Source organism: Leifsonia sp. RAF41 (genome assembly GCF_052114085.1).
Classification (GTDB): domain Bacteria; phylum Actinomycetota; class Actinomycetes; order Actinomycetales; family Microbacteriaceae; genus Leifsonia.
The window spans coordinates 1,072,341-1,183,566 of record NZ_JBFREB010000001.1 but is presented as its reverse complement, the minus strand read 5'-3'; the positions used below and the strand labels follow the sequence as shown (position 1 = coordinate 1,183,566).

113 protein-coding genes (2 of these 113 only partly in view) are annotated in these 111,226 nt (G+C 69.7%); 40 read left to right on the top strand and 73 right to left on the bottom strand.

Translation table 11 applies throughout. The annotated features are described in order from the left end of the window. Window positions 1-103: the beginning of a VanZ family protein gene (locus tag AB4Y74_RS05660; RefSeq protein WP_441798140.1), read on the bottom strand. Its footprint begins 314 nt before the window's first position; the window shows 103 of its 417 coding nt (coding positions 1-103); it begins with the start codon at window positions 101-103; the stop codon falls past the left edge of the window. A gap of 18 nt (window positions 104-121) precedes the next feature. Here AB4Y74_RS05660 and AB4Y74_RS05655 point away from each other — a divergent pair, with 18 nt between their 5' ends. Next, complete coding sequence (locus tag AB4Y74_RS05655; RefSeq protein ID WP_441798139.1) at window positions 122-1,327, top strand: low temperature requirement protein A; 1,206 nt, start codon at window positions 122-124, stop codon at window positions 1,325-1,327. A 102-nt stretch (window positions 1,328-1,429) separates the two neighbouring features. Here the strand turns inward: AB4Y74_RS05655 and AB4Y74_RS05650 are convergent, their stop codons facing one another. The 5 genes from AB4Y74_RS05650 to pdxR form a co-directional block, all read right to left on the bottom strand. Further along, on the bottom strand, window positions 1,430-3,307 hold the full coding sequence (locus AB4Y74_RS05650) for a family 43 glycosylhydrolase (RefSeq protein ID WP_441798138.1): 1,878 nt from the start codon (window positions 3,305-3,307) through the stop codon (window positions 1,430-1,432). Window positions 3,308-3,449: 142 nt separating this feature from the next. After that, window positions 3,450-3,719: a 30S ribosomal protein S15 gene (gene rpsO, locus AB4Y74_RS05645; RefSeq protein ID WP_064111567.1), complete on the bottom strand. Its 270-nt coding sequence runs from the start codon at window positions 3,717-3,719 to the stop codon at window positions 3,450-3,452. A gap of 134 nt (window positions 3,720-3,853) precedes the next feature. Next, entirely contained in the window at window positions 3,854-4,621 is a 768-nt protein-coding gene (locus tag AB4Y74_RS05640) for a VOC family protein (protein ID WP_441798137.1), read from the bottom strand. Window positions 4,622-4,695: 74 nt separating this feature from the next. Beyond that, window positions 4,696-5,316 (bottom strand): acyl-CoA-like ligand-binding transcription factor, encoded by a 621-nt coding sequence (locus AB4Y74_RS05635; RefSeq protein ID WP_441798136.1) that lies wholly within the window; start codon window positions 5,314-5,316, stop codon window positions 4,696-4,698. A 7-nt stretch (window positions 5,317-5,323) separates the two neighbouring features. After that, a complete protein-coding gene (pdxR, locus tag AB4Y74_RS05630) occupies window positions 5,324-6,799 on the bottom strand; it encodes a MocR-like pyridoxine biosynthesis transcription factor PdxR (RefSeq protein WP_441798135.1) in 1,476 nt (491 codons plus the stop codon). Between the two features lie 78 nt (window positions 6,800-6,877). Between pdxR and AB4Y74_RS05625 the strand changes: the two genes are divergently transcribed. Continuing rightward, window positions 6,878-7,318, top strand: a complete 441-nt coding sequence (locus AB4Y74_RS05625) for a carboxymuconolactone decarboxylase family protein (protein WP_441798134.1) — start codon at window positions 6,878-6,880, stop codon at window positions 7,316-7,318. Between the two features lie 71 nt (window positions 7,319-7,389). Here AB4Y74_RS05625 and AB4Y74_RS05620 read toward each other — a convergent pair whose 3' ends face one another. Then, window positions 7,390-7,764, bottom strand: a complete 375-nt coding sequence (locus AB4Y74_RS05620; protein ID WP_441798133.1) for an FKBP-type peptidyl-prolyl cis-trans isomerase — start codon at window positions 7,762-7,764, stop codon at window positions 7,390-7,392. A 220-nt stretch (window positions 7,765-7,984) separates the two neighbouring features. After that, window positions 7,985-9,382, bottom strand: coding sequence for an FAD-binding oxidoreductase (locus AB4Y74_RS05615; protein ID WP_441798132.1), 1,398 nt, complete (start codon window positions 9,380-9,382; stop codon window positions 7,985-7,987). Between the two features lie 91 nt (window positions 9,383-9,473). Here AB4Y74_RS05615 and AB4Y74_RS05610 point away from each other — a divergent pair, with 91 nt between their 5' ends. The 6 genes from AB4Y74_RS05610 to AB4Y74_RS05585 all read left to right on the top strand — a co-directional run bounded on the left by AB4Y74_RS05610 (window position 9,474) and on the right by AB4Y74_RS05585 (window position 14,410). After that, window positions 9,474-11,012 carry a DNA-3-methyladenine glycosylase 2 family protein gene (locus AB4Y74_RS05610; RefSeq protein WP_441798131.1) on the top strand — a complete coding sequence of 513 codons (1,539 nt, stop codon included), beginning with the start codon at window positions 9,474-9,476 and terminating at the stop codon, window positions 11,010-11,012. A 110-nt stretch (window positions 11,013-11,122) separates the two neighbouring features. Next, window positions 11,123-11,878, top strand: coding sequence for a glycosyltransferase family 2 protein (locus AB4Y74_RS05605; protein ID WP_441800398.1), 756 nt, complete (start codon window positions 11,123-11,125; stop codon window positions 11,876-11,878). A 31-nt stretch (window positions 11,879-11,909) separates the two neighbouring features. Further along, window positions 11,910-12,785: a fumarylacetoacetate hydrolase family protein gene (locus AB4Y74_RS05600; protein ID WP_441798130.1), complete on the top strand. Its 876-nt coding sequence runs from the start codon at window positions 11,910-11,912 to the stop codon at window positions 12,783-12,785. Between the two features lie 37 nt (window positions 12,786-12,822). Continuing rightward, on the top strand, window positions 12,823-13,731 hold the full coding sequence (locus AB4Y74_RS05595) for an alpha/beta fold hydrolase (protein ID WP_441798129.1): 909 nt from the start codon (window positions 12,823-12,825) through the stop codon (window positions 13,729-13,731). Between the two features lie 79 nt (window positions 13,732-13,810). Next, window positions 13,811-14,023 carry a hypothetical protein gene (locus AB4Y74_RS05590; RefSeq protein ID WP_441798128.1) on the top strand — a complete coding sequence of 71 codons (213 nt, stop codon included), beginning with the start codon at window positions 13,811-13,813 and terminating at the stop codon, window positions 14,021-14,023. Between the two features lie 102 nt (window positions 14,024-14,125). Continuing rightward, window positions 14,126-14,410 (top strand): hypothetical protein, encoded by a 285-nt coding sequence (locus AB4Y74_RS05585; protein WP_441798127.1) that lies wholly within the window; start codon window positions 14,126-14,128, stop codon window positions 14,408-14,410. A gap of 172 nt (window positions 14,411-14,582) precedes the next feature. Here the strand turns inward: AB4Y74_RS05585 and AB4Y74_RS05580 are convergent, their stop codons facing one another. The 5 genes from AB4Y74_RS05580 to AB4Y74_RS05560 all read right to left on the bottom strand — a co-directional run bounded on the left by AB4Y74_RS05580 (window position 14,583) and on the right by AB4Y74_RS05560 (window position 20,336). Continuing rightward, window positions 14,583-16,142 carry an aspartate ammonia-lyase gene (locus tag AB4Y74_RS05580; protein WP_441800397.1) on the bottom strand — a complete coding sequence of 520 codons (1,560 nt, stop codon included), beginning with the start codon at window positions 16,140-16,142 and terminating at the stop codon, window positions 14,583-14,585. 165 nt (window positions 16,143-16,307) lie between these two features. Continuing rightward, entirely contained in the window at window positions 16,308-17,690 is a 1,383-nt protein-coding gene (locus tag AB4Y74_RS05575; RefSeq protein ID WP_441798126.1) for an aldehyde dehydrogenase family protein, read from the bottom strand. 104 nt (window positions 17,691-17,794) lie between these two features. Beyond that, a complete protein-coding gene (gene trmB, locus AB4Y74_RS05570; protein WP_441798125.1) occupies window positions 17,795-18,478 on the bottom strand; it encodes a tRNA (guanosine(46)-N7)-methyltransferase TrmB in 684 nt (227 codons plus the stop codon). Between the two features lie 28 nt (window positions 18,479-18,506). Next, the gene (locus AB4Y74_RS05565) at window positions 18,507-18,815 is read right to left on the bottom strand and encodes a hypothetical protein (protein ID WP_441798124.1); all 309 of its coding nucleotides are present in this window, start codon (window positions 18,813-18,815) and stop codon (window positions 18,507-18,509) included. 165 nt (window positions 18,816-18,980) lie between these two features. Continuing rightward, on the bottom strand, window positions 18,981-20,336 hold the full coding sequence (locus AB4Y74_RS05560; protein WP_441798123.1) for an NCS2 family permease: 1,356 nt from the start codon (window positions 20,334-20,336) through the stop codon (window positions 18,981-18,983). A gap of 208 nt (window positions 20,337-20,544) precedes the next feature. On the opposite strand from AB4Y74_RS05560, the gene AB4Y74_RS05555 reads away from it, so the two are divergent. Further along, complete coding sequence (locus tag AB4Y74_RS05555) at window positions 20,545-21,822, top strand: uracil-xanthine permease family protein (protein WP_441798122.1); 1,278 nt, start codon at window positions 20,545-20,547, stop codon at window positions 21,820-21,822. 80 nt (window positions 21,823-21,902) lie between these two features. Here AB4Y74_RS05555 and AB4Y74_RS05550 read toward each other — a convergent pair whose 3' ends face one another. From AB4Y74_RS05550 to AB4Y74_RS05540, 3 genes are all read right to left on the bottom strand, one after another. Then, window positions 21,903-22,235, bottom strand: coding sequence for a peptidase (locus AB4Y74_RS05550; protein WP_441798121.1), 333 nt, complete (start codon window positions 22,233-22,235; stop codon window positions 21,903-21,905). Then, window positions 22,232-23,446 carry an anion permease gene (locus tag AB4Y74_RS05545; protein ID WP_441798120.1) on the bottom strand — a complete coding sequence of 405 codons (1,215 nt, stop codon included), beginning with the start codon at window positions 23,444-23,446 and terminating at the stop codon, window positions 22,232-22,234. Before AB4Y74_RS05545 ends, AB4Y74_RS05550 begins: the two co-directional genes overlap by 4 nt. 158 nt (window positions 23,447-23,604) lie before the next feature. After that, a complete protein-coding gene (locus AB4Y74_RS05540) occupies window positions 23,605-26,190 on the bottom strand; it encodes a DEAD/DEAH box helicase (RefSeq protein WP_441798119.1) in 2,586 nt (861 codons plus the stop codon). Between the two features lie 43 nt (window positions 26,191-26,233). Between AB4Y74_RS05540 and AB4Y74_RS05535 the strand changes: the two genes are divergently transcribed. Genes AB4Y74_RS05535 through AB4Y74_RS05495 form a run of 9 tightly spaced genes read left to right on the top strand, consistent with a single transcriptional unit; the run spans window position 26,234 to window position 34,699 of the window. Further along, window positions 26,234-27,760, top strand: a complete 1,527-nt coding sequence (locus AB4Y74_RS05535; RefSeq protein WP_441798118.1) for a molybdopterin-dependent oxidoreductase — start codon at window positions 26,234-26,236, stop codon at window positions 27,758-27,760. 30 nt (window positions 27,761-27,790) lie between these two features. Then, window positions 27,791-28,936, top strand: coding sequence for a ThiF family adenylyltransferase (locus AB4Y74_RS05530; RefSeq protein ID WP_441798117.1), 1,146 nt, complete (start codon window positions 27,791-27,793; stop codon window positions 28,934-28,936). 23 nt (window positions 28,937-28,959) lie between these two features. Beyond that, a complete protein-coding gene (locus AB4Y74_RS05525) occupies window positions 28,960-30,189 on the top strand; it encodes a molybdopterin molybdotransferase MoeA (RefSeq protein WP_441798116.1) in 1,230 nt (409 codons plus the stop codon). Next, window positions 30,186-31,175, top strand: a complete 990-nt coding sequence (gene moaCB, locus AB4Y74_RS05520) for a bifunctional molybdenum cofactor biosynthesis protein MoaC/MoaB (RefSeq protein WP_441798115.1) — start codon at window positions 30,186-30,188, stop codon at window positions 31,173-31,175. The genes AB4Y74_RS05525 and moaCB overlap by 4 nt, the downstream gene beginning before the upstream one ends. Next, window positions 31,172-31,585: a molybdenum cofactor biosynthesis protein MoaE gene (locus AB4Y74_RS05515; protein WP_441798114.1), complete on the top strand. Its 414-nt coding sequence runs from the start codon at window positions 31,172-31,174 to the stop codon at window positions 31,583-31,585. Before moaCB ends, AB4Y74_RS05515 begins: the two co-directional genes overlap by 4 nt. A 39-nt stretch (window positions 31,586-31,624) precedes the next feature. Beyond that, window positions 31,625-32,029, top strand: a complete 405-nt coding sequence (locus AB4Y74_RS05510) for a TOBE domain-containing protein (RefSeq protein WP_441798113.1) — start codon at window positions 31,625-31,627, stop codon at window positions 32,027-32,029. Further along, the gene (gene modA, locus AB4Y74_RS05505) at window positions 32,026-32,829 is read left to right on the top strand and encodes a molybdate ABC transporter substrate-binding protein (protein ID WP_441798112.1); all 804 of its coding nucleotides are present in this window, start codon (window positions 32,026-32,028) and stop codon (window positions 32,827-32,829) included. The genes AB4Y74_RS05510 and modA overlap by 4 nt, the downstream gene beginning before the upstream one ends. Before the next feature lie 50 nt (window positions 32,830-32,879). Further along, window positions 32,880-33,659, top strand: a complete 780-nt coding sequence (locus AB4Y74_RS05500) for an ABC transporter permease (protein ID WP_441798111.1) — start codon at window positions 32,880-32,882, stop codon at window positions 33,657-33,659. After that, complete coding sequence (locus AB4Y74_RS05495) at window positions 33,656-34,699, top strand: sulfate/molybdate ABC transporter ATP-binding protein (RefSeq protein WP_441798110.1); 1,044 nt, start codon at window positions 33,656-33,658, stop codon at window positions 34,697-34,699. The genes AB4Y74_RS05500 and AB4Y74_RS05495 overlap by 4 nt, the downstream gene beginning before the upstream one ends. Window positions 34,700-34,784: 85 nt before the next feature. On the opposite strand, the gene AB4Y74_RS05490 is transcribed toward AB4Y74_RS05495, so the two are convergent. Both AB4Y74_RS05490 and moaA read right to left on the bottom strand, forming a co-directional pair. Further along, entirely contained in the window at window positions 34,785-35,030 is a 246-nt protein-coding gene (locus AB4Y74_RS05490; protein ID WP_441798109.1) for a MoaD/ThiS family protein, read from the bottom strand. Continuing rightward, on the bottom strand, window positions 35,023-36,120 hold the full coding sequence (moaA, locus tag AB4Y74_RS05485) for a GTP 3',8-cyclase MoaA (protein WP_441798108.1): 1,098 nt from the start codon (window positions 36,118-36,120) through the stop codon (window positions 35,023-35,025). The genes AB4Y74_RS05490 and moaA overlap by 8 nt, the downstream gene beginning before the upstream one ends. Before the next feature lie 46 nt (window positions 36,121-36,166). Between moaA and AB4Y74_RS05480 the strand changes: the two genes are divergently transcribed. Genes AB4Y74_RS05480 through AB4Y74_RS05470 form a run of 3 tightly spaced genes read left to right on the top strand, consistent with a single transcriptional unit; the run spans window position 36,167 to window position 37,790 of the window. Beyond that, window positions 36,167-36,760: a sulfite oxidase-like oxidoreductase gene (locus AB4Y74_RS05480; protein WP_441798107.1), complete on the top strand. Its 594-nt coding sequence runs from the start codon at window positions 36,167-36,169 to the stop codon at window positions 36,758-36,760. A gap of 14 nt (window positions 36,761-36,774) precedes the next feature. Beyond that, on the top strand, window positions 36,775-37,527 hold the full coding sequence (locus AB4Y74_RS05475) for an FAD-binding oxidoreductase (RefSeq protein WP_441800396.1): 753 nt from the start codon (window positions 36,775-36,777) through the stop codon (window positions 37,525-37,527). Beyond that, window positions 37,524-37,790, top strand: a complete 267-nt coding sequence (locus tag AB4Y74_RS05470) for a DUF6510 family protein (RefSeq protein ID WP_441798106.1) — start codon at window positions 37,524-37,526, stop codon at window positions 37,788-37,790. Before AB4Y74_RS05475 ends, AB4Y74_RS05470 begins: the two co-directional genes overlap by 4 nt. Before the next feature lie 83 nt (window positions 37,791-37,873). Here the strand turns inward: AB4Y74_RS05470 and AB4Y74_RS05465 are convergent, their stop codons facing one another. Together AB4Y74_RS05465 and AB4Y74_RS05460 are read right to left on the bottom strand one after the other, a co-directional pair. After that, a complete protein-coding gene (locus AB4Y74_RS05465) occupies window positions 37,874-39,784 on the bottom strand; it encodes an amino acid transporter (RefSeq protein ID WP_441800395.1) in 1,911 nt (636 codons plus the stop codon). 184 nt (window positions 39,785-39,968) lie between these two features. Further along, window positions 39,969-41,471, bottom strand: coding sequence for an SDR family NAD(P)-dependent oxidoreductase (locus tag AB4Y74_RS05460; protein ID WP_441798105.1), 1,503 nt, complete (start codon window positions 41,469-41,471; stop codon window positions 39,969-39,971). Between the two features lie 29 nt (window positions 41,472-41,500). Between AB4Y74_RS05460 and AB4Y74_RS05455 the strand changes: the two genes are divergently transcribed. Beyond that, entirely contained in the window at window positions 41,501-41,926 is a 426-nt protein-coding gene (locus AB4Y74_RS05455; protein WP_441798104.1) for a DUF1622 domain-containing protein, read from the top strand. A 24-nt stretch (window positions 41,927-41,950) separates the two neighbouring features. Here the strand turns inward: AB4Y74_RS05455 and AB4Y74_RS05450 are convergent, their stop codons facing one another. Next, window positions 41,951-42,337, bottom strand: coding sequence for a DUF5997 family protein (locus tag AB4Y74_RS05450; protein WP_441798103.1), 387 nt, complete (start codon window positions 42,335-42,337; stop codon window positions 41,951-41,953). 33 nt (window positions 42,338-42,370) lie between these two features. On the opposite strand from AB4Y74_RS05450, the gene AB4Y74_RS05445 reads away from it, so the two are divergent. Beyond that, window positions 42,371-43,051, top strand: coding sequence for a LysR family transcriptional regulator substrate-binding protein (locus AB4Y74_RS05445; protein WP_441798102.1), 681 nt, complete (start codon window positions 42,371-42,373; stop codon window positions 43,049-43,051). Between the two features lie 54 nt (window positions 43,052-43,105). Then, window positions 43,106-44,386, top strand: a complete 1,281-nt coding sequence (locus tag AB4Y74_RS05440) for an alpha-hydroxy-acid oxidizing protein (protein ID WP_441798101.1) — start codon at window positions 43,106-43,108, stop codon at window positions 44,384-44,386. A gap of 13 nt (window positions 44,387-44,399) precedes the next feature. On the opposite strand, the gene AB4Y74_RS05435 is transcribed toward AB4Y74_RS05440, so the two are convergent. From AB4Y74_RS05435 to AB4Y74_RS05420, 4 genes are all read right to left on the bottom strand, one after another. After that, the gene (locus AB4Y74_RS05435; RefSeq protein ID WP_441798100.1) at window positions 44,400-44,807 is read right to left on the bottom strand and encodes a hypothetical protein; all 408 of its coding nucleotides are present in this window, start codon (window positions 44,805-44,807) and stop codon (window positions 44,400-44,402) included. A 35-nt stretch (window positions 44,808-44,842) separates the two neighbouring features. Continuing rightward, a complete protein-coding gene (locus AB4Y74_RS05430; protein WP_441798099.1) occupies window positions 44,843-45,766 on the bottom strand; it encodes an NADP-dependent oxidoreductase in 924 nt (307 codons plus the stop codon). Window positions 45,767-45,836: 70 nt separating this feature from the next. Further along, window positions 45,837-46,865: a 6-phosphofructokinase gene (locus AB4Y74_RS05425; protein ID WP_441798098.1), complete on the bottom strand. Its 1,029-nt coding sequence runs from the start codon at window positions 46,863-46,865 to the stop codon at window positions 45,837-45,839. 108 nt (window positions 46,866-46,973) lie between these two features. Beyond that, on the bottom strand, window positions 46,974-47,597 hold the full coding sequence (locus AB4Y74_RS05420) for a CYTH domain-containing protein (RefSeq protein WP_441798097.1): 624 nt from the start codon (window positions 47,595-47,597) through the stop codon (window positions 46,974-46,976). 76 nt (window positions 47,598-47,673) lie between these two features. Here AB4Y74_RS05420 and AB4Y74_RS05415 point away from each other — a divergent pair, with 76 nt between their 5' ends. Together AB4Y74_RS05415 and AB4Y74_RS05410 are read left to right on the top strand one after the other, a co-directional pair. Next, window positions 47,674-48,066 (top strand): DUF3224 domain-containing protein, encoded by a 393-nt coding sequence (locus AB4Y74_RS05415; protein WP_441798096.1) that lies wholly within the window; start codon window positions 47,674-47,676, stop codon window positions 48,064-48,066. Between the two features lie 43 nt (window positions 48,067-48,109). Next, window positions 48,110-48,310 carry a hypothetical protein gene (locus tag AB4Y74_RS05410; protein WP_441798095.1) on the top strand — a complete coding sequence of 67 codons (201 nt, stop codon included), beginning with the start codon at window positions 48,110-48,112 and terminating at the stop codon, window positions 48,308-48,310. A gap of 23 nt (window positions 48,311-48,333) precedes the next feature. Here the strand turns inward: AB4Y74_RS05410 and AB4Y74_RS05405 are convergent, their stop codons facing one another. From AB4Y74_RS05405 to AB4Y74_RS05395, 3 genes are all read right to left on the bottom strand, one after another. Next, a complete protein-coding gene (locus tag AB4Y74_RS05405) occupies window positions 48,334-50,493 on the bottom strand; it encodes a DEAD/DEAH box helicase (RefSeq protein WP_441798094.1) in 2,160 nt (719 codons plus the stop codon). A gap of 170 nt (window positions 50,494-50,663) precedes the next feature. Next, window positions 50,664-51,011: a DUF6804 family protein gene (locus AB4Y74_RS05400; protein ID WP_441798093.1), complete on the bottom strand. Its 348-nt coding sequence runs from the start codon at window positions 51,009-51,011 to the stop codon at window positions 50,664-50,666. A gap of 132 nt (window positions 51,012-51,143) precedes the next feature. Beyond that, entirely contained in the window at window positions 51,144-51,572 is a 429-nt protein-coding gene (locus AB4Y74_RS05395; RefSeq protein ID WP_441798092.1) for an RbsD/FucU domain-containing protein, read from the bottom strand. 194 nt (window positions 51,573-51,766) lie between these two features. On the opposite strand from AB4Y74_RS05395, the gene AB4Y74_RS05390 reads away from it, so the two are divergent. From AB4Y74_RS05390 to AB4Y74_RS05380, 3 genes are all read left to right on the top strand, one after another. Further along, window positions 51,767-52,045: a metal-sensitive transcriptional regulator gene (locus AB4Y74_RS05390; protein ID WP_441798091.1), complete on the top strand. Its 279-nt coding sequence runs from the start codon at window positions 51,767-51,769 to the stop codon at window positions 52,043-52,045. An 8-nt stretch (window positions 52,046-52,053) separates the two neighbouring features. Continuing rightward, a complete protein-coding gene (locus AB4Y74_RS05385) occupies window positions 52,054-52,587 on the top strand; it encodes an O-acetyl-ADP-ribose deacetylase (RefSeq protein WP_441798090.1) in 534 nt (177 codons plus the stop codon). Window positions 52,588-52,658: 71 nt separating this feature from the next. Continuing rightward, on the top strand, window positions 52,659-53,933 hold the full coding sequence (locus AB4Y74_RS05380) for a M20/M25/M40 family metallo-hydrolase (RefSeq protein WP_441800394.1): 1,275 nt from the start codon (window positions 52,659-52,661) through the stop codon (window positions 53,931-53,933). Between the two features lie 30 nt (window positions 53,934-53,963). Here AB4Y74_RS05380 and AB4Y74_RS05375 read toward each other — a convergent pair whose 3' ends face one another. The 5 genes from AB4Y74_RS05375 to AB4Y74_RS05355 all read right to left on the bottom strand — a co-directional run bounded on the left by AB4Y74_RS05375 (window position 53,964) and on the right by AB4Y74_RS05355 (window position 59,124). Beyond that, window positions 53,964-54,596 (bottom strand): SGNH/GDSL hydrolase family protein, encoded by a 633-nt coding sequence (locus AB4Y74_RS05375; RefSeq protein ID WP_441798089.1) that lies wholly within the window; start codon window positions 54,594-54,596, stop codon window positions 53,964-53,966. 110 nt (window positions 54,597-54,706) lie between these two features. Continuing rightward, entirely contained in the window at window positions 54,707-55,567 is an 861-nt protein-coding gene (locus tag AB4Y74_RS05370) for an aldehyde dehydrogenase family protein (protein ID WP_441798088.1), read from the bottom strand. Next, window positions 55,564-57,060 carry an aldehyde dehydrogenase family protein gene (locus AB4Y74_RS05365; protein ID WP_441798087.1) on the bottom strand — a complete coding sequence of 499 codons (1,497 nt, stop codon included), beginning with the start codon at window positions 57,058-57,060 and terminating at the stop codon, window positions 55,564-55,566. The genes AB4Y74_RS05370 and AB4Y74_RS05365 overlap by 4 nt, the downstream gene beginning before the upstream one ends. A gap of 35 nt (window positions 57,061-57,095) precedes the next feature. Beyond that, the gene (deoC, locus tag AB4Y74_RS05360) at window positions 57,096-58,133 is read right to left on the bottom strand and encodes a deoxyribose-phosphate aldolase (protein ID WP_441798086.1); all 1,038 of its coding nucleotides are present in this window, start codon (window positions 58,131-58,133) and stop codon (window positions 57,096-57,098) included. A gap of 25 nt (window positions 58,134-58,158) precedes the next feature. Next, on the bottom strand, window positions 58,159-59,124 hold the full coding sequence (locus AB4Y74_RS05355) for a sugar-binding transcriptional regulator (RefSeq protein ID WP_441798085.1): 966 nt from the start codon (window positions 59,122-59,124) through the stop codon (window positions 58,159-58,161). Between the two features lie 90 nt (window positions 59,125-59,214). Between AB4Y74_RS05355 and AB4Y74_RS05350 the strand changes: the two genes are divergently transcribed. After that, window positions 59,215-60,177 carry an ROK family protein gene (locus AB4Y74_RS05350; RefSeq protein ID WP_441798084.1) on the top strand — a complete coding sequence of 321 codons (963 nt, stop codon included), beginning with the start codon at window positions 59,215-59,217 and terminating at the stop codon, window positions 60,175-60,177. A gap of 88 nt (window positions 60,178-60,265) precedes the next feature. On the opposite strand, the gene AB4Y74_RS05345 is transcribed toward AB4Y74_RS05350, so the two are convergent. The 6 genes from AB4Y74_RS05345 to AB4Y74_RS05320 are packed head-to-tail and all read right to left on the bottom strand — an operon-like array spanning window position 60,266 to window position 64,939. Continuing rightward, window positions 60,266-61,486, bottom strand: a complete 1,221-nt coding sequence (locus AB4Y74_RS05345; protein WP_441798083.1) for an MFS transporter — start codon at window positions 61,484-61,486, stop codon at window positions 60,266-60,268. After that, window positions 61,486-62,436 carry a bifunctional riboflavin kinase/FAD synthetase gene (locus AB4Y74_RS05340; RefSeq protein WP_441798082.1) on the bottom strand — a complete coding sequence of 317 codons (951 nt, stop codon included), beginning with the start codon at window positions 62,434-62,436 and terminating at the stop codon, window positions 61,486-61,488. The genes AB4Y74_RS05345 and AB4Y74_RS05340 overlap by 1 nt, the downstream gene beginning before the upstream one ends. Further along, a complete protein-coding gene (locus AB4Y74_RS05335) occupies window positions 62,433-62,927 on the bottom strand; it encodes a hypothetical protein (RefSeq protein ID WP_441798081.1) in 495 nt (164 codons plus the stop codon). The genes AB4Y74_RS05340 and AB4Y74_RS05335 overlap by 4 nt, the downstream gene beginning before the upstream one ends. 40 nt (window positions 62,928-62,967) lie before the next feature. Then, window positions 62,968-63,336: a hypothetical protein gene (locus AB4Y74_RS05330; RefSeq protein ID WP_441798080.1), complete on the bottom strand. Its 369-nt coding sequence runs from the start codon at window positions 63,334-63,336 to the stop codon at window positions 62,968-62,970. Next, a complete protein-coding gene (gene truB, locus AB4Y74_RS05325) occupies window positions 63,333-64,280 on the bottom strand; it encodes a tRNA pseudouridine(55) synthase TruB (protein WP_441798079.1) in 948 nt (315 codons plus the stop codon). The genes AB4Y74_RS05330 and truB overlap by 4 nt, the downstream gene beginning before the upstream one ends. After that, window positions 64,277-64,939 carry a TetR/AcrR family transcriptional regulator gene (locus AB4Y74_RS05320; RefSeq protein ID WP_441798078.1) on the bottom strand — a complete coding sequence of 221 codons (663 nt, stop codon included), beginning with the start codon at window positions 64,937-64,939 and terminating at the stop codon, window positions 64,277-64,279. The genes truB and AB4Y74_RS05320 overlap by 4 nt, the downstream gene beginning before the upstream one ends. A 73-nt stretch (window positions 64,940-65,012) precedes the next feature. On the opposite strand from AB4Y74_RS05320, the gene AB4Y74_RS05315 reads away from it, so the two are divergent. Further along, the gene (locus AB4Y74_RS05315) at window positions 65,013-66,503 is read left to right on the top strand and encodes a DHA2 family efflux MFS transporter permease subunit (protein ID WP_441798077.1); all 1,491 of its coding nucleotides are present in this window, start codon (window positions 65,013-65,015) and stop codon (window positions 66,501-66,503) included. Between the two features lie 64 nt (window positions 66,504-66,567). Beyond that, window positions 66,568-67,575, top strand: coding sequence for a ketopantoate reductase family protein (locus AB4Y74_RS05310; protein WP_441798076.1), 1,008 nt, complete (start codon window positions 66,568-66,570; stop codon window positions 67,573-67,575). Between the two features lie 7 nt (window positions 67,576-67,582). On the opposite strand, the gene AB4Y74_RS05305 is transcribed toward AB4Y74_RS05310, so the two are convergent. Next, window positions 67,583-68,188, bottom strand: coding sequence for a hypothetical protein (locus AB4Y74_RS05305; protein ID WP_441798075.1), 606 nt, complete (start codon window positions 68,186-68,188; stop codon window positions 67,583-67,585). 106 nt (window positions 68,189-68,294) lie between these two features. On the opposite strand from AB4Y74_RS05305, the gene AB4Y74_RS05300 reads away from it, so the two are divergent. Further along, window positions 68,295-69,161, top strand: a complete 867-nt coding sequence (locus AB4Y74_RS05300; RefSeq protein ID WP_441798074.1) for an A/G-specific adenine glycosylase — start codon at window positions 68,295-68,297, stop codon at window positions 69,159-69,161. Window positions 69,162-69,186: 25 nt separating this feature from the next. Here AB4Y74_RS05300 and AB4Y74_RS05295 read toward each other — a convergent pair whose 3' ends face one another. The 4 genes from AB4Y74_RS05295 to AB4Y74_RS05280 all read right to left on the bottom strand — a co-directional run bounded on the left by AB4Y74_RS05295 (window position 69,187) and on the right by AB4Y74_RS05280 (window position 73,217). After that, window positions 69,187-69,477: a YciI family protein gene (locus AB4Y74_RS05295; protein WP_441798073.1), complete on the bottom strand. Its 291-nt coding sequence runs from the start codon at window positions 69,475-69,477 to the stop codon at window positions 69,187-69,189. A gap of 37 nt (window positions 69,478-69,514) precedes the next feature. After that, window positions 69,515-70,006, bottom strand: a complete 492-nt coding sequence (rbfA, locus tag AB4Y74_RS05290) for a 30S ribosome-binding factor RbfA (RefSeq protein ID WP_441798072.1) — start codon at window positions 70,004-70,006, stop codon at window positions 69,515-69,517. Between the two features lie 57 nt (window positions 70,007-70,063). Further along, window positions 70,064-72,862, bottom strand: a complete 2,799-nt coding sequence (gene infB, locus AB4Y74_RS05285) for a translation initiation factor IF-2 (RefSeq protein WP_441798071.1) — start codon at window positions 72,860-72,862, stop codon at window positions 70,064-70,066. 103 nt (window positions 72,863-72,965) lie between these two features. Continuing rightward, window positions 72,966-73,217 carry a YlxR family protein gene (locus AB4Y74_RS05280; RefSeq protein ID WP_441798070.1) on the bottom strand — a complete coding sequence of 84 codons (252 nt, stop codon included), beginning with the start codon at window positions 73,215-73,217 and terminating at the stop codon, window positions 72,966-72,968. A gap of 149 nt (window positions 73,218-73,366) precedes the next feature. On the opposite strand from AB4Y74_RS05280, the gene AB4Y74_RS05275 reads away from it, so the two are divergent. Then, window positions 73,367-75,823, top strand: a complete 2,457-nt coding sequence (locus tag AB4Y74_RS05275) for a cell wall-binding repeat-containing protein (RefSeq protein ID WP_441798069.1) — start codon at window positions 73,367-73,369, stop codon at window positions 75,821-75,823. Between the two features lie 18 nt (window positions 75,824-75,841). Here AB4Y74_RS05275 and nusA read toward each other — a convergent pair whose 3' ends face one another. Further along, window positions 75,842-76,849, bottom strand: a complete 1,008-nt coding sequence (gene nusA / locus AB4Y74_RS05270; RefSeq protein ID WP_441798068.1) for a transcription termination factor NusA — start codon at window positions 76,847-76,849, stop codon at window positions 75,842-75,844. 109 nt (window positions 76,850-76,958) lie between these two features. Here nusA and AB4Y74_RS05265 point away from each other — a divergent pair, with 109 nt between their 5' ends. Continuing rightward, window positions 76,959-77,750, top strand: a complete 792-nt coding sequence (locus AB4Y74_RS05265; RefSeq protein ID WP_441798067.1) for a DUF1206 domain-containing protein — start codon at window positions 76,959-76,961, stop codon at window positions 77,748-77,750. Window positions 77,751-77,761: 11 nt separating this feature from the next. Here AB4Y74_RS05265 and AB4Y74_RS05260 read toward each other — a convergent pair whose 3' ends face one another. From AB4Y74_RS05260 to AB4Y74_RS05245, 4 genes are read right to left on the bottom strand one after another with little or no spacing between them, the layout of a single operon-like run. Continuing rightward, window positions 77,762-79,735, bottom strand: a complete 1,974-nt coding sequence (locus AB4Y74_RS05260; RefSeq protein ID WP_441798066.1) for an ABC transporter ATP-binding protein — start codon at window positions 79,733-79,735, stop codon at window positions 77,762-77,764. An 11-nt stretch (window positions 79,736-79,746) separates the two neighbouring features. Next, on the bottom strand, window positions 79,747-81,480 hold the full coding sequence (locus tag AB4Y74_RS05255) for an ABC transporter ATP-binding protein (RefSeq protein WP_441798065.1): 1,734 nt from the start codon (window positions 81,478-81,480) through the stop codon (window positions 79,747-79,749). Continuing rightward, the gene (locus AB4Y74_RS05250) at window positions 81,471-82,139 is read right to left on the bottom strand and encodes a TetR/AcrR family transcriptional regulator (RefSeq protein ID WP_441798064.1); all 669 of its coding nucleotides are present in this window, start codon (window positions 82,137-82,139) and stop codon (window positions 81,471-81,473) included. Before AB4Y74_RS05250 ends, AB4Y74_RS05255 begins: the two co-directional genes overlap by 10 nt. A gap of 48 nt (window positions 82,140-82,187) precedes the next feature. Then, on the bottom strand, window positions 82,188-83,156 hold the full coding sequence (locus AB4Y74_RS05245; protein ID WP_441798063.1) for an aldo/keto reductase: 969 nt from the start codon (window positions 83,154-83,156) through the stop codon (window positions 82,188-82,190). A gap of 133 nt (window positions 83,157-83,289) precedes the next feature. On the opposite strand from AB4Y74_RS05245, the gene AB4Y74_RS05240 reads away from it, so the two are divergent. Further along, window positions 83,290-83,787 carry a methylated-DNA--[protein]-cysteine S-methyltransferase gene (locus tag AB4Y74_RS05240; protein WP_441798062.1) on the top strand — a complete coding sequence of 166 codons (498 nt, stop codon included), beginning with the start codon at window positions 83,290-83,292 and terminating at the stop codon, window positions 83,785-83,787. Beyond that, window positions 83,784-84,398, top strand: coding sequence for a DNA-3-methyladenine glycosylase I (locus AB4Y74_RS05235; protein ID WP_441798061.1), 615 nt, complete (start codon window positions 83,784-83,786; stop codon window positions 84,396-84,398). The genes AB4Y74_RS05240 and AB4Y74_RS05235 overlap by 4 nt, the downstream gene beginning before the upstream one ends. 344 nt (window positions 84,399-84,742) lie before the next feature. Here AB4Y74_RS05235 and AB4Y74_RS05230 read toward each other — a convergent pair whose 3' ends face one another. The 13 genes from AB4Y74_RS05230 to AB4Y74_RS05170 all read right to left on the bottom strand — a co-directional run bounded on the left by AB4Y74_RS05230 (window position 84,743) and on the right by AB4Y74_RS05170 (window position 95,519). Next, window positions 84,743-85,552, bottom strand: a complete 810-nt coding sequence (locus tag AB4Y74_RS05230; protein ID WP_441798060.1) for a YaaA family protein — start codon at window positions 85,550-85,552, stop codon at window positions 84,743-84,745. Window position 85,553: 1 nt separating this feature from the next. Further along, entirely contained in the window at window positions 85,554-86,114 is a 561-nt protein-coding gene (locus AB4Y74_RS05225; RefSeq protein ID WP_441798059.1) for an AAA family ATPase, read from the bottom strand. Window position 86,115: 1 nt separating this feature from the next. Then, entirely contained in the window at window positions 86,116-86,376 is a 261-nt protein-coding gene (locus tag AB4Y74_RS05220) for a F0F1 ATP synthase subunit epsilon (protein ID WP_441798058.1), read from the bottom strand. Between the two features lie 2 nt (window positions 86,377-86,378). Further along, window positions 86,379-87,842: a F0F1 ATP synthase subunit beta gene (atpD, locus tag AB4Y74_RS05215; protein WP_441798057.1), complete on the bottom strand. Its 1,464-nt coding sequence runs from the start codon at window positions 87,840-87,842 to the stop codon at window positions 86,379-86,381. A 25-nt stretch (window positions 87,843-87,867) separates the two neighbouring features. Then, entirely contained in the window at window positions 87,868-88,767 is a 900-nt protein-coding gene (locus tag AB4Y74_RS05210) for a F0F1 ATP synthase subunit gamma (RefSeq protein WP_441798056.1), read from the bottom strand. A gap of 39 nt (window positions 88,768-88,806) precedes the next feature. Then, window positions 88,807-90,444, bottom strand: coding sequence for a F0F1 ATP synthase subunit alpha (gene atpA, locus AB4Y74_RS05205; RefSeq protein ID WP_441798055.1), 1,638 nt, complete (start codon window positions 90,442-90,444; stop codon window positions 88,807-88,809). 24 nt (window positions 90,445-90,468) lie between these two features. Beyond that, a complete protein-coding gene (locus AB4Y74_RS05200) occupies window positions 90,469-91,260 on the bottom strand; it encodes a F0F1 ATP synthase subunit delta (protein WP_441798054.1) in 792 nt (263 codons plus the stop codon). After that, window positions 91,260-91,820, bottom strand: a complete 561-nt coding sequence (locus tag AB4Y74_RS05195) for a F0F1 ATP synthase subunit B (RefSeq protein WP_441798053.1) — start codon at window positions 91,818-91,820, stop codon at window positions 91,260-91,262. The genes AB4Y74_RS05200 and AB4Y74_RS05195 overlap by 1 nt, the downstream gene beginning before the upstream one ends. 33 nt (window positions 91,821-91,853) lie before the next feature. After that, the gene (gene atpE / locus AB4Y74_RS05190) at window positions 91,854-92,075 is read right to left on the bottom strand and encodes a F0F1 ATP synthase subunit C (protein ID WP_163290842.1); all 222 of its coding nucleotides are present in this window, start codon (window positions 92,073-92,075) and stop codon (window positions 91,854-91,856) included. A 49-nt stretch (window positions 92,076-92,124) separates the two neighbouring features. Next, on the bottom strand, window positions 92,125-92,922 hold the full coding sequence (gene atpB / locus AB4Y74_RS05185; protein ID WP_441798052.1) for a F0F1 ATP synthase subunit A: 798 nt from the start codon (window positions 92,920-92,922) through the stop codon (window positions 92,125-92,127). Window positions 92,923-93,096: 174 nt separating this feature from the next. After that, entirely contained in the window at window positions 93,097-93,579 is a 483-nt protein-coding gene (locus tag AB4Y74_RS05180; RefSeq protein WP_441798051.1) for a hypothetical protein, read from the bottom strand. After that, on the bottom strand, window positions 93,576-94,820 hold the full coding sequence (locus AB4Y74_RS05175; protein ID WP_441798050.1) for an MraY family glycosyltransferase: 1,245 nt from the start codon (window positions 94,818-94,820) through the stop codon (window positions 93,576-93,578). Before AB4Y74_RS05175 ends, AB4Y74_RS05180 begins: the two co-directional genes overlap by 4 nt. Before the next feature lie 3 nt (window positions 94,821-94,823). Further along, window positions 94,824-95,519 (bottom strand): L-threonylcarbamoyladenylate synthase, encoded by a 696-nt coding sequence (locus tag AB4Y74_RS05170; protein WP_441798049.1) that lies wholly within the window; start codon window positions 95,517-95,519, stop codon window positions 94,824-94,826. Between the two features lie 61 nt (window positions 95,520-95,580). On the opposite strand from AB4Y74_RS05170, the gene AB4Y74_RS05165 reads away from it, so the two are divergent. Further along, the gene (locus AB4Y74_RS05165; protein WP_441798048.1) at window positions 95,581-96,213 is read left to right on the top strand and encodes an HAD family hydrolase; all 633 of its coding nucleotides are present in this window, start codon (window positions 95,581-95,583) and stop codon (window positions 96,211-96,213) included. 36 nt (window positions 96,214-96,249) lie between these two features. On the opposite strand, the gene AB4Y74_RS05160 is transcribed toward AB4Y74_RS05165, so the two are convergent. Together AB4Y74_RS05160 and AB4Y74_RS05155 are read right to left on the bottom strand one after the other, a co-directional pair. Further along, window positions 96,250-97,062: an ABC transporter permease gene (locus AB4Y74_RS05160; RefSeq protein ID WP_441798047.1), complete on the bottom strand. Its 813-nt coding sequence runs from the start codon at window positions 97,060-97,062 to the stop codon at window positions 96,250-96,252. Further along, window positions 97,059-97,967 (bottom strand): ATP-binding cassette domain-containing protein, encoded by a 909-nt coding sequence (locus AB4Y74_RS05155; protein ID WP_441798046.1) that lies wholly within the window; start codon window positions 97,965-97,967, stop codon window positions 97,059-97,061. Before AB4Y74_RS05155 ends, AB4Y74_RS05160 begins: the two co-directional genes overlap by 4 nt. A gap of 112 nt (window positions 97,968-98,079) precedes the next feature. On the opposite strand from AB4Y74_RS05155, the gene AB4Y74_RS05150 reads away from it, so the two are divergent. Then, a complete protein-coding gene (locus AB4Y74_RS05150) occupies window positions 98,080-99,030 on the top strand; it encodes a TetR/AcrR family transcriptional regulator (protein ID WP_441798045.1) in 951 nt (316 codons plus the stop codon). A gap of 26 nt (window positions 99,031-99,056) precedes the next feature. Here the strand turns inward: AB4Y74_RS05150 and epsC are convergent, their stop codons facing one another. Next, window positions 99,057-99,626 carry a serine O-acetyltransferase EpsC gene (epsC, locus tag AB4Y74_RS05145; protein ID WP_441798044.1) on the bottom strand — a complete coding sequence of 190 codons (570 nt, stop codon included), beginning with the start codon at window positions 99,624-99,626 and terminating at the stop codon, window positions 99,057-99,059. Between the two features lie 5 nt (window positions 99,627-99,631). Continuing rightward, window positions 99,632-100,570, bottom strand: a complete 939-nt coding sequence (cysK, locus tag AB4Y74_RS05140) for a cysteine synthase A (protein WP_441798043.1) — start codon at window positions 100,568-100,570, stop codon at window positions 99,632-99,634. A 102-nt stretch (window positions 100,571-100,672) separates the two neighbouring features. Between cysK and prmC the strand changes: the two genes are divergently transcribed. Further along, complete coding sequence (gene prmC, locus AB4Y74_RS05135) at window positions 100,673-101,557, top strand: peptide chain release factor N(5)-glutamine methyltransferase (protein ID WP_441798042.1); 885 nt, start codon at window positions 100,673-100,675, stop codon at window positions 101,555-101,557. A gap of 113 nt (window positions 101,558-101,670) precedes the next feature. Here prmC and prfA read toward each other — a convergent pair whose 3' ends face one another. The 7 genes from prfA to AB4Y74_RS05100 form a co-directional block, all read right to left on the bottom strand. After that, window positions 101,671-102,747 carry a peptide chain release factor 1 gene (gene prfA / locus AB4Y74_RS05130; RefSeq protein WP_441798041.1) on the bottom strand — a complete coding sequence of 359 codons (1,077 nt, stop codon included), beginning with the start codon at window positions 102,745-102,747 and terminating at the stop codon, window positions 101,671-101,673. A gap of 86 nt (window positions 102,748-102,833) precedes the next feature. After that, on the bottom strand, window positions 102,834-105,158 hold the full coding sequence (rho, locus tag AB4Y74_RS05125; RefSeq protein WP_441798040.1) for a transcription termination factor Rho: 2,325 nt from the start codon (window positions 105,156-105,158) through the stop codon (window positions 102,834-102,836). Between the two features lie 252 nt (window positions 105,159-105,410). After that, window positions 105,411-106,376, bottom strand: a complete 966-nt coding sequence (gene thrB / locus AB4Y74_RS05120; protein WP_441798039.1) for a homoserine kinase — start codon at window positions 106,374-106,376, stop codon at window positions 105,411-105,413. After that, complete coding sequence (gene thrC, locus AB4Y74_RS05115) at window positions 106,373-107,512, bottom strand: threonine synthase (RefSeq protein ID WP_441798038.1); 1,140 nt, start codon at window positions 107,510-107,512, stop codon at window positions 106,373-106,375. Before thrC ends, thrB begins: the two co-directional genes overlap by 4 nt. Next, on the bottom strand, window positions 107,512-108,885 hold the full coding sequence (locus AB4Y74_RS05110) for a homoserine dehydrogenase (RefSeq protein ID WP_441798037.1): 1,374 nt from the start codon (window positions 108,883-108,885) through the stop codon (window positions 107,512-107,514). Before AB4Y74_RS05110 ends, thrC begins: the two co-directional genes overlap by 1 nt. Beyond that, window positions 108,882-110,360 carry a diaminopimelate decarboxylase gene (lysA, locus tag AB4Y74_RS05105; protein WP_441798036.1) on the bottom strand — a complete coding sequence of 493 codons (1,479 nt, stop codon included), beginning with the start codon at window positions 110,358-110,360 and terminating at the stop codon, window positions 108,882-108,884. Before lysA ends, AB4Y74_RS05110 begins: the two co-directional genes overlap by 4 nt. A 146-nt stretch (window positions 110,361-110,506) precedes the next feature. Continuing rightward, window positions 110,507-111,226, bottom strand: the 3' portion of a protein-coding gene (locus tag AB4Y74_RS05100) for an LmeA family phospholipid-binding protein (RefSeq protein ID WP_441798035.1). 75 nt of this gene lie beyond the right edge of the window; 720 of the gene's 795 nt are visible here — the last part of the coding sequence; its start codon lies off the right edge, out of view — the gene reads right to left on this strand; its stop codon occupies window positions 110,507-110,509.

Sequence of the window (111,226 nt, the reverse complement as noted above, 5' to 3'; positions counted from 1 at the left end):
GCGGATTCCCCGCCGGATTCCCGGGCGCGGGGTTCAGGGTGATCCACGCGACCGCGGCCAGATAGGCGGCGATCAGGATGGGCAGCACGGCACGACGGCGCATCCTCCTATGCTGGCGCACATGACCAGTGCGTTCCGCATCCCGATGACCGGGCGCTCGACCGACGAACGGCATCGCGTCTCCAGCCCGCTCGAGCTGCTGTTCGACCTCACCTTCGTGGTGGCGATCGCCCAGGTGGCCGGTCAGCTCGCGCATGCGGGCGAAGAGGGCCACGTGCTCGAACGGCTGCCGTTCTACTTCATGGTGTTCTTCGCCATCTGGTGGGCATGGATGAACTTCACCTGGTTCGCCTCCGCCTACGACACCGACGACGTGCCGTACCGCGTCATGACGCTGATCCAGATGGGCGGTGTGCTGGTGCTCGCCGCCGGCGTGCCAGCCGCATTCGATGAGGAGAACTTCACCGCGATCATCGTCGGCTACCTGATCATGCGGGTCGCGTTGATCGGCCAGTGGATCCGGGCGGGTGTCGAGCATCCCGCCGGCCGCCGCACCGCCTTCCGTTACGCAGCGGGAGTTGCGGCGGTTCAGGTGCTCTGGGTGGTCTGGGGCTTCCTCCCTCCGCACACCGCGGTCTGGTTCTTCGGGATCGGCGTGGTGCTCGAGCTCTCGGTGCCGGTCTGGGCCGAACGCACCGGCATGACGTCGTGGCACCCCCACCACATCGCGGAACGGTACGGGCTGTTCACGATCATCGTGCTCGGCGAGTCCGTCTCGGCGTCGGCTGCCGGCGTGCAGCGCGCGCTGGCGGAGAGCGGCTTCTCTGCTTCTCTCGTGTGGATCGCGTCCGCCGGCCTCGTGCTGCTGTTCGCCCTCTGGTGGCTGTACTTCCTGGAGCCGGCGGCCGAAGGGCTCAGCACCAAGCGCGGCCGCTCCTACTACTGGGGCTACGGCCACTACTTCGTCTTCGCCTCACTCGCGGCTCTCGGCGCGGGCCTCGAGGTGGCTGTGCAGGCGGGCGCCGCGCACGCGGACGGGAACGAGGCGGGAGCGGAGTACGCTATCGCGATCCCGGTGGCCGTGTTCCTGGTGATGCTCTACGTGCTGCACGCTCCGCTGGTCCCGGAGGTGGTCATCCGGCCGCTGAAGACCGGGATCGCGATCGCACTGGTCCTCCTGCTGCCCCTGGTCTCGCCGCTCATCGGACTGGTGGGAGTGACCATCGGCATCGCTGTGGTCGCTTCAGCGCTCGTCGCAGTGACCCTGCTCGACCGGGCGGTGGCCGCGCGCACCGCCGACGTGACGACGAGCGACCCCTTGTCCTGACGGTCACCGCGCGGTTGAGTCGACGGCATGAGCCAGCAGGATGACCGCGCCGAACAGCTGACCACCGCTGAGCTGCCCTGAGCGGCACCCAGGCGCTCTCGATCAGGAGCCGCCGCCTCCCCCGCTGTGTCCGCGGGGCGCGCCGTACACCCGCACGTAGTCGAACGTCGTCGTAAAGCCGGCGGCGGCCATCGAGACCAGCCCGAGCCGCGGCGGTGTCGCCGACAGCGGTGTCGTCCAGGTTCCCGCCGTGTCGAAGGTTGCGCCGTCGTCCCTGCTGGTGGACGCGGTGTAGACGTTCTCGGTCGCTGTGTGCGTCCTCGTCAGCCGCAGTACTGTCCACTGGCCGACCGGTCCGCCGACGGAGTTGCCGTACGTCGGGTAGCCGGGCCCCTCGGCGGTCTCCCGCTTTCCGAGCTCTGTCTGCCGGGTCTCCCAGATGGATGTGACGGCCAGCTTCACGAAGTTCGCGTCGTCCTGATAGATCACCAGGCCGCCCTGCGCGTAGTTCTGGCAGCAGCCGTCGCGTGGGACCGTCGTGGAGACGCGCGTCTCCACGGTGTAATCGCCCTGCGGCAACGCGCGCAAGGGCAGCCCGGCGGCACCCGCATCAGGGCCGAGGTCGGCCTGCTGCATCTGCCAGTTCAGTACCCCGCGGGAGACGGACCGTGTCGCAGGTCCCGGGTCGCGCAGCCACGTCCAGGCAGCATCCATCGCGTGACCGCCGAACTCATCGGAGTACGCGGGGAGCTTCGGTCCGCGCGGGGGCGGTCCGACGAACGACGGAATGTAGCCGGGACGCTGCCCGGCGACGACGGTCGGTGCGGGCTGCGGACTGTCGGAGGGACCTGCGCCTCCCCGGACCACCGGCCAGCCGTTCTTCCAGTCGAGCGGGTCCATCAGCACCGGCCGCTTCGTGTAGGTGCCGGCACCGGGGACGTACGGGTCGGTGCGGTCGACCGCGTGGTAGAGCATCCACTCCTGGCCGGCCGCATCGACCGCACTCGTGACGTGGCCCGGGCCGACCCAGCGGTTCCCGTTCTGGTGCAGCACCGGCGTACCGCCGACCCGGGAGTCGAGCAGCGACGCTCCGGTGCGGTCGACGAACGGCCCGGTCGGGGACGTCGAGCGACCGGCGAAGACGCCGTAGCCGGTCAGCGGTCCATTGCAGCAGTTCGTGGCCGAGCCGAGCAGGTAGTACCAGCCGTCGTGCTGGACGACGTGGGTGCCCTCGTAGCGGTTCGGAATGGCGACCTGCACCTGGCTCGCCGGGTCGGAGTGGAGGCCGTCGGCGCTGATGCGCCGGACGGACAGCCCGCCGTAGTAGCTCCCGAAGTACAGGTAGTTCTGGCCGCCGACCGTCAGCAGCTCGGGGTCGTAGACCCACCGCCGGTCGTTGGGGTCGGTGTTCCCGGGCGCCGGCATCGGTTCGACCACCGGTCCGCCGGAGTCGACCCAGGGGCCGGCCGGGCTGTCACTCGTCGCGACACCGATCGCCGAGCCGCCGCCTGGAGTCACCGTGTTCGTCGCCGTGTAGTAGAGCAGGTAGCGGCCACCGACGTACGCGACGTCCGGCGCCCACATGTCCCCGTCGCCGATCCACGCCGGACGGGTCGGGAGGGCCTCACCGACGAACGACCAGTGCACCAGGTCGGTCGAGCGGTAGCTCGGGATGCTGGAGAAGACCAGCGAGCCGTCCGGGTTGCGCAGCGACGAGTCGATGACGTCGCGCGTGCAGTAGAGGTACCAGGCGGCGTCCGCCGGATTCTGCGAGCGGATGACGTCCGGATCGGCGCACTGCTCGGCGGTCCTCCCGCCGCCGAGGTCCAGGTCGAGCGGGTTGCTGTAGGTGGCGCGCGGCGACATCGGCTGCGTCGCGGGAACCGCGGTCGCCCCCTGAGGCGCTGAGATCGCGGGGATGCCGACACCGAGCGCCAGCGCTGTAACGGCCGAGATGATCAGCCTGGGCAGATGGCGCATGATCGCAGCTCTCCTTCGAGGTGGGATGTGCGTCACACGCTACAGCGCTGTAAACCGGAAGCCAAGTGTTCGGATACGACAAAACGGGCCGCCACCCGAAGGTGACGGCCCGTCTGTAAGAAGTTCGCGGAGTCGACGAAGATTATCGACGCAGCCCGAGACGCTCGATGAGCGAGCGGTAACGGCTGATGTCGATGTCTGCCAGGTAACCCAGCAGACGGCGACGCTGACCGACCAGCAGAAGCAGGCCACGACGCGAGTGGTGGTCGTGCTTGTGCTCCTTGAGGTGCTCGGTGAGATCCTTGATCCGCTTGGTCAGGATCGCGACCTGCACCTCGGGGGATCCGGTGTCACCGGGGTGGGTAGCGTACTCTTCGATGATCGCCTTCTTGACGTCTGCATCCAGTGCCATAGAGGGATCCCCTTCCTACTCGTTGCGCGGTGCCCGGGGCCGTATGCCTGGGCTCTCTTGATCCGCGGCCGTTCGACGGCAACCTCACGAGTCTAACAGAAGCGGGCCGAGCAACGGTCCGCGCGGGGGCCGCCTCAGACCGGCTCCGGCTCTGGTTCGAGCAGCGCGAACACGGCCCCCTGGGGGTCGACGATCTCAGCCCAGCGGCCGACGCCGGGAGCGGAGAGCGGCTCGGTGCGCAGGGTGCCGCCGAGCTCGGTCGCACGCACCACGCCGGCGTCGAGGTCGGCGACGTTGAAGTAGACCAGCCAGCTGGCCGGTTCCGATCCGTCGGAGGTGTACGCACCGGCCACACTGGTATCGCCGACGTCGAAGAGCCCGTACGGCTGCTCCCCGACCCTCATTTCGCTGATCCCGACGCCGAGCACGGACGTGTAGAAGCCGAACGTCGACTCGGGATCGGGTGCGACCAGTTCGAGCCAGTCGACCGCACCGGGCTCGTCCCGGAGCCACGGTTCGTTGTGCTCACGTCGTTGCCACAGCCCGAAGACGGCGCCGGCGGGGTCTGCGACGATCGCCAGACGGACGCCGGGCACCGGCTCCCCCGGCTCCAGCAGGATGGACCCACCCGTCGTCCGTGCCGCGTCGGCGGCGGCCTCCAGGTCGTCGACGGCGAAGTAGGCGGTCCACATGGTCGGCACGTCCTCCGACGGCAGCGGCCCGAGTGCGGCGACGGCGACGCCGCGCGCGCTGGCCAGGGAGAAGTTCCCGGTCTCGGGGAGCGGAGGCCCCACCTCCCAGCCGAAGAGTTCGCGGTAGTAGGTCGCGGCGGCGGGCGGGTCGGTGCTCTGCAGGTCCACCCAGATGGGCGTGCCGTGCGGGAACGCGTCTTCGATCGGCATGGGCACACCGTACTCGCCCCCGATGCGCTGGGGCGAGAGTGCTCGCACCCGGGCGAGGAGGGGTGCGCCACGACTCAGATGCCGCGCAGCACCTCGTCCATCGCCGCGACCACGACGGGCGCGGGCGGGCCGTCGTCGTGCTGTGCCCACCAGAGCAGCGCCGAGAAGTTGGCAGCGCTCAGTGCGTCCGCCAGGACCTGGACGCGGAGACTGAGCGGATCGAGCCCGAGGCGGCCGGCGAGGAAGTCGACGAGCAGCTCCCGCTGCGACGCCATTCCGACGAGGCCGAAGCCGATGAGAGCCGGATGCGTGGCCATGAGGGCGAGCCGGCGCCGGGTTGCCTCTTCCGCCTCCGGAGGCAGGGTGAGCGACGACAGGATGGCGTCGGCGAGCACATCGCGGATCGACCGGTCGCCCGGGGCGCGGTCGAGCACGGCGTGCATCCGTCCGACGACCGGCTCGATGCCGCCCCAGACCAGGGCGGGCTTGCTCGGGAAGTAGCGGAACAGCGTTCGCCGGCCGATGCCCGCCAGCGCGGCGATGTCGTCCATCGTCGTCTGCTCGTACCCGTGCTCGTCGAAGTGCCGGAGAGCGATGAGGGCGACACGCTCAGGGTCGACGTCCGTCGGGCGCCCACGACGCCGGGGCGCGGCCGGGCCGGCAGCCGCGGTGGCGGGGAGGTCCGTCGAGCTCATCCTCCGATCATCGCACCGGAGGCGCGGGGTCGCCGACCCGCTCGCGACCGATCGCCTCCGCGAGAGTCCGGAGGGCGTCCGGGATGTGCGCGGCGCGAATGCCGCCGAAGCCGAGCAGCACACCGTCCGCGCCTTCCGCCCGACGGAATCGCGAGACCGGCTGGACGGCCACCCCGGCAACGGCCGCGCGTTCCGCGACGCGTGCGCCGTCGAACCGTCCGGCCGAGGCGTCCTGACGCGCGACGGGTGCGACCGGCGCGAGCACGGCGACGTGCAGGCCCGCGGCCGAGGGCACCAGCTCCAGGTCGGGCAGCAGCTCCCCCACTTCATGCACCAGCACCGCGTGCCGCTCCTCGTACACGCGGGTGGCCGCGCGGACATGCCGCGCAAAGACACCCGAGTCGAGGAGCCGGGCCATCGCACGCTGCGTCACGGTGTCGTTGTGCCAGTCGGTGAGTCGCTTTGCATGGCGGAGCGCGGCCAGCAGGGCGGGCGGAGCGACGACGAACCCGAGGCGGAGGGCGGGCAGCATCGTCTTCGAGAACGTGCCGACGTAGACCACGCGGCCGTCCGCATCCAGCCGCTGAAGCGGGTCGAGCGGCCGGGCACCGAAGCGGTACTCGCTGTCGTAGTCGTCCTCGATGATGACGGCGTCGTGGCGGCTCGCCCACTCCAGCAGGGCGACCCGGCGGTCGAGCGGGAGCACACCGCCGAGCGGGAACTGGTGCGACGGAGTCACGTACACCAGGCGCGCCGGGGGCAGGAGGTCGACCCGGAGGCCGTACGCGTCGACCGGAACAGGCACGACGCGTGCTCCGGCCATCTCGAAGAGTTGCCGGACGGGCGGATACCCCGGATCCTCCACCGCCACCGTGTCGCCGGGCTGCAGCAGTACCCGGGCGAGCAGGTCGAACGCCTGCTGCGCTCCGCTCGTCACGAGCACGTCGCCGGGGCCGGCCTCCACCGATCGCGCAACGCCGAGATGGCGCGCGATGCCCTCCCGCAGCCGCTCGACTCCTGACGGGTCGCCGTAGGAGGCGGACCGAAGAGTCCCGCCGCGGAGCTCGGCAGCGACAGAGGTGCGCCACGCGTCGAGCGGGAAGAGCGCCGGATCCGGCGAGCCGATGCTGAAGTCGTAGGCGACCGGCCGCGGCTCCACCCACAGCGGATCGTTGAGATCGCGCCAGGCCGGGGATGGCTGAGCGGCTCCCTGCGTTCGCGTCGGGCCCGGGCTCGGGTCGGCGGCCGCGTAGGCGACGAAGGTGCCGGCACCGACGCGCGCGGCGAGGTATCCCTCAGCGGTGAGCCGCTCATAGGCGGTCGACACGGTCGCGCGCGACACCTGCAGCCGCCCGGCGAGCTCGCGGGTCGCCGGCAGGCGTTCTCCACGCCGGAGGCGTCCGTCCAGCACCGCATCTCGCAACTGGCGGTAGATGCGGTCGGCGCGATCGCCGCGCCCGCCGATGGCGACATGCAGGTCCACGATGCCCTCGAATGGTCTGATGAGATTCCGGTGAAGTGGATCTTACAGCGCGCCATTCCGGCCCGTAGCGTCGGTGGCATGACAGAACGAATCCAGGTCCCGTCGGTCGCCCCCGAGGGCTACCGCAAGGTCATCAACCTCGACGGCTACGTCGGCGGGGTCGTCGAGGAGCCCCTCGGCGATCTCATCAGACTGCGCGCGTCGCAGATCAACGGCTGCACCTACTGCGTCGACATGCACTCCGTCGACCTGCAGGGTCGTGGAGTGCCGGTGCGCAAGGTCTTCGCGGTCTCCGCCTGGCGGGAGTCGCCGTGGTTCACCGACCGCGAGCGGACAGCGCTCGAACTCACCGAGGCCGTCACGCTCATCCACGAGGCCGGGGTGCCGGACGACCTCTATGAGCGAGCGCTGGCGGAGTTCGGAGAGGACGGACTCGCGAACCTGCTGCTCGCGATCGCGACGATCAATGTGTGGAACAGGATCGCCATCCCCACCCGGATGCAGCCGGCGAGTCTCTGAACGCCCGGCGCGGAACGACGAAGCGCTCCCCCGGCCGGGGCCGAGGGAGCGCTTTCGTCGTCCGGAGCGGTTCAGCTCACGCCGAGCAGGTCGATCACGAAGATGAGGGTCTTGCCCGACAGCGGGTGACCGCCCCCGGCCGGGCCGTAGGCCTGCGCCGGCGGAACGGTGAGCTTGCGGCGTCCACCGACCTTCATGCCGGGGATGCCGTCCTGCCAGCCCTTGATGAGGTTGTTCAGCGGGAAGTTGATCGACTGGCCCCGGCTCCACGACGAATCGAATTCCTCGCCCGTCTCGTACTCGACGCCGAGGTAGTGCACGTCGACCTTGGAGCCCGCGGTGGCCTCGGGTCCTGTGCCCTCGACGATGTCGACGATCTCGAGGGTCTCGGGAGCCGGGCCCTCGGGGGCGTCGACTTCGGGCTTCTGGTTGGTGTTCTCTGCCATGCGTCCCATCCAACCGGTGCGACGGTGCCGCGTCAAAGCCCGTTCGCTCACCGCGCACGGCGGGGTGAGTGGCGCGCCACTTCCTGTTCTGCGGATCAGGGGTTGCGCTCTCCGGGCGGCGGGGGCATCCTTAAGGCCATAACTCGTTCCCCCGGTTGAGCTGCAGGCAGCGCCGCACCACCGGGGGTCGAGTCTGTTAACGGCTCTTTCTAGCCCTCCGTCAGGCGCCCCCGAAGACCTTTCCGGGGTTGAGGATTCCGAGCGGATCGAACACCGACTTCAGCTTCACCTGCAGCTCGTACGAGTCCGGTCCGAGTTCGTCCGCCAGCCAGCGGCGCTTCAACACGCCCACGCCGTGCTCGCCCGTCAAGGTGCCTCCCAGCTCGATCGCCGTACGGAACAGGTCGTTCGCCGCCTCCCAGACCTCCGGAGGGACGGTGTCGCCGGTGTAGACGAAGTTGGGATGCAGGTTGCCGTCGCCCGCGTGCGCGACGGTGGGGATGGGGATGCCGTACCGCTCCGAGATGCGCTCGATCGCCGCGAACATCTCAGGCATGCGCGAACGCGGAACGGCGACATCCTCGATCAGCACCTCGCCGCCGGAGGCGAGGGCGGGGTGGAAGGCGCGGCGCAGCGCGAGCAGACGCTCGCCCTCTGCCGCATCGGCCGCGACACGGACGGTGCCGCCGGTCTCCGTCAGGACGTCGGCCGCCGCGCCTGCCTCGGCGGCCGCAGTCGCTCCGTCGAACTGGACCAGCAGGTAGGCCGCACCGGCGCTCGCGCCGAACGACTCCTCGATGCGCTCCGCGCCCAGATAAGCGGAGATCCGCTCGAGGGCCGGGGCGTCCAGCAGTTCCATCACCGCAGGGCGCAACTGCGCGGCGGTGATCCGGGCCGACGCCTCGGCCGCGGCACGGACATCGGGGAACAGCGCCCCGAGCGTGACGGGTTCGCCCGGCGGGATGGGCTGGACGCGCACGGTGGCCCCGACGATCACGCCGAGGGTGCCCTCCGAACCGACGAAGAGCGCTGTGAGGTCGTAGCCGGTGACACCCTTGACGGTCCGGTGCCCTGTGCGGACGACGCGCCCGTCCGCGAGCACGACCGTGAGCGCGAGCACCGCCTCCCGGGTCACCCCGTACTTCGCGCACAGCAGGCCGCCGGCATTCGTGGCGATGTTGCCGCCAACGGTGGAGATGGCCCTGCTGGCCGGGTCGGGGGCGAAGAACAGGCCGTAGGGTTCGAGGGCCGCGTTCAGGTCGCTGTTGATGACGCCCGGCTCGACGACCGCGAGCTGATCCTCCACGGAGATCTCGAGGATGCGGTTCATTCCGGACACGTCGAGCACGATCGAGCCGTCCGTCCCGTTCGCTCCGCCGGCCAGACCGGTGCCCGCGCCGCGCGGGACCACCGGGACGCGGAACTCGCTCGCCGCCCGCAGGGCGGCCTGCACGTGCTCGATCGAGCGCGCGTTCACGATGGCTCGCGGAGCCCCTGGCGCCACCCAGCCGGAGCGATCGGTACGCGCCGCATCCAGCAGCGCCGGGTCGGTCGTGAGCACACCGGCGGCGAGCGCCTCCTCGCCGAGCGCGGCCGAGAGCCAGTCGAGAACGTCCATCCCCTCAGGCTAGCGAGCACGGTGCAGCACCCGGCGCAGTCATGTCCGATTTCCGCTATTGGATGTCGGTGGGCGGTGCGAGGCTGGGGATATGACCATCGATGGAGGCCCGAGCACGACTCCGCTCGCCGACCCCGTGTTCGCCGAGCGGTACCGGGCCATGAGCGCCCGGGACGCGCGATTCGACGGGCAGTTCATCACCGGTGTGCACTCGACCGGCATCTACTGCCGGCCCAGCTGTCCGGCCGTCACGCCCAAACCCGGCAACGTCTCGTTCTACCTGACGGCGGCCGCGGCCCACGAGGCCGGTCTGCGCGCCTGCAAGCGCTGCCTCCCGGACGCCGTCCCCGGCTCCCCGGAATGGAACGTGCGCGACGACCTCGCCGCGCGGGCCATGCGCCTCATTGCCGACGGCACAGTCGAGCGGGAGGGGGTCCCTGGCCTCGCGCGGCGCCTCGGCTACACGCCGCGGCACCTGGGCCGCGTCCTCACCGCGGAGCTCGGCGCCGGTCCGCTGGCACTGGCCCGGGCACACCGCGCGCAGACCGCACGGCTGCTCCTCACCGGCACCGACCTCCCGATCACCGATGTCGCCTTCGCGGCCGGCTTCAGCAGCGTGCGCCAGTTCAACGAGACGATGACGGAGGTGTACCGGCTGACGCCCGGCGGTGTGCGGGCGGCGGCGCGCCGCTCCCCCGCCGCGGCCCACCGCGAGGCGGGAGCGATGAAACTGAGCCTGCGACTGCCGGCACGCGCGCCGTTCGACGGTGCCGGGCTGATCGGCTTCCTCGGCGCCCGTGCGATCGACGGCGTGGAGACTGCGACGGGCGGCGGTGACCGTGTCGGATATGCGCGCGCCGTGCGGCTGCCGCACGGTCCGGCGGCCGTGCGGCTGACGCTCACCGGGTCGGTGGAAGCGCCCGCGGTGCAGTGCGACGCCGCACTCGCCGACGTGACCGACCTCGCACCGCTGGTCGCTCGCGTTCGCCGCCTGCTCGACCTGGACGCGGACGCCGAAGCGATCGACGCGGCCCTGGCAGCCGACCCCGTGCTTGCGCCGAGCGTCGCCGCGACGCCCGGCCTCCGCGTGCCCGGCGCGGTGGATGCGGAGGAGATCGTGTTCCGCGCCCTCATCGGCCAGCAGGTGTCGGTGGCGGCGGCCCGAACCGCGCTCACCCGGCTGACCGACGCGCTGGGCGAGCCGATCGCACTGACCGCTCCCGGCGGACAGGATGCGGCGAGCGCCGCCTCCTTCACCCGCCTGTTCCCCACGGCTGCCGCGATCGCGGAACACGGCAGGGAGGTGCTGCGCGGACCGGCGCGCCGTATCGACGCCATCCTCGGCGTCGCCGGAGCCCTGGCGGACGGCAGCCTGAGCATCGACGTCGGCGAGTCGCGCGACGACCTGGAGCAGCGCCTCCTCGCCTTCCCGGGGATCGGGCCGTGGACCGCCGGGTACATCGCGCTCCGCGTGCTGGGCAGCCCCGACATCCTGCTCACCGGGGACCTGGCACTCCGGCAGGGCGCGGCGCGCCTCGGGTTGCCTTCGGAACCCCGCGAGCTTGCCGCGTACGGAGCGCGGTGGGCGCCGTGGCGGAGCTACGCGGGGCTGCACCTGTGGCGCGCGTGAGCCTGGGTGCCGTGCGTTACCTCGGTCGCAGGCTCCCTCGGCGCTGGGGTCGCGGCATCGCTCCGCGCTGCCCATAGCTCCACCGCGCGTAGGATCAACCCGTGCCCACCATGTCCGTCGTCATCCCGGTGCTCGACGACTCCGAGATGCTCGCGCGCTGCCTCGAACACCTCTCCGCGCAGCTGCGTCCCGCCGACGAGATCGTGGTGGTCGACAACGGGAGCACCGACGACACCGCCGCCGTCGCCCGCGCCGCCGGCGCCCGGGTGATCGACCAGCCCCAGCGCGGCATCTGGCCGGCCGCATCCGCCGGATACGACGCCGCAACCGGTGACATCATCGCCCGACTGGACGCCGACTCCCGCCCGCCGGCCGACTGGCTCCTGCACATCGAGGCCGAGCTCGTCGACTCCCCCGAGGTCGGCGTCCTCACCGGCCGGGGCGTCTTCTACGACGGCAACCCGGTCACGGCGGGCCTCGGCCAGGTGCTCTACATCGGCGGCTACTTCTGGTCGATGGAGCTGTGGCTCGGCAACCCCCCGATCTTCGGCTCCAACTTCGCCATGCGACGTGACGTCTGGCAGGACGCGCGGACACGGGTGCACCGCGACCGGATCGACATCCACGACGATCTCGACCTGTCGTTCCACCTCGACCTCGCCACGGTCGTCCGCTACGACGAACGGCTCACGGTCGGGATCTCGGCCCGCCCCTTCGCCACCTGGAGCGGACTCGGCCGCCGGCTGCGCTGGGCCTATGCGACGCTGAGCATGCACCTGCCCGAGCAGTCGCCGTGGCGGCGCCGCATCACGCGGCGGAGGCAGGCTCGCGCGCAGGAACCCGGCGTTCCGGGCGCCGTCGCCTGAAACCCGGCCGCATCCCCGATAGCCTGTATCGGTGAGATTCTCGCACCTCAGCACCGCCGCAGATCCTGGTCCCCGCCTCGCTGTCGTCATCGGAGACGGCGCCCTCTTCCTCGACGAGGTGATGGAGCAGCCGCCGCGCGACCTTCAGGAGTTGATCGAGCGCGGCGACGAGGGTCTGGCCGAGGTGCGCGCCGTGGTGGCTGCGGCCGAGGCCGCCGGGGCCGAGTTGCCGCCCGTCCACGAACTCCGCCACGCCTCGGCTGTGCTGCGGCCTCCGCACGTGATCGCCATCGGCGCGAATTATGCCGCGCACGCCTCCGAGCTGAAGCTCCGCAGCGAGAAGGCGGCAACGGTCTTCAACCTCTGGCCCAACTCCCTCGCCGGCCACGGGGGCACCACCACCTGGCCCGCCGATCTCTCCACCCAGGTCGACTACGAAGCCGAACTCGGCGTGATCATCGGCAAGCCGGCCCGCAACGTCCCGGTCCGGGACGCGCTCGACTACGTCTGGGGTTACACGGTCGTGAACGACATCACGGCCCGCGACCTGCAGTTCTCCGAGGCGCAGTGGGCGCGCTGCAAATCGTTCGACGGCTTCACCCCGAACGGGCCGGTCGTCGTCACAGCCGACGAGATCGCCGACCCGCAAGACCTGTGGCTGACGACCAACGTCGACGGGGCCATCCTGCAAGACGCCTCCACGGCCGACATGGTGCGGTCGGTCCCGGAGCTCGTCGAGTTCCTCTCGCGCTCCGCGACCATCCCGCCCGGCACCCTGATCTCGACCGGCAGCCCGGGCGGCGCCGGCTACTCGCGCAACCCGCCGGTCTTCCTTCGCGACCGCTCCACCGTCACCGTCTCCATCGGCGGGATCGGCTACCTCACGACGTACTGTCGCGTCACGTGACCTGCACGGGACGCGGCAGTGGTTTAGCGTAGCTCTCGTGTCCATCGGAGAACGGCGACCCGTCACGGGCGGAGACGACGAGGCTGAACGCCTCGACGCCGCGCTGCCCGATATCGACTGGTCCATTGCGCCGGTCGGGACCGTGTTCTCGCGGTTCCACGCACCCAGCGGGGAGCTTGCGGTCGCGTCGCTCGGCGATCCGGCGGACCCGCGCGTGGTGCTCATCCCGGGAGTGACCGGCTCCAAGGAGGACTTCTACCTTCTCGCGCCCATCCTCGCCGCGGCCGGCTACTACGTGCAGAGCTTCGACCTGGCCGGGCAGTACGAGTCCGCCGACGCCGGACCGCCTCCCGGCGAGCGCTACACCTACCCCCTGCTCACCGGTGACGTCGTGGCGTTCCTGCGTGACGGAGGCGTCGCGCACGTGCTCGGCTACTCGTTCGCCGGCATCCTGTCGCAGCTCGCGCTGGTCACGCATCCCGAACTCTTCCGCTCCCTCACCCTGCTGACCGCGCCGCCGGAGCCGGGCCAGGCCTTCCGCGGAGTGCGCGTCATCGGCTGGCTCAGCTGGCTGACCACCGCCCACCAGGGGGCGTCTCTGATGATCTGGGGCATCATCACGAACAAGAACCGGGTCTCCGACAGCCGCCTCGCCTTCGTCCGTTCGCGGTTCGCCCTCACCCGGCGCTCCAGTGTGGATGACATCGTCGGCCTGATGAAGCGGGTCCCCGATGTGCGCGCCCAGGTGGCATCGACCGGCGTCCCCGTGCTCATCGCCACCGGCGACCACGACCTCTGGCCGACGCACCTGCACGCCGCTAACGCGAAAGCTCTGCGGGCTCGGCTGGCGGTGTACCGGACCGGCCACAGCCCGTGCGAGACGGCACCGCACCAGCTCGGACGGGACATGATCGCGCTGTTCCGCGAGGCGGAATCACGAGGATAAGTACCCCGTTCGGGGGGTAGACACTTCCTTCACGGCCGACCGATCATGTTGGGGCAGCGAGGGGGTCAGGGATGTAGAGATGTCTGAAGACGACGCCATCCACCCGCCACACGCGCCACGATTGCGCGAGCACGTGGGGATGATCCGCTGGCAGCGCACCGGAGACGGCGACTGGTCCGCCGAGACGGCGCGCGGTCAATACGTCGGCGGTGACAGCCATTGCTGGCGCGTCCGTCTCTACTCCGGCATCGAGCTGGAATACGACCTGGAGGTCTGGGCGCCGTTCCAGTGACCGGCCACCCTCGGCCGTCGGATCGCGGCATCCGGGTGGCGGAGCCGATCTCCCTCCGATGGGGGATCGACCACGCCGATCCCCGGGCCTAGAGTGCACTGCATGACGTTCCACGGATCTGGTGCGTCGATGCTCCGCTGTGTACTCGTCGCCGACGATGGCACCGAGAGCGTCCTCACCGTCCCCTCCCTCACGGCGACGCCGCCGGAGCGCATTCGCGTGCCCGGGTCGCTCGGTGGAGCAGCCGTCGCCGACGTGTTCGCGCTGTCCCACACGCGCGACCGGCCACCCGAGGCCGTGTACATGTATGTCGCGACGGTCCCGCGGAGCACCGACGAGCTGCCGGATGCGGAGCCGGACGAGCACGGGCCGCACCTCCCGGGCTGACAGGGTGTGGCCGGCGAGCCCGAACAACGGGTGCCGGCGCCTGGTGCAGCGAGGTACTCACGACACCGGCACCCTTGCCGTCGTGTCCGCACGACGACCTCTGTTCGGGCTCGCGCTCAGCCTGACGACATCGAGGCCGTCTGCCTAGACCCATCTTTGGGCAGGGCGAACCCTACTCGGACTCCTGCCGAGCCTCCGCGATCGCGTCCGCTTCGATCACCGGGATGGCCGTGGTGATGACCTCGAGACCGCTGAGGCGCGCCGGCGACAGCAAGCGGGTGACCTCCTCGCGGCTCATCAGCTTCGCCTCGACGACCAGGTCGGCGACGTTGTGGCCGGTGAGCAGCGCGGACTTCGCGAGCGCCGCAGCGGCGGCGTAACCGATGTGCGGGGTGAGCGCCGTGATCACGCCGACGGAGGAGCCGACCATGGCGCCGAGGCGCTCCTCGTTGGCGGTGATCCCGTCGACGCAGTTGACACGCAGCGTGTGGAACGCCTGCGCCATCCAGGTGATGCTCTGGAGCAGGGAGTGCGCGATGACCGGCTCGAAGGCGTTGAGCTGCAGCTGACCGCCCTCCGCCGCCATGGTGACCGTCACATCCGCACCGGCCACCGAGTACGCGACCTGGTTGACGACCTCCGGGATGACCGGGTTGACCTTGCCGGGCATGATGCTGGAGCCGGCCTGGCGGGCCGGCAGGTTGATCTCGCCGAGTCCGGCCTGCGGACCCGAGGAGAGCAGACGGAGGTCGTTGCAGATCTTGGACAGCTTGATGGCGCTGCGCTTGAGCGAACCGGAGAACGACATGAAGGCACCGGCGTCGCTCGTCGACTCGATGAGGTCGGGAGCGCTTTCCAGGTTGAGCCCGGTGATCGCGTTGAGATGCCGGACGGCTGCCGCCGCGTAGCCCGGGTCTGCCGTGATCCCGGTGCCGATCGCGGTCGCGCCGAGGTTGATCTCGGCGAGCAGCCACTTCGTCTCGGTGAGCCGCGCGTGGTCCTCGGTGAGGGTGGTCGCGAAGCCGTGGAACTCCTGCCCGAGCGTCATAGGCACCGCATCCTGCAGCTGGGTGCGGCCCACCTTCAGGATGTTGCGGAACTCCTTGCCCTTGCGCGCGAAAGAGTCGCGGAGCAGCGCGAGTTCGTCCAGGAGGTGCCCCAGCGCGAAGGTGAGCCCGATCTTGATGGCGGTGGGGTACGTGTCGTTCGTGCTCTGGCTGCGGTTGACGTCGTCGATCGGGTGGATGTCGGCGTAGTCGCCCTTGGGGTGGCCGTCGAGCTCCAGCGCGATGTTGGCGATGACCTCGTTGGCGTTCATGTTCGTCGAGGTGCCCGCGCCGCCCTGCATGACGCCGACGACGAACTGGTCGTGGAAGCGGCCGTCGATGATGAGCTGGCATGCCCGGTCGATGAGCTCGGCCTTGCGCGGCTCCAGTACCCCGATCTCCAGGTTCGCGCGCGCAGCGGCCTGCTTCACGCTGGCCAGCGCGACGATGAGGTCCGGGTAGACCGAGATGGGCCGCTTCGCGATGGGGAAGTTCTCGAGGGCCCGCGAGGTGTGGACGCCCCAGTAGGCCTCGGCCGGAATCTCACGGCTGCCGAGGGAGTCGGTCTCCGTCCGGGTCGGTCGTCCGTCCGTGCTCGCGGCGGGGACGTCGGACACGTTCTCGGACGCGTCGACGACGTCGGCGTGTGCGACGATCGGGATGGGGGACGTCTTCGATTCGCCCATGGTTGCTGTCGGGTTCACGGTTGGCACCGTTGCCTCTCGTTGTGCGTTGGCATGCGTTCGCGCCGGACGTTCGTGGCCTCCGGCAGTGCCGAGCCTACCCCCGCACCCTCGCCGGCCGATGGACGTGCTGTACCGCGGAGAGCAGCCTCTTCGACAGCGTGTCGATCAACCCAGCTTGCGCAGCAGACCACGTGCGAAGCGGTCCTTGGCCTCCGTGTACGGCGGGTAGATCAGCTGGAGCGTGTCCGGGCTCAGCGGCTTGCTCAGCACCGCCTTCTCGTGGCTGAACGTCCGCAGCGACCGCTCGCCGTGATAAGCGCCGGCGCCGCTCTCCCCCACCCCGCCGAACGGCAGACCGGCCACCGCGAGGTGCGCAGCGGGGACGCCGAAGCCGACCGCGCCGGAACTGGTCTCGGTGAGGATGCGGCGGCGCACCCGGGCGCTGGAGGTGAACACGTACAGGGCGAGCGGCTTGTCGCCCGCCCTGATGAAGCGGATCGCATCGTCGAGGCCGTCCACCGGGAGGATGGGCAGGATCGGCCCGAAGATCTCCTCCGCCATGACGGGGGCGTCCGGCGCCACGTCCGTGAGGACGGTCGGCGCCAGGTACCGGGTCGCCGCATCGTGGTCTCCGCCGACCATCGCGGTGCCGGAGCCCAGCATCCCGGCCAGCCGGTCGAACTGCCGATCGTTGACGATGCGCCCGTAGTCGGGGCTCTGGGACGGGTCGTCTCCGTAGAGGTCGCGCACGGCATCCCGGAGCGCCGAAGCCAGGCGCGGCGCGACATCGCGGTCGGCGAGCACGTAGTCCGGTGCGACGCAGGTCTGCCCGGCGTTCATGAACTTGCCCCAGGCGATCCGTCGCGCGGCGGCTGCGACGTCCACTGTCCGGTCGACGTATACGGGCGACTTCCCTCCCAGCTCCAGGGTCACCGGGGTGAGGTGCTCGGCCGCGGCCGCCGCGACGATCCGGCCGACACGCCCGTTGCCGGTGAAAAAGATGTGATCCCAGCGCTGGGCGAGCAGGTCGGTCGTGTCCTCGACCCCACCCTCGACGACCGCGACGGCCCGGGTGTCGAGGTACTGCGGGATGAGCCGGGCCATCGCCGCGGACGTCGCAGGCGCGAGCTCGCTCGGCTTCAGCATGACCGCGTTCCCGGCCGCGAGTGCCCCGACGAGCGGTGCCAGCAGCAGCTGCACCGGGTAGTTCCAGGGCGCGATCACGAGGACCAGCCCGACGGGCTCCAGCATCGTGGAGGCGCGCGCGGGCAGCAGCGCGCCGGGCACCGAGACGCGACGCGGCCGCAGCCAGCGACGCAGGTGCTTCACCGTGTGGTCGATCTCGCCGATGACGAAGCCGATCTCCGCGATCTGCGACTCGGTCGGGTTCTTGGCGAGGTCCGCCAGCAGGGCGTCCTCGAAGTCGGCGGCGTGCTCGGTGAGCATGCGGCGCAGAGCCCGCAACTGGCCCAGGCGCCAGGCGAGCGGCTTGGTGGCCCCCCGCTCGAAGACCGACCGGAGCTCCTCGACCGTGCGCGCATGCGTCATGCGCCCATCCTAGGGATGCGCACGGCCCGTTCCCCACCGTCGAGGTGCACGTTGTGGCTGTTATCCCGGCGGAATAGCAGCCACAACGTGCACTTCGGTCGGGGTCAGCCCGCCGGGCGGTAGGCGAGGTCGAAGATGGCGTGGCCGAGACGCTCCCCGCGGCGTTCGAACTTGGTGACGGGACGGTCGTCCGGCCGCGGCACGAAGCGCTGGTCGCCCGCGAGGTTGACGAGGCCGGGCTCAGCATCCAGCACGTCGATCATGTGCTCGGCGTACGGCTCCCAGTCGGTGGCCAGCCGCAGGACGCCCTCCGGGGTGAGCGCGCCCATCAGGATCCGGACCACATCCGGCTGGATGAGACGACGGCGGTGGTGCCGCGCCTTCGGCCACGGGTCGGGGAAGAAGACGAGGATCTCATCGACGGAGCCCGCCGCGAGTCCGTGCTCGAAGACCTCGACGGCATCGTGGCGCACGATCCGGATGTTGCTGAGCCCCCGCTCCCGCATCCCGGCCAGCACCCGACCGACGCCGGCCCCGTGCACCTCGATGCCGAGGAAGTCACGGTCGGGATGGCGCTCGGCGAGCGTCAGCAGGTTCTCGCCGTTGCCGAAGCCGATCTCGACCACGCGCGGGGCCGAGCGGCCGAACGCAACGTCGAGGTCGAGCGGCGCGCCGTCGAACTCGACGCCGAACGCGGGCCACAGCTCCTCGATGGCGCGCGACTGCGCTTCGGTCTTGCGTCCGCGGACGACATAACTGCGCGGGCGGACAAGGGGGGATGGTTCCATCCCCCCATTGTCTCAATTCCCGGCTGTCTCAGCTCCAGGCGAAGGGAAGGGCGGCGAAGCCGATCCCGATGCCCACAAGGGTCAGCATCCCCACGAGCAGGATGCCCGCCAGCATCACGGCGTTGAGGACGATGCCCCAGAGGGCGAAGATCCGCCCCTGCGGCTCGCGCTTGAGCGCCATGATGCCGAGCACGAGGCCGGCAACGGGAGCGATGAACGTCCAGCCGAACACGAGGGAGGCGAGCCCCAGCGCGAAGCTGGTGACGCTGAGCGTCCGGACGGGAACGTCGGTCTGGTACGGGTCGGTGGCGGTGCGATACGGGTCGGTGGTGGTCATAGATCCAGTCAAGCCATCCCGGCCCGAACACGGTATCCGGGTAACCCCCGACTCGACCCTGAGGCAGACCGCCGCCCACGCTCCCCGCACCTCAAGGATTTGCGCCAAATCGCGATTATGACGGCGCTATTACCGCGATTTGGCGCAAATCGTGAGCGACGGACGTCAGACCTGCCCCAGCAGACCCTCGATCGGGCCGCGCGCGAAGTAGACCAGGAAGCCCGCCGCGACGATCCAGAGCAGCGGGCTGATCTCGCGCCCCTTGCCCGCGAGCGAGCGGATGAGCACCCAGCTGATGAAGCCGACGCCGATTCCGTTGGCGATCGAGTAGGTCAGCGGCATGACGATGATCGTCAGGAACACGGGCAGCACCACCGAGAACTCGCTGAAGTCGATGTGGCGGATCTGCACCACCATCAGCGCACCGACGATGACCAGGGCGGCCGCGGCCACCTCCAGCGGGACGACCTGCGTGAGCGGCGTGAAGAACATCGCCAGCAGGAACAGCACTCCGGTGACGACGCTGGCGAAGCCGGTCTTCGCCCCCTCGCCGATGCCGGAGGCGGACTCGACGAAGACCGTGTTGGAGGATGCGGACGTGCCACCGCCGACGATCGCGCCGACACCCTCGACGATCAGAGCCGACTGCAGACGCGGGAACGTCCCGTCCTCGTTCGCGAGGTCCGCACTCCGTGCCAGTCCCGTCATCGAGCCCATGGCGTCGAAGAAGTTGGTGAACACGAGCGTGAAGATCAGCATCGTCGCGGCCAGCGCGCCGATGCGGCCGAAGGCGCCGAACAGATCGACCTGGCCGACGAGGCTGAGATCCGGCAGCGAGACGAGGGAGGTGGGTAGCTGCGGAACGGTGAGGTTCCAGCCGGCCGCGTTCTTGCCCAGCGACGGGCCGACGTGCCAGATCGCCTCCGCGATGATCGCGATGACGGTGGCGACGACGATGCCGATCAGCAGTGCGCCCTTCACCTTGCGTGCCATCAGCACGCCCATGACGATGAGCGCGATCAGGAACGTGATCGTCGGCAGTGTGGCGATGGAGCCGGCCTCACCCAGCTGCACGGGCGGCGACGACAGCGTGGTGGTCCGGACGAACCCGCTGTCGACGAAGCCGATGAACGCGATGAAGAGGCCGATGCCGACGGTGATCGCGGTCTTCAGCGGTGCGGGGACGGCGTTGAAGATCAGTTTCCGCAAGCCGGTCGCCGACAGCAGCACGATGATGATTCCGTTGATGACGACGAGGCCCATGGCCTCCTGCCAGGTCAGGATCTTGACCACGTTCACGGCGAGGAACGAGTTGATGCCGAGACCTGCGGCGAACGCGAACGGCAGTCGCGCGACCAGGCCGAAGAGCAGCGTCATCACGCCGGCACTCAGCGCGGTCACCGCGGCGACCTGCGTGGTCCCGAGCGTGTGGCCGAGCACATCTTTCGTCCCACCCAGGATGAGCGGGTTCAGGATGACGATGTACGCCATGGTGACGAACGTCAGGACGCCGCCGCGCACCTCGGTGCCCCAGGTGGTACCGCGGGCGGTGATCTCGAAGAATCGGTCGAGGCGCCCCGTGACGGTGGTGGGCGCGCTGGTCGAAGCGGAAATGGTGGACTCCCGTAGGATCTTGTGGGCGGTGGCCCGGCGGGCATTCAGGTGCGTCGGGTAATGCGCGAATGCGCAGTACCAGCCTATTCCGACTCGAGACCGGTGAAGGACACGTATGGCACTCCCCTGGACGCTGCACGGCGACGGCAAGAAGGTTGGCGCGCAGGAGATCGTGCTGCCCGGTGAGCGCCTCACCTGGTCGCGCACCATCGGGCTGGGCGCGCAGCACGTGGTCGCGATGTTCGGGGCGACCTTCCTGGTACCGCTGCTGACCGGCTTCCCGCCGGCGACGACCCTGCTCTTCTCTGGTGTCGGCACCCTTCTGTTCCTCGTCATCACGGGCAACCGGCTGCCGAGCTACCTCGGCTCGTCGTTCGCGTTCATCGTCCCGATCGTCGCGGCGACCAAGGCGCACGGGATGCCGTCGGCCCTGTTCGGCATCCTGGTCACCGGCATCCTGCTGGCGATCGTCGGACTCATCGTCATCGGCACGGGCACGCGCTGGATCGACGGCCTGATGCCTCCCGTGGTCGCCGGAGCGATCGTGGCGCTGATCGGCTTCAACCTGGCGCCGGCCGCCGGCGCGAACTTCGCCAAGGCGCCCGTCACGGCGCTCGTCACCCTGGCCGCGGTCATCCTGTGCACCGTGCTGTTCCGCGGGATGCTGGGGCGGCTGTCCATCTTCCTCGGCGTCGCCGTCGGGTACGTCTTCGCCGTCGCCGTCGGCCAGGTCGACTTCAGCGCGGTCGCGAAAGCCGCATGGATCGGCTTCCCGCAGTTCACCCTGCCGGCGAACCCGTTCACCTCGCCCGCGTCGACCTGGGGCATCCTGCCGGCGTTCCTCCCCGTCGTGCTCGTGCTGATCGCCGAGAACGTCGGCCACATCCGTGGCGTCGCCCAGCTCACGGACCCGTCGGTGAATCGCCTCACCGGCCGCGCGCTGCTCGCCGACGGTGTCGCCACCACGATCGCCGGCTTCTTCGGCGGCTCGGGTACGACGACGTACGGCGAGAACATCGGCGTCATGGCGGCGACCCGCGTCTACTCGACGGCCGCGTACTGGGTGGCCGGCCTGGTCGCCATCCTGCTCGGTCTCTCCCCCAAGGTCGGCGCGGTGATCAACACCATCCCGGCCGGTGTGCTCGGTGGCGTGACGACCGCGCTCTACGGCCTCATCGGCATCATCGGCGTGAAGATCTGGCTCGACAACAAGGTCGACTTCTCGAAGCCGAAAAACCAGTTCACCGCGGCGACCGCGCTGATCATCGGCATCGGCGACTTCACACTCAACCTCGGCCAGCTGACCTTCAACGGCATCGCCCTCGGCGCCATCGCGGCGATCGTCGTCTACCACGTCATGAACGCGATCGGCCGCGCCCGCGGGACGGACTGAGGCTGCTGTGTGACGCAACACGCCGTCCGCCGCATCGGCGCAACGGCGTGTTGCGTCACCCACATCGGCCGGAGCCGCTTTTACTGGTGGAAGAACGGGATGATCAGGTACAGGCCGTACACAACGGCCAGGGCGCACAGGGTGAAGCAGGCGTAGGCGCCGGCCAGCGCCAGCCGCTTCTGACCGCTCGTCAGGGGGTTCTTGCGCTGTGCCTTCTCCGCCTTGCGCTGCATCTTGGCGGCCCGCTCGGGGGTGATGACCGTGATCGCGTCGGTGAACTCGACCGGCTCGACGAAGAGGGCGCGTCCGGCCGCAGCGAGCAGACGCGTCCCGAGCGCGTAGAACACCACGACGAAGCACGCGCCGATGAGGGATGCGGCGAAGACGAGCACGAACGCTGCCCAGTCGATCATGCGGACTCCTTCCGGGGCCGGTCGCGCTTCAGCGGCTTGACCTTCTTGATCCGTACGGCCTTCCCGGACGCTGCGACCTCGCTCTTGCCTTGCAGCGGCACGGGCCTGACCGCGTTCTCGCTCGTGACCCGATTGCGACGGGCGCGCCAGAAGATGTAGGTCACCACGGTGGCCCCGACGACGAGGTCGATGACGACGCCGATCGGTCCGATGTCCGCGAGCAGCGCGGCACCGCCCCCGACGATCGCGGCGGACGGGAGCGTGAGCAGCCAGCCGATGCCGATCCGGCCGGCGGTGCCCCAACGGACCGACGAACCGCGACGCCCGAGACCGGAGCCGATGACCGAGCCGGAAGCGACCTGCGTCGTCGAGAGAGCGAAACCGAGGTGGCTGGAGGCGAGGATCGTGGCCGCCGTGCTCGTCTCCGCCGCGAAGCCCTGCGCCGGCTTGATCTCCGTGAGGCCGCGTCCGAGGGTACGGATGATGCGCCAGCCGCCGGAGTACGTCCCGATCGCGATCGCCAGGGCACACGCGATGACGACCCAGATCTCCGGCCCGGAGCCGAGCGGCTGAAGGCCGGCGGAGATGAGGGTCAGCGTGATGATGCCCATCGTCTTCTGCGCGTCGTTGGTGCCGTGCGACAGCGCGACGAGCGATGACGAGAAGATCTGCCCGTAACGGAACCCGCCGCGCCCATCCGGCCGGCCGTCGTAGCGGCGGGTGATCCAGTAGGCCAGCTTGGTCGCGCTCCAGGCGACGAGGCCGGCCGTGAACGGGGCGATGATCGCCGGCAGGATGACCTTGTCGAGCACCACGACGAAGTCGACCGATTGGATGCCGGTGCCGACGATGGCCGCACCGATGAGTCCGCCGAACAGCGCGTGACTGGAGGACGACGGCAGGCCGTACAGCCACGTCACCATATTCCAGACGATGGCACCGACCAGACCCGCGAAGATGAGCACCGGCGTGATCTGTACGCCGCCCTCCCCCTCGCGGATGATGCCGCCCGAGATCGTCTTGGCGACCTCGGTGGAGAGGAACGCCCCGATCAGGTTGAGTACGGCGGCGAGCGCCACGGCCACTTTGGGTCGCATGGCACCGGTGGCGATCGGAGTCGCCATCGCGTTGGCCGTGTCGTGGAAGCCGTTGGTGAAGTCGAAGAAGAGCGCCAGCAGAATGACCAGCACGACGATGAGGGTGAGGTCCACCGTTCCCCTTCTTGAATGAGCGCTGGCTCGTGTCGTCGGATGCGCCCCTCCCGACCTCACACTTCATCGGGAGTTCACGCAAGGGACCTGGCGCTGTTAGGACGCCGTGACGATACTCACACGGCGCCCCCGCCCGGTCAAACTCGCGGGCACGATCCTCAGAGTCGGCCGACGGAGGTGACGCGCACGACGGCGACGCCTTCGCGCGCGGATTCAGCGAGGAGGACGTCCGCGGCGATCCCCCAGTCGTTGTCGCCTGCCGGGTCGGCGATGATCTGGCGCACGCGCCAGACGTCGTCGCGGCCGTCCGGTTTCTCGTCGACGAGAATCATTGCGGCCGAACGTGCTGACGCGTCGGTGAGGATCTCGTCGTGCTCCGCGTAGTACCCCTCCAGTGCCTCGTCCCATTGCGTCTCCGTGAACGGAGGCAGGCCGCCGGCGAGCACCGCGGCCTCCGCCTCGAGCACGCCGAGCTCAGGCACCCGGTCGAGAGCGGCGAGCTGGATGCGGCGGAACAGTTCGTTGCGCACGAGCACGAAGAACGCGCGACGGTTCGTGGTGACGTTGCGCGGCGCGGGCGGCGCGAGCTCCGCGCTCTCGGCCGCGTGCCGTGCCGCATCCGGGTGCACCAACTCCTCCCACTCGTCGAGGAGGCTGGAGTCGACCTGGCGGACGAGCTCGCCGAGCCACTCGATGATGTCACGCAGGTCCTCCGTGCGCAGTTCGAGCGGAACGGTCTGATTGAGTGCGCGGTAGGCGTCGGAGAGGTAGCGCAGCACGACGCCCTCCGAGCGGGCCAGCTTGTAGAACGCGATGAACTCGCCGAAGGTCATCGCCCGCTCGTAGAGGTCGCGCACCACCGACTTGGGGCGCAGCTCGAAGTCGGCGACCCACGGCTGGCTGCTCGCGTACGTCGCGAACGCCTCGTGCAGGAGCAGGTCGTGGGGCTTGGGATGCGTGACCTCCTCGAGCGCATCCATCCTCTCCTCGTACTCGATGCCGTCGGCCTTCATGGCGGCGACGGCCTCGCCGCGGGCCTGATATTGCTGGGAGGAGAGCACCGGCCGCGGATCGTCGAGCGTCGCCTCGACGACGGAGACGATGTCCAGGGCGTAGACCGGCGACTCCACGTCGAACAGCTCGAAGGCGGCGAGCGCGAAGGGCGACAACGGCTGGTTGAGCGCGAAGTTGGGCTGCAGATCGACGGTGAGGCGGACCTCCACCTCGTCGCCGGTTCGCACGGCCTCGACCACGCCGGCGGTCAGGAGCGACCGGTACAGCTCGATCGCGCGCCGCGCGAGGGCGAGCTGGCGCTTCCACGGCTCGTGGTTGTCGAAGACGAGCGCGCGGACGTGGCCGAACACATCCCCGCCGCGGCCGATGACGTTGATGAGCATGGCGCTGGTGATCTGCATCGACGAGGTGAGCGTCTCCGGCTCCGCCTCGATCAGTTTGCGGAACGAGGGCTCGCCCCAGGAGACGAAGCCCTCCGGCGCCTTTTTCCGCACGATCTTGCGGCGCTTCTTCGGGTCGTCGCCCGCCTTCTCGATCGCCTTCAGGTTCTCGGATTCATGCTCGGGCGCCTGCGCGACGACGGTGCCGGCGGTGTCGTAGCCGGCGCGGCCGGCACGTCCGGCGATCTGGTGGAACTCGCGTGCGTTGAGCTGCCGCATCCGCGTGCCGTCGAACTTCGTCAGCGCGGTGAGCAGCACGGTCCGGATGGGGACGTTGATCCCGACGCCGAGGGTGTCCGTCCCGCAGATGACACGCAGCATCCCGCGCTGCGCCAACTGCTCGACGAGGCGGCGGTACTTGGGCAGCATCCCCGCGTGGTGCACGCCGATGCCCTGCCGCAGCAGGCGCGACAGCGTCTTGCCGAAGCTGGTGGTGAAGCGGAATTCGCCGATCAGGTCGGCGATGGCGTCGCGCTGCTCCCGGCTGGCGATCTTGGCGCTGGAGAGGGATTGCGCCCGTTCGAGGGCCGCCAACTGTGAGAAGTGCACGACATAGATCGGGGACTGCCCGGTGCTGAGCAGGTCCTCGATGGTCTCGTGGACCGGGGTGAGCTCGTAGTAGTAGTGCAGCGGGACCGGCCGCTCGACGCCGGTGACGGTCGCGGTCGGACGTCCGGTGCGGCGCTCCAGGTCGTCGGCGAGCGATGTGACGTCACCGAGGGTCGCCGACATCAGCACGAATTGCGTGTGCGGGAGGGTGAGCAGCGGCACCTGCCAGGCCCAGCCGCGGTCGGGGTCGGCGTAGAAGTGGAACTCGTCCATGACGACCTGCCCGACCGGGGTCTCGTCCCCGTGCCGCAGAGCGAGGTTGGCCAGGATCTCCGCCGTCGCGCACATGATCGGGGCGTCGGCGTTGACCGCCGAGTCGCCGGTCGTCATCCCGACGTTCTCAGCGCCGAAGATGTCGACCAACGAGAAGAACTTCTCGGACACCAGCGCCTTGATCGGCGCCGTGTAGTACGTGCGTTCGCCGCGGGCCAGGGCTGCGAAGTGTGCGCCGACGGCGACCAGCGACTTGCCTGTCCCTGTGGGTGTGCTCAGGATGAGGTTGGCGCCGCCGACCACCTCGATCACCGACTCGTCCTGGGCCGGATACAGCTGGATGCCACCCCGTTCGACCCAGGCGACGAACGTGTCGTAGACGGCATCCTCCGACACTGAACCGGGGCCGGCCCAGCCGGGGATGTCCTCCACGCGCAGGCGGGAGGGGGAGATGGAGGTGTCCGACATGGTGCCCCCACCCTTTCACAGCCGACGGTCATAGGTTTGCGACATGGCTGACTTCTGGCGACCGGCAGGCGCAGGCGTCGCGAGCGTGCTCGCGGGGGTGGGTGTCGCCGAGTTGGTCAGCGCATTCGTCGTCCAGAACGGCAGCCCGGTCCTGACGGTCGGCTCCCTGCTCATCGACCTGGCGCCTCCGTGGCTCAAAGAGGGCGTGATCGCGCTGTTCGGAACCGGCGACAAGGCGTTCCTGATCGTCTCGCTCGCGGTGGTCGTGCTCGTCGGCGCCGGAGTGGCGGGATGGCTGGAGCGCATGCGCCCACCGCTCGGTCGCATCCTGATCGGTGTCGGCGGGGCCGTCGGCGTGCTGGCCGCGCTCACTCGCTCGGGGAACAGCATCGTGGACGCCCTCCCGTCGGCTGTCGCGGCCGTCATCGCGATCCTGCTGCTCGGCTGGCTGATCGGGATGCTGCGCGACACCGAGCCGAGCCGCGTCGCCCCGCAGGGGCGTGTGAGCCGGCGCCGCTTCGTCGGCGCGACAGCGGCCACCGCGGCGGGCGGCGCGATCACCCTCATTCTCGGTCAGGTCATCGCGGGCGGGTTCCGTGCGGCGACGGCGACGCGTGCGGCGATCCGGCTGCCCGCACCCGCGAAGACCGCACCGGCCATCCCTGCGGGCGCATCGTTCGACATCCCGGGCCTGTCGCCGATCGTCACACCGAACGCCGACTTCTACCGCATCGACACCGCCTTGCAGATCCCGGGAATCGAGCCGCACGACTGGCGACTGCGGATCACCGGGATGGTCGAGAACGAGGTCGAGGTCACCTTCGCCGAGCTGCTGGCGCTGCCCCTGGAGGAGTCGACGACCACCCTCACCTGCGTCTCGAACGAGGTCGGCGGCGACCTGATCGGAAACGCGACGTGGCTGGGCTACCCCATCCGGCACCTCCTGGCGAAGGCCAAGCCGTCCGCCGACGCCGACATGGTGCTCTCGAAAAGTCAGGACGGCTGGACGGCGAGTACGCCGATCACCGCCCTGACCGACAAGCGCAACGCCATCCTCGCGGTCGGAATGAACGGCCAGCCGCTGCCGCTCGAGCACGGCTACCCGGTGCGGATGGTCGTCCCCGGCTTGTACGGGTACGTCTCGGCCACCAAGTGGGTCGTCTCGCTGGAGGTCACGCGCTTCGATCAGCACACCTCCTACTGGACCGACCGCGGCTGGTCGGAGCGCGGCCCGGTCAAACTCTCCTCGCGCATCGACGTGCCCGCCGCCGGGCGTCAGGTGAAGGCCGGAACGGTCGCGGTCGCCGGCGTCGCCTGGTCGCAGCACGTCGGGGTGAGTGCCGTGCACGTCCGTGTGGACGGCGGTCCCTGGCAGGAAGCGACCCTCGCCGACGCGATCTCCGCCGACACGTGGCGGCAGTGGCGATTCGCATGGGACGCGACGCCGGGGGCGCACACTCTTCGGGTCCGCGCGACCGACGCGAAGGGTCTCGTGCAGACGTCCGTCGAGCGGGACGTTGTGCCCGACGGCGCGACCGGGCTGCACACCGTACAGGTCACCGTGGTGTGACGGTGGCGCACCGTGTGGTTGGCTGAGGATATGGCCCTCCCGCCGCTGGTCGAACCCGGCCCCGATCTCTCCCCCGCACGCGCCGCACGCTACGCCCGCACGACGCAGCTGCCGGGCTTCGGTCCCGTCGCGCAGCGCCGGGTGCGCGCCGCCCGCGTGCTCGTAGTGGGCGCCGGCGGGCTCGGTTCCGCGGTCCTCCCGCTGCTCGCCTCGGCCGGATTCGGCACGATCGGCATCGTCGACGACGACCGGGTGGAGGCGAGCAACCTGCCGCGGCAGAACATCCACACGCCGTCCGACGTGGGCCGGCCGAAGGTGGAGTCGGCCGCCGATTCCGTGCGGGAACTGGACGACGAGATCGAGCTGCGACTGTTCGCCGAGCGGCTCACGGCGCAGAACGCCGAGCGCATCCTCTCTGGATTCGACCTCGTGCTCGACGGCAGCGACAACTTCCCGACCCGCTACCTGGTCGACGACGCGGCGAGACTGGCGGGCCTCCCGGTCGCCGGCATCCCCGTCGTCTGGGGCGCCGTGCACCAGACCGGCGGCCAGGTCGGGCTGAGCTGGGCGGCGAAGGGGCCGACCTACCGCGACCTGTTCCCGGTCCCGCCCGCTCCGGGGAGCGTCGCGAGCTGCGCCGAGGCCGGCGCGCTGCCGTCGGTGTGCGGCGTCATCGGCGGTCTGATGGTCGGCGAGGCGCTGAAGCTGGTCACGGGGACGGGCGAGCCGCTCCTCGGCCGGGTGATCGTCCACGACGCACTGCGGGGATCGTTCCGGGAGCTCGGCTACGAGCGCGACCCGGAGGCGACGCCGGTGACCGAGCTGATCGACTACGACCTGTTCTGCGGAGTGACGGACACCATGTCGGCCGCCGAGCTGCACGCCCGGCTGGTCGCGGGCGAGCCGCACACCCTGCTCGACGTCCGCGAGCCGTGGGAGGCGGACATCGTGGAGCTTCCGGGCTCGCTGCTGGTGCCACTCGGCGTCGTCCAGACCGATCCGGCCGGGGTGGCGGCGCGGCTCCCCGCGGACCCGCTCGTCATCGTCTGCCACCACGGGATCCGAGCGGAGACCGCCCGGAAGCTGCTGGCGGAGGCCGGGCTGCCGGGCGTGGTGCTCGCCGGCGGGATCGACGCCTGGGCCCGCGACGTCGATCCTGCGATCGCGCGGTACTGATCGCGGCGCGGGATACTGAACGCATGACACGCGACCCATCCGCGCAACCACGCAGCGTCGAGGACCACGCCGGGATCATCGCACGGATGCTCGAACCGCTCTCCGAGCAACCGTCCACCGAGTCCGTGCCGCTCGACCGGGCACTCGGCCGGGTCACCGCCGCCGAGGTGCGGTCGGAGGTGGACCTTCCCCTGTTCCGCAACGCGCAGATGGACGGCTACGCGGTGCGCGCAGCGGACATCCGCACCGTGCCGATCGCTCTGGAGGTGAGCGGCGACATCCCCGCAGGACACACGAGTCCGGTGTCGCTCATCCCCGGGACGGCCCTGCGGATCATGACCGGCGCTCCCGTGCCGACCGGAGCCGATGCGATCGTTCCCGTCGAGGACACCGAGCTGGTGCTGGGCCGCGACGACGACCTCGCCGGCGCGATCGTCGAGATCCGCCGCCCCCGTGAGCGCGGCGAGTACGTGCGTGAGCGTGGAAGCGACGTCCGCCGGGGCGACGTGCTCCTCCCGGCCGGGACACGGCTGGCCCCGCGGCACCTCGCGGCCCTCGCGGCGTCGGGTGTCGAGACCGTGAACGTGCGCGCACGACTGCGCGTCGGCATCCTCACCAGCGGCACGGAGCTCATCTCCAGTGGCAAGCCCGGGTTCGGACAGGTCTACGACGCCAACGGAATCGCGCTCGCGTCCCTCGTCGAGGAGGCCGGGGCCACCGTGTCGGTGCGCGCCAGCAGCGACGACGATCCGGAGGCGTTCGCGCGCATCCTCGACGACGCCCTGCACCGCAGCGACCTGGTGATCACGTCCGGCGGCATCTCGAAGGGCGCGTACGAGGTGGTCCGCGAGGTCCTGCTGCCCCGCGGCGCGGACGTGGCCACCGTCGCGATGCAACCCGGCGGGCCGCAGGCCACCGCGGTCGTCGGCGGCGTGCCGGTGTTCGCGTTCCCCGGCAATCCGGTGAGCACCCAGGTCTCGTTCGTCGTCTTCCTGCGCGGACCGCTACGCGCCGCGGCCGGCCTGCCCGAGCTGCGGCCGCAGGAGGTCACCCTGACGGAGCCGCTCCGGTCCGTCCGCGGCCGTCGGCAGTTCCTGCGCGGACTGCTCGACGGCGCCGGCGGCGTCGCCCCGGTCTCCGGACCCTCCTCCCACCTGGTCGCCGCGATGGCCCGCGCCGACGTGCTGATCGACGTTCCCGCGGAGGCGGAGTCCCTCGAGACCGGATCCGCCGTGACAGTCTGGACGCTATGACCCAGCTCACCCACCTCGACGCCGACGGGCGCGCGCGCATGGTCGACGTCGGCGGCAAGCCCGAGACCGACCGCGAGGCCGTCGCCCGCGGACGGTTCGTTACCACCCCGGAGGTCGTGCGGCTCGTCGCCGCGGACGACCTGCCGAAGGCCGACGTTCTCGCCACCGCGCGCATCGCCGGGATCGGCGGGGCGAAGCGCACCAGCGAGCTGATCCCGCTGTGCCACCCGCTGCCGCTGAACAGCGTCCGCGTCGACTTCGAACTGGATGCGGAGGCCGGCGCGATCGAGATCGAGGTCGTCGCCCGCACCCACGGCCGCACCGGCGTGGAGATGGAGGCGCTGACGGCCGTCGCGGTTGCCGGTCTCACCCTGCACGACATGGTGAAAGCTGTCGACCCGGCGGCGAGTCTGACGGACGTGCGCCTGGTCGCCAAGAGCGGCGGGAAGCGGGGCGAGTGGAGACGGGACGCGGCGGCCGCGGCCTCCGAGGCTGACCCCACCGCCACCGCAACGGACACCCCCGCCGCCATCGTGGTCGTGGCATCCACGCGGGCCGCCACCGGCGTCTACGAGGACGCCACCGGTCCGGTCATCGCGGACTGGCTGGCCGAGCGCCGCCTTCCTGCCGACGTGCACGTGGTCGCCGATGCCGACGTGGATGCGGCCCTCCGCGCGGCCGTCGCCGCGCGTCCGCGCGTGCTCATCACGACGGGCGGCACCGGCGTCTCCCCCACCGACCGCACCCCGGAGGCGACGGCCGCCGTGCTCGACCGCGAGCTGCCCGGCGTCGCGGAGGCGCTGCGTGCGCGGGGCGCTGCGGCCACCCCGCTCGCGGCGCTGAGCCGTGGCCTGGTCGGCACCGCGGGCTCGACCCTGGTGGTCAACCTGCCCGGCTCCCGCGGCGGCGTCGTCGACGGACTCGAAGTGCTGGACGGCCTGCTCCCGCACCTCCTCGACCAGCTGGGCGGAGGCGACCACGGATGAGCGACATCCTGGCAATGGTGACCGGCGATCCCCTGGAGCCGTCCACCGTCGACGAGTTCGTGTGGCGCGCCGAGGCGGGCGCAGTCGTGTCCTTTCAGGGGATCGTGCGCGACCACGACGGCGGCAGGACGGTCGTCTCGCTCGACTATCGAGCGCATCCCGAGGCGGAGACCTTCCTCCGCCAGTGCTGCGAGGAGGTGGCACGCACGACCGGTCTGCGGGTCGCCGCCCAGCACCGCGTCGGCTCGCTCACCATCGGGGACCTCGCCCTCATCGCGGCGGTCGCCGCACCGCACCGCGCGGAGGCCTTCGCCGCTTGCGCCGAGCTCGTCGAGATCATCAAAGCGCGCGTGCCGATCTGGAAGCGGCAGCATTTCACCGACGGCGCGTCGGAATGGGTTGGCCTGTAGCCCTTCTTGATCCGCATCCGCGGCCCTACGATGTGAAACATGCCGCACATACGGATCAAGGACGCCGCACTGTACCTCGGGGTGAGTGACGACACCGTCCGCCGCTGGATCGACGGCGGCGTGCTCACAAGCGATCACGACGCCGCCGGACGCACGGTCGTGGACGGACTCGAACTCGCGCGCCTCGCCAAGGAGAACGCGGTCCTCCCCGCCGATCCGTCGGGGCTGCCCGGCTCGGCGCGCAACCGTTTCGTCGGGCTGGTGACCGACATCGTCGTAGACCGCGTGATGGCGCAGGTCGAGCTGCAGTGCGGCCCGCACCGGGTGGTGTCGCTGATCAGCAGTGAGGCGGTCCGCGAGCTCGGGCTGGAACTCGGGTCGGTCGCGGTGGCGGTCATCAAGGCGACGAACGTCATGGTCGAGGCACCGGCGGTCAGCCGATGAGGGCGCGGTCGCTCCTCACCGCGGCGACCGCGGTCGCGATCGCCGCTGTCGCTTTCACCGGGTGCAGCTCGACGACGCCTTCCGGCACCACGGCGGTCGCCAGCAGCACGCCGACGACGGGGGTGACCGGAACCGTGACGGTTTTCGCAGCCGCCTCCCTGACGAAGACGTTCACCGAGCTCGGCACCGAATTCGAGGCGGCCCATCCCGGCGCCCACGTCGCGTTCTCGTTCGCCGGGTCCTCCGACCTCGTCTCGCAACTGTCGGCCGGCGCTCCCGCCGACGTCTTCGCCTCGGCCGACCAGGCCAACATGACCAAAGCGGAGAATGCGAAGGTCATCGACGGGTCCCCAGCGGATTTCGCCACGAACGTCCTGGCGATCGCGGTCCCGCCGGGCAACCCGGCGCACGTGAAGAGCTTCGCCGATCTCGCCTCCCCGTCGGTCAAAACGGTGATCTGCGCGCCGCAGGTCCCCTGCGGAGCGGCCACGGCCACGGTCGAGAAATCCACCGGCGTCACCCTCACGCCCGTGAGCCAGGAGTCGTCGGTCACCGACGTGCTCGGCAAGGTCAGCTCGGGCGAGGCGGACGCAGGCATCGTCTACCGGACGGATGTGAGGGGCGCAGGCTCGAAGGTGGAGTCCGTGCCGTTCCCGGAAGCCGCTACGACCGTCAACGTGTATCCCATCGCGCGGGTGAGTGACGCCCCGAACCCGGAGGGGGCCGCTGCATTCGTCGCCTTCGTCACCGGCCCGGAGGGACGGAAGGCCCTCGCCGCCGCCGGATTCGGCGCGCCGTGAGTCCAGCGCCGTATCGAAGCGCACCGCGCTTAGGCGTCCCCCGCTGGATCGTGGCCATCGCGGCGGTCGGGGCGCTGTTCGTCCTGTCGCCGCTGGTCGCCATGGCCCTCCGTGTCGACTGGGCCGAATTCATCCCGCTGATCACGTCGCCTTCGTCGGTGGATGCGCTGCTCCTCAGCCTGCGCACCTCGCTGCTGGCGACGGCGGGATGCCTCGTGCTCGGCGTGCCCATGGCGATCGTCCTCGCCCGGGTGCCATTCGCCGGGCAGCGGATGGTGCGCGCGATCGTGCTGCTGCCGTTGGTGCTGCCGCCGGTCGTCGGCGGGCTCGCACTGCTCGCGCTGTACGGCCGCCGCGGGCTGCTGGGCGGCGCGCTCGACGTCGCGTTCTCGACGCCGGCTGTCGTGATCGCGCAGACCTTCGTGGCGCTCCCATTCCTGGTGCTCAGCCTGGAGGGTGCCCTCCGCTCGGCGGGCGAACGTTACGAGGCCGTGGCGGCGACCCTCGGGGCGCGACCGTCCGTCGTGCTGTTCCGGGTGACCCTGCCGTTGGTGCTGCCCGCCGTCGTGTCGGGAGCCATCCTGTCCTTCGCCCGCGCCCTGGGTGAGTTCGGCGCGACGCTGACGTTCGCGGGCAGCTTGCAGGGCGTGACGCGCACTCTCCCCCTCGAGATCTACCTCCAGCGTGAGGCCGACCCGGACGCCGCAGTGGCGCTGTCGTTGGTGCTCATCGCGGTCGCGGTCGCGGTCGTCGCGGTCGCGCACGGCGCGGGCGAGCGCGTGCAGCCATGGCGGGCGCGGAACCGGTCCGCCGCAGGAACGTCGGCGTGAGCCTGCGGATCGCCGCCGCGCAGGACGCGCGCGACGTGTCCGTCGAGCTGTCGGTCGCCGACGGCGAGACGCTCGCGCTGCTCGGCCCGAACGGCGCCGGCAAGTCCACGGTGCTCGGGATGCTCGCCGGGCTCGTGCGCCCGGACCGCGGTCGGGCGACCCTGGGTGACGACGTTCTGTTCGACCTGCCGGGAGCGTGGACGCCCCCGCACCGCCGTGGGGTGGCCCTTCTGGCGCAGGACGCCCTCCTGTTCCCGCACTTGAGCGTGCGCAGCAACGTCGCCTTCGGCCCACGCGCGACCGGCGCGACCCCGGAGGAGGCCGGCCGGCGGGCGGACGAGTGGATGCGGCGCACCGGGACGAGCGGGTTCGCCGACCGCCGACCCGCCGAGCTGTCGGGCGGGCAGGCGCAGCGCGTGGCGATCGCCCGGGCCCTCGCGGCGGAGCCCGGCCTGCTCCTGCTCGACGAGCCGCTGTCCGCCCTCGATGTGGCGGTCGCGGCGGAGATCCGCGGCATGCTCGCCGACGTGCTCGCCGCCCGCACCACCGTGCTGGTCACGCACGACGCCTTGGACGCGTACCTCCTCGCCGACCGCGTCGCGGTCATGCACGACGGCCGGGTGGTCGAGGAGGGCCCGACACGCCAGGTGCTCGAACGACCGGCGCATCCCTTCACTGCCGAGCTGTCGGGGCTGACGCTGCTGATCGGCGTCCGCACGGCCGACGGGCTGCAGACAGCCGAGGGGATGCACGTGCTCGGCGACGCTGTCGCCCCGGTCCGCGTCGGCGAACCCGCGCGGGCCGCTGTGCGCCCGTCCGCGGTCCGGCTGCTCCCGGCGTCCGCGGTCTCCACCCTCTCCGCGACACTCGTCACGGCAACCGTCAGGGCGCTGGAACCGCAGGCGGACCTCGTGCGTGTCCGGACGGACCGCCTCGACGCTTTGGTGCCCCCCACCATCGTGGCCGACCTCCGTCTGCGCCTGGGCGACTCCGTCCTCCTGGACGTGCCGCCCGACGCCGTCGCCGTCTACCCCGCCTGACCTGCGCCGCGCGCCCACCCCGCGAGTCGCGACATCAACTCACCACTCGCGCGACGTTCCGACGTCTACTCACGACTCGGCCGGGTCAGCCGCCGGCGAACGGCGGGAGCACGTCAACGGTCCCGGACAGCTCGCGCGACGGATCGCGCGACACGATGCCGCCGACCAGGAACGATCCCGAGCGGACCACGCGCTCCATCGGCTCCCCGTAGCGCGCGACGAGCTCGGCCTGCAGACTGCCGACGGTGGCCTCAGCCACCTCGACGCGCTCTTCGGTGCGGCCTGCTGCCTCCTCCGCCGCCGCGAAGTACCGCACCAGTACCTCAGCCACCGATCGCTCCCATGCTCCGCACCGGCGGGGCGAACCCGGCCGCGTCCATCCCGTGTCCGGACTGCTTGCCCCACATCGCCGCCCGCCACCAGTGCGCGATCTCGGTGTCGTCGGCCCCGCCGCGCAGCAGCCCGCGCAGGTCGGTCTCGTCGTCGCCGAACAGGCACGACCGCACGGTGCCCTCCGCGGTGACGCGCGTCCGGTCGCAGGCCGCACAGAACGACCGGGTCACGGACGCGATGATGCCGACCGTCGCAGGGGCGCCGTTCACCGTCCATCCCTCCACGCGCCACTCCTCGGCGGGCGCGTGCGGGTCGTCGCGGCCGGCCTCCACCAGGGTGAAGCGCTCGCCCAGGACGGCCAGCAGTTCTTCGGCCGGGACCATGTTCTCGCGCATCCAGGACCGGTCGGCGTCGAGCGGCATCTGCTCGATGAACCGCAGGCGGCAGCCGTTCTCCAGGGCCCAGGCCAGCAGGTCGGGCGCATCGGCGAGAGTGTCGCGCATCATCACCGCGTTCAGCTTGAGCGGCGTCATCCCGGCCTCGTGGGCGGCCCGGATGCCGGCCAGCACCGCGGGGAGCCGGTCGCGACGGGTCAGGCGGGCGAAGTGCTCGCGGTCGACCGTGTCGAGCGACACGTTCACACGGGTGAGCCCGGCCTCCACGAGCGCGTGGATGCGGTGGTCGAGGCCGATGCCGTTCGTGGTGATCGACAGGTCGATACCGGGCGCCGCGGCCGCGGAGAGCCCGATGATCTCCGCCAGGTCTGCGCGCATCAGGGGCTCGCCGCCCGTGAACCGCACCTCGCGCACGCCCAGGTCGCGCACGCCGATCGCGACCAGCCGGGCGATCTCGCGCGCCGACAACAGGTCGTCGCGCGGGATGGCGGGCAGCCCCTCTGCTGGCATGCAATACGTGCAACGCAGTGAGCACTTCTCGGTGACCGACACGCGCAGGTCGCGCGCCACGCGGCCGAACCGGTCGAGGAGACCCGAGTGCTCCGGCCGCCCCTCCATGCTGGGCGGCGCGGTCGAGCCGGGCGCCTGCGGCAGAGCCGCGCGCAACGGGAGTCCCAGATTGACGGCTGTCACCCCTTCACCATAGACCGGCCGGGACGCCAGACCATATGCTTCCCCCATGGGTATCATCTCGTCCGGTTTCCTCGGCCGTCGGCGGACCGACGACCCCCGCCTCCCACCCGGTCAGTACCTGACCGAAGGTTTCCCGGTGCTTTCCGCCGGTCCGACGCCCCGCATCGCCAAAGACGACTGGGCGTTCACCATCACGACCGAGAAGGGCGACGTGCACCGCTGGAGCTGGGACGAGTTCCTGGCACTCCCGCAGGAGGACGTCGGCACCGACATCCACTGCGTCACCAGCTGGTCGAAGCTCGGCACCTCCTGGCGTGGCGTCGCGCTCGACACCCTGTTCAAGGATGTCGACACCTCCTTCGAGTACACGATGGCGCACAGCTACGGCGGCTACACCACCAACGTTCCGCTTGCCGACCTGCTGGACGGCAAGGCGTGGGTCGCGCACAGCTTCGACGGTAAAGACCTGGAGCCCGAGCATGGCGGCCCCGCCCGGCTGCTGGTGCCCCACCTGTACTTCTGGAAGAGCGCCAAGTGGGTCAACGGACTGCAGATGCTCCCGCAGGACCAGCCGGGCTTCTGGGAGCAGAACGGCTACAACATGTACGGCGACCCGTGGAAGGAACAGCGCTACTGGTGAGCACCGTATGGCGAGTGGCCGACGTGGTCGGTACGCGCATGGAGACCCCCACGGCCCGCACCATCCGGTTGCGCATCCCCGGCCTGCACGGCCACCTCGCGGGGCAGCACGTCGACATCCGGTTGACGGCCCCGGACGGCTACCAAGCCGTCCGCTCGTACTCGATCGCGTCCGGCGGCGGACGGGGCGCACTCGAGCCGCATGAGCTGCCCGACGACGAACTGGAGCTGACGGTCGAGGAACTCGCCGACGGCGAGGTCTCCCCGTACCTGGTGCGCGGCCTGCAGAACGGCGACCAGCTGGAGGTGCGCGGACCGGTCGGCGGCTGGTTCGTCTGGCGCGACGGCGACTCCACCCCGGTGCAGCTGATCGCCGGCGGTTCGGGGGTCGTGCCGCTCATGTCGATGGCGCGGGCACATTCCGCATCCCGCAGCATGGCCCCGTTCCGGATGCTGTACTCGCTGCGTACACCGTTCGCCGGCTACTACGCCGACGAGCTGACCGCGCTCACCGACGATGCCGCCGCGCCTCTCCAGCTGGACTACATCTACACACGGCAGGCGCCGGCGGGCTCGGAGACGAAACCCGGACGCCTGACCGCCGCGGCCCTCATGCAGCGGGTGCTGCCGGCCTCCGACTCCCCCACCTTCTACATCTGCGGTTCGACGCCATTCGTCGAGGCGGTCTCCGGCTGGCTCGTCGAAGCGGGCCACGACCCGGCGCGCGTCCGCACCGAACGCTACGGCGGCATCGGAGGCACGCCATGACGGACCAGAACTACCTCGACGGCAACGCGGCCGCCGGACTGCTGTCGGAAGTCTTCGCGGTCGACGTGACCACGGCGGTCGGCTGCTGCGCGAACTGCGGCGACCAGTCCGTCGTCGCGCACGGCCGCGTCTACGTCGACCAGCACGGCCTCGTGATGCGCTGCTCGGTCTGCGGCGACGTCCTCGCCGTGGCCGCCGAGCGCGCCGGCCGCCTCTGCCTCGACCTGCGCGGCCTGGCCTGGCTGGAGTTCGCGGTCGAGTAGCCCGCGCATCCATCGCTTCCTCGGTTAATCCGGCGATGCGCGGTGTGTCGTCGGATTAACCGAGGAAGCGATGAAGGGGCGAGTCAGGACACGTGCACGGCGGGGCGGCGCTTGACGTCTTTTTCGGCCTCGCGGAGCACCTCGCGCGTCACGGGGGCGACCTCGCCGACGCCGGTGATCAGGTAGCGGAACATGTTCGAGATCGGGTTGCCTTCCGTCCACTCGAAGTAGATCGTCGGCACCACGCCCGTGATGTCGCGCATCTCGAGCAGGACCGCCGCGATCGTGTTGGGCACGTTGCCGCTCGTCACCTGCAACACCCGGTAGCCGTGCTTGACGACGCCGTGCACCACGAGGTCCTCCTCGAAGTCGGACGAGTCGGAGCGCATCACTTCGAGGAAGATGGTGCGCGACCGCTGCGGGATGTGGCTGAACTTCCGCTCGTCCTTGTTCTTCTGCGAGTACTCCGTCGTCGTGTCGACGTCGGGCTCATGCGAGATGATGCGGATCTCGCCCTCCTCCGCATCCTCCAGGATGAAGTCGAGCGCGGTCACGTCGAAGGTCACCGAGGTGGCGCGCAGCTGGAACGACCGGCCGACGCGCGACACGATCGACACCACGAGGATGCCCAGGATGAAGAGGGCCGCGATCCGCAGGCCGTCGGGTCGCTCGATGATGTTGTCGATCGTCGTGTAGACGAAGATCGCCGTGATGATGCCGAACGCGATCATGCGCTTGGACTGCCGCTTGCGCCTCGCCGAGAGGGTCACCGCGAGGGACGCGGAGGTGATGAGGACCAGGACGCCGGTCGCGTACGCGCCGCCCTGCGCATCCACGCTGGCCTGGAAGATCACGGTGATGAGGAAGGCGATCGCGGTGAAGACGAGTACCAGGGGACGCACGGCACGCGCCCACTGGGGAGCCATCCCGTACCGCGGCAGGTAGCGCGGCACGAGGTTCAGCAGGCCGGCCATCGCCGAGGCGCCGGCGAACCAGAGGATGAGGATGGTGCTGAGGTCGTAGACGGTCCCGAAGCCGTTGCCCAGGTACTCGTGGGCGAGATACGCCAGCGCTCGGCCGTTGGCCGGGCCGCCGGGCTGGAAGTCCCGCTGCGGGATGAGCAGCGTCGTCGTGAAGCTCGACGTGATCAGGAAGACGCTCATGATGAGGGCGGCCGCGGTGAGCAGCCGTCCCGCTCCGCGGATGCGTCCCTTCGGGTACGCCGGATCGTCATCCGGCCGCCCCTTGATCTGCGGCATCACCGCGACGCCGGTCTCGAAGCCGGAGAGGCCCAGAGCGAGGCGCGGGAACACGATCAGGGCGACGCCGACCACGATCAGCGGGTCGCCGTGCTGCTGGAACAGGGCGCTCCACCAGTCGTCGATCGCGGTGGGATGCAGGAACACCTGGACGATGGAGGTGCCGACCACGACGACATTCAGGGCCAGGTAAACCCCCACCAGCACCACGGCGATGCCGATCGCCTCCTTGAACCCCCGGAGGAAGACCGCGCCGAGCAGCGCAAGCAGGAACAGCGTGATGAGGACGTTGTTCCCCTGGAACCAGTCCGGCGCGAAGGGATTCTCGATGGCGTGCGCCGACGCGTCGGCGGCCGACAGGGTGATGGTGATCATGAAGTCGGTCGCGGCGAAGCCGAGCAGCACTAGGACGAGTAGCTTGCCCGCCCACCACGGCAGCAGGCGTTCCAGCATGGCGATGGAGCCCGACCCGCGGAAGCTCTCGCGTGCCACCCGGCGGTACACCGGGAGCGCGCCGAGCAGGGTCAGCGCCACGAGGACGAGCGTCGCGAACGGCGACACCAGGCCCGCTGCCAGGGCGGCGATGGCGGGCTGGTAGCCGAGCGTCGAGAAGTAGTCCACACCGGTCAGGCACATGACCTGCCACCAGGAGTGCGTGCGCTCCGGATTGCGGCCGTGCGGTCCCTGCTGCGTGCCGCGCTCGTCGACGAGACCGGTGAGCAGCCAGTGCCGCATCCACCCGCCCCGGGCCGCCGAAGGGATGGGGCGCGCCTGCCCGGGAGTAGGGATCGCGTCGCGCGGGGTCACCCGCGGGAGCGGAGTGGCCGACGCATTCCCCGAGGCTGCTTCCTCCCGGTTCGCTTCCTGTCCCGGAGTGCTCGGCATCCGCGTCCCTTCGCCGTCGTGCTGATCGTACCGCTCACCAGGCCGAGGCACGGTAGTCCTTCAGGAAGACTCCCTGCAGGTCCTCGCCGGCCTCACCGCGCACGATCGGGTCGTACACGCGGGCGGCGCCGTCCACGAGGTCGAGAGGGGCGTGGAAGCCCTCCTCCGCGAGCCGCACCTTGGTGTGGTGAGGCCGCTCGTCGGTGATCCAACCCGTGTCGACAGCGGTCATCAGGATGCCGTCGCTTTCGAACAGCTCGCCGGCGCTGGTCCGGGTGAGCATGTTGAGGGCGGCCTTCGACATGTTGGTGTGCGGGTGGCCCGGGCCCTTGTACTGGCGGCCGAACACCCCCTCCATGGCGGACACGTTGACGATGTACGAACGACCAGCGGCGGCGAGGGACGGACGCAGACGGTCGATCAGGATGAACGGCGCGGTCTGGTTGCACAGCTGCACCTCGAGCAGCTCCAGCGCATCGACGGATCCGATGGTCTGCGTCCAGCTGTTGACGCGCGCGACGTCCGGCACGAGTCCGCCCGCGTCGATCGCGGTGCCGTCGGCGTGTCGGGCCAGCGACGACGAGCCTGCGGCCATGGCCGCGGTGGCCAGGTCATCGGCGGTCAGGGCGCCAGGACCGGCGAGCTCGGCGATGGTGCCGCGGACATCCGCGGCGGAGAGCAACGGATGGGCGGCGACGGAGCGCTCCAGCGCGAGCGGATGCGGGTCCGCCGTGTGCCCGAACGTCTCGAGTTCCGGCAGCGGTCCGTCCGGGAGCGGCTGCGTCTCGGCCTCGGCGAGGAGCGAGTACGACCCCGGCGAACGGCGGACGGTCTGCGCGGCGTTGTTGATCAGGATGTCGAGCGAGCCGCGTTCGGCGACCGAGTCGGCGAGCGCGATCACCTGGGCCGGGTCGCGCAGGTCGATGCCGACGACGCGGAGGCGGTGCAGCCACTGTCCGGCGTCCGGCAGCTGGGAGAAACGACGCACCGCATCCCGAGGGAACCGGGTCGTGATCGTCAGGTGGGCGCCGTCGCGCAGCAGGCGCAGGGCGATGTGCATGCCGATCTTGGCGCGTCCACCCGTGAGCAGCGCGCGCTTGCCGGTCAGGTCGGTGCGGGCGTTGCGCTTGAGGTGGCTGAAAGCCGCGCACGACGGGCACAGCTGGTGGTAGAACCAGTCGACCTCGGTGTAGGGCTGCTTGCAGATGTAGCAGGCGCGCGGCGTGATGAGCGTCCCCGCGGTGTGCGATCCACTCGTGCTCGAGGTGAGCTCGCGGCCGCGCGTCTCGTCGTCGATGCGGTCGGGGGCGCCGGTGGCGGTCGCGGCGATCACCGCGCGGTCGGCATCCTGCACCCGCTGACGCAGCTCGCGCCGGCGCGCCACCTTCGACGCCTTGAACATGTGGGAGGTCGCCTGCCGGACCGTCACGTAGTCGGGATGCTCGCGGTCGAGCTCGTGCAGCTGCGCGAGCACGCGGAGGGTCGCCGCGAGATCGTCGGGATCGAGGCCGGAAGGGGCCGGGGTTTCGGGAGGCACCGGAGAATTCTACGTGGGACGATGAACGCATGGATGCGCAAGCGTTGTTCGGAGCGACGGCCACGGCATTCGAGTTCGCCGGCGTCGCCGCGATGGCCATCGGCTTCGTCGTGGCGATCGGGCTCGCACTGATCGCGTGGCGCCGTCAGGGAAGCGGCGCCGCCGCGTTCCGGACGCTGCGGGAGAGCTTCGGCGGCGTCATCCTGCTGGGGCTCGAGATCCTCGTCGCCGCCGACCTGGTGCGGACCGTGACGTCGACGCCGTCGCTCACCGACGCGTTCGTCCTCGGGATCATCGTGCTCATCCGGACGATCCTCAGCTTCTCGCTGCAGATCGAGATCGACGGGGTGGCACCCTGGCGGCGCGCGCTCGTGACCGGACCGCAAATGCTGGCCCGCACGGCGCGCTCAGCGGGCCGGACGCCGGACGGGACCGGAGAAGCCCCGGGGGTCTGACTGCCCGCGCGCTACTCCGCCGACCTACTCCGCCGCGCGACGCGCGGCACGCTCGGCGTTGCGCTGCTTCACGCGTGCATTCTCAGCGTTCACCGACGCGTGCGTCGCGCGCTCGGCGACGAGCCACTGCGGCGGGTCCTGCAGCAGTGCCTTGATCTCGGCGGTGGTCAGCGCCGCGGTCACTCCGCCCCGGGCGAGCCCCGAGTTCGAGATGCCGAGCTTGTGCGCGACAACGTCTCGCGGATGCGGGCCGTCGGCGCGCAGGGTGCGCAGCCACTCCGGTGGGTTGGCGGTCAGCTCGTCGAGTTCGGTGCGGCTGATCTCGCGCTCCCGGAAGTCGTCGGGCGCCGCCGGCAGGTAGATGCCGAGTTTCTTGGCCGCGGTGGCCGCTTTCATGGTCTGCGCCTTCATGCTTCCCAGGCTACCGTTCGCTACCCTCGTCAGGTGTCCTCCCGCTTCGCTATCGCTTTCCCGCTCGGTGTCACCGTCGGGAAGTGGACGCGCGCCTTCGAGCAGCGGTTCCCGGATGTGGAGCTGGTGGTGCGGCCGAGCGACGATCCACTGGGCGTTCTGGCGGCGGGCGGGGCGGACATGGTGTTCGCCCGCGACGCGGAACCCGACGACGACCGGCACCTGATCCCGCTGTACGCCGAAGACATCGTCGCCGTCGTGCACCACGAGCACCTTCTGACGCTCACCGAGGACGATGAGGAACGTCGGCTGCGCCTGGCCGACCTCGACGGCGAGCCCCGGGTGACCGGCGAGCCGTCGGAGGCGTTCATGCGGAGCGTCGCGGAGGGCGCCGGCATCGCGCTGCTGCCCGCGTCGGTGGCGAAGGCGCTGCGGCGCAAGGATGTGGTGGCACTGCGGGTCGAAGACGCCCCGCAGAGCCGGATCGGCCTGACCTGGCCGCGCGAGGGGCAGCATCCCCTCGTCGATGACTTCGTCGGGATCGTCCGCGGTCGCACGGCTCACAGCTCACGCAACCCCGAAGTGGCCGCGAAGGAGGCCGCGGCGAAAGAGTCCGCGGACGCGCGCAAGCCCGCCGCCCCGCGTAAGGCGGCCACCCCGCGCAAGCCCAACCCGCGCAACCCCGCCGCGCGCAAGCGCCCCCGCCGCCGCTGACGGATGCTGACGGATGCTGACGGATGCGTTCGCCAGCGGGAGCAGAATGGCAGCATGAGCAGCGCCGGCCGTGACGCCCAGTCCGAGATCTACCGTGCGGGGGTGTCCGGGCAGCGGCCACGCATCCCGGTCGGGTTCGCACAGCTGGAGCGGGCGGCCCAGCGGCGGATGAGCCGCGCGGCCTTCGCCTACATCGCCGGCTCTGCGGGGCTGGAGCGCACAGCGCAGGCCAACCTGGATGCCTTCCGCCACCGGCGCATCGTTCCGCGGGTGCTGCGCGACGTGTCCGCCCGAGACCTGTCGATCGAGCTGTTCGGCGTCCGCCGCCCGACCCCGCTCCTGCTGGCGCCCATCGGCGTGCTGGAGCTGGCGCGGCGTGGTGGGGATGCTGCAGCGGCGCGGGCCGCTGCCTCCCTCGGCATCCCGGCCGTGCTCTCCAATCAGGCGTCCCAGCCGATGGAGGAGATCGCGGGCGCGATGGATGCTGTCCGTCCAGGCGCCCCGCGCTGGTTCCAGCTGTACTGGAGCTCGTCGCGCGACCTCGTCGCCAGCCTGGTCGCACGCGCGGAGCGGTCAGGATGCGAGGCCATCGTCGTCACGCTCGACACGCACGTGCTCGGCTGGCGGCCGCGTGACCTGGAGCTCGGCTATCTTCCGTTCAGCCGCGGACTCGGCATCGCGCAGTACACCAGCGACCCGGTGTTCCACGGTCTGGTGCGGGAGCGCGCCCGGGCATCGGGAGGCGGTCGCCCGGCCACGACTCCGACACCGGCCGCCCTCGCGTCGTTCGCGAGCATCCTGCGCCACCACCCGGGCCGCCTGCGCGAGAAGGTGCGCTCGGGCGAGCCCCTCGCGGCGGTCGAGACGTTCCTCGACGTCTTCGCCGATCCGTCCCTGACGTGGGACGACCTGGCGTTCCTGCGTGAGCGGACCCGGCTCCCCATCGTGCTGAAGGGCGTACTGCATCCCGACGACGCGCGACGTGCCCTCGACGCGAGCGTGGACGCGGTGCAGGTCTCGAACCACGGCGGCCGCCAGATCGACGGAGAGGTGGCGGCGCTGGATGCTCTGCCGGGCGTCGTCGACGCCGTCGACGGCCGTGTCCCCGTGATCTTCGACAGCGGCATCCGCGGCGGCGCGGACGCCGTGATCGCGCTCGCGCTCGGCGCGCGGGCCGTCGCGATCGGCCGCCCGTACGCCTACGCGCTCGCGCTGGCCGGTGAGGACGGCGTGCGGGAACTGCTGCGCAACACGATCGCGGAACTCGACATCACGCTCGGACTCGCCGGAGCCCGCAGCGTCGCCGACCTCGACCCGACGATCCTCGCGGGTTGAGGCCGCCCCGGTACTACGAGACCGTCGCCCCGATCAGGGACAGCAAGGCCTGAGCGTACGCCGTCGCGGCGTCGTCGTGCTCGAACATCCGCTCCTCGCCTCCGAAGAACGCGGTGACGCGGTACCCGTCCGGCGTCCGCGCCAGGTGCCGGAAGCTGCCGCCGAGCAGCTCGCGCAGCTGGTCCTCGCGCGGGATCCACAATGCGTCCTCGACGGCGAGCGAGTCGAGCGCCCACTCGGTCGTTCCGTTGAAGCCGAGGATCGTACCGGTGTCGAAGTGGTGCGGCTCGATCGTCATCTCGCTGACGGTGAACTTCTCGCCTTCCATGCCGGGCCGGTCGATGGCGAAGGTGTCTCCGGAGGCGGGTTGCCAGCGCAAGCCCGCTGCCCGCAACTGCCGGGCGATGTCCTCTGCGATCATGGATGCTCCTCTCGTCGGCCGATCGTCCGGCCGCGTCAGTCGGTGACGACGACGACCTTGCCGCGCACGTGGCCCGCTTCGAGCCTCCCGTACGCCTCGGCCGTGCGCTCGATGGGGTAGATGGAGTCGATGGGCAGCACCAGCTCGTTCTCGGCGAGGAGGTCGGCCAGCTCGGCCAGGTCGTCATTGCCTGCCGCTCGTCCGCCGACATTCTTCGCGCCGTGAGCCGCTGCGCCGAAGACGGCGATCGAGTTCACCCGCTCGATCGGGACACCCAGTTCCAGCGCAGCCTGGATGGTCTCTTCGCCGTGGTTGTCGAGCGCAGCGGTCACGTGGTCGTCATCGATCAGCTCGCGGACGCGATCCGCCAGACCCTCGCCGTATGCGACCGGGATGATCCCCAGGGACTCCAGGAACTCGTGGTTCTCCTCCCCCGCCGTGCCGATCACCGTCGCGCCCGAGCGCACCGCGAGTTGCGCGGCCAGGACGCCGACGCCTCCCGCCGCCGCACTGACGAGGACGGTGTCGCGCTCGTGGAGGTCGATGGAGCGGACCGTCGCCACCGCCGTCCGCCCGACGACACCGAGCGACCCGGCCACCTCGAAGGTGAGCGGGTCGGGCTTCGCGATCACCTGACCGTCCTCCGGCACGACGACGAAGTCGGCGATGGAGGCGAACGGAGCAGTGCCGAGCACGGCCTGGCCCAGCTCGAAGCGGGTCACGCCCTCTCCCAGCTCCTCGACGAAGCCGGCGAAGTCCTGCCCGATGCCGCTCGGCAGCGTCACACCCATCCGGGCGGCCGCCCCCTCCGCGCGATACGCCTTGATGTCCATCGGGTTGAGCCCGGCCGCCATGACGCGCACCAGGATCTGACCCGGACCCGGCCAGGGTCTCTCGCGTTCCACCACCTGCAGGTAGTCGCGCGAACCGAACTCCTCGAACTGGACGAAACGCGGCACGGGCAGGCTCCTTCCCTCTGGTAGAGAGGAGCCTAGCCCTGTCTGCTTCCGGACAGCAGGGAGTCCGGCCTCAGCCGAACAGCAGAGCAGCTTCCTCGTAGCGCGCGTCCGGCACCGTCTTCAGCCCGCCGGTCGCATCCGCGATCGAGACGTTGACGACATCGGTGCCGCGCAACGACACCATCGAGCCCCACCGTCCTTCGTACACCGCATCCACCGCTGCCATCCCCAGGCGGGTGGCGAGCACCCGGTCGTAGGCGCTGGGCACACCGCCGCGCTGCATGTGGCCGAGCACGGTCGCGCGCGACTCGATCCCGGTGCGCTCCTCGATCATCGGGGCGAGCATCTCGCCGATGCCGCCGAGACGTGGACGGTTGAAGGCGTCCAGGCCCTTGTGCGAGTGCGCCTCCTCCATGGTGTCCAGGTGGAAGCCCTCCGACACCACGATCACGGGCGCGCGGCCGCGGTCGCGCACCGACTCCACCCACTCGCAGATCTGCTCGATCGACTTGGGCTGCTCCGGGATGAGGATGGCGTGCGCGCCGCCCGCCATCCCCGAGTGCAGGGCGATCCAGCCGACGTGACGGCCCATGACCTCGACCACCATGCAGCGCTGGTGCGACTCGGCCGTGGTGCGGAGGCGGTCGATGGCCTCTGTCGCGATCTCGACGGCCGTGTCGAAGCCGAACGAATAGTCGGTTGCGGCCAGGTCGTTGTCGATGGTCTTCGGAACGCCGACGATCTTGAGGCCCGCGTCGGTGAGGCGGCGGGCGGCCGTCAGGGTCCCCTCGCCACCGATGGCGATGATCGCGTCGATTCCGTTCTCATCCATCATCCGCTGGATGTTCTCGGGGCCGCCCTTCTCCGTCTCGAACGGGTTGGTGCGGCTCGAACCGAGAATGGTGCCGCCCTGCCGGGACAGCCCGCGGACGCTGTGCCGGTCGAGCGGCATGATGTCGCCCTCGACGACTCCGCGCCAGCCGTAGCGGAAGCCGGCGAACTCGGAGCGGTAGACGCGGTCGCCCTTCAGGACCGCGCCGCGGATGACCGCGTTCAGGCCCGGGCAGTCGCCGCCGCTGGTGAGGATGCCGATCTTCATGTCGCTCCGTTTCTCAATGCGTGCTTGAATCATGCCCGCCCACGCGGGGCTGCACAAAATCGCACTGGACGGGAGCTGTCCGCAAGTGGTAGGCGGCGGGGACCGGGATCAGAGGCCGAGGGCTCGCTGAAGCTTCGACGAACTCTCGGACGGACGCGCGCCCGCGGCGAGCAGCCGCTCCTCGATCTCATCGAGCAGTGCGTTCCGGCGCTCGCGCGTGTCCGGTGCGCCGCCGAGCAGCTCCACCTCCCACTCGCGCCATTCCTGCGTGCCGCCGGAGCGCAGGTTCTCGCTGCGCACGTGGTCGTCGGTGAGTTCGGCGACCTCGAAGCCGGCGGCATCCTGCAGCAGAACGCTGTCGCGCTGATTCGTGACACGGGCGATCGGGACGAGCGGCTCGTCTCCGATCAGGTGGCGCAGGTGGTGGCGCAGCTGCGTGGGCGGCTCATCGTCGTCGGTCAGCGGCCAGTGGAGCTCCGTCCGCCCCTCGTCCGCGGGCTCCTTAACGTGCCAGCCGGCGTCGTGGCCGCCGCGACGGATGCGGACGGCCGTGCGGTTGTGGGCGAGGGTCAGGTCGGCCGTGTCGAAATACGTGGCGACGAGCTCGTTGTGCTCGGGCTCGCCCTGTACGGCGACCGCGCCGACGCCGACGAGCGGTGGATGCTGCGCCTCGGCATCCACGTCGTACTTGCGCTCGATCTCGATCTGCGAGTGGTGGGGCTGGTCCGGCATCCCCCCTGTCTAGCCCACATTGGCGCTGTCGCGAAATTTCAAGCGCGCGCACCCGCCTCCCCTCTACCGTGAAGGCATGACTGCTGAGACCATCACCGCCCGATTCGACGTGACCGGCTGGGAGCCCGCCGACCTGGCCGGCATCGACGGAGACTGGGTGGGGGCCATCGTCATGCGCAAGGCATACATCGAGGGACTCGTCGGCGAGTCGGTGGCGCACTTCATCTCCTCCGGTACGGAGGAGGGCGGTCGCGGGTACCTGGCGGCGGAGCGCATCACCGGGCGGCTGGACGACGGTCGCACCGGTTCGCTGACGGTGCACCATGGCGCTCTGCAGCACCCGGACGACGCGTCCGCGTTCGGCCACATCATCCCGGGGACGGGTACAGGAGACTTCGCGGGATTCCGCGGCCGCGCACGGATCGAGCACGACGAGCGCGGCGCATTCTTCGTCTTCGAACTGGACTGAGTCCGCTCTTCACGGCTGCTGCGCCCGGAGGTACTCTCGGGGCATGAGCGACCCCAGAGGACGTGAGTACCGAGACGACGAGAACCTCGACGACTTCCGCGAGGCGCAGGAGACCGACTACGAGCCGGAGCCTGTGGTGCACGACCCGGAGGACGTCCCCGTGGTCGATGACGACGACGACGAGCTCCTCCCGGACGACGACCGCCCGGTCCCCCTCGACCCCGACGACGCCGAGATCGCCTGACCCGCTCCCGGCCCCAGGCGAGGTCAGGCCAGCGCGTCGGTCAGGAGGTGGATGAGGGCGTCGAGCTGCACGGAGTCGGCCGAGCCGACCTCCACGTCGCTGCCGTCGAGTGCCCGCGCCGCGAGACCCTGCTTGGCGTCGATCAGCTCCGCGATCTTGGAGTCGATCGTCTGCGCGGCGATGATCCGCCACGCCGTGACCGGCTCCTCCTGGCCGATCCGGTGGACGCGGTCGATCGCCTGCGTCTGCTCCGCCGCCGTCCACGACAGCTCGGCCAGGACGACATTCGATGCCGCCTGCAGGTTCAGGCCAACACCGGCCGCCGTCAGCGAGCAGACCGCCACCGCGACCTCGGGATCGTTGTTGAACGCGTCGATCTCCTTCTGCCGAGCCAGGGCAGACTGGTCGCCGCGGATCGAGATCGTCTTCAGGTCGCGTGCCGCGAAGGCCTCCTCGGCCGCATCCATCACATCGATGTGCTTGGCGAAGAACACCACCTTGCCGACCGACCGCGCCAGCTGGGCGGTGTAGTCGGATGCGAGTCCGGCCTTCGCCTGGCCGATCTTCCGAACCATGGTGAAGACGTTCTCGCCCGACTTCGTGGACTTCGACTCCTCCAGCTCCGACTGGGCGACCAGGCGGATGAGGTGGCGGCGGTGAGCCTCGTCGTCGCCGTCGAACGAGTCGGGGCGGCCGGCGGCCGAGGCGCGCTGGTACTTCGCGACCAGTCGCGCCGCCAGCTCCTTCTCGGCCTGACGGATGGAGCGTCCCAGGTCGTCGTCGAGCTCGACCGGGAGGTCGACCACGCGCCGGCTGGGCAGATCGGCGGCGACGTCGATCTTGCGGCGGCGCACGATGCCCATGTCGATGACCGCCTCGCGCGCAGCGGAGTAGAACCCGAAGTCGGCCGGGGTCAGCCCGGACTCCTCCAGGTGCTCCATCAGCTGCGCCGTGGGCTTGTTGCCGTCGATCCAGCCGAGGAACTGCCAGATCGCCTTGAAGTCGTCGATGTCGTTGATCAGCGGCGTACCCGTCAACGCGATCATCAGCGGGTCGGGCGTGCTCGATCGGATGGCGTCGGCCAGCCCCAGGACGAGCCGGGAGCGCTGCGAGTGCAGGTTCTTGATGAAGTGCGCCTCGTCGACGACCATCCCCTTGAAGCCGAGAGTGCTCAGCCAGGACAGGTGCCGATCCAGAACCTCGTAGTTGACGATCACCACGTCGGCGAACGCGTCGAGACCCTCGCCATCGCCGTGGATCACGGTCGCCCGACGGTGCGGAGTCCAGCGCTCCACTTCGCGCGCCCAGTTCATCTTGACGACGTTGGGCACGACGGCGAGCAGCGGGTATGCGCCGGCGATCGAGGCGGCGAGGATGGACTGCGCCGTCTTCCCGAGGCCCGGCTCGTCGGCGAGGAGGAACGACCGGTGGCCGAGGCGCACGCTCTCGATGAAGCGCGACTGGTGGTGCATCAGCTCGAGACCGTTCGGCGAGTACCGGTCGATCAGCGGAGCCGGCGGGAGGTCCATGCTGGCCGCCTGCCCGCCCGAGCCGTACTCGAACGACTTGAACAGCGGACCGAGGAGCTCCCACGAGTCCAGGCGGCGCCGCGGGGTCGGCGCAGCGGGAGTCAGCCTGCTGAGGTCGGGCGCGAGGAACGGGTTGGAGAGCTGCCGCGCCTTCACCGACTGCGGCACCACCTGCTTCTCTGCGAGCTCCGGCGGGATGACGCTGTCTTGTTTGGCGACGGGACGCTCGATCGTGATGATGAGGTCGTCCGGCGAGAGCTCCGTGCCGGACTCGAGCAGCCAGTCCCGCCGCAGCTTCTGAGCGGTGGCACTGGATGCGGACTCGCTCTCCAGCAATTGGATGAGCGAGGTGTCGCGGGCGGCGGTCTTGGCCAGGATGGTGGCGATACCGTCGAGGCGCTTCAGCTGTTCGGCACGCGCGGCGTCGCTCAGGTCGGGATCGGTCTTCGCACGGGCTCGCTCTTCGCGCATGAGGAAGGCGATCACCTGGAACTTCGTGCGGTTCGTGGGTCCGAGCTTCTTGCCGTCGGCGGCCTTGGCCTCGACCTCGCGCACCTTGCGGGCGAGGACGGGGATGAGTCCGTCGTTGTTGGCGTGCCGGTTCTTCCGCTGCTGCGGCCTGGTCGGGCTGGTGCGCTGACCGGAACGAGACATGGTCCTCCAGTGAAGGCGCCGCGCGCCGTCTTCAGGACGCGACACCATGTTGGTGTGAGGCCGGCGGGGCGAAGAGGACCGGTACCGAGTGGACCGACCTCGACGCGGTGACGCCGGGAGCGCGGCACAGGACGGCCGCGCACCAGCTATTTTACGGCACGCGGGGCCATTCAGCGACGCGTGTCTGCGGGGATCTTGATCGTGACCGCTGCGGCGACGAAAACGACGGCCCCGACGATCGAAAGCCCCTGCACCACGAGGTCGCCGAGGGGAAGCGGCCAGACGGGATTCCACACCACGGCGATCGGGATCAGGCCGATCAGCCACCACCATTTCTTGGCCTGTCCGGCGAACACGCACAGGATGAGGGCGAGGATGGCGACCGTGTAGCGGATGTAGAGGTACCACTCGCCGCCGACCAGGGCGAGCCCGGCGAGGAGGACGATCGCACCGAGGAGGCCGGGCACGAGCGCCGCGCGGTTGTAGGCGGGCGGCTGCGGGGTGTGGGGACGGGACACGGCATCCCACTCTACGCGGCGCTGAACTCTCGGCGTTGAACGTGGTGCGCCCGCCCGGTTGACGGAGACGTTCTCTCCGGCCGGGCGGGCGACGGGTGCGGTGCAGGATGCTGTGGACAGGACCGCTGCCGGTTACAGCATTCCCCGGCGGAACAGGAATGCGCAGGGCGGCGCGTCGGAGCCGACGCGCACCGTGACAGCGGAGGTTCGGGCGAGCTCGAGGAACGGGTCGAGTTCGAGGCGGGTCATCGGGACTCGGCGGAGTTCCGCGTCGGACGCGATCCCGTTCACTGCGAACGCGACGTCGGGTACGTCGTAGGGTTCGTCGGCGAGGTCGAGGAACACGATCGGCGAGGAATCATCCTGGTCGAGCGGGAACACGGAGAGGATCGCCTCAGCGGCGGCCTCCGTCGTGACGTCGTCACCGAGGTGGACGACGGGCGAGGTGATCTTGTTTTCCGGGTAGCCGCTGCCCACGAGGGTAAGCGTCTCGCCATCTCTCATGGCGTCGAGCGCGCTCAGGAGCGCGCCGGACAGCAGCGGGCTGAGGTTCTTCAGCAAAGTCGGGCCTTTCCTGTTAAACGAATATTTCTCAACCCCTCCCTGGAGGATAGACCCATCTGTATGTCCACATACACCCCCCATAGGGGGGAGGGCTGCGCGGTCGTGGTGCGTTTAACGAACGGAGTGCGCGCTTCTCGCATCTCGCGACCTACCCCTCCGGGGTATGACCCGTGCGGGATTATCCTGAAGGGGTGATCGCAGACATCAAGAAGCGTGCGCTGCACCGGACGCGCATCCTGGAAGGCCAGCTCCGCGGGCTCGAGAAGATGATCGAGAACGAGGACTACTGCATCGACATCATCACGCAGTCGCTCGCCATCCAGAAGTCGCTGGGCTCGCTCAACCGGCTGCTGGTCGAGAACCACCTGCGGACCCACGTCGCCGAGGCGTTCGAAGAAGGCGGCAGCGCCCGAGACGACGCGATCGTCGAGCTGCTGAAGATCTACGAGCTCTCGAACAACAGGGGCTGATCGGGACCATGACCGACACCGAACTCATCCGCATTGTGCGCGGAGACATCACCGACGAGACGGTCGACGCGATCGTGAACGCGGCCAACAGCTCCCTCCTGGGCGGTGGAGGCGTCGACGGCGCAATCCATCAGCGGGGCGGCCCTGCCATCCTGGCGGCGACCCGCGAGCTGCGCGCCACATCGCTGCCGGACGGGCTCCCGACCGGACAGGCCGTCGCCACCACTGCCGGGGACCTCGCCGCGAAATGGGTCATCCACGCGGTCGGACCGGTATGGTCGGCGACCGAGGACCGCACCCCCCTCTTGCAGAACGCGTACCGTTCGTCGCTCCGCGTCGCGCGCGAGCTGGGCGCGCGAACCGTCGCGTTCCCGGCGATCTCGGCTGGGGTCTACGGCTGGCCCATGGATGACGCCGCCCGCCTCGCCGTCAGCACCGTGCGCGCCGTGCTGTCCTCCGGGGTGGGCTCGGTGGAGCACGTGCGTTTCGTGCTCTACTCGGACCAGGCCTTCGACGCCTTCCGCGAAGCGGCCGGCGAGTGACGAGCGACGGGCGGGCAGCCGAGCGTGAGGAGGCGCTGGAGCGCTTCCGCACGCTGCTGCGCATCCCGACCATGTCGCGCAATGCGGTCGAAGAGACCGACTGGCCGTCGTTCGACCGCTTCCTTGAGACGCTGCCCGCGTTGTACCCGGCTCTGCACGAGACGCTCGACGTCGAACGGCACGGGTACTCGCTGCTCTACCGCTGGCGCGGCCGCGAGCAGGGCGCGCCCACGGTGCTCATGGCGCACTACGACGTCGTGCCGGCGACGGACGAGGGATGGACGCATCCCCCGTTCTCCGCAGAGGTGACCGGCAGCGGGGAGCACCGCCTGCTGTGGGGTCGTGGCGCGATCGACGACAAGGGTGCCGTGGTCGCGATCCTGGAGGCCGTGGAGGCGCTGGTGCGCGAGGGCTTCCAGCCGGCGGCCGACGTCTACCTCAGCCTCGGGCACGACGAGGAGACGGTCGGCTCCGGCGCCCAGGCGGTCGCTGCTGCCCTCGCCGGACGCGGTATCCGTCCCGCGCTCGTACTCGATGAGGGCGGCGCGGTGGTGGAGCGCATCTTCCCGGGAGTGACGGCGCCCATCGCTGTCGTCGGAGTCAGCGAGAAGGGCATCACCAGCGTTCGCCTGAGCGTCGAGCAGGACGGCGGTCACGCATCCACTCCCCCGGCGATGACCGCGACCGTCCGGCTGGCCCGCGCGATCACCCGGCTCAACGCCCGCCCCTTCCCGGCCCGGCTGAGCGAGACGAACCTGCGAATGGTGGAGACGCTCGGCGCGCACGCGACCGGTCCCCTGCGCACCGTCTTCACCCGGGCCCGGCGCCTGCAGCCGGTCCTGCGCGCGGTGTTCGGCCGCTTGAGCGACGAGACCCGCGCGATCGTCCGTACGACCACCGCCGTCACCCAGCTCCGGGGCAGCATGGCAGCCAACGCGCTCCCCGAGACCGCCGAAGCGATCGTGAACACGCGCATCGCCGTCGGGTCGTCCGTCGCGGAGACGCTCGACCATCTCCGTCGGGCGATCCGCGACGACGCGGTGCGGGTGGAGGCGGTGGACGCGAGCGAGCCGTCCCCGGTCTCGCCCAGCGATGGGCCGCACTGGGACCGCCTCGCCGCAGCGATCGGCGAGGTGCACCCGCGGGCGATCGTCACGCCGTACATCATGCTCGGCGCGAGTGACAGCCGGCACTTCACGGGAATCTGCGAAGCCGTCTACCGCTTCACGCCGTTCGAGCTGAGCGCCAGCCAGCGCGGCGCGCTGCACGCGCGCGACGAGCACATCCACGTCGCCACCTGGTTCCGCGGCATCGACGTGTACACGCACCTCCTCCGCGCGTCCTGACCCACCGCCGCGCCGACCAGGGGTCGGAGGCTAGCGCGTGCCGCCGAGGTCGGGGAGGGTGATCGCACGGCTGCTCGGCGGGAGGTCGCGGATGCGTTCGAGGGCGGGTGCCACCTCACCGGCCCAGACCCGGTAGCCTTCGGCGTTCAGGTGCAGTCGGTCCTCCGTGTAGGCGGGGTTCAGTTCGCCGTCCTCCAGTGCGAGCGCGGGCCATAGGTCCAGCCAGCCGACGTGCGCGCTCGGCGCGAACTGCCAGAGGTGCCGGTTGATGTCGCGGATCTGGTCCGCGAACTCGTGGCCGCGCGGCATCACCGACTGGGCCAGGATGCGCGTCTCCGGCAGCTCCCGCCGCAGGGTCACGAGCATGGTCTCGATATTGCGCACGACGTGCTCGACCGAGCGGCGCCAGGCGAGGTCGTTGGTGCCCACGAGCAGAGCGATGGTGGCTGGCCTGGTGTCGACCACATCCCCCAAACGCACGAGGACGTCGTCTGTGGTGTCGCCGGCCATCCCGAAATTGCGAACCGCCTCACCGGGCAGCAGCTTCTCCCAGTCGCCGCCTTGCGTCAGGCTGTCGCCGACCATGGCCAGTTCGCCCCGCTCCGCTATAGGCTCGCCCGGTCTCCACTCCTCCGCCATCGCGTCTCCCGTCGTCTCGTCCATCCTCCCTCACAACGTGCAGGAGGGGAAGGAACGCCCAGCCCTCTACGATTTGTGCCAATTCGCGGTTATCGCGGCCGCAGAACCGCGAATTGGCGGAAATCGCGTGGAGGCTACAGCAGCGACTTGGTGTGCCAGACCGTCTTCGTCTCGGTGAAGAACGCGATGCGGTCGAGCGACGGGGCCGCGGCGTCCGGGCCGTTCTCGGGAGCCAGGACGCGCTTCAGCGTGTCCGCCGCCGCGATCTGCAGATCGATCCACTCCAGGTCGCCCGCTCCGACCAGGTCGAGCGCGTTGACGTCGGCGTGCGAGGCCAGCCAGGGCGCGATCTCGGCAGGCGAGCCGGTGAGGATGTTGACCACGCCACCCGGGACGTCGCTCGTCGCCAGCACCTCGCTGAGGCTGATCGCCGAGAGCGGGAACCGCTCGCTCGCGACCACGACGACGGTGTTGCCCGCGACGAGCGCCGGAGCGACAGCACTGACGAAGCCGAGCAGGCTGGAGTCCTGCGGCGCGACGATGGCGACCACGCCGGTGGGCTCCGGCACGGAGATGTTGAAGTACGGGCCCGAGACCGGGTTGGCGTTGCCCGCGACCTGCGCGAACTTGTCCGCCCATCCCGCGTACCAGACCCAGCGGTCGATCGCCTCATCCACCTGTGCCGTCGCCGCGGACGCCGAGACACCCTCCGCCTTCTGGATCTCGTCGACGAACTGCGCCCGCCGACCCTCCATCAGCTCGGCGATGCGGTAGAGCACCTGTCCCCGGTTGTAGGCCGTGGCGCCCGACCATCCGGACACCGCTGCGCGCGCGGCGACGACGGCGTCGCGCGCATCCTTGCGCGAGCCCTTGGCGGCGTTCGCCAGGAAGGCGCCCTTCGCGGAGACGACCTCGTACGTGCGGCCGGACTCACTGCGCGGGAACTTCCCGCCGATGTAGAGCTTGTAGGTCTTCGGAACGGCCAGGCGGCTCATTTGGAGGCTCCCTTACGGGTGAGGCGGGCGGGAAGGGAGGACGCGGCCGGCAGCGAACGGCCCGGCACCAGGTACGCGCCGAGGCCGTGACGACCACCCTCGCGCCCGTAACCGGACTCCTTGTAGCCGCCGAACGGGCTGGCCGGATCGAAGCGGTTGAAGGTGTTCGCCCAGACCACCCCGGCGCGGAGCTTGTCCGCGACGGCGAGGATGCGGCTGCCCTTGTCCGACCAGATTCCGGCCGACAGCCCGTACGGGGTGTTGTTCGCCTTCGCGATCGCCTCGGCAGGGGTGCGGAAGGTGAGGACCGAGAGGACCGGTCCGAACACCTCCTCGCGGGCGATCCGGTGGCTGGTCGAGACGTTGTCGAAGATCGTCGGCGCGAACCAGAACCCGTTCTCCGGGATAGCGCAGTCCGCCGTCCAGCGGTCGGCACCCTCCGCCTCCCCGATGTCGGAGAGTTCGCGGATGCGCTGCAACTGCTCAGCGCTGTTGATCGCACCGATGTCGGTGTTCTTGTCGAGCGGGTCGCCCAGGCGCAGGGTCGACAGGCGGTGCTTCAGCCGGTCCACGACCTCGTCGTGGATGCTCTCCTGCACCAGAAGCCGGCTGCCGGCGCAGCACACGTGCCCCTGGTTGAAGAAGATGCCGTTAACGATGCCCTCGATCGCCTGGTCGATGGGCGCATCGTCGAAGACGATGTTCGCGGCCTTGCCACCGAGCTCCAGCGTCAGCTTCTTCGAGGTGCCGGCGACGCTGCGCGCGATCTCGCGGCCGACGGCGGTCGAGCCGGTGAAGGCGACCTTGTTCACATCGGGGTGGCCGACCAGCTCGCGGCCGGTCTCCCCCGCGCCGGTCACGATGTTGACGACACCGGCCGGGAGGTCGGCCTGCTGCACGATCTCGGCGAACAGCAGCGCCGTCAGCGGGGTCGTCTCGGCGGGCTTCAGCACGACCGTGTTGCCCGCGGCGAGCGCAGGGGCGATCTTCCACGCGAGCATCAGCAGCGGGAAGTTCCACGGAATGACCTGGGCCGCGACGCCGAGCGCGCGGGGCGCAGGTCCCAGGCCCGCGTGCTCCAGCTTGTCCGCCCATCCCGCGTAGTAGAAGAACCAGGCGGCGACGAGCGGGATGTCCACATCCCGGCTCTCCTTGATCGGCTTGCCGTTGTCCAGGCTCTCCGCCACCGCCAGCTCGCGGGAGCGTTCCTGGATGAGGCGAGCGATGCGGAACAGGTACTTTCCGCGGTCGCTCCCGCTCATGCGCGACCAGACGCGGTCGTAGGCGCGGCGCGCTGCGGCGACCGCGGCGTCCACGTCGGAGGCGTCGGCCGTCGCGATGGTCGCGAGGCGCTCCTCCGTCGCGGGAGAGATCGTCTGGAACGGCGTGCCGTGTCCGGCGACGAACTCGCCGTCGATGAACAGGCCGTACTCGTCGCGCAGGTTCAGGATCGATCGCGACTCGGGGGCCGGGGCGTATTCGAGGAAACTCATGTCATCCACAATTCTTGGCAGTCGGAACAGCCGGGTCAGTCGATCGTCACATAGTCGGCGCCGGAGTAGTGCCCGGTGCTCAGCTTCTGGCGCTGCAGCAGTACGTCGTTCAGGAGGCTGGACGCACCGAAGCGGAACAGGTGCGGCTGCAGCCAGCGCTCGCCCACCGTCTCGGCGACGGTGACGAGATACTTGATGGCGTCCTTCGACGAGCGGATGCCGCCGGCGGGCTTCACGCCGATCTCCTCGCCGGTGAGACGGTGCCAGTCGCGCACGACCTCCAGCATGAGCAGCGTCACCGGCAGGGTGGCGGCAGGCGAGACCTTGCCCGTCGACGTCTTGATGAAGTCGCCACCCGCCAGGATGCTGAGCCAGGATGCGCGGCGCACGTTGTCGTACGTGTTCAGCTCGCCGGTCTCCAGGATCACCTTGAGGTGTGCGTAGGTGCCGTCGTCACGGCGGCAGGCCTCTTTGACCGCGACGATCTCGTCGAAGACCAGGCCGTAGCGACCGGAGAGGAACGCACCGCGGTCGATGACCATGTCGATCTCGTCCGCGCCCGCCGCCACCGCATCCGCGGTGTCGGCCAGCTTGACGGCGAGGGATGCGCGACCGCTCGGGAACGCCGTGGCGACCGCCGCGACGTTGACGCCGCCCTGGCCTCCCGCCCGGCGAACGGCCCCGGCGTGGGATGCGCCCAGCGCCTCCACCGCGTAGGGCACCATGTCGCCGTACACGCAGACGGCGGCAGGGCGGGGTGCCGTCAGGTCGGACGGGTCCGGCGTGAGCGCCTTCGCGACGAGCGACCGGATCTTGCCGGGCGTGTCCGCGCCCTCCAGGGTGGTCAGGTCGATGAGCTCGATGATCGTGTCCAGCGCCCATTTCTTGCTGGTGGTCTTGATGGAGCGGGTGCCGAGGCCGGCCGCGCGCTGCTCCAGGCCGACCGCATCCACACCGGGGATGCCGCCCAGGTAGCGGCGCAGGGACCCTTCGGTCAGGTCGCCGCCGAGCACCTCGACGGCGCGGGCGGCCGGCGCGAGGGTGCGCACCGGTGGCGTTGTCTCGATGGTCACGTGTTCCTCCATAGGGATGGGTTGCTCAAGCTGGTGCGCCCGGGGCGATGCGCCCGAGCAGGTCGTTGGCGGTCGCCTCGTCGGTGATGAGGGTCGTGCACAGCCCACTGGCGACGACCGCGTGCGCGACGCGGTGCTTGGCCTCGCCGGAGATGACGGCGATGGATGTGCGGGCCGAGCGGAGTTCATCCAGGCTCAGACCCAGCGTGCGCGAGTTGAGCTCGGGGTCGGCGACCTGGCCGTCGTCGGTGATGAAGCGACCGACAACGTCGCCGACGGCCCCCTTCTCGGCGAGCGCCGCGACGTCCTCCACCGAGAGGTAGCCGGAATCGACGTGCACCGAGCTGGTGTCGACGACGCCGGCGCTGAACAGGTAGGCGCTGGCGTCGCGGGCGAGTTCCAGGACGCTCTGGACCGAGCGGTCGGCCTCGATCGCGCGCCGGGTGGCCGCGTGCTCGAAGATGGCGGGGCTGGGCAGCAGCGTCGCGGTGCCCTGCGCCTTGCGGGCGATGACGACCGCCGTATCGGCGGCCGCGGTCGCCTGGCGGGTCGACGATACGCTCCCGTTGATCTGGACGGGGTTGACACCCACCGCCCACCCCGGCCGCAGGCGCGCGGCGACGGCGTGCAGGGTGCGACCCCAGCTGACGCCGAGGGTGCGCGGGACGGGACGGAGCGTGGTCAGGTAGTCGGCGGCGGCCTGCGCGACGCGCCCCTGAACCTCCGAGTCGGTCTCAGCGGCCGGAACGACGACCGCGTCGACGAGGCCATAGAAGCCGCACAGCTCGCGCTCCAGCGAGAAGCGGCGGGCGCTGGGGTGGACGATCTCGATGCGGACGAAGCCGTGCTCGCGCGCAGCGACCAGCAGACGGCCGACCTTCCAGCGCGAGACGTTGAGGGCGACGCCGATCTCATCCTGCGTCTTGCCGGCCTCGTAGTAGAGCTCTGCCGCTTTGACGGCGAGGATCTCGTCCGAATCGTTCAGGCTCACCTCTTCAGCTTAGAAAGCGCCGCGCAGGTGAGCAACATGTGTGTGGTCGGTGCTCAAATGAGCAGGGATGCTTTCGTTTATCGTTGGGTCGTGCCCACAGACTCCCTCTCCGCCGTCACCGCCTATGCCCTCGCCGTCGACTTCGGTGGCACCAAGGTCGAGGCCGCCCTCGTCGATGCCGACGGGCGCCTGGTCGAGGGGTCGCGCCACCGCCTCCCCACCGGGCGGAACGCGACCGTTCCCGAGCTGGAGGCGTCGGTCGGCGGCGTCGTGCGCGCGGCCGCCGCATCCCTTCCGACCGGTGCCCGGATCGTCGGGGTCGGGATCGGCAGCGCAGGTCCGATCGACCGGAAGCGCGGACTCGTCTCCCCGCTCAACGTGCCGCACTGGCGCGACTACCCGATGCGGGACTACGTCGCCGGGGTCGCTGCGGAACTCGGCCTCGATGCACCCGTCACCCTGGAGATGGACGGCGTCGCCATCACCATGGCCGAACACTGGGTCGGGGCCGCGCAGGGCGTCGACAACGTCATGGGGATGGTCATCTCGACCGGCATCGGCGGCGGCCTCATCGTGGACGGCCGGGTGATCACCGGTCCGACCGGCAACGCCGGCCACATCGGGCACGTGGAGGTCGGTGACATCCTGGGAGAGGACACCTTCGGCAGCCCCTACGCGCTGGAGGCGATGGCCTCCGGGCCGCACACCGTCGCCTGGGCGCGGCGGCAGGGCTTCGCGGGCACCACTGGCGAGGAGCTGGCGGCGGCGTACGCGACCGGGGACCCCGTCGCGCGCGAAGCGATCGCCCGCACCGGCCGGGCCGTCGGCCACGCCATCGCGTCCGCCACGGCCCTGCTCGACCTGGAACTGGTCGCGATCGGCGGAGGCTTCTCGCACGCCACCCCGGACCTGTTCGACCACATGCGCGCGGTGATCGAGCACCACTACTTCCCGTTCGTGCGCAAGGTGCGGATCGTCCCGTCCGCCCTCTCCTCCGAGGGCCCGCTCATCGGAGCCGCCGCCCTCATCCACCGCGCGAACCTCCTCCCCTAAACCAATCGCTTCCTCGATAAATCCGCGTTTCAAGGACAGGAATGCGGATTAATCGAGGAAGCGATGAATAGCTACGGGAGGGAGGGGGTCAGTCCTCGAGGTAGCGGGGGCGGGCGGCGACGGAGCCGGCGAGGGCGGCTGCCAGGGCTGTCGCGGTCAGCACGATGAGGGGGACGGTCCACGAGGCGGTGAGCTGGTGGAGGACGCCGACGGCCAGGGGGCCGAGGGCACCGAGCGTGTAGCCGAGGCCCTGGGTGAAGCCGCTCAGGGCGACGGATCCGGCGTGCGTGCGAGTGCGCACGTTGATGAGCACGAGGCAGAGCGGGAAGAGCAGGGGGCCGAGGCCGGCGAACGCCACCCACAGCCAGGTCGCCGTGCTCGGCACGAGGATCAGCCCGAGGTACCCGACGATGAAGAACACGACGCCGGCGTAGATCAGGATGGCGACGTTCTTCATCCGCGCTGCCAGCAGCGGCACGAGCAGCCCGGCCGGTATGCCCATTCCGGCATACACCGAAAGGAGCGCTCCCGCGTTCAGCGGGGCGACGCCGGCGACGTCGTGCAGGATCTCCGGAAGCCAGGCGAACATCGCGTAGGCGTTGAGACTCGACACCGCGAATACGACCGCCAGCGACCACGCCAGCGACGAGCGCCACACGCGTCCGGCCATCGCCGGCTGCGCCGTCTCCACCTCGACGTCGCGGTCCGGGTGCGCCGGGCGGTGGGTGATCAGGATGCGCAACCACGGCAGAATCGCCAGCAGGCTGACGAAGCCCCACATCCCGACGGAGACGTGCCAGCCCGCCGCATCCGCGACCGGAACGGCGACCAGCGGCGGCAGCAGCGTGGACTCGGACATGACCGTCGCGTAGAGGGATGTCACGAGGCCGATGCGGTCGGGGAAGTACCGCTTCACCAGCGGCGGCAGCAGGACGTTGCCGACGCCCATCCCGGCGAAGGTCACCGCCGATCCGATCGCCAGAACGGCGAACGAGGTCGAGAACGCCCGCACCAGGTGGCCGAGGAGGATCACCCCGAGGGCGAGCAGCACGACCGACTCCAGGCTGAGCCGCCGGGTGAAGGAGGGGGCGATCAGGCCGAACAGCGCGAAGCAGACGGGCGGCAGCATCCCGAGCAGCCCGACCCCGATGCTCGACACATCGAACTCGGTGCGGATCTCGGCGAAGATCGGCGAGAGCGCGGCGACCGCCGTTCGGAGGTTCGCGGCGACGAGCAGGATGCCCACCAGGGCGATCGCGCGGCCGTGCCAGAGCGGCCGCGCGGCGGCGGCCGGGGTGTCACCCGCCATCAGGAGGGTTCGCCCGCGCCGACGTCGAGGATGCGCCTCGCCTGCTCCACGTCGGCCGCGATCTGGGCGATTAGCGGATCGATGCCGGTGTAGGCCACCATGCCGCGGATGCGCTCCACGAACGACACCTCGACCGTGTGGTCGTAGAGGTCGAGCTCACGGTCGAGCACGTACGCTTCGACCTGCTTGTGCGGCACGCCTTCGAAGGTCGGGTTGTTGCCCACCGAGATCGCGGCCGGGTAGCGCTGACCGGCGTCGGTCAGCCAGCCGGCGTACACGCCGTCGGCGGGGATGAGTCCCTCCGATTCCGGCGACAGGTTGGCGGTCGGGAAGCCCAGCTCGCGGCCGCGTGCGGCCCCGTGCACCACGACTCCACGGACGGTGGGAGGCGAACCCAGCAGCTCTGTCGCGTGGCCCACGTCGCCGTCGGCGAGCAGTTCCCGGATCCAGGTGGAGGAGACCCGGCGTCCGTGCTCGGGCCGCACATCGTCGATGAGCTCGACCGTGAAGCCGTAGGTCTCGCCCAGCCGGCGAAGCATCGCGACATCGCCTGCGCCGCGAGCGCCGAACCGGAAGTCGCTCCCGACCAGGACCGCAGCCGCGTGCAGACGGTCCACGAGGATGCGGCGCACGAACTCGTGGGGCTCGAGCGCGGCCAGCGCGCGGTCGAACGCCACCATGAGCGTGGCGTCGACCCCGGTGGATGCGAGCAGGTCGAGCTTCTGCGCGTTGCTGACCAGCGATGCCGGGCACTTCTCGGGCGCGAGCACTTCGAGGGGGTTGCGGTCGAAGGTGATGATCGTCGACACCAGTCCGCGCTCGGCGGCCACGGAGCGCAGCCGGTCGATCACCGCGCGGTGCCCGGTGTGGACGCCGTCGAACTTGCCGATCGTGACGGCGCTCGGGCCCCAGCCGTCGGGGATGTCGGAGACCGCGTGGAAGACCTTCACGATGCGGTTCCCGAGGTGGCGGGCTCGTCAGCGGGTCGGTGACCGCGCAGCCAGAGCAGCCCGAGCACCGGCAGGGCCAGCGGGATGAAGAGGTAGCCCATCCCGTACACCGACCACACCGTCGCGTCGCGTCCGAACGGGTCGATGTCGTGCAGGCCGAGCGCCGCGGGGGCGAACAGGCTCAACGAACCGATCACGAGCACGCCCGCCAGTTCGAAGCTGATCGTGACCCAGGCCACCCGGTACCAGACGCGACCGGGAGCGATGAGCGCGACGGTAGCCACGATGTAGACGACGGCCGCCAATGCCGACAGGGTGAACGCGACCGGCGCCTCGTGGAAGCGGTCGATGATCTGGAAGACGCTGCGTCCGGTCGCGGCGAGCGCCAGCACGCCGTAGACGAAGACGAGCACCCGGCCCACCCCCGACATCCGGCGCCTCGGGGACGACGGATCGGAGTTCGTGCGTGCGGACATGGTGTGGTGGGACATCACTTAGATTCTATTCAGCGCCGGGAGCGGCGCGTGCCGCTCAGGCGCCCTGGACGAACCATATCTGGCTCATCCGGTAGACCATGACGGCGATCGCCAGGCAGACTCCGCCCAGGATGACGGTGCTCCAGCGGTTTCGCTCGATCAGCGCCCAGAAGCCACCGGCCAGGGGAAGGATGAGCGCGGAGATCAGGTAGATGTAGAACTCCGCCAGGCTGCCGGACGGTTGGTTGCCGACCGCAGGCGCGACGATGGCGATGACCAGCTGGGCGAGCAGCAACAGCTCGACCAGCGCGACGGCACCCATCGAGAGGTCGCCGGGCAGGCGTCCGGCGAAGCCTAGCACCAGGCACAGGATGCCGGCGGCGCAGGCCACGACGACCTGCACCGTGGTGAACCACTCGATCATGCGGGTCCGCTCGCCGGGTCGGTCGCCGGCTCGTTCGCCGGCACGACGGCCTCGTCCGTGGGGAAGTTCACGAGCGTCCTGGCTTCCTTTCCGCGGAATTCGATGAGTCCGACGAGAGCTCCACTGGGGGCGACGGCCGCGACCGGCTGGCCTCCGGCCCCCTCCCGGTCGGCGACATGGATGCGCCTCCCGTGGGTGAGATCGATGGCCTGCTGCTCCGTCAGGTCGAGCCGCTCGAACAGCTCCGTCGCCGCATCCACTGCCGGGATGAGCGCCGCCTGCGCATCGAGCGTAGCGAGGTCGTGGGCGTCGCGCACGTGGAAGGCGCCGACGCGGGTGCGCCGCAGGGCGGTGAGGTGGCCGCCGACGGTGAGCCCGGCGCCCAGGTCGCGGGCGAGCGAGCGGATGTAGGTGCCCGACGAGCAGACGACGCGCACATCCAGGTCGATCGCGCCGTCGAGTCGGCGCGTCGCGAGGAGCTCGAACTCGGAGACGGTCACCGCGCGCGGCTTCAGTTCGACCTGCTCGCCGGCGCGGACCCGGGCGTAGGCCCGCTTGCCGTCGACCTTGATCGCACTCACCGAGCTCGGGACCTGCTCGATCTCGCCGGTCAGGGCGGCGATGCCGGCGTGGATCGCCGCGTCGGTCACAGCATCCAGCTCCTGCTGCGACGCGGGCACGAGCAGCTCGCCTTCGGCGTCGTCGGTCGTGCTGGAGGCGCCGAGCCGGATGGTCGCGAGGTACTCCTTGTCCGCGCCGACGATGTAGGTCAGCAGGCGGGTGGACGAGTTCACGCCGACGATCAGCAGTCCGGTGGCCATCGGATCGAGTGTTCCGGCGTGGCCCACCTTGCGGGTGCCCGCCGCCCTGCGGACGCGCGCGACGACGTCGTGGCTGGTCATCCCGTCGGGTTTGTCCACCAGGATGAGGCCGCTGCCCGTCACGCGCGCGCCCCTTCGCCGGCGGAGACGTCGAGGACGAGCTGCAGCTTCGTGCGGAAGGTGCACTCGATGAGCTCGGTCGCCGCTTCATCCTTCTCGTACTCGTCGGTGAGGCGGAGCCCGAGCAGGGTGTTCAGCAGCATCCCCTCGGCCAGGAAGGAGCGCGCCTCGTCCGGGCTGAACCCGGCCTCGTCGCGGAGCAGCCGGTAGATCGTCAGGAAACCGTCGCGGGCTCTCCCGCCGATGGTCGGGTCCTGCCCCATGCTGAACGCCTGCATGAGGGAGAGCAGCAGGCCGCGGTCCTCGATCAGGCTGACGTAGGCGAGTCCGAGCCGACGGCCCACCTCGCCGTGAGCGCCCGCCACGATCACCCCCGCGGTGCCGTCGGCGACGGCGGGCGATCCCTCCGCCTTCCAGGTCTCGATGGTCTCGGTGAAGGCGACGAGCAGTCGCTCGAGCGAGCGGGTGAGCACGCCGACGAAGAGGTTCTCCTTGCCGCCGAACATGCGCACTACGTAGGGCTGGCTGATGCCCGCCTCCCGGGCGATCTGGTCGGTGGTCGCGCCGAAGTAGCCGCGTTCGCCGAACACCCGGCTGGCGGCTTCGAGGATCTGCACCCGGCGCTCGGCCGACGGGATCCGCTCGCTGTTCTTGTCCGTCACACTTGACAGGTTATCAGTCGATTACTAGTCTCGGCTCTTGTAATCATCCAATAACAACAATCGGAGGCGTCGCATGTCCGCTCCTGCCGCACCGCGCACCCGCAGCATCCCCGTCTGGCTGGCGATCGTCGCGGCGTCCCTGCCGATGTTCATGGCGACGCTCGACAACCTGGTCGTCACCAGTGCGCTCCCCGTCATCGCGAAAGACCTCTCCGCCTCCATTGAAGAGCTGCAGTGGGTCGTCAATGCGTACACCCTCACGTTCGCGACCCTCATGCTGATGGCGGTCGGTCTGGGCGACCGTCTCGGCCGGCGCTCGGTCTTCCTCGCCGGCATCACCGTGTTCACCCTGGCCAGCGCCGCCAGCGCCCTCGCGACGGAGCCCTGGATGCTGATCGCCGCCCGTGCGCTGCAGGGCGTCGGCGCAGCGGCCCTGCTCCCGCTCTCGCTGACCCTGCTGGCCGGCAGCGTCAGCCAGCGGCTCCGCCCGGCCGCGATCGGCATCTGGGGCGGGATCTCCGGCCTGGGCGTCGCGCTCGGCCCGCTCATCGGCGGCGCCGTCGTGCAGGGATGGAACTGGCAGGCGATCTTCTGGCTCAACGTCCCGCTCGGTGTGATCGCCGTCCCGCTGGTGCTGCTCGCCCTGCCGAACAGCTTCGGGGCACGCGTCCGCGCCGACGTCGTCGGGCTTCTGCTCGCCGCCCCCGGCGTCCTGGGCGTCGTCTACGCCATCGTGCGTGGGAACGACGCCGGATGGGGCAGCGCCGAGGTGCTCATCCCCCTCATCGTCGGCACCGCGCTGCTGGTCGCGTTCGTGCTCTGGGAGTCGCGCGCGACCGCTCCCCTGTTGCCGTTGCGCCTGTTCCGGGACCGCAGCTTCACGGTCGCGAACCTGGTCGGCGTCACCTTCAGCTTCGGCATTTTCGGGGCCATCTTCATCCTCATCCAGTTCCTGCAGGTGGTGCAGGGTCACACCCCGCTGGAAGCCGGGGTGATGACCATGCCGTGGACGCTCGCCCCGATGGTCGTAGCCCCGCTCACCGGGCTGCTGTCATCGCGCACCGGCACCCGGCTTCCGGTCGTCGCCGGCCTGGTCCTCCTCGCGGTCTCGATGGGCTGGATCGCCTCGACGCTCTCGGCGACGCTCCCCTATTCGCAGATGTGGCCGCCGTTCCTGCTCGCCGGGATCGGCATGGGTCTCGTCTTCGCGCCCAGCTCGACGGCGGTGCTCGCCAACATGCGCCCGGCGGATCACGCCAAGGCGTCCGGAACCAACTCCACGCTCCGTGAAGTCGGTGTCGCGCTGGGCGTCGCCGTGCTGACCGCCGTGTTCACGGGCGCGGGTGGGACTCTCACCCCGACGGGCTACGTGGATGCGGCCATCCCGGCCGTGTGGGTCGGCGCGGGCGTGCTGGGTGCCGCCGCGCTGATCAGCCTGGCGCTGCCGGGCCGTCGCGCCGCCGCGCGGGCCGCGGCGGCGGCCGCTGCCGAGCCGGAGTCGCCCGTCGAGGCCGCCGTGGACGCGCTGGCCGTCGCCGAACCGGCCCCCGTCCTGGCGGACTGACCGTGGATGCCCGACCGTCGGCCGCGGGCGGGCTCCGCCCTCCGGCGCGGTTAGGCTGGAGCGCGTGCGTATCGGTGTGATCGGGACTGGGGCCATCGGCGGCACGATCGCGGCGCTCCTCGACCGCGTCGGTCACCTCGTCGAGGTCACCGCCCGGGGCGAGCAGCTCGCCGCCATCCGCGAGTCGGGGATCCGGCTGGACGGCGGCTGGGGCGTCCACACCGCTCGCGTGGCGGCCGCTGAGACGCTCCAGACGCGGCCCGAGCTCGCGTTCGTCTGCACGAAGGCGCAGGATGCGGAAACCGCGATCCGCGCCAACGCCGCGCTCCTCGACGGCATCCCGGTCGTGATCGTCCAGAACGGTCTCGCCGGGCTCCGCGAGGCGCAGGCGCTGCTCCCCGGCTCGGACTGCGTCGGCGCCCTCGCCCTCTACGCCGCCAGTTTCCTCTCCCCCGGGCAGGTCTCCGTCACCACGACGGCGAACACCTACCTCGGTGCCGGTGACGGCTCCCCGCCGCCCGCGGCGGTCGACGCCGCGCGCATCCTGGACGCCGCCATGCCCGCCCACGCCATCGACAACTTCACCGGTGCGCAGTGGACGAAGCTCATCGTGAATCAGATCAACGCACTCCCCGCGATCACCGGCCTGAGCGCGCAGGCGGTGATCGGCGATCGTCGCCTGCGCTCGATCCTCACCGCGAGTCTGCAGGAGGCGACGCGGGTCGGCTACGCGCGGGGCGTCCGCTTCGGCAGTCTTCAGGGGCTCGACGACCGCATCCTCCGGGTGGTCGCGCGCGCCCCACGCTGGGCGGCCCAGGCGGTCCCACTGCTCATGAAGCGGCGGATGGGCGCCACTCCGAACCCCGGATCGACGCTGCAGAGCATCCGCCGCGGCCAGCTCACCGAGATCGACTATCTGAACGGCGCGGTCGTGGATGAAGCACGTGCCGCCGGGATCGGGGCGCCCGTCAACGCGGCCATCACCGCGCTCGTGCACGAGGTGGAACGGACCGGCGCGTTCCTCACGCCCGCGGAGGTCGCCGAGCGGATGCGGCCCCTCCTCACCGGCTGAGCTCGCGTCAGCCCTCCCGCGGCGCCCATCGCGGGTGCGACGGGTCGCTGTCGTCCACCAGATACGATGCGAACTCGAGTGGATGCGCGTCCTCCACGTACGCCGCCGCCTGCGGCGCGTCCACCAGCACGACGGACGCGTTCCACTGCCTCCGCAAGGACGGGCGCAACGGGAACTCCCCGTCGATGATCAGCACCGCATCCTGACCGGCCGCCAGCCAGCGCGCCTCGACCGGCTGATCCCGCGGAGCGTCGAATGCTGTCGTCTGGAAGCCGGCGCTGCCGCCCAGCCGGAACGGATCGAGCAGCACCCGCCGCAGCGTCACGTAGTCGTACGCCTCACGGTAGTAGCTCTCGGGCGTCTCGGGCCCGAGCCGGGTGCGGTAGGCCCGCGAGTTGTGGAAGCCGCCGAGGGATGCGCGGAACGTCTCCGCCCCGGCCTCCCGGAAGACGAGCGCCAGGTCGTCCGCGAACGTGACTCCGCCCGCGCTGGCTCCCCCACCTCCCGACCCGGCGTCCACCGCCACGGTCACCCGACCGACGGGCGCCTCTCGTCGGATCGCGCCGAGCAACTGGCGCAGGAACAGCACGCGCGGCGTCGGCGGAAGCATCATGCGACGAGCATAAGCGGATCGAAGTGCACGTAGGTGTCGCTATTCCGGCGGAATAGCAGCCACGACGTGCACCTCGGCGCCCTGCCGATCCGGTTAGGGTCGGAGGGTGGGTGAGTTCTCCGGCACGGTGGTGGAGTGGTACCACGCGAACCGGCGCGACCTACCGTGGCGACGCGACGGCTTCACCGCGTGGGGGACGCTCGTGAGCGAGTTCATGCTGCAGCAGACTCCGGTGAGCCGCGTCATCCCGCACCTCGAGGAGTGGCTCACCCGCTGGCCGACACCTGCCGACCTGGCCGCGGTGCCGCCCGGCGAGGCGGTTCGGGCTTGGAAGTCGCTCGGCTACCCGCGTCGCGCGCTCTGGCTCCACGCGGCCGCCGTGGCGATCACCGAGCAGCACGATGGCGTGGTCCCGGAGGATGTGGATGCGCTGCTCGCGCTGCCCGGCATCGGCGACTACACCGCGCGGGCCGTCGCCGTGTTCGCCTACGGCAACCGGCATCCGGTGGTCGACACGAACATCCGCCGGGTCATCGCCCGCGCCATCGACGGCCAGGCGGAGCAGGGGCCGCCGAGCGCCAAGCGCGACCTTGCCGCGATGGAGGCGCTGCTCCCCGACGACCGGCCCGCCGCGGCCGCGTTCAACGCCGGGATGATGGAACTCGGCGCGATCGTCTGCGTCGCCCGGAGCCCGCGCTGCGACGTCTGCCCGGTCGCCGACCGCTGCGCCTGGCGACAGGCGGGCTACCCGGCCTACGACGGGCCGCGCAAGGCAGTGCAGAAGCGGTACGAGGGCAGCGACCGTCAGGTGCGCGGGCGCATCATGGCGGAACTGCGGGCGTCGCACATCCCGGTCAGCCCCGCAGAGCTCGAGTCGGTGTGGCCGGACGCCGCCCAGCGCGACCGCGCCCTCGCCGGCCTGCTGTCCGACGGCCTCGCGGTCGTCGCGGACGGCGGCTACACCCTGCCATGACCGTAGGTGCTCACTGGCGAGCACCTCAATCCGCGGCGAAGACGAGCGGGTCCCAGTCGAGGATGCGAACGCGGAAGACGAGACCCTCGGTGACGAACGGGTCGCCCTCCCGGAAGCGCTCGGCCGCCTCCCGCGAGCGGAAGACGGCCATGGAGCCCTGGGAGGCCGGGTCGCCGAACGTGCCGATCATCAGCACGTCGCCGCCCTTCGCGAATTCGTCGAGGTAGGCCCGATGTCGCGGATAGGTGTCGACCAGCCGTTGGAAGTGCTCCGGGCCCGCGTCCGGGTCGGCGTCGTAGAACGAGACGGCGAACATGCCGTCAGCCTACGGCCGACCCGTCACGCGGAGGGAGTCACTTCTCGTCTGAAACCTCGACGTCGTCGATGTCCTCGACGTCGTCCTCGTCGTCCTCGTCGTCCTCGAGAGACCGCGGCTTCACGTACGGGTCCTCGTCGCCGGCGTAGTTCGCGCCGGCCGCAAGGCCCGCCACCTCGGTGTCGCGCTGCTGCGCCTCACGCAGCAGGCCCTCGATGTGTGCCGCGTTCTCGGGGATCGCGTCGAGCTGGAACGCCAGCGTCGGCGTCAGCCGAGCCGTGATGTTCTTGCCCACCTCGGTGCGCAGCATGCCGGTCGCCGCCTTCAGTGCGGCAGCGCTGTCTTCGCGTTCCTGCTCGGTGCCGTAGACCGTGTAGAACACGGTCGCGTGCTGCAGGTCGCCCGTCACCTGGACATCCGTGATGGTCACGAAGCCGAGGCGCGGGTCACGCAGCCCGCGGTCGAGCCGCTTGGCGACGATCTCCTTGATTCTGTCCGCGAGCTTCCTCGCGCGTGCCGGATCGGCCATAGTGTTCTCCTTTCGGGCAAGATGGCCGGTGGCAGAGCCACCGGCCATCGCACGAACTTAGGCTCGCGGCTTCTCGCGAAGCTCGGTCGTCTCGATCTCGTCGCCGATCTGGATGTCGTTGTACTTTCCGAGACCGATACCGGCCTCGAAGTCCGTACGGACCTCCGTGACGTCGTCCTTGAACCGGCGCAGCGACTCGATGTTGAGGTTGTCCCCCACCACCACGCCGTCGCGGATGACGCGCGCCTTGGCGTTGCGCGTGATTGTTCCGGACCGGACGATGACACCGGCGATGTTGCCGAACTTCGAGGAGCGGAACACCTCGCGGATCTCGGCGACACCCGACTGGACCTCTTCGAATTCGGGCTTGAGCATGCCCTTCAGCGAGTTCTCGATGTCCTCGATCGCATTGTAGATGACCGAGTAGAACCGGACATCCACGCCCTCGCGGGCCGCACGCTCGCGCGCCTTCACGTCCGGGCGGACGTTGAAGCCGATCACGATCGCGTTGTCGATCGTTGCCAGGTCGATGTCGGACGCGGTGATCGCGCCGACACCGCGGTGCAGGATGCGAAGGCTGACCGACTCGTCGACCTCGATCTTCATGAGCGACTCCTCCAGCGCCTCCACGGCACCGGACACGTCGCCCTTGATGATGAGGTTGAGCGCCTCGACCTTGCCCTCCTGCAGAGCCCGGGTGAAGTCCTCGAGCGAGATGCGCTTGCGGGCCTTCGCCAGCTGGGCGTTGCGCTCGGCCGCTTCACGCTTCTCGGCGATCTGACGGGCGGTGCGGTCCTCCTCGGTGACGAGGAAGACGTCGCCGGCACGCGGGACGCTGGACAGACCCTGCACCTGGACCGGACGCGACGGCGCGGCTTCGAAGACGGCATCGCCGTTCTCGTCGGCCATCGCACGGACGCGTCCGTAAGCGGTGCCCGCCACGATCGCGTCGCCGACCCGGAGCGTTCCGGACTGGATGAGCACGGTCGCGACGGCGCCGCGGCCCTTGTCGAGCTTGGCCTCGATAGCGACACCACGAGCGTCCTTGTTGGGGTTCGCACGCAGGTCGAGACCGGCGTCGGCGGTCAGCAGGACCGCGTCGAGCAGGTCCTGGATACCGATGTCGTTGCGGGCCGAGACGTCGACGAACATGACGTCGCCGCCGTACTCCTCGGCTACCAGGCCGAACTCGGTGAGCTGCTGGCGCACCTTCGCCGGGTTCGCGTCGGGCTTGTCGATCTTGTTCACCGCGACCACGATCGGCACGTTGGCCGCCTGTGCGTGGTTCAGCGCCTCGATCGTCTGCGGCATGATGCCGTCGTCGGCCGCGACCACCAGGATCGCGATGTCGGTCACCTGCGCACCACGGGCACGCATGGCGGTGAACGCCTCGTGACCCGGGGTGTCGATGAAGGTGATGGCTCGCTCGTAGCCCTCGTGCTCGGTCCACACCTGGTAGGCACCGATGTGCTGGGTGATGCCACCCGCCTCACCGGCGACCACGTTGGCGTTACGGATCGCGTCGAGAAGGCGCGTCTTACCGTGGTCGACGTGGCCCATGACCGTGACGACCGGCGGACGGATCTCGAGCTCTTCGTCCGACTCGCCGGCGAGCTCGCCGTCGAGGTCGATGTCGAAGCCCTCCAGGAGCTCCTTGTCTTCGTCCTCAGGGGAGACGACCTGGATGCGGTATCCGAGCTCCTCGCCCAGCACCTCGAAGGTGGCCTCGTCGAGCGACTCGGTCGCCGTCGCCATCTCTCCCAGGTGGAAGAGGACGGTGACGAGCGACGCGGGGTTCGCGTCGATCTTGTCGGCGAAGTCCGAGATGGACGAGCCGCGACGCAGTCGGACGACCGTCTCGCCGTTGCCGCGGGGAACGCTCACGCCGCCCAGCGACGGGGCCTCCCGCATCTCGAATTCCTGGCGCTTCGCGCGCTTCGACTTCCGGGCCTTGCTCTTGCCGCCACCGCGACCGAACGCACCAGCGGTACCGCCGCCGGGGCCACGACCACGACCGCCGCCACCACCGGGACGCGGGCCGCCGAAGCCGCCGCCGGGCCGCTGGAAGCCGCCGCCTGCGCCAGCACCGGCACCCGCACCGCCACCGCTACCGGGGCGCTGCTGGAAGCCGGGACGACCTCCGCCGCCACCGCCGGGACGCTGCCCCGGACGGTTGCCGCCGCCACCCTGGCCGGGCGCGCCGATGCGCGGCGAGCCCGGACGCGGAGGGGTGGGACGCGGGATGTTGCTGGGCGAAGGCCGCTGGCCCATGCCCTGCGAGGACGAGAAGGGGTTGTTTCCGGGGCGCGGCGGGCGCTGACCCATGCCCTGGTTGCTGGCGAACGGGTTGTTGCCCGGACGCGGGGAGCCGGGGCGCGGGATGCTGCCGCCGGCGGGACGCGGGGTCGCGGGCTTGACCGCGTCGGGAGTTGCCGACGCGCTCTCGGTCGCCGTGCTGGCGGCCGCCTGCTCTGCGGCCTTTTCGGCAGCCTTCTCCGCGGCCTTCTCAGCGGCGGCCTTCTCGGCCGCGGCCTGACGCTCGGCGACCGACATCGGCGCCTGCGGCTTCGGGCCGGTCTCCTCGTCGGACGACGCAGCCTCGGGCTGCGGCGGACGGGGAGCTGCCGGACGCGGTGCCTGGGACGGCGCCTTCGGAGCCGCCGCGGTCGCCTTCTCGGGCGATGCCTTGGCGCCTTCGGCCTCCAGGGCGGCACGCAGCTTGCGTGCTACCGGGGGCTCGATGCTGGAGGACGGTCCCTTGACGAACTCGCCCATCTCTTTGAGTTTCGCGAGCGCGACTTTACTGTCGACGCCGAGCTCGCTCGCGACCTCGTGTACGCGTGGTTTTGCAGCCACAATTCTCCTGTCTGGGCCCACCCCAGACAGGGGCAGGCGTTAATAGCGGACGGATCTCATTTCGAGACACTCATCGGTTGTCACTCATGTGAAGTCAACTTCTTCAGCCTGTTCTAATGAATTGCGACCGGATGGTCGCGGTGTCGAGCTTTCCCTCGATGCGCAACGCCCGCCCGAAGGCCCGGCGCTTCACTGCGAGGTCGAGACACTCGTCGACCGGATGCAGCCACGCACCCCGCCCTGGACGGATGGCGGACGGATCCGCCACGAGTTCCGAATCATGGGCGACGATCCTCAGAAGAGAGGACCGGGGAGCGCGAGAACGGCATCCGACGCACGTTCTGACGGGTTCCATCCTACTCCTCTCGACGCCCTGCACCGAACGCGGCGGGCGGGCGTCGTCCCTCCCAGGTTAGCCGCCAGGCGGCCCGGACACCGGAAGTCCGTCGTGTGGAGGACTGGCGACCTGCCCCTAAACGGCGGACACTGCCCGAGGGAGGACTCATGAAGACACTTCGCGAGGGCGCGAACCCCGCCGCACGGCGCACGATCCACCTCATCCTGGCCGGTGGGCTCGCCGCGGCCGTGCTCACGGCGGTGCAACCGGCTGCTGCTCCAGCGACCGCCGCACCCCTGGCATGGAGCCAGTTCGGCAACGGCCCCGCACACACAGGGGTGAACGACGCCGAGACGCAGATCATTCCGTCGACCGTCGGTGCGCTGAAACCGCTCTTCACTGCGACCCTCCCCGGGGTGTCCGACGGTCCCCCGGTCGAGCAGCCGGGCGTGGCAACGGCCGGCGGGACACGCGACCTGCTCTTCACGACCACGAAGGACGGCTGGATCACCGCGACCGACGCCACCACCGGCGCGGAGGTATGGAAGCACCAGAACGGCCCGGGGTCCTGCAAGATCAACAATGGCAGCACCACCTGCTACACCACGTCCTCCCCGGCGATCGATCCGAGCGGCGCGTACGTGTACAGCTACGGGCTCGACGGAAAAGTGCACAAGTACGCGACAGGCAGCGGAGTGGAGACCACGGGAGGCGGATGGCCCGAGGTCACGACGGTCAAGCCGTACGACGAGAAAGCCTCCCCCGCACTCACCATCGTCACCACCGGGGGCCACACCTACCTCTACGCGTCGAACGGCGGCTACCCGGGCGACCGCGGCGACTACCAGGGGCACGTGACCACGATCGACCTGGCCACCGGATCCCAGCGCGTGTTCAACTCGCTGTGCAGCGACAAGACGGGCCACCTGGCGGCCGGCGGCTGCGCGAACGTGCAGTCCGCCGTGTGGGCGCGACCGAGTGTGGTCTGGGATGCCGGCACCCAGCGCATCCTGTTCTCCACCGGAAACTCCGTCTTCGACGGTAGCCGCAACTGGGGCGACACGGTGCTCGCCATCAACCCGGACGGCACCGGCTCGGGCGGCGGCCCGGTCGACAGCTACACGCCGACGAACTACGTCGCCCTCAATCAGCAGGATCTGGACCTCGGCAGCACCGCACCGCAGGTCGTGGCCGCTCCCGCCGGGTCATCCGTCGCGCACCTCGCGGTTCAGAGCGGCAAGGATGCGATGATCCGCCTGCTGAACACGGCGAACCTCAGCGGCGCCGGACACCCGGGCACGACGGGAGGCGAGCTCCAGTCCATCGCCGTGCCCCAGGGTGGCCAGGTGCTCACCCAGCCGGCGAACTGGGTGGACGGCAGTGGCACCTCCTGGGTCTTCATTGCGAACAACAGCGGGATCTCCGCCCTCAAACTGCAGGCGGGCACCGGCGGCAAGCCCGCCCTCGTGCCGGTGTGGAACCAGACGTCCACCACGGCCGCCGGGACCACTCCGGTCATCGCGGGCGGCGTGCTCTTCTACCTGTCGAAGAACGGCGTGCGTGCGCTCAACCCGGCCACCGGCAGCCAGCTGTGGACCGACACAGCGGGTGGGAGCGGGCTGCACTGGCAGAGCCCGATCGTCGTCAACGGCAAGCTCTACTTCACCGATGGCAGCGGCAAGCTGCGGGCCTACTCTGTGCCCGCGAGCGCGCAGAAGGTCGGCCGCCTCAGCGGCGACGACCGGTTCGGCGCCAGCGCCGCCGTTTCGGCCGCCATCTTCCCGGCGAACCCGCCCGTTGCGTACATCGCCTCCGGCGAGCAGTTCCCCGACGCCCTCGCTGGCTCCCCCGCCGCCGGGCGTGAGCACGGACCGATGCTCCTCGTGCAGCAGGCGGCGATCCCCGCGACAGTGCAGGCGGAGTTGCAGCGCCTCCACCCGGCCCGCATCGTGGTCCTCGGCGGCGCTGCCAGCGTCTCGGACGGCGTCCTCAACCAGCTGAAGGGGTTCACCACCGGCGCAGTCAGCCGCATCGGCGGCGCTGACCGCTACGCGGCCAGTGCGGCGGTGAGTGCGGCGACGGCCACCGTCGGGGTCTCCGTCGCCTACGTGGTCTCGGGCGAGAACTTCCCCGACGCCCTCTCCGCGGGCGCCCTGGCGGCGCGCACCACCGGCGCCCCCCTGCTGCTCACACTGCCGACCGCACTCCCCGCCTCGATCGCGACCGAGTTGCAGCGAGTGAAGCCGGGGAGCATCGTCGTCGTCGGTGGTCCAGACTCCGTGAGCGACGGCGTGCTGACGGCGTTGAAGAACTACACCACCGGCAGCGTCACGCGGCTGAGCGGAGCCGACCGGTATGCGGCGAGCGCCGCGGTGGCCGCGAAGTTCCCCGCCGGTGGCGCGGCGGTGTTCGTAGCCTCCGGGACGAGCTTCCCCGACGCACTATCGGCGTCGGCGGCCGCGGGCAACTCGGGCCAGCCCCTGCTGCTCACAGCGCCGACGTCCGTGCCGTCGACGATCAGCGCCCAGCTGACCCGTCTCGCGCCCGGCCACATCTGGCTGACCGGCGGACCGAACAGCGTCAGTGACGCCGTCCAATCGGCCCTGGGAGCCTACGTGAAGTAGTGCTTACCCTCGGTGGTCTCAGTCGCGGTCGAGGATCGAATCCGGCTGGATGTCGATCTTCGCGCCCGTCAGCTTGGCGGCGAGGCGGGCGTTCTGGCCCTCCTTGCCGATCGCCAGTGACAGCTGGTAGTCGGGAACGAGCGCGCGAACGGCCTTGAGCGAATCGTCGATGACGAACGCACTCGTCACCTTCGCGGGGCTGAGCGCGCTCGACACGAACGTCGCGAGGTCGGGCGAGTAGTCGACGATGTCGATCTTCTCGTTGTTCAGCTCCGCGGTCACGGCGCGCACGCGCTGACCGAGCTCGCCGATGCAGGCACCCTTCGCGTTCACGCCGGGCTCCGTCGCGCGGACCGCCATCTTCGTGCGGTGACCGGCCTCGCGGGCCAGGGACACGATCTCGACGACGCCGCTCGCGATCTCGGGCACCTCGAGCGCGAACAGTTTGCGAACGAGGGCGGGGTGCGTCCGCGAGACGGTGATCGACGGCCCCTTCGTGCCCTTGGAGACGCTCGTGACGTAGACGCGGATGCGCGAACCGTGCGTGTACTCCTCGCCCGGCACCTGCTCCTCGGGCGGGAGGATCGCCTCCACCGACCCGAGGTCGATGTGGATCATCCGCGGGTTCGGCCCCTGCTGGATGACACCGGCGACGATGTCGCCCTCGCGCCCGCGGAACTCGCCGAGCACGGCGTCGTCCGCGATGTCGCGCAAACGCTGGTTGATCACCTGCTTGGCCGCGAAAGCCGCGATCCGGCCGAAGTCGCTGGGGCTGTCCTCGGCCTCGCCGATGATGTTGCCCTCGTGGTCGTGCTCGGGAACGTAGACGGTGACATGCCCGGTCTTGCGGTCGAGGTGCACGCGCGCGGCGGGCGGCTGGTCGCTGTGACCGTGCCGGTGCTCGGCCTGGTTGGTGTGCTTCAGGTAGGCGGTCAGGATCGCCTGCTCGATGATCTGCACCAGTTCATCGAACGGGATCTCTTTCTCGCGCTCCATGAGACGCAAGACGCTGAGGTCGATGTCCATGCCGGCCTCCTCTATTCAGATCTCGCCGCCGCGCGATGGGCGCGGCGGACTCAGTCCTCCAGGGTACCCGAGATTCCGGAAGCCCGGAACGCCGGGTACCGTTCACCTCATGACCTCCCCCTCCCGAGTCGCCTCCCGCGTGGAGCGCCAGCCTGCTGTCCGCGTCCTCGCCCGCGTGGGGCTGGCGGCCATCGGCATCCTGCACATCCTGATCGGGATCATCGCCCTGGCCGTCGCATTCGGCGCGGGTGGAAGCGCGGACCAGTCCGGCGCCCTCCAAGCCCTCGTCGCCGTTCCCGGCGGCCTGTTCGTGGTGTGGGCGGTGATCGTCGGGCTGATTTTCCTGTCGCTGTGGCAGATCCTCCAGTCGATCACCGCCCACAAGCCCGGGGAGAAGCTGATCGAGGTCGCGAAATGCGTCATTTACGCGGCGCTCGCGGGCATCGCGATCTCCATCGCGGCAGGCGGCCACAAGGATGCGTCGTCGTCCGAGAAGACGGCCTCCGGGCAGCTGCTCGCGATGCCCGGCGGCGTACTGCTGCTCGCTGCCATCGGACTCGGCATCGTCGCCGCCGGCGTCGTGTTCGTGTTCAACGGGGTCACGCACCGCTTCGAGCGCGACCTCCGGCTGCCGCCGAACCGCTGGGCGACGATCACGACGACGCTGGGGCGCGTCGGCTACGTGTCGAAAGGCGTGGCTCTGGTCATCGTCGGCGGCCTCGTCGTTTTCGGTGCGATCACCTCCGACCCGGAGAAGGCCGGCGGGCTGGACGGGAGCCTCAAAGCGCTGACGGAGGTGCCGTTCGGCATCATCCTGCTCGTGCTCATCGCTCTGGGGCTGATCGCTTACGGCGCCTTCTGGTGCGTGCGCGCGTTCGCATCCCGCCTCAAGGAGCAGTGACCGCCCGCGACCTACTGATCGGCGGCTCCGGCGAACTGCGCGTTGTACAGCGAGTAGTAGGCGCCCCCGCGGGCCAGGAGCTCGGCGTGCGTGCCCTGCTCCACGATCCTTCCCGCCTCCATGACCAGGATGAGATCGGCATCGCGGATGGTGGAGAGCCGGTGCGCGATGACGAACGACGTGCGGTCGGCCCGCAGCGCGCTCATCGCCTTCTGCACCAGCACCTCCGTGCGGGTGTCCACCGATGATGTCGCCTCGTCGAGGATGAGGACGCTCGGCCGCGCCAGGAACGCGCGCGCGATCGTCAGCAGCTGCTTCTCCCCGGCCGAGATGTTCGCCCCCTCGTCGTCGAGCACGGTGTCGTAGCCGTCCGGCAGGGAGTGGACGAAGCGATCGACGTACGTGGCGCGCGCCGCAGCCAGCACCTCTTCGTCCGTCGCGTCCGGGCGGCCGTAGAGGATGTTGTCGCGGATCGTTCCCTTGAACAGCCAGGTGTCCTGAAGGACCATGCCCATCCGGCTGCGCAGGTCGTGCCGGTTCATGGTCGCGATGTCGACGCCGTCGAGCGTGATGCGCCCGCCGTCGAGGTCGTAGAAGCGCATCATCAGGTTGACCAGGGTCGTCTTGCCTGCGCCGGTCGGGCCGACGATCGCCACCGTCTGGCCCGGCTGCGCCACCAGCGACAGGTCCTCGATGAGCGGCGTGTCCTCGGTGTAGCGGAAGGAGACGTCCTCGAAAGCGAGCAGCCCCTTGGTGCCCTCCGGGCTCTCAGGCTGCCGCGGGTCCGAGGACTGCTCGTCCGCGTCCAGCAGCTCGAACACGCGCTCGGAACTGGCGACACCCGACTGCAGCAGGTTCGCCATCGACCCGAGCTGGGTGAGCGGCTGAGTGAACTGCCGTGAGTACTGAATGAACGCCGTCACGTCTCCGAGCTGCATCGCGCCGGTCGCGACCTGCAGACCGCCCACGACGGCGATCGCCACGTACATCAGGTTCCCGACGAACATCATCGCGGGCATGATGATCCCGGAGATGAACTGGGCGCCGAAGCTGGCGCGGTACATCTCCTGGTTCTTCTCGCGGAACCGCGCCTCGACCTCGCGGTGCCGGCCGAAGACCTTCACCAGGGAGTGACCGGTGAAGGCCTCCTCGATCTGGCCGTTCAGCTCGCCGGTGTGGCGCCACTGAGCGACGAAGAGCTTCTGCGAACGCTTCGCGATGATCGTGGTGATGATCAGCGTCAGAGGGATGGTGATGAGCGCGATCACCGCGAGCAGCGGCGAGATGACGAACATCAGCACCACCACGCCGACGACCGTCAGCAGCGACGTGAGCAGCTGGCTCATCGTCTGCTGCAGCGACTGCGAGATGTTGTCGATGTCGTTCGTGACCCGGCTCAGCAGCTCACCGCGCTGCATCCCGTCGAAGTATTTCAGCGGCAGCCGGTGGAGCTTCTCCTCGACGTCCGCCCGCAGCCGGAAGACCGTGCGCTGGGTGACTCCGTTCAGCACGTAGGCCTGCAGATAGCTGAACAGCGACGACAGCACGTACAGGGCGAGCACCCACATCAGCGTCTGGCCGACCGCGGTGAAGTCGATGCCCGCACCGGGGGTGAAGGTGGTGCCCGAGAGGAGGTCGGCGTACTGGTTCTGGCCCGTCGCGCGCACCGCGGCGATGGCCTGCTCCTGAGTCATGCCCTTCGGGAACTGCAGCGACAGCACCCCGGCGAAAACCAGGTTGATCGCGTTCCCGAGCAGCTTGGGGCCGAGCACCGCGAACACCACGGACACGACCGCGAGCGCAGTCACGGCGACCAGCGGCAGCCGCTCCGGGCGCAGCCGGCCGAGCAGACGTTTGGCGCTCGGGCCGAAGTTCATCGACTTCTCCGTGGGCATGCCCATCCCGGCGAACGGTCCTCCGCCACCGGGGCCCCTCCGCATCGGAGGTCCGGCGGGGCGGACCGGCGCTGTCGTCTTGTCGCTCATCCCGTGCTCCTTTACGCCGCATCCTGGGCGGCGAGCTGCGACGACACGATCTCCGCGTACGTCGGGTTGCCCTCCACGAGTTCGTCGTGCGTTCCCCGGCCGACCACGCGGCCGTCGTCGACGACGATGATCTGGTCGGCGTCCACGATGGTGGACACCCGCTGGGCGACGACGATCATCGTCGCGTCCGTCACGTCCCGGGCCAGCGCGGCGCGAAGCCGCGCATCCGTCGCCGTGTCGAGCGCCGAGAACGAGTCGTCAAAGACGAAGATCTCCGGTTTCCGCACCAGCGCGCGGGCGATCGCGAGGCGCTGACGCTGGCCGCCGGACACGTTGGTCCCGCCCTGCGCGATGGGCGCATCCAGCCCCTCCGGCATCTCCGCCACGAAGTCGCGGGCCTGTGCCACCTCCAGGGCGTGCCAGAGTTCGTCGTCCGTCGCGTCGGGGTTGCCATAGCGGAGGTTCGAGGCGACCGTGCCCGAGAAGAGGTACGGCCGCTGCGGCACGATCCCGATGCGCGACCAGAGCACCTCCGGGTCGAGGTCGGCCACATCCACCCCGTCCACCATCACGATGCCGCTGGTCGCGTCGAAGAGGCGCGGGATGAGGTTCACCAGCGTCGTCTTGCCGGCGCCGGTGCTGCCGATGATCGCGGTGGTCCTCCCCGCTTCGGCGAGGAAGGTGATGTCGGTGAGCACCGGATGCTCGGCCCCGGGATAGGAAAACCCGACGTCCACGAACTCGACCGTCCCCTGCGCGGTCACCTCGGTGACCGGGTTCGCGGACACGCGCACCGACGGGTCGGTACCGAGGACCTCGCCGATCCGGTCGGCGCAGACGGCTGCGCGCGGTACGAGCACGGCCATCATCGTCGACATCATGACCCCCATCAGGATCTGCGCCAGGTACTGGAGGAACGCCGTCAGCGTGCCGATCTGCAGCGAGCCGTCCTGGACGCGGAACGAACCGAACCAGATCACCGCGACGCTGGACACGTTGAGGACGAGCATCACGATCGGGAACATCAACGCGAACAGCCGCCCGGCCTTGAGCGCCGTCTCCGTCACCTGCTCGTTGGCGGTCCGGAAGCGGGCGGTCTCGACGTCCTCGCGCACGAAGGCCCGGACGACGCGGATGCCGCTCAGCTGCTCCCGCAGCACCCGGTTCACTCGGTCGATGCGGTCCTGCATGCGTCGGAACAGCGGAACCATGCGCGAGATGATGATGCTCACCGCGACGAGGAGCGCCGGGACGCTGACCGCGATCAGCCAGGAGAGGTCGATGTCCTGCTGCATCGCCAGCACGATCCCGCCGACGGCCAGGATGGGTGCGGAGACCAGCAGCGTGCACGTCATCATGACGAGCATCTGCACCTGCTGGACGTCGTTCGTGTTTCGGGTGATCAGCGACGGGGCACCGAACGACGACACCTCGCGCTCGGAGAACTCGCCGACCCGATGGAAGATGGCCTCGCGGAGGTCGCGGCCGACCAGCATCGCGACCTTCGCGCCGAAGTACACTGCCGTGATCGCACAGGCGACCTGCACCAGGGTGACGCCGAGCATCTCGGTGCCGACCGACAGGATGTAGCTGGTGTCGCCCTTGGCGATGCCGTTGTCGGTGATCTGCGCGTTCAGCGTGGGCAGCCACAGCGACAGCAGCGACTGGGCCAGCTGGAAGAAGATCACCCCGATCAGGAGGGGCCAGTGCGGCCGGAGGAACCTGCCGAGGATTCTCAGGAGCATGATGCCTCCGTGTGGGCAGACGGGTGTGAAGTCGCGTGTGAGGTCGACGGATGGGATGGAGGGGGCGCGATGTGCGGCGAGGTGCCGGCGATGCCGACCAGCGCCATCCGTGCCAGATCGTCGATGCTGAACTCGATCCCCTCGTTGAGCGCGGGGAAGGCCGATGAGAAGCTGATCAGCCGGAGCACGTGAGCGACGCGCTCCGGCGGCCAGTTCAGCTCTTTCGTCTCCGGTTCCAGGACGCGCGCGATGATGCGCGCGAACTCTCCCCGCTCCTGTGGGACGGGTGGGCGCTCCGGGCCGATCACCGGCATGATCCGCATCACGCTGTGGAACCGCTCCCGCAGCAGATAGAGGATCGCGCGGAGTTTGTTCTCCAGCGGGAGCGCCGGGTCGATGCTGCGGAGCGCCTCACGCAGCGGCTCGGGGTCGAGGTACTTCTCGATGGCCGCCTGCACCAGCGACTCCTTGTCGCCGAAGACCCGGAAGATCGTGCCTTCCGCGACACCCGCGGCTTCGGCGATCTGGCGGGATGTCATCCCCCGGCCGTGTTCCAGCAGCAGCGGGATGACAGCGTCGACGATCATCGCCTTGCGGTCTCCGGCCGACATCGGCTGGGCGCGCGTGCGGGGCACGACGGTCTGGGCGTCTTCGATCACCGCGCGATTCTACGCGGAGTGAGTGCTCACTCACAAGCGCTTTTCAACTCACGGGGTCGAAAATATCTCCGAGATCGTGGCGACATCCTCCGCCGTCGGCGTCCACGCCGTGGCGGCCTCGGCGTTCGCGACGATCTGCTCCGGCTTGGTGGCGCCCGCGATGACGCTGGTCAGTCCCGGCTGAGCGAGCAGCCACGCGAACGTCGCCTCGAGCATCGTGACGCCGCGCTCGTCGCAGAACGCCTGGTAGCGGTCCATCCGATCCCACGGCGCATTGTCGAGCAGGTGCTTGCGCAGGTTCATGATCCGGCTGTCCGCCGGCCCGCCCTCCCGGGTGAACTTGCCGGTGAACAGGCCGTTGTAGAGCGGGAAGTACGGCAGGAAGCCGAGGCCGTACCGATTCGCGGCAGGCAGGACCTCGCGCTCGGCGGCGCGCGCCAAGAGGCTGTATTCGTTCTGCGCGGAGATGAACTTGGGGTGCCCGTTCAACTCGGCCGTGAACTCCGCCTCGGCGATCTGCCAACCGGTGAGGTTGGAGTGGCCGATGTAGCGGATCTTGCCTTCGGCGATGAGGTCGTCGAGCGTCTGCAAGGTCTCCTCGATCGGCGTGACCCCATCCGGCTGGTGAAGCTGGTAGAGGTCGATCCAGTCCGTCCGGAGGCGGCGCAGCGAGCTCTCCACCGCGAGCCGGATGTAGCGTCGCGAGCCGCGCACGCCCCAGTCCGGGCCGTTCGCGCCGGCCATGTCCATTCCGAACTTGGTGGCGAGAACGATCTGATCGCGCTTGCCCTCGAGGGCCTTGCCCATCAGCGTCTCCGACAGGCCGCGTTCCTTGCCGTAGATGTCGGCGGTGTCGAACAGCGTCACGCCGGCGTCGATCGCGGCCCCGATCACCGCGTCGGTGCCCTCCTGCGTCTCGGTCGCCGTGTCCTTCCGGCCGAAGTTGTTGCAGCCGAGGCCGACCGTCGAAACGACGAGTCCGGAGCGGCCGAGAGTGCGGTATTCGATGTTCGCCATGCCTTCGAGTCTAGGCACGTGGGCACGGTCCGGAGGTCGCCGGGAAACCGTCCACAGCCCGCAACGCGCGGCAGTTCTCCCCGATGTCCGATTCCCGCGAGTGGACGTCGGCGGTGCGCTCTAGAGTCGACCCATGAGCAGTTCTTTCGCCTACCTCCTTCGCACCACGAGCCCCATCGGGCGGCTCGAACTGACGAGTGACGGCACCGCCGTCACGTCGCTCTCCATCGAGCGTGCAGGTCGCCTGCCACTCGATGAACATCCGGAACGCAGCACACCGGTTCTCGACGACGCGGCCGCACAACTGGCGGAGTACTTCGCGGGTGACCGGCGCACCTTCGACATCCCGGTGCGACTGCAGGGCACCCCCTTCCGCCAGGCCGTGTGGGAGCGGCTCGCGTCACTGGAGTTCGGCACGTTCGTCTCGTACGGAGAGCTGGGCGCGTCGCTCGGCCGCGTCGGCTACGGCCGGGCGATCGGTGGCGCCGTCGGTGCCAACCCGGTTCCGATCATCGTCGGCTGTCACCGCGTGCTGTCATCGAGCGGCCGGGTCACCGGGTACAGCGGCGGAGACGGCATCCCGACCAAACTGTGGCTGCTCGAGCACGAAGGGATCATGCTGGCGGCATGAGCGCGACGCCAGCCTCCCCCGACATCGCTTCCGCGGCCGAGCGCGACCCCCTCGTCATCGGGGAGGACGGGCTGGCCCGCTGCTCGTGGTCGGCCAGCGACCCCGAGTACCGCCGCTACCACGACGATGAGTGGGGCCGGCCGCAGCACGATCCGCGGGCGCTCTACGAGAAGCTGTGTCTCGAAGGGTTCCAGGCGGGACTCTCCTGGATCACGATTTTGCGCCGACGCCCGGCGTTCCGCGAAGTGTTCCTCGGCTTCGAGCCGGAGCGCGTTGCGGCGATGACAGAATCCGACGTGCAACGCCTGCTGCAGGATGCCCGCATCATCCGCCACCGGGGCAAGATCGAGGCGACGATCTCGAACGCCCGGGCGGTCCTCGCCCTCGAGGTCCCGCTGGAGGAGTTGATGTGGAGCTTCGCGCCAGAGCCCCGCTCCGGCCACCGACCACACGCCTGGGGAGAGATCCCGGCGGTGACGCCCGAATCGACCGCGCTCAGCAAAGAGCTGCGGCGTCGCGGCTTCCGCTTCGTCGGCCCCACCACCATGTACGCGCTGATGCAGGCGACCGGAATGGTCGACGACCACTTCGCGGGCTGCTTCCGCGCCTGACCGTGCGCACCCCGCGAAAAGCGGAGTACGCACGGCGGCGCTACGACCGAGAGAGTCGGGCCGACGGCGGAAATGGCTCCGACGCCGGATTCTCGCTGGTGAGGGAGATGCCGCACGTGCCCGACCGCAGGCGGATTCTTGGTGCCTCACACTCCGACGTGGAAACGACGCATTTGGGGATGACGCGCCGGCCACCACACATCGGCCCGACTAGTTGAGGTCAGAGGGATCACAATTCGTGCGCCCTTGCCTCGGATCAGTGATCCTCTCTCTTGGTCGTGAGCTTATCTCACTTTTTAGAAGTGCACCACTGTGAGTTGGCGGTGAGTCGGGTCGGAAACCCGTCAGACCCGAAGCGTCGCCATGAGGCGCCCCGGAGCGCCCCGAACCTCCGGAACAACCAGTTCCAGATCACGCGAGCCGTCATTCGCCGGATGCAGTTCGTAGCCCTCGTCAGCGGCCCAACCGAGCAACTCCGCGCTCGTCGCGAACGACGCTCCCGTCTCGATCAGGGCGCGTGTGAGGAGGCCTTTCGCCTGCTTGTTGAAGTGGTTGAGCGCGCGGACATGTCCCCTGTCATCCCGAGCGAGCACCCGCACATAGTGGGCGTTCTCGCGGTCCGGCAGCGGGGCGAGAGCAGCGTAACCTTCGGACCGGAGGTCGAGCAGGAGATCGTCGCGCTCCGCCAGTGCAGCGGCCCCGGCGGCGGCCCAGCGCTTCTTGAGGGACGCGTCACCGCGCTTCAGCGACAACCGCGAATCGAAGGACAGCCGGTATGCCGGCACGGCGTCATCCGCACCGACCAGACCCAGAAGGGCCGACTGAACCGCCACGGTCTCGGCCGCCACCGCCCAGTCCGAGTCGTCGAGCGATCCCGCGTCGAGCGCGTCGTACAGCACTCCGGTGTAGCGCTCCAACGCGCGCATGGTCGGCGCCGAGACGATGGACCGGTTCCGCTCCACCTCACCGGCCTGCTTCGGTCCGAGCTTGAGTGCCCGGACGGAAGCCTGGTGGTCGGCAGCGAGCGACACCACGGCGTCGACCACCTCGCGACGCACGGGATGCAGCGACGGGAAACGCAGGCGTTCGAGGGCGAGCGGGGACCCCGCTCCCCCGTCCCTCTTCGTCTCCGAGGGCGGGAGCAGGATGAGCACTCTATCCGGCCACGAAGTCGAGAGCCCTGCCGACGTTCTCGCCGAGCGGAGCGGCCGTGTCGAGGGTGACGCGCGGCAGCGAGCCGCAGGCGCCCCTCCACTCGTCGTACTCGTCGACGCTCTGCTCCACGGCGTAGGCGGCGACCAGCCCCGTCCGCTTCGCGAGACGCTCGTCGTGCAGCGCAGGGTCGGAGCACACCGTCTCCACCACCCGGAGCTTGACGTCGCAACGCTCGGCCAGGTCGCGCCACTGCAGGCGCGCCGGCTCCACGGCGTTGACGGCGTCGACGACGACGGAGTGACCGGAGAGCAGCACCTGCTCGGCCATGGTCTCCGCCACCAGGTAGGCCGCGAGGCCGGTCGGCTGGTCGGCGTCGATCCCCGCGCGCAAGACCGAGGCCTCGATCGGGTCCACCGAGATCACCGTTGCACCGAGGCGCCCCGCCAGGATCTCCGCGATGGTGGACTTCCCGGAACCAGGAAGCCCCGCCATCGCCACCAGTATCGGGACGCGGACGTCTCCGAACTGGCGCTCCAGCGGGGCTCCCTGCTGCTCGGGCATGTCAGACCAGCTCGGCCTGACGGGCCACGATGGTGACTGTGTTGTTCTCGACGGAGAGGAAGCCGTCGTCGGCCTGCGCCGCGATCGACTCCCCTCCGGGCACAGTGACGCGAACCTCGCCCTGGGCGAGGATGGCAAGCAGCGGCTCGTGGCCGGGCAGGATACCGATCTGCCCCTCCACGGTGCGCGCCACGACCATGCTCGCCTCGCCCGACCACACTTCGTGGTCGGCGGCGACGACGCTGACGGTGAGGACAGCCATGACTAGCCGTTCTCCTTCTGGATCTGCGCCCACTTCTCTTCAACGTCGGAGATCGCTCCGACGTTGAAGAAGGCCTGCTCGGCGACGTGGTCGAACTCGCCCTTGGCGATCGCATCGAAGGACTCGATGGTCTCCTTGAGCGGGACGGTCGAACCTTCGACGCCGGTGAACTTCTTGGCCATGTAGGTGTTCTGCGAGAGGAACTGCTGGATGCGGCGCGCACGCGACACCGTGATCTTGTCTTCCTCGGAGAGCTCGTCGACACCGAGGATGGCGATGATCTCCTGCAGCTCCTTGTTCTTCTGGAGGATCTGCTTCACGGTGGTGGCCACGCGGTAGTGGTCGGCGCCCAAGTAGCGGGGGTCGAGGATGCGCGAGGTCGAGGTCAGCGGGTCGACGGCCGGGTACAGACCCTTCGACGCGATCTCACGGGAGAGCTCGGTCGTGGCGTCGAGGTGGGCGAACGTGGTCGCCGGCGCCGGGTCGGTGTAGTCGTCGGCCGGCACGTAGATCGCCTGGAGCGAGGTGATCGAGTGACCGCGAGTCGAGGTGATGCGCTCCTGGAGCTGACCCATCTCGTCGGCGAGGTTCGGCTGGTATCCCACGGCGGAGGGCATGCGGCCCAGCAGCGTGGAGACCTCGGAACCGGCCTGGGTGAAGCGGAAGATGTTGTCGATGAAGAGGAGCACGTCCTGCTTCTGCACGTCGCGGAAGTACTCCGCCATCGTCAGCGCGGAGAGCGCGACGCGAAGACGCGTTCCCGGCGGCTCGTCCATCTGACCGAAGACGAGCGCGGTCTTGTCGAACACGCCCGCCTCCTCCATCTCGTGGATGAGGTCGTTGCCCTCACGGGTGCGCTCGCCGACACCGGCGAACACCGACACACCACCGTGGTCCTGCGCAACGCGCTGGATCATCTCCTGGATGAGGACCGTCTTGCCGACACCGGCGCCGCCGAACAGGCCGATCTTGCCGCCCTGCACGTACGGGGTGAGCAGGTCGATGACCTTGATGCCGGTCTCGAACAGCTGCGTCTTCGACTCGAGCTGGTCGAACGCCGGCGGGTTGCGGTGAATGGACCAGCGCTCGCTGATCTCGATCTTCTCCCCGGGTTCGCCGTTCAGGATGTCACCGGTGACGTTGAAGACCTTGCCTTTGGTGACGTCGCCCACGGGAACCGTGATCGGCGAACCCGTGTCGCGCACCTCGCCGCCGCGGACCAGGCCGTCGGTGGGCTTCAGCGCGATGGCGCGGACGAGGTCGTCACCGAGGTGCTGTGCGACCTCGAGCGTGATCTCGTTCGACTCGTCGCCGATGGTGATGGTGGTCTTGAGCGCGTTGTAGATCCCGGGGATGGCATCGTGCGGGAACTCGATGTCGACGACCGGGCCGGTGACGCGAGCGATGCGCCCGACTCCACCCGGCTGCGCGGTCGAAGCCTGGGCTTCGGCGGTAGCGGTAGTCATGATTCTTATCTCTCTCGTAGGACGATTACTTTGCCGAGCTCAACGCGTCCGCGCCGCCGACGATCTCGGAGATCTGCTGGGTGATCTCCGCCTGGCGGGCGTTGTTCGCAAGACGCGTGTAGTCGGTGATGAGCTTGTCGGCGTTGTCGCTCGCAGCCTTCATCGCCTTCTGCGTCGCCGCGTGCTTCGAAGCAGCGGACTGCAGCATGGCGTTGAAGATGCGGCTCTCGATGTAGACGGGCAGCAGCGAGTCGAGCACCGTCCCCACGTCGGGCTCGAACTCGTAGAGCGGGAGGACCTGAGTGCGATCCGGCTCCTCCACGCCTTCGACGACCTCGAGCGGCAGCAGGCGGATGACCTGCGGCTCCTGGGTCAGCATGCTGACGAAGCGGTTGTAGATGATGTGGATCTCGTCGACGCCGCCGTCGGAGGCGTCGCGCAGGAAGGACTCGAGGATCGCGTCGGCGATCTCCTTGGCCTGGTCGAACTCCGGGGCATCCGTGTTGCCGGTCCAGACCCGCTCGAATGCGCGACGGCGGAAGCTGAAGTAGCCCTGCGCCTTGCGTCCGACGAGGAAGTACACGACCTCTTTGCCTTCGCTGCGCAAAAGCTCCGCGAGCTTCTCCGACTCCTTGAGCACGTTCGTGTTGAACGCGCCGGCCAGACCGCGGTCCGACGAGAAGATGACGATCGCTGCGCGCTCGATCTTCTCGGGCTCGGTGGTCAGGATGTGGTCGACGTTCGAGTACGTCGCCACCGCCGACACCGCGCGCGTGATGGCGCGGGCGTACGGCGAGCTGGCGGCGACCCGCGCCTGCGCCTTCTGGATGCGGGAGGCGGAGATCAGCTCCATCGCACGGGTGATCTTCTTGGTCGTCTGGGCAGATCTGATCTTCTGCCGGTAGACCCGAAGCTGTGCTCCCATGTGTCTCCTCTTACCTTTTCTCTCTCGTCGGCTCGGCGCTCAGCGCTTGGCCTTGACGATGCGCTCCTGGTCGACCTCGTCCTTGTCGATGGCCGTGAACTCCTCGCGCCCGACCGAAGCGAGCGGCTTGCCCTCCCCGGTCTGGAACTCGAGCTTGAACGCGTCCACCTCAGCGCCGAGCTTCGAGACCGTGTCGTCGTCGAGGACGTTGGTCTCACGGAGCGTGGTCAGGATGTCGGTGTTGCGACGGAGGTGGTCGAGCAGCTCCTTCTCGAAGCGCAGGATGTCCTCGACGGCGACCTCGTCCAGCTTGCCGTTGGTGCCGGCCCAGATCGAGACGACCTGCTCCTCCACTGGGAACGGCGAGTACTGCGGCTGCTTGAGCAGCTCGGTGAGGCGCGCGCCACGGGCGAGCTGACGGCGGCTCGCCTGGTCGAGGTCGGACGCGAACATCGCGAACGCCTCGAGCGAGCGGTACTGCGCGAGCTCGAGCTTGAGCGTGCCGGAGACCTTCTTGATCGACTTCACCTGCGCGTCGCCACCGACGCGCGAGACCGAGATTCCGACGTCGACCGCTGGACGCTGGTTGGCGTTGAAGAGGTCGGACTGCAGGAAGATCTGGCCGTCGGTGATCGAGATCACGTTGGTCGGGATGTACGCAGAGACGTCGTTCGCCTTGGTCTCGATGATCGGGAGACCGGTCATCGAGCCGGCGCCCAGCTCGTCGGAGAGCTTGGCGCAACGCTCCAGCAGGCGGGAGTGCAGGTAGAAGACGTCACCCGGGTAGGCCTCACGTCCCGGCGGACGACGGAGGAGGAGGGACACCGCACGGTACGCCTCCGCCTGCTTCGACAGGTCGTCGAACACGATGAGGACGTGCTTTCCGCCGTACATCCAGTGCTGACCGATGGCCGAGCCGGTGTAGGGGGCGAGGTACTTGAAGCCGGCCGGGTCGGAAGCGGGAGCCGCGACGATGGTGGTGTACTCCATCGCGCCGGCGTCCTCGAGCGCGCCCTTCACCGAGGCGATGGTCGAGCCCTTCTGGCCGATCGCGACGTAGATGCAGCGAACCTGCTTGTTCTCGTCGCCCGACTCCCAGTTGGCCTTCTGGTTGATGATCGTGTCGATCGCGATGGCCGTCTTGCCGGTCTGGCGGTCGCCGATGATGAGCTGGCGCTGGCCGCGGCCGACCGGGATCATGGCGTCGATCGCCTTAATGCCGGTCTGGAGCGGCTCGTGCACCGACTTGCGCTGCATGACGCCCGGAGCCTGGAGCTCGAGCTCGCGGCGGCCCTCGCTGGCGATCTCGCCGAGGCCGTCGATCGGGTTGCCGAGCGGGTCGACCACGCGGCCGAGGTAGCCGTCGCCGACCGGGACCGAGAGGACCTCGCCGGTGCGGGTCACCTCCATACCCTCGACGATGTGGTCGAACTCACCGAGGACGACGACACCGACCTCGTTCTCGTCGAGGTTCTGGGCCAGGCCCAGGGTGCCGTCGGCGAACTTGATGAGCTCGTTCGCCATCACGCTCGGGAGGCCCTCGACGTGCGCGATGCCGTCGGAAGCGTCGATGACGTGACCGATCTCGGTCGCCTCGGCGCCGGTTGGCTCGTAGCTGTTAACGAAGTCCTTGAGCGCATCGCGGATCTCGTCGGGGCTGATCTGAATATCTGCCATTGTGATTCCTATCTTGAGGCGGGGTCAGCCCGCCAGCTGAAGCCGGAGTTCGGTGAGACGCGACGCGATACTTCCATCGATGACGTCGTCACCGATCTGTACGCGCAATCCGCCGATGATCGAGGGGTCGACGACCTGGTTGATCCTGAGGTCGCCGTAGGTGGCGCTGAGCACCGAGCGTAGGCGCTCGACCTGAGCGTCGGGCAGCGTCGTCGCGGCGTAGACCGTCGCGACGGTCTGGCCGTGCTGGGCAGCCACGATGCGGGCGGCCGCGCGGAGCGACTCACGGATGCTGCGGCCGCGGGGCTGCTCGACGAGCTGGCGCACGATGGCGACCGTCTCCTTCGACGCCCGGCCACCGAGCAGTCGCTGCACGAGGGCGACCTTGGAGTCGCTCGTGGCCAGCTTGCTGCGCAATGCGAGTTCGAGCTGTGCATCGGAGGTCACGGCGCCTCCGAAGGTGAACAGCTCGGCCACGATGTCGACACTCCGCGGCGTGGAGGAGGCGATCGCGCGGATCCCCAGCTCCTCGATCGCGGCGAGCAGGTCATCGTGGGTCGACCAGCGCTGAGCGGCGATGACGCCGAGCAACGCGACGGCCGGCTGCGAGAGCGACCCGAAGATGCGCTTCACGAGCACAGCCTTCGCGTCGGGTGCGGCCGTAGGGTCGCCGAGGACGGCGCGCAGCTGGGCCGAGTCGGCGACGACTCGCCCTGCGGCGAACAGGTCCTCAGCCGTCGCCAGATCGGCCTTGGATCCCAGGTCGGCGAGTGCCGACACGGACCGGGCCAATGCTTCTCTGGTGGCGCTTCCCATCAGTTACCCGATCCTGCCTTCTGCTCGTTCGCCTCGAGGTCCGCCAAGAAGCGGTCGACGATGGCCTGGGCGCGCTTGTCCTCGTCGAGGGCTTCGCGCACGACGGTCGACGCGAGGTCGATGGCGAGCGAGCCGACCTCGCCGCGCAGCTGGACGAGCGCCGTCTGGCGCTCCGCCTCGAGCTGCGCCTGAGCCTGTGCGGTGACGCGGGCAGCCTCGGTCGCGGCGGCCTCACGGGCCTCCACCACGATCTTCTGACCGTCGGCACGAGCGGTCTCGCGGATCTTGCCGGCCTCTGCGCGCGCTTCGGCGAGCTGAGCGGTGTACTCCTCGAGCAGGGCCTCGGCCTTGCGCTGAGCCTCGTCGGCCTTCTCGATGTTGCCCTCGATGGCCTCTGCACGCTCGTCGAGCAGCTTCTTCATACGCGGAAGCACGAGCCTCCAGAAGAAGAACAGGATGATGATGAAGCAGATCAGCGCACCGATGACATCCGGCCACTCGGGGAAGATCGGGTTGTGTGACTGCTCCTCCGCCGCGGCGATGACCATACTGTTCAGCATGGTTCCTCCTTATTGAAGTGAGATAAAGAGGGACTAAACGAAGATGAAGCCGACGGCGATACCGATGAACGCGAGCGCCTCGGTGAACGCGATACCGATGTACATCAGGACCTGGAGACGGCCGGCCAGCTCAGGCTGACGGGCGACGCCCTCGATGGTCTTGCCGACGACGATACCGACGCCGATGGCCGGGCCGATGGCGGCGAGGCCGTAACCGACGGTGGCGATGTTGCCGGAGATTGCAGCGATGTCCACTGTGTGTTTCCTTCCGTGATGGCGATCCGTGCGGGTGCGCGGATCGTTCTTAGTGTTCCTCGGCGACTGCCAGCTGGATGTAGACAGCGGTGAGCAGTGCGAAGACGTAGGCCTGGAGGAGTGCGACCAGGATTTCGAACAGGGTGAAGGCGAAGCCGAAGGCGAACGTGACCGCGCCGAAGAGCGACCACCAGCTGCCCGCGGTGAAGATGAAGAAGGACGTCGCCGTGAAGAACAGGACGAGGAGCAGGTGCCCGACGACCATGTTCATCAGAAGTCGGAGCGTCAGCGTGATCGGACGCAGGATGAACGTCGAGATGAACTCGATCGGAGTCACCAGGATGTAGAGGAACCACGGCACCCCGGGCGGGAAGAGCGCGTTGCGGAAGAAGTTCTTGGGGCTGTTCTTGATACCGGCGTAAATGAACGCGAAGTACGCGGAGACGGCCAGCACGAGCGGAACGCCGATCACCGATGTGCCCGCGATGTTCAGGAACGGGATGATGCCCGTCAGGTTGAAGAACAGCGCCATGAAGAAGATGGTGGTGAGCAGGGGCAGCCAGCGACGGCCGTCCTTCTTGCCCAGCAGGTCCTCTGCGATGTTCACCCGGACGAAGTCGAGGCCCATCTCGACGACCGACTGGAAGCGGCCGGGGATGAGCTTCATGCGACGCGTGCCGAACCAGAACACTAGGAGCAGCACGAGGGTGGCGAACAGCCGGATGAAGAAGATTCGGTTGAACTCGAGGCCACCGATGGTGAACAGGGTCGGGGGGAAGAACTCGTTGATCGAGGGACCATGGAAGCTTCCATCATCGGAGCTTGCGGCCTGGACCAGCAGGTTCACAGCGTTAGCTAACAGCGCTATCTCCTGTTTCGGGGCGTCGAGCTGAAGGCTCTCGCGACGACGAACGGTGGCACACCCTGCACTACTCGCGACTCACGTGTTGTGAGGGCGAACGGGTGGGGGATCGCTGACAACTCTACAAGAGTTTTCAGCCCATAACGAATTGGATACGGGTCAGCGCTTCTCACCCGGAAGGGTGACGTCGCTGGCGTAAGGCATGCGCGACCGGAAGATGACGATCATGTCGACCACGAGCGACCCGATCACCCCCGCGATCAGGCTCAGGAAGAGCACCGTCGGGTTGATCCAGGGCTGGCTGCGCAGCACGACCGCCAGCACCAGGAACAGCACGAACTTGACGATCCAGCCGCCCAGGACAATGCCGAAGAAGAGGCCGACGAAGAGATCCGAGCCGATGAACCGGTTGGCGATCAGGATGCTCAGGGCGGTGATCGACAGGAAGACGGCGGCCATCGCCGTGCCGATCAGGGCACTGGTGACGCCCACCCATCCGGCGAACAGACCGCCCAGCAGCATCCCGACGATCGCGATTGCTCCGGCCAGGATGAGGCCGTACTTGAGGACATCGCGCAGGACAGGCGTCGAGGTCGGTTGTGCGGCGGGCCGTGCCGGTGTGGGGCCTGGCTGGTCTGTCATCGGGACTCCTCGGTGAGGGCGGGGGTGGTCGGGGCGGCGTCACGCTCGCTGGCCACGTCGAGCTGGTCGAACCGTGCCGTCGCGGCGGCCTCCACGCTGCCGGCGGGCGCGAGCTCGGCGACGGCCTCGTTGGCCTTGCGACGACTGAGCGGCGCGAGCGTGAAGGCGGTGCAGACGACCAGGCCGATGGCGACGAACACGATCGCCATCCAGTACGGGTCGAAGAAGAACAGGAGGCAGCCGATCGAGAGCACGGCCGTCCACGCGTAGAAGATGAGCACGGCGTGCAGGTGGGTGTGCCCCATGTCGAGCAGCCGGTGGTGCAGGTGCTTGCGGTCGGCGCTGAACGGCGACTTCCCCGCCCGCAGCCGCCGGATGACCGCGAGGCCGAAGTCGAGCAGCGGCACCACGAGCACGGCGAACGGCAGGATGACCGGGATGAATGCGGGCACGAGCGACGACTTGCCGAGCGTCTGCAGCGCCTCCGGGTTGATCGTCCCCGTCACAGAGATGGCCGACGTGGCCATCAGCAGCCCGATGAGGAGTGCGCCGGCGTCTCCCATGAACATCTTCGCGGGGTGCCAGTTGAGCGGCAGGAACCCGGCGCAGGCGCCGACCAGGATGGCAGCGATGACGCCGGCCAGGCTGAAGTAGTTCTGCGGGCTGATCTCGCGCTGCAGCAGGTAGGTGTAGACGAGGAACGTGCCGTTGGCGATCAGCGCGACACCCGCGACCAGACCGTCCAGCCCGTCGATGAAGTTGATCGCATTCATCACGAGCACGATGGCGAACAGCGTGATGATGATCGACATCACGGGCGATCCGACAGTCAGACCGCCGATCGGCAGCGAGTAGATCTGCACTCCCAGCCAGGCCACCAGCCCGGCGGCCACGAACTGGCCGGCGAGCTTCGTCATCCAGTCGAGGTCCCAGATGTCGTCGGCGACGCCGATCACCACGATGAGGAGGGACGCGCCGAGGATGGCGAGGATCGGCCCCTGATCCGAGAAGATCAGGCCCAGCACGCCGAACTGGCTGGAAAGCAGCCAGGAGACCCCGAAGGCGACCAGGATGCCGAGGAACATCGCCACACCGCCGAGCCGGGGCGTCGGCCGGGTATGCACATCCCGTGCACGGATCTTCGGGTACAGCTTGTAACGCATCGCCAGCTTGTACACGACGAAGGACATCCCGAACGTGATGACCGCCGAGATCAGGGCGAGGGCGAGGAGGAGGGTCACGGCTCAGGCGTCCGAGGGGACGGCGAGGACGTCGCCGACGACCTCCCGCAGCTGCTCGACCGAGATGACGCCCTGGCGCAGGATGCGGAGGCCGCCGACGCCCGCGGCGAGCGCTGTGGCATCCACGATCGTGGAGGAGGAGTCCCTGCCGTCGACGCGCTCGTAGGCCGAGCCCGCCTCTCCCCCGTCGAGGTAGACCGAGATCGAGTCACCGAGCATCGCCGCAGCCTCCGCGGCGGTGCGGGCGGCCGGGCGGCCGGTCAGGTTCGCGGATGACACCGCGAGCGGGCCCGTCTCCGACAGGAGCTCGAGCGCGATCGTGTCCTGGGGCATGCGGAGTGCGACGGTCCCCTTGGTCTCCCCCAGGTCCCACACCAGGGAGGGCGAGGCCGGGAGCACGATGGTCAGGCCGCCGGGCCAGAACGCTTTCACCAGCGCATCCACTTCGTCCGGCACGCGCTCCGCGAGCGCAGCCAGGGTCGGGATGCCGGGGACGAGCACGGGCGGCGGCGACTGGCGGCCGCGTCCCTTCGCATCGAGAAGACGCTGGACCGCGGCGGGGCTGAACGCGTCGGCCGCGACCCCGTAGACCGTGTCCGTGGGGATGACGACGAGTTCGCCGCGACCGATCGCCGCTCGGGCGAGGCGCATGCCGGTGAGCAGCTCGGAGTCGACCGAGCAGTCGTAGATGGGTGCCATGACGGCTCCAATGATAGCCGGGGAGTCGACGCCCCGACTGGGAGGACGATACTGGAGGCATATGGACGTCTACTTCTTCGACTGCGACAAGACGCTCTACGACTACGACTTCCATAAGCGGCTGCCGAAGCTCGCAGAGCTCGGGCGTGTGAGCCAGTACCGGCTCGCCTCCTCCTGGTGGGCCGGCGGATTCGAGCGTGCGGCCGAGATCGGCGAGTACTCCACCAGCGAGGAGTACCTGGCGGCGTTCGCCGAGGTGACGGGAGCCCGGCTGACGCTCGCCCAGTGGCAGGTGGCGCGGAAGGCCGCGATGACCCCGATCCCCGGAGCGATCGCGGCGCTGCACGAGGCGGCGACACTCGGGACGGTCTCGCTGTTGTCGAACAACCCCATCCCGTTCAAGGACTCGCTGCCCGAGCTGACGCCCGAGATCGTCGACGTGCTCGGTGGCAACGACCTGGTGTCCGCGGTGCTCGGCGCTCGAAAGCCCGAGCGCCGCATCTACACGCGAGCGCTCGGGCGATTCGGGGTGGAGCCTGCGAACGCCATCCTGTTCGACGACTCGATCGCGAACGTGGAGGGTGCCCGCGCCTGCGGGATGCAGGCCTACCACTTCGTGAAGCGGGAGGACGGCAGCTTCGACACCGAGGGGATGGTGGAGGCGATCCACGCGTTCGCCTCCCGTCCGCGCTGACCGCCGCTGCCGGCTCCCGGGCGGAAGGGTTCGGGGTCAGCGGCGCCCGGCGGAGCGCCGGAACAGCCACGCCGCCCAGACATAGGCCGCACCGATGATCAGCCCGCACCAGCCCAGCGCCCACCACAGGTCGGAACCGGGGTCGCGTCCGAACAGGAGCGCCCGGATGGTCTCGATGATCGGCGTGATCGGCTGATTATCGGCGACCCATCGGAGCCAGGTCGGCATGGTGTCGGTCGGCACGAACGCGCTCGACAGGTAGGGCAGGAACAGCAGGGCGAAGCCGTACGAGCTGGCCGCCGTCGGGCTCTTCGCGGCGAGCCCCAGCCCTGCGTACAGCCAGGTGATGGCGAGGATGAACAGTGCGACCATGCCGAGGGCACCGGCCCACTGCAGCAGGTTCGCGGTCGGCCGGAAGCCCACCAGCAGAGCCACGCCGATGACGACTCCGGTCGCCAGGAGGTTGCGGAAGAGGCTGGCGACGACGTGGCCGGTGATGACGCCCCGGGAACGCAGCGGCATGGTGCGGAAGCGGTCCACGATCCCGTCGCTCATATCGCGGGCGACATCCACCGCCGTGCTGGAGGCGCCGAAACCCGCGCACAGCAGGATGATGCCGGGCACGACGTACTGTACGTAGCCGCCCCCGGTATCCAGCGCTCCCCCGAACACGAACGTGAACAGGAGCATGAGCATGACGGGCAGGACGACCGCCATGGTGAGCGCCTCGACGTCCCGAAGCGAATGGCGGATGCTGCGGCCGACGAAGACACGGGTGCTGGCGAACGGCGTCACCGGCCGCTCGGGACGGGCGGGGATGGATCCCGCGGTTGCACTGAGGGCGGTCATCGGACGGCCTCCTTCTCGATCTCGGCTGCGGTGGAGGACGATTGCCCGGTCAGGGCGAGGAACGCGTCGTCGAGCGACGGCTTGCGGATGCCGATGGAGCCGTCGGGGACGCGGAGGGCGTCGAGCTCGTCGATGGCGGTGCGAAGCGCATCCACGCTGCCGTCCGTCGGCAGCTCGCGGACGATCTCGCCGCGCGCATCCCGGAGCTCGACGACCTCGCCACCGACCTGCGCCTTCAGTTCCGCCGCGGTGCCCTCGGCCACGATGACGCCGTGGTCGAGCACCGCGATGCGGTCGGCAAGCTGGTCGGCCTCCTCGAGGTACTGCGTGGTGAGCAGAATGGTCGTACCCCGGCGCGCGAGCTCCTGGATCATGTCCCACAGCGTCTGCCGGCTGCGCGTGTCCAGGCCCGTCGTCGGCTCGTCCAGGAAGATGACCGGCGGCGTCGCGACCAGGCTGAGCGTCAGGTCGAGCCGACGGCGCATCCCGCCGGAGTAGGTCGCAACGCGCTTACGCGCGGCGTCCGCCAGATCGAACCGGTCGATCAGTTCCGCTGCACGGCGCTGGGATTCGGCGGCGGAGAACCCGGAGAGCCGGGCCATCATCCGCAGATTCTCTTCCCCCGTCAGGACGCCGTCGACCGCGGCCGCCTGGCCGGTGACGCTGATCGCGCGGCGGATGCCGTCCGCGTCGGTCGCGAGGTCGTGGCCCGCAACGGTGACGGTGCCCGCGTCCGGTTGGACGAGGGTGGAGAGGATGGTGATGAGCGTTGTCTTGCCCGCTCCGTTGGGCCCGAGCAGCGCGAACACGCTGCCTGGCTCCACGCGGAGGTCGATTCCGTCGAGGACGGTCTGCGTGCCGTAAGCCTTGTGCACGCCCGTCACCTCGATCGCTGGTTCGGTCATGATGATCCTTTCAACTGTGTGTGACGTAAACTGTTTATGCCGTATACGGTTGTTTAAGTGATACACAGTTCTAGGATGAGTGTCAACAGCACGCTCGAGAAGGGCTTCGGACATGGGCGAAGACGTCGAGGAGGCGCTCCCCCGAGCCGTCGCCCTCAGCTGGGGCGTGGCGGAGCACCCGCAGCGCGGACCGAAACGCGAGCTCAGCGTCGAACGGATCGTCGACACGGCGATCGAGCTGGCCGACGCCGAAGGCCTCGGGGCGGTGTCGATGAGCCGCATCGCGAACGAGCTCGGGTTCACGACCATGTCGCTGTACCGCTACGTCACCAGCAAGGACGACGTACTCGCCCTCATGCAGGACGCGGTGTGCGAGCTGCCGATCCCGCCCGACGACGGCCTGGCCGGCTCGGGCTACGGCGAGGGCGACTGGCGCGCGGGGCTGCGGCGCTGGTCGATGGCGACGATCGATGTGATGCGTGAGCACCCGTGGTTCCCCGACATCCCGATCAGCGGCATCCCGCTGATGCCGAACAACCTCACGGTGCTCGACTGGGGGCTGCGGGAGATGCGCAGCCTGCCCCTCACGGACGCCGAGAAGATGTCGACAGCACTGCTGCTGTCCTCGTACGCGCGGGCTGTCGGCGTCGTCGAACGCGACGTGGCCCGGTCACGCCAGACGGACGGGCCGCCGGCCTACGGGGAGGCGTTCACGTCCGCGCTCGCGGAGCTGGTCACTCCCGAGCGCTTCCCGGACCTCGCCCCGCTGGTGGCGTCCGGAACCTATGCGGACGCGGACGGCGGCGAGCAGGACGACTTCGCGTTCGGGCTCGAACGCATCCTGGACGGGATCGAGCGCTATGTCGCCGCGAAGGGAGGCGCGAAGGCGGTCCCGACTCCGCAACCGTCCGATCCGGTGCCGCGGGACAAGGCCGTGCGCGAGGCCGCGAAGGCCCGCCGCGAGGCCGAGTCGAAGCTGCGCGAAGCCCGCAAGCGCGAGCGCGAGGCGATCGCCCGCGCCCGCGAGCGCGCCGCCCGCGAGGCTGAGCGCGCCGCCCGCTGACCCCACCCCGCTCGCGTACTGGCGGGTCAGATGTAGATGGCGGGGTCGAGCCAGTCGTCGCCGGCGATCTGCTCGTGCCCTGAGCGTGGGCGTGGATGGGCGGGGACGCCGACGAGGAGCGAGTCCGGCGGGGCGTCGCGCGTGACCACCGCGTTCGCGCCGATCACCGAGTGGGCACCGATCGTGATCGCACCCAGGACCTTCGCACCGGCCCCGACCACGACGCCGTCCTCGACGGTGGGATGCCGCTTGCCGTGCCCGCTCCCCCGGCCGCCGAGCGTCACGCCGTGGTAGAGCATGACGTCGTCGCCGACCCACGTCGTCTCGCCGATCACCACGCCCATCCCGTGATCGATGAAGAAGCGCCGTCCGATGCGCGCGCCCGGGTGGATCTCGATCCCGGTGAAGAAGCGCGTCAGCTGCGACAGGAAGCGAGCCGGGGTGCGCAGACCCGCCTGCCAGAGTCGGTGGGCCACCCGGTACGACCAGATCGCGTGCAGCCCGGAGTACGCGAGCGTGACCTCGAAACCGCTGCGGGCGGCCGGGTCGTGCCTGCGTGCATTGCGGACGTCCTCGCGCGCCCTGAAGATCGGCACTCCGCTCAGTCCAGGAGGTCCGCCCAGAGCGGCGTGGAGATGTAGCGTTCGCCGGTGTCGCACACGATCGCGACGATCGTCTTCCCCGCATTCTCCGGACGCTTCGCCAGCTGCAGTGCGGCCCAGACGATCGCGCCGGAGGAGATGCCGGCCAGGATGCCCTCATCGCTCGCCAGCTTCTTCGCCACGTCGAGCGCGTCATCGAGCGAGACGTCCACAACCTCGTCGTAGATCGTGGTGTCGAGGATCTCGGGCACGAAGTTGGCGCCGATCCCCTGGATCTTGTGCGGGCCGGGCTTCCCGCCGTTCAGGATGGGCGAATCGAGCGGCTCGACCGCGACGACCTGCACGCCGGGCTTGCGCTCCTTCAGGACCTGCCCGACACCCGTGATCGTCCCGCCGGTGCCAACGCCCGCGACGAAGATGTCGACGCCGCCGTCGGTGTCCTCCCAGATCTCCTCCGCCGTGGTGGCGCGGTGGATCGCCGGGTTGGCCTCGTTCTCGAACTGCCGTGCCCAGATGGCGTTCTCGGTGCTCTCGACGATCTGCTGGGCGATCTCGACCGCGCCGCGCATCCCGTCGGCGCCGGGCGTCAACTCGACCTTCGCGCCGAACGCGCGCAGCAGCACGCGGCGCTCCTTGCTCGCCGTCTCCGGCATCGCCAGGATGACGTCGTACCCGCGCGCGGCGCCCACCATGGCGAGCGCGATCCCGGTGTTGCCGCTGGTGGCCTCGACGATCGTGCCGCCCGGACGCAGGGCGCCCGCCTTCTCGGCTGCATCGACGATGGCGACGCCGATGCGATCCTTCACGCTGCCGGCCGGGTTGTAGAACTCGAGCTTCGCCAGGACCGTCGCGTCGAGCCCGGCGGTGAGACTGTTCAGCCGGACGAGCGGCGTCCGCCCGACGGCCTCGGTGACGTTGTCGTAGATGTGTCCGGACATGGGCCTCTTCCTTGCGGGATGGTGGCGGGAGGATCGCGTCACCACTCTAGACGCCGGACGCGGGCGGGGAGCACGCGTGACGGACGGTAGGCTCGTCGGGCGATGACCCCCGAATCCTCCGCCACTCCCCCCGCGACCGTCCGTGCTCTCCGCGATGAGGCGGTGGCCGTGCTCTCTCGCGCGGGCGTCCCCGACCCGGAGGTGGATACTGAGTTGCTGATCGGCCACGTCATCGGTGAGAGCCGGGGCCGCGTCCAGGCCCTGGTCGTCATGGATGCGGAGATCTCTGCCGAGGACGCCGAAAGCGTGCGGTTGGTCGTCGAACGCCGTGCTGCGCGCGAGCCGCTGCAGCACATCACCGGCCGGGCGCCGTTCCGCTCCCTCGAACTGAACGTCGGGCCTGGGGTGTTCGTCCCCCGGCCGGAGACCGAGCAGGTGGCGCAGTTCGCCATCGACGCACTGCGCGCGGTCCCCTCGCCGGAGCCCGTCGCGGTCGACCTGGGCACCGGCAGCGGCGCCATCGCGCTGGCCCTGGCCACAGAGGTCCCGCACGCACGGGTGTATGCGGTGGAGAACTCCCCGGAGGCGTTCATCTGGACCCGGCGCAACGTGGATGAGGTAGGCGCGACCAATCTGACGCCGGTCTTCATCGATCTGGCCGACGCCCTCCCGGGACTGGACGGCACGGTCGACGTGGTCATCTCCAACCCGCCGTACGTGCCGGACGACGCGATCCCCCGCGACCCGGAGGTTCGCCTGCACGACCCGCACGCCGCGCTCTACGGCGGTCCGGACGGTCTCGACGTGGTGCGGACCATCTCCCGCGTGGCTCAGCGCCTCCTGCGCCCCGGCGGCACCCTCGTGCTGGAGCACGGCGAGCTGCAGGGTGCGGCGATCCGCGACATCCTGACGGCCGACGGCTGGCGCGCCGCCGCCACCCACCGCGACCTCACGACCCGCGACCGCGCCACCACCGCCCTCCGCTGACCCTGCGGCGTCCCTGCTGCTGTGCGCACCTCCATCGCTTCCTCGGTTAATCCGGGCTTCGACGGCGTGTCAGCAGATTAAACGAGGAAGCGACTGAGGGGTGCGGGGGTGGGTCAGTCGTTGGCCAGGTCGGCCAGGCGGGCCTCTTCGTCGGCGAGGATGTTCGACTCGATGACAGGCGCCAGGGCCCCGTTCATGACGGCGTCGAGGTTGTAGGCCTTGTAGCCGGTGCGGTGGTCCGCGATCCGGTTCTCCGGGAAGTTGTACGTGCGGATGCGCTCGGAGCGGTCCATGGTGCGGATCTGGCCCTTACGGAACTCCGCGGCCTCCGCGTCCGCCTCCTCCTGCTGCCGGGCGAGCAGTCGCGCACGGAGCACCCGCATCGCCGCCTCGCGGTTCTGCAGCTGACTCTTCTCGTTCTGCATCGACACGACGATGCCGGTCGGCACGTGCGTGATCCGCACCGCCGAGTCGGTCGTGTTGACCGACTGACCGCCGGGGCCGGAGGAGCGGAAGACGTCGATCTTGAGGTCGTTCTGGTTGATGTCGACCTCCTCCGGCTCGTCCACCTCCGGGAACACGAGCACGCCCGCGGCGGAGGTGTGGATGCGGCCCTGCGACTCGGTCGCCGGCACGCGCTGCACACGGTGCACACCGCCCTCGTACTTCAGGTGCGCCCACACGCCCTCGGCGGGGTCGGAGGAGTTGCCCTTGAAGGCGACCTGCACATCCTTGACGCCGCCGAGGTCGCTCGAGGTCTGCTCGATGATCTCGGTCTTCCAGCGCTGGGAGTCGGCGTAGTGCAGGTACATCCGCAGCAGGTCGCCGGCGAACAGCGCCGATTCGGCGCCGCCCTCCCCCATCTTGATCTCCATGATCACGTCACGGCTGTCGTTGGGGTCGCGCGGGATGAGCAGGCGGCGCAGCTTCTCTGACGTCTCCGCCACGCTCTCCTCCAGCCCCGGGATCTCCTCGGCGAACGCGGCGTCCTCCGTGGCCAGCTCGCGGGCGGCCTCCAGGTCTTCGGACAGCTGCTTCCACTCGTTGTAGGACGCGACGATGCGGGAGAGCTCGGCGTACCGGCGGTTCACCTTCTTGGAGCGGACCGGGTCGCTGTGCAGGTCGGGATCCGACAGCTGGCGCTGCAGGTCGTCGTGCTCGGCGATGAGGGTGTTCACCGATTCGAACATGGGTCTCCTTCTGGAGTTTCGGTTCCTTCGATCGCAAAAGCGCCCGCCCGCCGCGCACAGGGCACGGCGGACGGGCGCTTCGTCAGCTAGCGGTGGTCGTTCTCGTGGCCGTGCGAGTGCGCGGCGCCGCGACCGTTGGTCGGCTCGGGCATCGACTTCTGCACCTGCATGAGGAACTCGACGTTGCTCGAGGTCTCCTTCAGGCGGCCGAGGACGATCTCGAGGGCCTGCTGCTGGTCGAGCCCGGCGAGGGCGCGGCGCAGCTTCCAGGTGATCTTGACCTCGTCCTGGCCCATCAGCATCTCCTCGCGGCGGGTGCCGGAGGCGTTCACGTCGACGGCCGGGAAGATGCGCTTGTCGGCCAGCTGGCGCGACAGGCGGAGCTCCATGTTTCCGGTGCCCTTGAACTCCTCGAAGATGACCTCGTCCATCTTGGAGCCGGTCTCGACGAGAGCCGACGCCAGGATGGTGAGGGAGCCGCCGTGCTCGATGTTGCGGGCAGCGCCGAAGAAGCGCTTCGGCGGGTACAGCGCCGAAGCGTCCACGCCACCGGAGAGGATGCGGCCCGACGCGGGAGCGGTCAGGTTGTACGCGCGGCCCAGGCGGGTGATGGAGTCGAGCAGCACGACCACGTCGTGGCCCAGCTCCACGAGGCGCTTGGCGCGCTCGATGGCGAGCTCGGCGACTGTGGTGTGGTCTTCGGCGGGGCGGTCGAAGGTGGAGGCGATGACCTCGCCCTTCACCGTGCGCTGCATGTCGGTGACCTCTTCGGGACGCTCGTCCACCAGCACGACCATGAGGTGGACCTCAGGGTTGTTGGCGGTGATCGCGTTGGCGATCTGCTGCATCACGATGGTCTTACCGGCCTTGGGCGGCGCGACGATCAGGCCGCGCTGGCCCTTGCCGATCGGTGCGACCAGGTCGATGATCCGCTGGGTCACCTTCGACGGCTCAGTCTCGAGGCGGAGGCGCTCCTGCGGGTACAGCGGCGTCAGCTTTCCGAACTCGACGCGTGCGGCCGCCTCTTCCGGGGTCTGGCCGTTGACCGAGTCGACCTTCACCAGCGCGTTGTACTTCTGGCGGGTGTTGTTCTCGTTGTCGCGGGGCTGGCGGATGGCGCCGACCACGGCGTCGCCCTTGCGCAGGCTGTACTTCTTCACCTGGCCGAGCGAGACGTACACGTCGCTGGCGCCCGGCAGGTAGCCGGTGGTGCGGACGAACGCGTAGTTGTCGAGCACGTCCAGGATGCCGGCGACGGGGATCAGGACGTCGTCGTCGGTCAGCTCCGGCTCGAACTCGTCGCCGGGAGTGGTGCCACGACGCTTGCGATTGCGGTCACGGTAGCGGCCGCCGCGCTCGTCGAGCTGGTCGTTCTGCGGGCCCTGGCCACGGTTCTGCTGGCCGCCCTGCTGGCCACCGCCCTGCTGCAGGTCCTTGGGCTGGCCCTGCTGGTTCTGCTGCGGCTGCTGGCCCTGCTGCGACTGCTGGCCCTGCTCGTTCTGCTGGGCGTTGTTGTTCTTGTTGCGGTTGCGGTTGCGGCGGTTGCGGCCGGTGCCCTGCTGCTCGTTCTGAGCGGAGTCGCCCTGGTCGCCCTGCTGGTTGTCGTCCTGGCGCGTGCCGTCGGCCTGGTCGGCCGAAGCCTGCTCGCCACGGAACTGCTCGCCCTGCGTCTGGCCGTTCTGGGTCGCGTCCTGCTCACCGTTCTGGCCGCCCTGACCACGGCCGCGACGACGACGTCCGCCGTTGGCCTGGCCCTGCTCGCCGCCGTTCTGCTGGCCGCGGGCCTGCTCACGGGAGGCGAGTGCGGAGTCGAGGAGCGCATCCACGTCGGGGATGAGCGACTCGACGCCGGTGGCGCCGGAGTTGACGTGCGATCCGGCGGCCACGCCGCCGGCGTTGCCGTCGGCCTCGGTACCGGCGGGCTGGTCGCCAGGCTGGGCGCCGCCGAGCTGGGTACCGTCGGGGCTGCTGGCGCGGCGCGAGCCGCGACGGCGCGGTTCGCGAGCGGCATCCGCCTCGCGAACAGGGTCGGTCTGCGGCAGCACCGGGTCGCCGACGGTGGGCTCGACGCGCTCGGCGCCGGCCGGCTCAGCGATGAGCGGCTCGGCGATCAGCGCCTCGGTCAGCACCTGCGAGGCAGCGGCCGGCGCAGCCGGCTCCGCCTCCACGGCGTCGGACGATGCGGCATCGACCGATCCGGCGTCGGCCGTCTCGATCAGGGCCGGCTCGGCCGCGGCGGCCGGAGCGGACGCCGCACGGGCTGCGGCGATCGCCTCGACCAGCTCGCCCTTGCGGAGCCGGTTTGCGCCTGGGAGCCCGATCTCAGCGGCGAGAGCTTGCAGCTCCGCCACCTTGAGGGTCGTCAGGTCGCTGGTTTCCACGCCCCCGGCGTGGAGTTTGACATCAGTCACGAAAGAGGGTCCTTTCCCCCGGCGCGCCCTGCGCGCCGTATGTGAAGCTTCGTCACATGAACTGCCGGTACGTGCTGCGTTCTGATTCGCGCTACGTCGCCGCCCCGTTTCTCTATGAGAAGAGACTCGGGAGGGCAGGCAGGAGTGACGGCATGATTGCTAGGAGATCACCCGGAAGCTGGATTCGCTCGTGACGCGGGTTCTTCACGGGTGCGGTTGCAGTTTACCACCTCAGCGGTGACACTCAGGACGTCACGCGACCGGTGTGTCCGACCGCGCGTCCGACCGTGCTTCCTGGCGCGACACGGTCGCCCCCTTGAAGTCGACGGCCAGCATGAGCGGCTGCCAGCGGGTCTGCGCGGACTCCTCCACGAGCTTGGCCGCCGCGAGTCGCTGACTCGGGTCGCTGCCCAGGACGAGGATCGAGGGGCCGGCGCCGGAGACGACGGCCGCGAAGCCGTTCTCCCGCAGCAGGGTGATCAGGCGGTCGGTCTCCGGCATGGCCGAGGCGCGGTAGCTCTGGTGGAGCTTGTCCTCGGTGGCCGCGTGCAGCAGCTCGGGGCTCTGGATGAGAGCGGCGACGAGCAGTGCCGAGCGGGAGACGTTGAACACGGCGTCCTCATGAGGGACGGACTGCGGCTGGAGGCTGCGCGCCAGAGCCGTCGACATGACGTGCTCGGGCACGAGGACGAGCGGCGAGACACCGCGGTGGACGATGAGCTTCTTGAAGCGCGGGCCGTCCGGCGTCACCCAAGCGATGGTCAGGCCGCCGAAGAGGGCGGGCGCGACGTTGTCGGGGTGCCCCTCCATGTCGTTCGCCAGCGCCAGCAGCTGCTGCGCGTCGAGGTCGACAACACCCTCCAACAGCCCCTTGGCCGCCATGATGCCCGAGACGATCGCAGCTCCCGAGGAGCCCAGCCCCCGGCCGTGCGGGATGCTGTTGCGCGCCCGGAGGTCGAGCCCGGGAAGCGGGACGCCGACCGCGTCGAAGGTGTGCGCGATGGCCCGGACGACGAGGTTGGCCTCGTCGGTCGCGACCTCGCCCTCGCCGACGCCGATGACCTCGACGGTGGCGCCGGGCGCATCGCGAACCGACACCTCCAGCTCGTCGTACAACGCGAGCGCGAGCCCGAGCGTGTCGAAGCCGGGACCGAGGTTCGCACTCGTCGCGGGGACCTTGACGACGACCCTGCGGCCGCGGAGGTCGGCCGAGGTCACGCGGTCGCCTCGGCGGCAGTGTGCGCGGAGTCGGCCGTGCTGGAGTCGGCGACCAGGCCGAGGACGTCGGCGATGGCGGACGTGTCCACCGGCACGACGGTCGGCTGCACGTCGGAGCCGTCGGCCGTGCGGAGCGCCCACTGCGGATCCTTGAGGCCATGGCCGGTCACCGTGAGCACGACCGTCGCGCCGGCCGGGATCAGGCCTGCGGCGGAGCGCTCGAGGAGACCCGCGACGCTGATCGCGGACGCGGGCTCGACGAAGATGCCGACCTCGGCCGAGAGGATGCGGTGCGCCTCCAGGATCTTCGCGTCGTCGATCGCGCCGAAGTAGCCGTCGCTGTCGTCGCGCGCGTTGAGCGCGAGCTCCCACGACGCCGGGTTGCCGATGCGGATGGCGGTGGCGATCGTGTCGGGCTCCTTGACCGTGTGGCCGAGAACGATCGGTGCGCTGCCGGCCGCCTGGAAACCGAGCATGCGCGGCAGCTTGGTGCTTTCGCCGCGCTGCAGCTCCTCGGTGTAGCCGCGGTGGTAAGCGGTGTAGTTGCCCGCGTTGCCGACCGGGACGATGTGGAAGTCCGGGGCGTCGCCGAGCGCCTCCACGACCTCGAACGCTGCCGTCTTCTGACCTTCGATGCGATCGGGGTTGACGGAGTTGACGAGGTGCACCGGGTAGTTGGTGGCGAGGTCGCGAGCGATGTCGAGACAGTCGTCGAAGTTGCCCTGCACCTGCAGCAGCTGCGCGTTGTGCGCGATCGCCTGGCTGAGCTTGCCCATCGCGATCTTGCCCTCGGGCACGAGCACGACCGCCTGGATGCCCGCGTGCGTCGCGTATGCCGCAGCCGACGCCGACGTGTTGCCGGTGGAGGCGCAGATGACCGCCTTCGCGCCGTGCTCGACCGCCTTGGAGATGGCCATCGTCATGCCGCGGTCCTTGAACGAACCGGTCGGGTTCATCCCCTCGAACTTCACCCACACATCGGCGCCGGTACGCGCGGAGAGCGCGGGAGCCGGGATGAGCGGCGTGCCACCCTCGCCGAGCGTGACGATCGGAGTGGCGTCGGAGATGTTCAGGCGGTCCGCGTACTCACGCAGGACGCCTCGCCACTGACGACTGTAGGCCTTCGGCTGGGGCATTACGATCCTTCGACTCGGAGAACGGAAGAGATGGCGATGACGACGTCACTCGCCGCGAGAGCCTCGACGGTGGCCGCAAGTGCGGCCTCCTCGGCTTCGTGGGTGCCGATCACCAGGGTAGCGGTGGGTGTCGCGCCGCCGTGAATCGGGGCGCCGGGATCTGTCGCCGCGTTACCCGCGATGACGACGGGTCCGGTGTGGCTCGGTACCGACTGCTGCACGGTCTCGACGCTGACCCCTCCATCACTCAGGATGCGTGCGACCGCGGCGAGCACGCCCGGCTGGTCCTCGACATCCAGAGTGATCTGGTACCGCGTCACGACCCGGCCGACGTCGAGCACCGGCAGGTCGGAATGCGTCGACTCGGCGACCCCGGGGCCGCCGACGACGTGGCGGCGCGCGGCCGAGACCACATCACCGAGCACGGCGGAGGCCGTCTCGACTCCGCCGGCACCGGCACCGTAGAACATCAGGTCGCCCGCCGCGGCGGACTGCACGAACACGGCGTTGTGCGCGCCGTGCACGGCGGCGAGCGGGTGGTCGCGGCTCACCAGCGCCGGGTAGACGCGGGCCGAGACGCCCTCCTCCCCCGTCTCCGGGTCGGTCAGGCGTTCGCAGATGGCCAGCAGCTTGATGACGGCGCCCGACGCGCGCGCCGCATCCACCTGCGCCTTCGTCACGCTCGTGATGCCCTCGCGGTAGACGCGGTCCAGCGGCACGGTGGTGTGGAAGGCGAGGCTCGCGAGGATGGCGGCCTTCTGCGCTGCGTCGTACCCGCCGATGTCGGCGGTCGGGTCGGCCTCGGCGTAGCCGCGGTCGGTCGCGATCGCCAGGGCGTCCTGAAGGGTCTCGCCGTTCACATCCATGCGATCGAGGACGAAGTTGGTGGTGCCGTTGACGATGCCGAGGATGCGGTTGATCCGGTCGCCGGCCAGGCTGTCGCGCAGCGGGCGGATGATCGGGATGGCACCCGCGACAGCCGCCTCGTAATACAGCTGTGCACCGACCTGCTCGGCCGCCTCGAACAGTTGGGGGCCGTGCGTGGCCAGGAGCGCCTTGTTCGCGGTGATCACGTCGGCGCCGGAGTTCAACGCCTCGAGCACGTAGCCGCGGGCGGGCTCGACGCCCCCCATCAGCTCGACGACGATGTCAGCGCCGAGGATGAGCGAGCTCGCGTCGGTCGTGAACAGCTCGCGCGGCAGGTCGACGTCGCGCTGCGCATCCACATCGCGGACGGCGATGCCGACGAGTTCGAGACGGGCGCCGACGCGGGAGGCGAATTCATCGCCCTGTTCGAGCAGGAGGCGCGCCACCTGGGATCCGACGGAGCCGGCCCCGAGCAGGGCCACACGGAGGTTGCGGTATTCGATCATGCCTGGCTGCGCTCCTTCGCGGTGCTGCGGGTGCTGGAGATGGACGGGTCGTACGCTGCATCGCGCGCGAGCAGGTCGTCGATCGTCTCGCCCCGGACGATGACGCGGGCCTCGCCGTCCCGGACGGCAACGACCGGCGGACGGCCGACGTGGTTGTAGTTGCTGGACAGCGGCCAGCAGTAGGCGCCGGTCGCCGGCACGGCGAGCAGGTCGCCCGGCTCCACGTCGCCCGGGAGGTACTCGGCGTTCACCACGATGTCGCCGCTCTCGCAATGCTTGCCGGCGACACGCACGAGTGCGGGTGCCGCCTGCGAGGTGCGGTTCGCCAGACGGGCGGAGTAGTCGGCCTGGTACAGGGCGGGTCGCGCGTTGTCGCTCATTCCGCCGTCGACGCTGACGTAGCGGCGGATGGCGATCTCGCCGTCGTCCTGGAAGGCCACTGGGACATCCTTCGTCGTGCCGACGGTGTAGAGCGTGAGCCCGGCGGTTCCGATGATCGAGCGGCCCGGCTCGAACGCGACGACCGGCACCGGGATGTCGAGCTCCTCGCATCCCGCCGCCACCGTCTCCGCGATACGCCGGGCGAGCTCGCCGATCGGCGCGGGATCGTCTGCCGACGTGTACGCGATCCCGAAACCGCCGCCGAGGTTGAGCTCCGCCACGTCGCCGCCGGCCAGCAGCCGCTTGTGCAGCGTCAGGAGGCGCGCTGCCGACTCGGCGAAGCCGTCCGCGCCGAAGATCTGCGAGCCGATGTGGCAGTGCAGGCCGCGGAAGGCGAGCGACGGGTGCGAGCGGATGCGCTCGACGGCATCCACGGCGTGGTCCAGCCCGATGCCGAACTTCTGATCCTCGTGCGCCGTCGCCAGGAAAGCGTGCGTGTGCGCGTGCACCCCGCTGTTGACGCGCAACCGGACGCTTTGCCGCACCCCGCGCCGCTCGGCCGCCGCTGCGATCCGGTCGATCTCCTGCAGGCTGTCGATGACGATCGCACCGATGCCCCCCTCGACGGCCCGGTCGATCTCGGCGAATGACTTGTTGTTGCCGTGGAAGCCGAGCCGCTCGGGGTCCACCCCGGCAGCGAGCGCGACCGCCAGCTCGCCGCCGCTGCAGACGTCGATGAAGAGGCCGGCCGCGTCCATCCAGCGCGCGATCTCGATGGTCAGGAACGCCTTGCCGGCGTAGTAGACCTTCGCGGCGGAGCCGATCTCGGCGAAGGCGTCGTCGAACGCCTCCCGCACCTCGACGGCGCGAGACCGCGCGTCGTCCTCATCGATCACGTAGAGCGGCGTGCCGAACCGAGCGGCGAGAGCACCGGCGGAGACGTCCCCGACGATGAGTTCACCGTCGGAGCGCTTCGTCGTGCGGGACCACAGGCCCGGTGCGAGGGCGTTCGCGTCCGCGGGGACGCGCAACCACGCGGGGGCGAGCGGGTTGGGGCCGGCGGCGACGGGCGCGGCAGAGTCGGGATGGGCCATAGGGATCCTCACGGGTGGCGACGAGTGGGGGCCTCCTAGGCGAGCGGACCCGGATTGGCCCCTGAAGCCGGATGGAGAGAACACCAGAAGTCTATCCAGCCCGCAGCGGGCGCTCAGTGCGCATTACGCAGGGCGCCCACGCACGCTTACGAGCAGCTGCCCTTGCTGTTGAGGAACGTCTCGTCCATCACGAAGTCCGACGCGGTCAGCGTGACCGTCGCGTGCCCCGGCGTCACGACGATGTCGGACACCTCCACGCCCTCCGGGAGGTACTGGGCCGCGCACACCGGGAACGGGCCCTGCGACGTGAGCGCCTGAAGGAGGCGGTTGAGGTTGACGTTGCCGGCCCCCGTCTTCAGCGAGGCCTTGTCCGCGGTGAGCAGCACCTGCTTGCCCGCCGCCTCCGGGGTCGCCGTCACCGTGTAGTCGACGGGGAGGCCGAGCAGGTTGATCGATCCGTCGTAGCCGATCGTTCCGTTGCCGAGCGTGATGTCTCCCGTTGCCCCGGGGATCTGCACCAGCTTGTTCAGCGACTCCTGGCTGATGGAGAGGGTGCCGGTGGCGTCGGAGATGGGCTTCGAGAAGTCGGCGGGAACTCCCGTCGCAACCAGTTCGGCACTCAGCGGCGCCCCCTTGACGACAAGCTTCGGCGCCGTCAGCTCCACCCTCTGGAACGTGCCGACAAGGTACTGCTGCAGCACGGAGAAACCGCCGATGTGCGTCGTGATCTGGCCGTGGATGTCGGAGGGCAGACTCTTCTCGATCTCGTTCGACACGCGCTGCTCGGAGTAGGCGCGGACGGCGGAGTCGACCACCACGAGCAGCACCACGACGACGACCACCGGGATGCCGATCCAGAGCACGAG

Bases quoted from the DNA above. Each gene is read 5' to 3' on its own strand.
- AB4Y74_RS05655 (WP_441798139.1), top strand. From the start codon at position 122: ATGACCAGTGCGTTCCGCATCCCGATGACCGGGCGCTCGACCGACGAA.
- AB4Y74_RS05650 (WP_441798138.1), bottom strand. From the start codon at position 3,307: ATGCGCCATCTGCCCAGGCTGATCATCTCGGCCGTTACAGCGCTGGCG.
- rpsO (WP_064111567.1), bottom strand. From the start codon at position 3,719: ATGGCACTGGATGCAGACGTCAAGAAGGCGATCATCGAAGAGTACGCT.
- AB4Y74_RS05640 (WP_441798137.1), bottom strand. From the start codon at position 4,621: ATGCCGATCGAAGACGCGTTCCCGCACGGCACGCCCATCTGGGTGGAC.
- AB4Y74_RS05635 (WP_441798136.1), bottom strand. From the start codon at position 5,316: ATGAGCTCGACGGACCTCCCCGCCACCGCGGCTGCCGGCCCGGCCGCG.
- AB4Y74_RS05625 (WP_441798134.1), top strand. From the start codon at position 6,878: ATGACAGAACGAATCCAGGTCCCGTCGGTCGCCCCCGAGGGCTACCGC.
- AB4Y74_RS05620 (WP_441798133.1), bottom strand. From the start codon at position 7,764: ATGGCAGAGAACACCAACCAGAAGCCCGAAGTCGACGCCCCCGAGGGC.
- AB4Y74_RS05615 (WP_441798132.1), bottom strand. From the start codon at position 9,382: ATGGACGTTCTCGACTGGCTCTCGGCCGCGCTCGGCGAGGAGGCGCTC.
- AB4Y74_RS05610 (WP_441798131.1), top strand. From the start codon at position 9,474: ATGACCATCGATGGAGGCCCGAGCACGACTCCGCTCGCCGACCCCGTG.
- AB4Y74_RS05605 (WP_441800398.1), top strand. From the start codon at position 11,123: ATGTCCGTCGTCATCCCGGTGCTCGACGACTCCGAGATGCTCGCGCGC.
- AB4Y74_RS05590 (WP_441798128.1), top strand. From the start codon at position 13,811: ATGTCTGAAGACGACGCCATCCACCCGCCACACGCGCCACGATTGCGC.
- AB4Y74_RS05585 (WP_441798127.1), top strand. From the start codon at position 14,126: ATGACGTTCCACGGATCTGGTGCGTCGATGCTCCGCTGTGTACTCGTC.
- AB4Y74_RS05580 (WP_441800397.1), bottom strand. From the start codon at position 16,142: ATGGGCGAATCGAAGACGTCCCCCATCCCGATCGTCGCACACGCCGAC.
- AB4Y74_RS05575 (WP_441798126.1), bottom strand. From the start codon at position 17,690: ATGACGCATGCGCGCACGGTCGAGGAGCTCCGGTCGGTCTTCGAGCGG.
- trmB (WP_441798125.1), bottom strand. From the start codon at position 18,478: ATGGAACCATCCCCCCTTGTCCGCCCGCGCAGTTATGTCGTCCGCGGA.
- AB4Y74_RS05565 (WP_441798124.1), bottom strand. From the start codon at position 18,815: ATGACCACCACCGACCCGTATCGCACCGCCACCGACCCGTACCAGACC.
- AB4Y74_RS05555 (WP_441798122.1), top strand. From the start codon at position 20,545: ATGGCACTCCCCTGGACGCTGCACGGCGACGGCAAGAAGGTTGGCGCG.
- AB4Y74_RS05550 (WP_441798121.1), bottom strand. From the start codon at position 22,235: ATGATCGACTGGGCAGCGTTCGTGCTCGTCTTCGCCGCATCCCTCATC.
- AB4Y74_RS05540 (WP_441798119.1), bottom strand. From the start codon at position 26,190: ATGTCGGACACCTCCATCTCCCCCTCCCGCCTGCGCGTGGAGGACATC.
- AB4Y74_RS05535 (WP_441798118.1), top strand. From the start codon at position 26,234: ATGGCTGACTTCTGGCGACCGGCAGGCGCAGGCGTCGCGAGCGTGCTC.
- AB4Y74_RS05530 (WP_441798117.1), top strand. From the start codon at position 27,791: ATGGCCCTCCCGCCGCTGGTCGAACCCGGCCCCGATCTCTCCCCCGCA.
- AB4Y74_RS05525 (WP_441798116.1), top strand. From the start codon at position 28,960: ATGACACGCGACCCATCCGCGCAACCACGCAGCGTCGAGGACCACGCC.
- moaCB (WP_441798115.1), top strand. From the start codon at position 30,186: ATGACCCAGCTCACCCACCTCGACGCCGACGGGCGCGCGCGCATGGTC.
- AB4Y74_RS05515 (WP_441798114.1), top strand. From the start codon at position 31,172: ATGAGCGACATCCTGGCAATGGTGACCGGCGATCCCCTGGAGCCGTCC.
- AB4Y74_RS05510 (WP_441798113.1), top strand. From the start codon at position 31,625: ATGCCGCACATACGGATCAAGGACGCCGCACTGTACCTCGGGGTGAGT.
- modA (WP_441798112.1), top strand. From the start codon at position 32,026: ATGAGGGCGCGGTCGCTCCTCACCGCGGCGACCGCGGTCGCGATCGCC.
- AB4Y74_RS05480 (WP_441798107.1), top strand. From the start codon at position 36,167: ATGGGTATCATCTCGTCCGGTTTCCTCGGCCGTCGGCGGACCGACGAC.
- AB4Y74_RS05470 (WP_441798106.1), top strand. From the start codon at position 37,524: ATGACGGACCAGAACTACCTCGACGGCAACGCGGCCGCCGGACTGCTG.
- AB4Y74_RS05465 (WP_441800395.1), bottom strand. From the start codon at position 39,784: ATGCGGCACTGGCTGCTCACCGGTCTCGTCGACGAGCGCGGCACGCAG.
- AB4Y74_RS05455 (WP_441798104.1), top strand. From the start codon at position 41,501: ATGGATGCGCAAGCGTTGTTCGGAGCGACGGCCACGGCATTCGAGTTC.
- AB4Y74_RS05450 (WP_441798103.1), bottom strand. From the start codon at position 42,337: ATGAAGGCGCAGACCATGAAAGCGGCCACCGCGGCCAAGAAACTCGGC.
- AB4Y74_RS05440 (WP_441798101.1), top strand. From the start codon at position 43,106: ATGAGCAGCGCCGGCCGTGACGCCCAGTCCGAGATCTACCGTGCGGGG.
- AB4Y74_RS05435 (WP_441798100.1), bottom strand. From the start codon at position 44,807: ATGATCGCAGAGGACATCGCCCGGCAGTTGCGGGCAGCGGGCTTGCGC.
- AB4Y74_RS05425 (WP_441798098.1), bottom strand. From the start codon at position 46,865: ATGAAGATCGGCATCCTCACCAGCGGCGGCGACTGCCCGGGCCTGAAC.
- AB4Y74_RS05420 (WP_441798097.1), bottom strand. From the start codon at position 47,597: ATGCCGGACCAGCCCCACCACTCGCAGATCGAGATCGAGCGCAAGTAC.
- AB4Y74_RS05415 (WP_441798096.1), top strand. From the start codon at position 47,674: ATGACTGCTGAGACCATCACCGCCCGATTCGACGTGACCGGCTGGGAG.
- AB4Y74_RS05410 (WP_441798095.1), top strand. From the start codon at position 48,110: ATGAGCGACCCCAGAGGACGTGAGTACCGAGACGACGAGAACCTCGAC.
- AB4Y74_RS05405 (WP_441798094.1), bottom strand. From the start codon at position 50,493: ATGTCTCGTTCCGGTCAGCGCACCAGCCCGACCAGGCCGCAGCAGCGG.
- AB4Y74_RS05385 (WP_441798090.1), top strand. From the start codon at position 52,054: ATGACCGACACCGAACTCATCCGCATTGTGCGCGGAGACATCACCGAC.
- AB4Y74_RS05380 (WP_441800394.1), top strand. From the start codon at position 52,659: ATGTCGCGCAATGCGGTCGAAGAGACCGACTGGCCGTCGTTCGACCGC.
- AB4Y74_RS05375 (WP_441798089.1), bottom strand. From the start codon at position 54,596: ATGGACGAGACGACGGGAGACGCGATGGCGGAGGAGTGGAGACCGGGC.
- AB4Y74_RS05370 (WP_441798088.1), bottom strand. From the start codon at position 55,567: ATGAGCCGCCTGGCCGTTCCGAAGACCTACAAGCTCTACATCGGCGGG.
- AB4Y74_RS05365 (WP_441798087.1), bottom strand. From the start codon at position 57,060: ATGAGTTTCCTCGAATACGCCCCGGCCCCCGAGTCGCGATCGATCCTG.
- AB4Y74_RS05345 (WP_441798083.1), bottom strand. From the start codon at position 61,486: ATGGCGGGTGACACCCCGGCCGCCGCCGCGCGGCCGCTCTGGCACGGC.
- AB4Y74_RS05335 (WP_441798081.1), bottom strand. From the start codon at position 62,927: ATGTCCCACCACACCATGTCCGCACGCACGAACTCCGATCCGTCGTCC.
- AB4Y74_RS05330 (WP_441798080.1), bottom strand. From the start codon at position 63,336: ATGATCGAGTGGTTCACCACGGTGCAGGTCGTCGTGGCCTGCGCCGCC.
- AB4Y74_RS05315 (WP_441798077.1), top strand. From the start codon at position 65,013: ATGTCCGCTCCTGCCGCACCGCGCACCCGCAGCATCCCCGTCTGGCTG.
- AB4Y74_RS05305 (WP_441798075.1), bottom strand. From the start codon at position 68,188: ATGATGCTTCCGCCGACGCCGCGCGTGCTGTTCCTGCGCCAGTTGCTC.
- AB4Y74_RS05295 (WP_441798073.1), bottom strand. From the start codon at position 69,477: ATGTTCGCCGTCTCGTTCTACGACGCCGACCCGGACGCGGGCCCGGAG.
- rbfA (WP_441798072.1), bottom strand. From the start codon at position 70,006: ATGGCCGATCCGGCACGCGCGAGGAAGCTCGCGGACAGAATCAAGGAG.
- AB4Y74_RS05280 (WP_441798070.1), bottom strand. From the start codon at position 73,217: ATGGAACCCGTCAGAACGTGCGTCGGATGCCGTTCTCGCGCTCCCCGG.
- AB4Y74_RS05275 (WP_441798069.1), top strand. From the start codon at position 73,367: ATGAAGACACTTCGCGAGGGCGCGAACCCCGCCGCACGGCGCACGATC.
- nusA (WP_441798068.1), bottom strand. From the start codon at position 76,849: ATGGACATCGACCTCAGCGTCTTGCGTCTCATGGAGCGCGAGAAAGAG.
- AB4Y74_RS05265 (WP_441798067.1), top strand. From the start codon at position 76,959: ATGACCTCCCCCTCCCGAGTCGCCTCCCGCGTGGAGCGCCAGCCTGCT.
- AB4Y74_RS05260 (WP_441798066.1), bottom strand. From the start codon at position 79,735: ATGAGCGACAAGACGACAGCGCCGGTCCGCCCCGCCGGACCTCCGATG.
- AB4Y74_RS05255 (WP_441798065.1), bottom strand. From the start codon at position 81,480: ATGCTCCTGAGAATCCTCGGCAGGTTCCTCCGGCCGCACTGGCCCCTC.
- AB4Y74_RS05245 (WP_441798063.1), bottom strand. From the start codon at position 83,156: ATGGCGAACATCGAATACCGCACTCTCGGCCGCTCCGGACTCGTCGTT.
- AB4Y74_RS05240 (WP_441798062.1), top strand. From the start codon at position 83,290: ATGAGCAGTTCTTTCGCCTACCTCCTTCGCACCACGAGCCCCATCGGG.
- AB4Y74_RS05235 (WP_441798061.1), top strand. From the start codon at position 83,784: ATGAGCGCGACGCCAGCCTCCCCCGACATCGCTTCCGCGGCCGAGCGC.
- AB4Y74_RS05225 (WP_441798059.1), bottom strand. From the start codon at position 86,114: ATGCCCGAGCAGCAGGGAGCCCCGCTGGAGCGCCAGTTCGGAGACGTC.
- AB4Y74_RS05220 (WP_441798058.1), bottom strand. From the start codon at position 86,376: ATGGCTGTCCTCACCGTCAGCGTCGTCGCCGCCGACCACGAAGTGTGG.
- atpD (WP_441798057.1), bottom strand. From the start codon at position 87,842: ATGACTACCGCTACCGCCGAAGCCCAGGCTTCGACCGCGCAGCCGGGT.
- AB4Y74_RS05210 (WP_441798056.1), bottom strand. From the start codon at position 88,767: ATGGGAGCACAGCTTCGGGTCTACCGGCAGAAGATCAGATCTGCCCAG.
- atpA (WP_441798055.1), bottom strand. From the start codon at position 90,444: ATGGCAGATATTCAGATCAGCCCCGACGAGATCCGCGATGCGCTCAAG.
- AB4Y74_RS05200 (WP_441798054.1), bottom strand. From the start codon at position 91,260: ATGGGAAGCGCCACCAGAGAAGCATTGGCCCGGTCCGTGTCGGCACTC.
- AB4Y74_RS05195 (WP_441798053.1), bottom strand. From the start codon at position 91,820: ATGCTGAACAGTATGGTCATCGCCGCGGCGGAGGAGCAGTCACACAAC.
- AB4Y74_RS05180 (WP_441798051.1), bottom strand. From the start codon at position 93,579: ATGACAGACCAGCCAGGCCCCACACCGGCACGGCCCGCCGCACAACCG.
- AB4Y74_RS05170 (WP_441798049.1), bottom strand. From the start codon at position 95,519: ATGGCACCCATCTACGACTGCTCGGTCGACTCCGAGCTGCTCACCGGC.
- AB4Y74_RS05165 (WP_441798048.1), top strand. From the start codon at position 95,581: ATGGACGTCTACTTCTTCGACTGCGACAAGACGCTCTACGACTACGAC.
- AB4Y74_RS05160 (WP_441798047.1), bottom strand. From the start codon at position 97,062: ATGACCGCCCTCAGTGCAACCGCGGGATCCATCCCCGCCCGTCCCGAG.
- AB4Y74_RS05155 (WP_441798046.1), bottom strand. From the start codon at position 97,967: ATGACCGAACCAGCGATCGAGGTGACGGGCGTGCACAAGGCTTACGGC.
- AB4Y74_RS05150 (WP_441798045.1), top strand. From the start codon at position 98,080: ATGGGCGAAGACGTCGAGGAGGCGCTCCCCCGAGCCGTCGCCCTCAGC.
- cysK (WP_441798043.1), bottom strand. From the start codon at position 100,570: ATGTCCGGACACATCTACGACAACGTCACCGAGGCCGTCGGGCGGACG.
- prmC (WP_441798042.1), top strand. From the start codon at position 100,673: ATGACCCCCGAATCCTCCGCCACTCCCCCCGCGACCGTCCGTGCTCTC.
- prfA (WP_441798041.1), bottom strand. From the start codon at position 102,747: ATGTTCGAATCGGTGAACACCCTCATCGCCGAGCACGACGACCTGCAG.
- thrC (WP_441798038.1), bottom strand. From the start codon at position 107,512: ATGCCCCAGCCGAAGGCCTACAGTCGTCAGTGGCGAGGCGTCCTGCGT.
- AB4Y74_RS05110 (WP_441798037.1), bottom strand. From the start codon at position 108,885: ATGATCGAATACCGCAACCTCCGTGTGGCCCTGCTCGGGGCCGGCTCC.
- lysA (WP_441798036.1), bottom strand. From the start codon at position 110,360: ATGGCCCATCCCGACTCTGCCGCGCCCGTCGCCGCCGGCCCCAACCCG.